Source organism: Paramagnetospirillum kuznetsovii, assembly GCF_003284725.1.
GTDB lineage: Bacteria > Pseudomonadota > Alphaproteobacteria > Rhodospirillales > Magnetospirillaceae > Phaeospirillum > Phaeospirillum kuznetsovii.
This window is the reverse complement of record NZ_PGTO01000007.1, coordinates 1-115,343: the sequence shown is the minus strand read 5'-3', so window position 1 is coordinate 115,343 and position 115,343 is coordinate 1. Positions and strand designations below refer to the sequence as shown.

The window sequence follows — 115,343 nt, the reverse complement described above, 5'->3', positions numbered from 1 at the left end:
CTCAACCCTTAGCTCTACATGATTGTAGATCTCGCCATTATAAACGATCACATGGCTGGAATTCGCCGAGGCCATGGGTTGGTCCCCCCCGGCACTGGAATCGATGATGGCGAGCCGCCGATGGCCCAGCGCCAGAGTGCCCGATGGGGTGACATGGGTTTCCCAACCCTCGCCGTCGGGGCCGCGATGGGCGACCGCATTGATGACTGAACGCCCGACTTCAATGGCCACCGATGCCCAGATGCCGCACATGGGCTCTAATACCCCGTCCGCAGTTGCTCGAATGCCATTACCAGCTTGACGCTTTCCCGCTCCCACGACAATTGCCGCGCTGCTTCAATAGCATTGCGCTTGCAAGCGTCGATCCGGTCGCGATCAAAGGAATTGACGGCGCGTGCGATGGCTTCCGTGGTATCGGCGGTGATCACCTCGCCCAATCCATGGAGCCGCATCAGAGCGCTCATCTCGACAGAATCGCTGACGCACAGGGCTAATCCCGCCATGGCGTATTCAAAGAATTTATTCGGCAGACAATATCGCGTCTGGTTGGAGGTGGGCGGAATTGGATGAATACCGAGATCGGACCGATTGGCAGCAGCAATCATATCCAAGGGGCTCACCGGCGGATCGAAAACGATTCGGTCCGGTGCGGCGGCCATGGCTTGGATTTTCAACCGCTCGACCACTGCGGGCTCTCCCGGCCCACGTATGCGCAAGCGGAATTCCGGCCGCCACGCCGGAACGCTTCGAATCAGTGTGTCCAGTCCGCGATCGGCTCTCAGCAAGCCTTGGTACAAGACATCGATGACCGCGCCGCAAGGGCGGAAGGGCTGGAGATTGCTCGGCACCACATTGCGGACCACGACCGGATCGACCAGCAATCCATGATCACGACGCATCAACCGAGCTATTCCATCCGCCACCGTCATCACTACCGCCGCACCATGGATGTGGCGGGCCTCCATGGCTCGGACATAAGGGGAGACGAGCAGGCGCCACAGGCGGCGATCAGCCCCCTCCTCCACGGCATATTCGTGACTGTCGTAAAGATAGGGTTTGCCGCGCTCGGCGGCGAGCCGCGACGCGATGGGCAGAGTCAGCCAATCATTGGCGACGAAGACATCGGCATCTAAGACACTGGCCGCGTCATACATGGCTCGGTGCTGCGCCTGTCCCCAATAGATGGCATCGGCCAGACCTGGAACCATCCGGCATAAGGCCATGCGACCAATTCGCCAAGCCCGCAACAGCGGCCGGAGCGCGCCTTCCGGAGCAATTGGGGCAATCTCCTTCAGAGCCCAGGAGGGCGCCATCGCCCGCCCCCCCGGCAGACCGATGGCAATAACATCGTGACCGGCGGCCATCAAAGCGTCGCCATGGCGACGCACACGTGCATCGTCTGGGATGGCAGAGAATGAGAGCAGGGCGATATTCACGTCGTCACTATAATTATTGGCGCAAGAACGGCAACCGTGCCGCAAGGGCGCGAGCCATCATAAGGATCATCACCCCCACCAGGACCGCCAGCGATGGCGAACGGCCCATTCCCCGAGGAAGGCGGCTCAAGGCCGCGTCAAGGCGATCGAGATTGGCTTCCAGGCCCCCGCCCTTGGCGATCACCTCGAGTCCAGCGGCGGCAAGACCTGTCCGCAACCGCCCATCCTCCAACAAGCGCGCCATGGCAGCGGCCAGGTCGGCGGTCTCGATGGCGATCATCAGAGCGGAGACACCATCAGCCACCCATTCGTGATAGCACTGCAAATCCGAGAGGATCACCGGCACCCCACAGGCGAGTGCTTCCAGCAGGGACTGCGGAATCCCGTCGGAAGCTGGTATCGAAACCACCATCTCAGCCAAGCTGTAGTAGTCCGCCATTTCGTCGATTTCGACCTTACCGACGAAATGCACCCGATCCGCCAGGCCGGCGCTCTCGATCCTTCGACGCAGCATCTCCCGATAGTCGGCATCGGCTTGGTATTCCGTAATCACCAGAACCGCGTCGGGACTCGCCGTCGCCATTGCCGCAAAGGCGTCCACGATCACATGGATGTTGTAGAACGGACGTAGCGCCCGAGGACTCAGCACGACACGGGCCGTCGGCGCCAGGCCCATCCGAGTCCGCAATGCCGTGGCGTCGCGCCGCCGAAACAGCGTTTCGTCCACCCCCCAGACCAGCGGCAAGATACGCTGGGGCGCCACCCCAATTCGCGTCAGATGGTTGGTCAATTCTGCCGATTTGGAGGTCACGAGATCGGCCCGTCGGAGCAAGGAGCGAGTCAGCCACCGTTCGAGAACGTTCTGCCCCATTTGCTCGTCGGCCAGAATATCGCCGCCCATGACGCTGACGACCAGGGGGGCCCTGCCGCAAGCTCCGGCCAGCCACGCACCATAGCCGGCGGCATAATGCACATGAACCGCGTCGGCCGGCTGTGTCCGCAACATGCGCCAAAGGTATCGCAGTATCTGTGGCGCCTTCGCCCTTGGGGGCGGAGTGAGCTGGTTCGCTTTCTCCCCCGGTATCTCGGTCAAAAGCCGCACCGCATGACCCCGCCGACCCATGGCTTCGACTCTGCCGATGACATGAACACTCTTACCATTGCCGACGGCCAATAGACGCATATCAACCGCCCGTCCATCGCTCGAGCCAAGCCTGAGCCATCAGCACGCCCCAGATGGCGTCGTAGGTCCGGTCGGCGCCACCGGATTGAAATGCCAGCCATTCGGCCCGCACGGCGGGAACGTCGAACAAACCGCTCGATGCCAAGCGGTGCGGCGCCAGCAATTCTTCCGCCCAAGGCCGTAACGGCCCCTTCATCCAGTGGGTCATGGGCATGTGGAATCCCATTTTCCGCCGGTCGAACAAAGCGGCAGGAACCCGCTTGTCCAGAACCAGTCGCAACGGCCATTTGGCGGCATTGCCCCGCCGCCGCATGGAGGCCGGAATCCGGCAAGCCAGCTCCACCAGACGATGATCCAACAACGGCACTCGGGCTTCCAGCCCTACCGACATGCTGGCTCGATCGACTTTGACCAAAAGGTCATCGGGCAAAACTGTCATGGTGTCCGCATATTGCATGCGGTCCAGGGCATCTGGAACGATAGCGGGGTTCAACTGCGGCCACGTTTGTGGATGGTTTTGTGAGAACGGGTAGCTTACCGGTGGCTTCGCCCAGACGAACTGGCTACTGCCGTAGAACGGATCAATCACCGGCAGACGCAGCAAATGACGGATCACCGGAAGACTTTGGCGGGCGTCGGCCAGCAAACCCAGCCGTCGCAATGGTCCCGTCACGATGTTCAAGGGAAGAAGACCGAGCAAGGCAGCAAGCCCCCCCTGCACTGGCAGCGCCTTGACGCGGTTCCATTGGGCGGACCGCTCCCAATATCGGTCGTAGCCACCAAACAACTCGTCACCGCCATCGCCCGACAGCACCACCGCCACCTCTCGCCGCGCCATCTCTGACACCAGCAGGGTCGGAACTTGGGAGCCGTCGGCAAATGGCTCATCATAGATCTCGGCCAAACGGGGGATAACCCGTAGCGCATCGGACGCATTCACCCGCAGTTGATGATGAACCGTTCCAAGGTGATGGGCGACCGCCGCGGCATGGTCGCTTTCATCGAAATCAGGATCATCATAGCCGATCGAGAAGGTGTGCGGTCGGTCGGCGCCGAATTCCGCCATCAATGCGACAATGGTGGAGGAGTCGATTCCGCCCGATAGAAGGGCTCCCATTGGCACATCTGAAATCAGATGGCCTCGCATGATGTCACTCAGGGCTGCCTCCATGGCCTCCGCCACGACCCTGTCATCTTCCGGCAGGGAATTCAGGCGTCCGTCCATGGCCGAGTCGGCAAGACTCCAATAGGTCTCGAGCAACGGCTCGTCACCTAAGCGCCATGTCAGCATCGTGCCGGGAGCAAGCTTACTGACGCCGCGATAGATGGACAGGGGAGCCGGAATGTAAAGCCGGGCAAACAGCGCGGCAAAGGCGTCTCGATCAATCTCGGCCGACCAATTCGGGCACGCCCGTAGCGCTTTCAGTTCGGAGCCGAAGATCAGTCGTCCCGATTCCTGCTGCCAGTAAAGCGGCTTGATACCCATGCGGTCGCGGGCAAGGACCAAAACCCGCTCCCGCTGATCCCACAGGGCAAAGGCGAACATGCCGGCCAGCCTGGACAGCGCCTTTCGCGGCCCCCACTGGCAACAAGCCTCCAGCAAGATCTCGGTATCGGAATAAGTCCGGAATACCACCCCAAGGGAGATCAATTCCCGCCGTAGTTCCTGCGCGTTGTAGATTTCACCATTATAAGCGATGACGAAGCGGCGATCGGCCGATTCCATTGGCTGGGCAGCTGCGGGGGAAAGATCAACAACCGCCAATCGCCGATGGGCCAAGGCGACCCCAGCTGGCCCGTCGATCCAACATCCTTGGCCGTCGGGCCCTCTATGGGCCAGCGCGGCCGCCATTGCTTCCGCGGAAGCGGTCAATTGTTGGGGAGCGTCGGCCAGTCTTTTGTCGATGACACCGGCGATCCCGCACATGAGTTCGCCTTATGCCTGAAAAAAATCGGTGACGGCCCCCGCCACTTCGGCCAATTGCTGTGAGGTCATTTCCGGGTATATGGGCAGCGCCAAGGTCTGGCCCGCTGCGGCTTCGGCGTGAGGCATGCTGCCTGGGCGATAGCCGAGATCGGCGAAACAGGGCTGGAGATGCAGCGGTCCCGGATAATACACCTCGCATCCGATCCCCAGACTGCGGAGATGCTCCATCAGGGCATCGCGCCGACCGGTGCGAATGACGTACTGATTGAAAATATGGCGCCGCTGACGGATGGCAGGCACGGTCAGATGATCTGGGCAGAGGTGGGCGAAGGCTTGGTCATAGAACTTGGCATTGCGCTGCCGCGCTTCGGTCCAGCCATCCAGACGGACCAATTTGACCCGCAGAACGGCGGCTTGCAGGGCGTCGAGCCGGAAATTGCCGCCGATCACCGCGTGATGATATTTCGGCTTCGAACCATGCACCCGAAGCACCCGCAGACGGTCGGCGAGGGCCTCGTCATCGGTGACCACCATACCGCCATCGCCGAAGCATCCCAGATTCTTCGATGGGAAAAATGAAAAGCAAGCCATCAACCCCAGTGCCCCCGCTCGACGGCCGCCGGTGTCCTCCGACCCGATGGCCTGGGCTGCATCCTCGATGACCGGCAGACCGTGACGCAAAGCGATAGCCGAAATAGCCTCCATATCGGCGCATTGCCCAAATAAATGCACCGGCAGGATCGCCTTGGTCGCGGGCGTGATCGCCGCCTCGATCGCCGCCGGATCAATATTGTAGGTAATTGGCTCGATATCGACAAAGACCGGCCGGGCTCCCAGACGGACGATGGCCCCGGCAGTCGCGAAAAATGAGTAGGGCGTGGTGACCACCTCGTCGCCAGGACCAATACCCAACGCCATGAGACCCGCCAATAGGGCATCGGTCCCACTCGAAACGCCGATGCCGTAACGAACACCGCAATAGGCGGCGACCTCCCGCTCCAGCCCTTCGACTTCAGGCCCCATGATGAAATGCTGACTGGCCAAGACGCGGTCCATGGCCAAACGGACCTCTGCCTCTATGCCTACAAACTGGGCTTTCAGGTCCAACAGCGGAACGGCCATTCCCCTTATGCCTCCTTGGCACTTGTTCGAACGAGAACACCATCGCGGCGGGCATAACCATCGCCGCACGCCGAACAGACGGCATCGGCCCAATCGCCGTCCGGAAGCCGAACGCCACAGGCGCAGACATGTCCGATGACCCGAGCCGGATTTCCGGCCACGACGGCATGATCGGGCACGTCGTGGGTCACCACCGCCCCAGCCCCGACGAAGGCATAGCGCCCGATCTCATGACCGCAGACGACGGTCGCATTGGCGCCGATGGTTGCGCCACGCTTCACCAAGGTCGGACGATATTCCGACTTGCGTTCAATCTCGGCCCTGGGATTGTGGACGTTGGTAAAAACCATGGAAGGGCCGCAAAAAACCCCATCTTCAAGCGTCACGCCAGGATAGACGCTGACATTGTTCTGAATCTTGCAACGATTTCCGATGCGAACATCGGGACCGATGACCACGTTCTGACCGATATTGCAGTTTTGGCCGATGACCGAATTCTTCAGCACATGACTGAAATGCCAAATGCGCGTCCCTTCGCCGATCTCGGCCGGCGCGTCGATCTCCGCCGTCTCGTGAGCAAAATAAGGCGTGGCGGCCATGACCACCGGCCGACGGGTTTCCATGGCCCGCTGCGCTGCATCGAGAACGCGCAATACGGCCAATCCCTCCGCTCCATCGGTGAGTGCAACCCCACCAGCGGATATTGTATCAAGAAAATGCTGACACTCAAGGGCTAGTGGTTCAGCGGCATCGACCGGAATCGCCCTGACATCACCCTTTTTAGGGTAGGGAATGCCGTCTTTCAGAGTTACGCGATGGGGATAAATCTTGAGTTTTTGCTCCCAATCCTGCTGATCGTCGAAGACTAGCATTCCGGCGTCGCCGATCACCACCAGACGCTGTTCCTTGAACGGGTGAAGCCAAGACACATGGATATGGGCTGCTGGACCGCTTGAGAACGTCAGGTGGGTGGTGGTGACGTCGGCCAGGTTGCGATGAAAATGATTGTGGCCGATGGCTGTCACTGTCTCGACCTGATCACCCAATAGCGCTAGAATCATGGAAATATCGTGGGGCGCAAAGCTCCACAGGATATTTTCTTCGGTTCGGATCCGACCGAAATTAAGGCGGTTGGAATAGACATATTGCAGCCGCCCGATGGTTCCGTTCCGGCAAAGAGCAAGCAATTTTTGAAAAGCCGGGTGATATTGGAGCAGATGCCCCACCATAAGGACTCTGCCCAATTCGGCCGCCAATCGGCACAGATCCTCGGCCTGCGGCACGTTCAGCGCTAGTGGCTTCTCTACGAAGACGTGCTTTCCCGCTCTCAGACTCCTGTCCGCCAAAGCAGCATGCCGTTCTGCCGGCGCCGCCACGACGATACCGTCGATGGAGGCATCTGCCAGGATGTCTTCCAAGGTGACGGCCGGAACGTGGAACTGGGCGGATATCGCCCCAGCCACGATGGCATCTGGATCATGAACCGCAGCCAGTGCACCCAACTGGCTATAGTTGCGCACTAAATTTTGCCCCCAATTCCCGCAGCCAAGCACGGCGATGCGAGTGAGGCGGGGCGGTTCTGAATTCACGTCATAAGCCCCCGGCCAATGTTCCCGACAGATTGGTTTGGACGCTATTTCCAAACCCAATAAAAATCAATCATCTCACACATATCCCAGGGAAGTCGGGTGAAGGGATTGCATCCTTCATTTTTCTCGTCACCTCCTGAGACTTCACAGCTAAGACGCAGCGGGCGAGCGGCGCAAGAGTCCACTCGACACCCCAATCGCCGAGGAACGCTTCGAACCCTTCGGCCGCATCCGACCGCTTGATGATTTGAGTGTGGACGTTGATCGTTCGCCACAGATCGTTATCCGGCACACAACATAATCGGCGGATGGTCTTCGTCCAACCCATCTTGTAACCGCGTTCAGGTTTCGTCGCCCAAACAAATCACAAGGGATAGGGACTCTCAACCACTCTCAGACCTACTTGTTGAGTTTTGGCTCAGACTCTAAAAGGTCGCGCTGTCCGCTTGACACGGCGCGGAAAGCTGGTGTTTCATCCCTGCTGAAATTTTCTCTCCGTATTGATGTGATGCACAGCCTGCTGATGGTGTGAAGCGATGAAGGTGTTTATAACCGGCGGCGCAGGCTTTATTGGGACACATGTTGCGAAGATTCTTCTCGACCGTGGGTGCGAGGTTGCCCTATACGATTCGCTCGTTCATTATATTTATCCAATTCAAATCAATCATATAACCAATATCCAGTGGCGAATGGCCGCCATCGAGAGAAATGTCCGCGTCTATCGCGGCAATACCCATGATCAGGATTCTCTGCGCCGGGCCCTGGTCGAGTTCAACCCTGATCGCATCATCCACCTCGCCGCCATGCCCCTTGCCAATCTGGCGATCGAGCATCCGGAAGAGGCCATGCAAACCATCATGGTCGGCACCGCCAATCTGCTTCAGATCAGCCGCGACCTGCCCAATTTGAAGCGGATGGTCTACATCTCGTCCAGCATGGTTTATGGCGATTTCGTTCGGGTTCCTGCGCATGAAGACGACCCTAAGGATCCCAAGGAGGTCTATGGATCGATCAAACTGTCCGGAGAATTGGTGACACGTTCCTTCGGCCGACTTTACGATATCGATTTTGCCATTGTTCGCCCATCGGCGGTCTATGGTCCAACGGACAACAATCGTCGGGTGCTCGGTATTTTCGTCGAGAATGCCCTGCGCGGAAAGCCGCTGACGGTCAAGGGTGCGAATCAGTCTCTGGACTTTACCTATGTCAGCGATATCGCCGAAGGCATCGTGCTTGCCGCCACCCATCCCGCCGCCAGCCAGCAGAGCTTCAATATGACACGGGGGCATGGGCGTACCATACTGGAAGCCGCGCAGATTGTGGCTGCTATGGTACCTGGCACCCGGGTCGAGGTACATGACGCCGATGCCAAGATGCCGTCGCGCGGCACTCTTGATATTTCCAGGGCGAGGGAGATGCTCGGCTTCGATCCCAAAGTAGATATCGAAGACGGGTTGAGGATGTATCTCGACTATCTTCGTGGACAGTTTGAAAAGGGGATGCTGTGAGCAACTCGGACGTCCCTGTCCGTTTCTTTGGCCTTGACCGCCAGTTTGCCCGCTACCGCGATGAGTTTATGGCGATTACCGAGCAGGCTCTGTCTGCGGGCAATGCCTTGCAAGGGCCGGCTGTAGCGGATTTTGAAGCGGATATTGCGGCTTTGACGGGTCGGCGTCATGCGGTTGCCGTGGGCTCCGCCACTGACGCCTTGGCCTTCGCTCTCATGGCAACGGGGATTGGGGCCGGCGATGAGGTGCTGGTGACCGCGTTTTCATTTTTCGCATCGGTATCACCCATTTTGCGGGTTGGAGCCTCGCCGCGTTTCATCGATATCGATCCAGCGACCTATCAAATGGATGTGGCGGCTCTCGACCGGTTGGTGACGCCGCGAACGAAAGCCTTGCTGGCGGTCCATATGTTTGGTCAGACCTTGGACATGAAGGCGGTGGACGCCTTTGCTCGGCGCCATGACCTGATTGTGATCGAGGACGCGGCTCAGGCCTTGGGCGCAATGGATGGCGATAGGGCGGCGGGCAGTATGGGGCTGGCCAGTTGCCTAAGTTTCGATCCAACCAAAGTCATCGGCTCTTTCAGTAGTGCCGGCGCGCTGGTGACTGATGACGACGCAGTGGCACGGACAGTTCGAATGCTGCGCTATCATGGACGGGATCCTGACACCCGGCGCTATGCCATGCTTGGATATAACAGTCAGCTATCTACCGAGATGGCTGCCCAGCTGAGGTTCAAATTGGCGAAGCTACAGGACTGGCAGGACGCGCGCCGCCGTGTCGCCAACATTTATCTCGACCGCTTGGCAGGGGTAGGAGACGTGTCACTGCCGACTATTCGGCCTGGCAGCAGCCACAATTGGCATAAGTTTGTTCTTCGCTGCGGCGACGTGTCTGGGCTTGCCGGGTTCTTGAAGCAGCGCGGCATCGAGACAATGATCCACTACCCGCTCGTACTGTGCGATGAACCAGTGATCAAACAGATTGGCCTGCCGCCTGAAGCGGCAGATGTTCCTAACGCCCGCATCGCCACCAAATCGGTGGTGTCGTTGCCCATTCATTCGGAACTGTTAGAAGCGGAAGCCGTTCACGTTGCCGATTCCGTTGGGCGGTTCTTTGAGTTTCGGAGTGCCTGATCCTTGGAATCCACCTGCCTCGACGTCAGCATTTGCATCCCCGTTTACAACGAAAAAGGAGCGTTGCGGCAATGTGTACTTGATCTCAAGGAGCAGATGGATCGCCTCCCATATTCCTACGAAGTTATTGTCATTGATGACGGCTCGATGGACGGTTGCATCGAAACCATTGGCGATCTTGGGGTTCGCCTGATCCGTCATCGCCGCAATCTGGGTGGCGGTGTCGCCCGGCTCACCGGCATTCGCCATGCTCGTGGCAAGATCATCCTGCAGACCGACGCCGATGGAACCTATCCGGTAGACAAGGTTCCTGAGATGCTGGAGAAAATGAAGACCGCCGACATGGTGGTCGGCGCTCGCGTGCGGGAAAGCGCCACCGATTGGAAGCCGTTGCGCATCGCTATCAAGTGGACGCTCAAGAGCTTGGCCAGCCTGCTGGCCGGGCGGCGGATCCCTGATCTTAATTCAGGCATGCGGGCATATGACCGTGATCTGGGAATGCGATATGCCCATCTTTATCCGCGCGGCCACTCCATCATGAGCACCATCACATTGGCCTTCCTGACCGACGGATTAGTCGTGAAGTTTGTGGATATCGGCTATAACGTGCGGATAGGCAAGTCGTCGTTCCATCCATTCCAGGATACCTACAACTACTTACTGACGGTAATTCGCACTATTGCCTATTTCGATCCATTACGGCTGCTGATGCCTCCTGCATTGATTATGTTTCTAGCCGCATTTCTATTTACACTGCGAAATCTTGTCATGTTCGCCTCCGTGGGGACGGCGCCGCTGTTCTTGTGGACTGTCGCCTTCTTTGTTTTCGTACTGGCAATCCTATCCGATCAGGCGGCGCGTCTATCGCGCCAGCTCAGCTTTAATCGGATGAGCTATATCTACGACAAGGAAATATTCGAAGAGAAACCCCGATGACCGATTGCCTTGTCATCGGGGCGGGGGCGCAGGCCCGGTATATTGCGACGACCCTGAGGTTGACGGGAGAACGACGGATTCTTGGCTTCATCGATACCTTCGATAACCCGTCCATGTGGGGAACCAGGGTGGATGATGTCGAGGTACTTGGCAATTTGAGCGTACTTGCCAGTTATCCGCCCCGGTCGGGTCTTGCCGTTATCGCCGCCATTGCCGATCCCGCAGGCAAGCAGTCGATCGTAGACTCCTTGGAACGAGCGGGCTATGGGTTCTTTTCCGCTGTACATCCCCGTGCATCCATCGCCCCCGACGTGGTGATCGGGCGGGGCTGCATTATCAATGCCGGGGCCGTCATCGAAATGGGCTGTCATCTGGAAGACCATGTTATCGTTCACGCTGGCGCAGTGGTCGAGCACGACAATCATATCGGACGATATGTGAATATCGGTCCCGGTGTCGCGACTTCCGGTCGGGTTCACCTCGGTGAAGGGGCCATTATCTATACCGGTGCGAGGGTAGTTCCCGGCCGCCGTATTGGCGCCGGAGCGGTGGTTGGCGCCGGAGCGGTGGTATTGCGCGATATCCCGGACGGAGAGACCTGGGGTGGCGTTCCCGCCCGACGTCTGAAGCCGGAGTAAGGTCAGCATGTGTGGGATCGTCGGAATTTTGCGGTTTGACGGCAAGGCTGTCGAAGACTCCGACTTGCGGCCTCTGAACGAGTCCATCATTCACCGCGGTCCCGATGACGATGGATTTTTTACCGATGGTCCGGTTGGGCTGGCCATGCGCCGCCTGTCTATCATTGATCTGACCAACGGTCATCAGCCGCAGACCTCGGCCGATGGCGGCTTGATCATCGTCTTCAATGGCGAGATCTATAACTATCGGGCCTTACGCTCCGAACTATCGATGCTGGGCTATCCGTTTCAGACTCATTCGGATACCGAAGTTATTCTGGCGGGTTTCCACCATTGGGGTACCGGCGTTTTCTCGCGATTGGAGGGTATGTGGGGGCTGGCTCTTTGGGAGCGAGCTACACGCAGACTCTATTTGTCGCGGGATCGGTTGGGTAAGAAGCAGATCTACTACGGTCGCGTTGCCAACGCCCTGGTGTTCGGTTCCGAAATGTCGGTGCCGATGGCATTCTCGCCCGACCTGAGGCGCCTAGACTACGGCGCCGTCGCCGAATTCCTGACCTACTCCTATGTCACTGGTCCCGGCACCGCCCTCAGCCGGGTGTCGTCGCTGCCCGAGGGACATTGGGCGACGGTGGACTGCGACGGCAGGATGGATATCCGGCCTTTTTGGGCAATGGAAACGGTGCCGCGGGCTGATGCTCCCGTGGGCCTTGCGGCATCTGCTGATGCGTGCTGGGAATTGCTGGTCAAGGCGGTGGAAAAGCGTCTGGTATCCGATGTGCCCATCACCTTGATGCTGTCGTCGGGCCTTGATTCAAGTGCCATCGCCTGGATCGTGGCGCGGGAGCTGAACGCCCCTCTGCGCTCATATACAGTCGGTTATGATGATGCTGATTTTGACGAATCAGCGGACGCGGGCGTCTTGGCCCGCCGCCTTGGGCTTGATTGGCAGCGCATCCCCTTGGATGGGGGGGTGGTGCGGGACGCTTTCCCCCATTTTATCCGTCATGCATCGTCACTGCAGGCTAATACCGCTCAGATGGTATATTACTTTGTCTGCAAAGCCATCCATGCTGACGGCTTCAAGGTTGCCATGAACGGCAGCGGTGGGGATGAGTTGTTCGCCGGCTACAAGACCTATCGGGCCGACGCCATATTCAGCTATTTCCGTCACCTTCCCACGGGGGCGCGCCATGGACTTCACCGGGCGGCGCGGTTGTTGCCCGCCAGCCTTGGCCGGGTCTCCTTGGACTATCAGCTCAAGAAATTTACCGAATGCCCCTATATGGATATCGCCAAGGCCCATTCCTATTGGCGAACCATTTTCTCGCCCATGGAATTGAAGGAATTGCTGGTTCCCGAGGTTCATTCCTCCATGGCGGCGTTCACCCGGCCCTATGACGCGGCGTTTGCGCAACTGGGGGCCACCGCTGACCCTGTTATCAATAACCTGCTGGCATCCGATCTCAAGGCATGGCTGGGGCCGATGCTGCCGTGGGCCGACAATATCTCCATGGCCCACAGCGTGGAGATCCGCTTGCCATTCTTGGATCATGACCTCGTGCAGGCGGCTTTGACCTTGCCGTCAGCCACCTTGTTCAAGGGCTGGGAGTTGAAGCGGATCATGAAGGCGTTTCTAAAGGATCGCCTCCCTGATGACGTGGTCTTCAGGCGCAAGGCCGGCACCCATCTTCCCATCAGCCGGTGGCTTGACAATGAACTCGCGGGGGTTCGCGATCACGGATTATCCGTTTTGCGCAAATCCGGCTTAGTCCGGCCGGAGGTGATGGATCGCTTCGTCGAGGATCATCGGAACCGACGGATGGACAACACTTTTAAGATTTGGAACCTCATGGTGTTGGGCGCATGGATCGACGAATTCTCCATAAGTTGCTAGGGGCCCTAAAGGTATCGTCCCAGTCACGACTGACCTCGCTGCTGGCGGTTGTGGTGCCGCTGCTGGCCGGAATTTATTGCATATATTATTTTCCCCACTTTCCGTTCGGCCAGTACGATTCCGCCACCTATGTGGGCTTCGGCGATTCCAGGCCGTTTGGCTATGCGCTACTGCTGAAGGGATTGTTCGCGGTTCCCGGTGGGATTGGCCTTTTGGTTCCGCTGCAATTCACCCTGCATTTCAGCGGAGTGATCGCCCTAGCGACGGCATTCAAGGGAGTCAGTCGCTATGCCGTGACAGTGATCGTGCTGGCGGTGTTGATCTCCCTGGACGAATACGATTTGCTCTATGACGTCAATATGCTGACGGATGGGATCTTTTTTTCCCTCTGCCTTTTCGCCATGGCGTGTTCCATCCGCATGTTGTCTTCCCCCGCCTTGGTGTGGCCGGTCGCCCTCGGATTGGTGATGGGGGCTGCCGTCTGGTTCCGCGCCGCCGCTCTGGGGCTGCTGCTATTGCCCGCCTTAACGGGAGTTCTTGCCCTGATTCAGCCGTCCAGGCGGTCTGTGTTGCGTGTGACGCTGCTGGCGGGGGTAAGCGTGCTCACCATCGTCGGCCACGTGGTCGTGCGCGGAGTGGTGACCAACTCCTTCTCCCATTCTGAAACTACAGCGCTCAGCCCGTTTGCCACCAATGCCGCCTTTATCATGCCTCGGGATCTGGTGACGGATTACCCGGAACTGTATGCCGAGGTCTGGTTGGCGTCACAGTGGGCGCAGGAGAAGTTCAGGGCGGCGCAGACGCCCATGGATAGGGTAATGGTCATCGTCAACAATGGCCGGACGGTGTTTGACAAACTGAGCGCCGAGGTCATAACGCCCTATGTCAAGGCGCACCCGGATCGATTCGGCGATCTGGTTCCCAAATTAGGAGTGGGAACGGTCAGCCTTCGCGTGGTGCGGCATTTTTCCGACGCCACCATGATGCGGGATCCGATTGGCTTCATATCCATCGGATGGGACAAATTCCTTATTAGCGCGCGGAATGGCTCGCTCTATCCCATGCAGGATTATTTGTTTCGTGAATTCCGGTCGCTCTATGACGTGACCACGTTGCCTCTAGCGAAGTTTCTGACGCCCTATGTGCCGGATGCCATGGAACGCTATGAGGCTATGACGCACTCTCCGTTTTTTTTAAATGAGAGCTTTCCTAGATTGTTCGGTATTACCGCCAAATTTTACTATTTTGGTTGGATCGGGGAATTCCTGCGCCTGTTCGCTGTCGTTTTTCCAGTCGGCGTGACCGTTTGGGCCGCGGTCTGGTGCCTGCACCGGAAACTGGTCGGACGAGATATTCCAACTGCGTCCGCGGTGATCTTGGCGGCTGTTCCAGCGGCATTCACCTATGACTTCCTGGTCGCCATGGTGGAGATGCCGCTGACCCGCTATTTCTATCCCATGAAGCCCCTGCTTCTGGTCTCTATCCTGATCGGCCTAGAAGCGGCACTAGTAACTGCGGCGCCATATATTTCCCGCATTTTCAATGTGTTGCCCGGCATGATGCCGTCTCGCAAGGCCGTCAATGCCTGGGCGCTGAACGGGATAGTTCTGGCCCTCGGCTGTCTGGTCGCCTTGGGGCTTGGCGAGGTCATGTTCAGAATCTATAACCCACTGTCTGACCGCTTACGTGGCAACACCATCAATTTTGACCGCAATCTTACCCGCGTAATCGAAAACAACGTTAGCGATAAACTTGACAAGGTGATCTATCGCACTAGTAACTCTATTGGTTTTAGGGGGGATAATCCACCAGCTTTCTTTGATCAAAAGATGACAATAGTTGCAGTTGGAGGGAGCACAACAGAGTGCTATTATTTGACAGACGGAAAAACATGGCCTGAACAATTAGGCAATTTACTAAAGAACAAGGTGCCGCGCGTCTGGGTAAATAATGCAGGGATGGATGGACACTCTACATTTGGTCATTTCATTATGGTTCGCGACTACATCTCAAAAATTCGTCCAAAAATAATTCTATACCTTATTGGGATCAATGATGTTGAGCTAGATACCGAGAATCCCTATGACGGTGCCTTCGATAAGGCCGTGAAGGCGGCGTCCGCCGGGCCGGAAGTGATCTCATTGGGGCAGGTTCTCCGCCATCCGGGCGTGCTTTTGGTCTATAGCGCCCAATACAGTCGACTGGCGGGGGCGGCCCTGAATCTGCGCCGGGCGTTCCGATCCATGAAGGCCGGGCTTGGCCATGCTCCGCAATCCTGGGACTCGGCACCGGCCCCGGACCGGCGCAGTCCGACGGAAAAGGCGGCGATCATCGAGGATAATCGCACGCGGTTCATTCCTCTTTATGAGCAACGTTTGTCGGCGCTGCTTCGTCTCACCCGGGATTTGGGAATTGAACCTGTCCTGATTACCCAGCCGAGTCTCTACGGGCGATTCATCGATCCCACCACCGGCTTCGATTTTGGCCCGGCGACAGAGGTCTCGGCAGATCGTCTCGAATTATACAATGACGTTACGCGGCGACTAGGACGGCAATACCGGGTGCCGGTCGTTGACCTTGCCGCTCGCATGCCGAAGGACACCCAGTACTTCTATGACGCCTTTCACTACACCAATAGCGGCGCCGCGAAGGTGGCAGACCTGATTGCCGAAGATCTGATTCCCATTTTGGCGCAATCTTTTCCCGACCAGGTGCTCGCGCAGTGATGGGGTATCCGGGATTATTTTGTTGAACCCGAGGGGAGATTTCGGCATGGATTTCGGTGCGATTGCCCCTATCGGTTCGTTTACCCCCATATGTCTGGAAAGGTTGATTCCTTGATGCTGATGACGCGGCGATTGTCTGCGGAAACGCTGAGCCGGCTCGGCCTATGGGTCTTGCTTGCCTATATCTTACTGCCATTTCTGTATATTTGGGCGGGAGATACTTTCGAGACCGAAGCCGCAGCAGTTATTGACCACGCCACCGTTCCCATGATCCTGGGAAAGCGGCAGTTCATGGTCCAAACTATTGCCCTGTTGTCCCAGTGGCTGCAAATGGCCCCGTTTCCGGTTCAACGGCTGATGACCATTTTCTGCGCTGTCCCTTCCTTATGGCTAATCTACCTCTTCGTGCGTCGATTTCATGCCATTACTCCGCTACGTTTTCTGCTGTATTCTTTCGCCGCTCCGGCTTGGCTCGTCTCTCTGGAGATCCCCAGCGATACGGCGCCAGCCTTCCTTCTTTTTCTGGTAGCCCTCGAATTGGCATTGCGGTCCGTTTGGCTTTTGCCCGTGGCCGCGCTGTCCGCGGCCCTGGCCATTTTGTACCGAGGTGACGCCCTGCCCATAATCGGGGCGCTGCCGCTCACGATAACTGTAGCCGCGGTCTGGCCACGCTTGACTGGCGGTCAAGGATGGGGCGGCTGGCGCGAATTATTGAGCGACCCGAGGCTGCGGCGTGCCTTGATCGGAGCCGTGTCCTACTTCCCCTTGATCTATGGCGCCTTGTATCTGGTCTGTCTGCCTTACAAGGTGACACCGCTGGAATTGATCGCGCAAACCTTGGACGAAGGCGCTTCACTTATCATTCCTGGGGAATATCGTCTTGATACATGGCTGAAGACATTTTCCATCGGGTGGATTCTGCTGCTTCCATTTTACGCCGGTTTTATCCTGGGTGAGGTTCGCCGGTCGCGCTGGGGCTGGATGCGCCTATGGCCGGTGGTTCCCGTGGCGGTCTATGTGTATGGGTATTGGAACGCCATCTGTCAGCCGCGGTATGTCATCTACATTGCACCATTCCTGATGGTAATGACCGCCGAGGCCATACCGTTCACCATCGCCTGTCTGACACGGGCGTCACGGCATGGCCGAAAAATTTTCATCGTCGCGGCCGTATTGTTGGTGTTCAATCCGCTGGGGCCTTGGTTGACGAGCGGTCGCGGTAATTCGGACAACTGGTTCGAACGCATGTCGATCAATATGAATGGCGGGCGAACCTACTCTCCGCTGTTCGGCGGAATGCTGCCGGCAATCAATTTCTGGCGACATCAGGCGCTTCGCGCCTGTATGGCGGTTCCGATTGCGGCCACACGGGACATGATCGTTTCTCCCGACAAGGATACGGTTATCGCCTTCGTCTGGGCGGTGGAGTGGTGGCACTATCTCGCTACCGAGGTGTATTTTGAGCATTTCAAGCTCAAGCATCGGCCATTCGACAGGGTCGATGTCCTCGATCGCAAGGGCTTGGGGTGGCACACGCTACCCTATGATCCGGGTCGGACGCACCGGGTCGACGACTATAGCTATAACGGTAAGCGGACCCTTGAATTCTATATGGGGGATGGTGCCGTTGGCTTGGAAAAGGCACAGGAGGCGCTTGAGCATTTCATGACCGTGGAGGTTCCCAGTGGCCGACATGCTCCCGTGGATTTTTCCCGGGTTCAGACCATTGAGAGCTGGGCCATGGGAAGCGCTTTCTATCCCCATTACTTCAATCCCTCCATGATGTGCCTGCGCGCTACCCTCGGCCTTGGCCCGGCGAAGGATGGCCGCGCCGCGCCAACATTGCTAGCCACAGGCGATATCCGGAAATTCAATTCGTCCGGTTCTGTCTTGTCCGCACCCGAAAAAGCGGCACAGACAAAGCAACTGGACGAAAGGCGGCAGGAGAATAAGGAGTGGCTTGACTCGATCCCAGACTATGAGCATCGCCTGTACGATAGAGTTCAGCTAATCAAAAATCGGCAGGTCTCGCTAGAACGGACGCAATGGCTACAGTTTGTTGTCCTCCTGCTGGCGATCATCGGTTCGACATGGTGGTTCTCCCAACGCAAGCCGGAAAGTGCGGATCGGTCCGCGCGGCGGACATCCTCGCCGTGGAGACGAGTACGAGATCTGGCGACCCGAATCGGGCGACGATCAAGCCTTGCATGGCGTGCAAGGCGCATAGAGGCCAAACTCCGCCTCATGGAAACGTCAATGGGGGAATTGGATGGCGATGACCTGAAAACGATTCTCGCAGAGCTTCGGGAGATCCGAGACGACATGGAGCGGCTGGCGAAGGCCTTGTAGTGCGCAGCGATCCTGATTCCGAATACGGGGGATACGAGCCATGACAGACCATATCGTCATCACCGGATATGAAGGCTATATCGGACGCCGACTTCTTGCCAGCGCTCTCGCCCTCGGTCTGACGGTAACCGCCCTCGGGCGGAGACCCCCGCCACCTGCCACTCACGGGCTTCGCTGGTTCCGTTGGGATTTAGAATCCCCGGTTCCGGTTGCGGCATTGGCGGCGGCGGACGGGTTTTCACCGATCAAAGCTCTGATCCACGCGGCCCATCAGTGGACCAGTGCGCGATCCGAGGCGGACGACGAGAACGTTGTAGGGACCGGTCTCCTGTTGGACGCGGCGCGTCGTTCGGGGATCGGGCGGATCGTGTTCTGCTCCAGCGTCTCGGAGCGGATGGATGCCCTCAACCGCTACGGTCGCATCAAGGCCGCCATCGGGCATCTCCTGACCGCCGACGGTGAAATTTCCGCCCGGATTGGGCTGGTTTACGGTGGACCGCGCCAGGGGCAGTGGGGAACCATGGTCGCGCTGAGCGGCATGGTTCGGCTGCTGCCCATGGTCGGCATCAGGACGGGTGTCCAGCCCATTCATGTCGATGAGGTATGCGATGGTCTGCTTCGCCTAGCCTTGGCGCCCCGATTGTCTCGCCGGGTTTATGGTTTGGCGGCGCCAACGCCGATCTCTTTTGGAGAATGGCTGCGTTTGCTCTGCCGGATTTTCCACGGAAGGCGACTCTGGGTATTACCCCTGCCGTTGTCGCCCATCCTGGCCCTGGTCCACATGTTCAATCAACTACCGCTGGAACTGCACGTGGATGAGGAGCGGTTGCTGGGATTAGCGGGCCTGCCCACGGTATCATGCGCCGATGACCTGGCCGAGATTGGACTGCGTCTGATTGCCCCGGACAACCGGCTGTGGGATGAAGGAACCGTGCGGCGGCGCAACCTGCTGCAAGAGGGACGCGCTATCCTGCGCGCGGTCTGCGGCGGTATCCCATCGCCTTCATTGTTGAAGATCTATGTGCGCGGCGTCGAACGGTATGGCGCCGGGCTTCCGCTCGCTCTTCCCATTGTGGCCTTGCGTTGGCCTTTGCTCCTGCGCGCAGTGGAACCGGTGAGGGCGGATGGCGAGCTTAAATCCCGGTTGCAAATGGCCTTGGTTATCACCGATGGCGGAAATTTTGATGGCACGTCTGCGTATGCTTTTGATGGCGAAGGACGAATACGCGCCTTGGCGGGCCTCGCGTGGGTCGCGCTGGTCGAGACGCTGCTGCTGGCCTTCCGGCTGACTTTTGGCCGAAAGGGACAATCATGAGCGATCATGACGTGCTGGTGATTGGCTCTGGCCCATCCGGTGTCGCTGCGGCTTGGCCGCTGGCTGAAGCAGGCCTGAGCGTCCATTTGGTTGATGGGGTCTTGCCCCGCCTTGCCCGCCCAGCCCCGGATCGGCCCAGCTTATCGGCCTTGCGTCAGGGCGCGCCGGGTAATCTCCGGCACCTGCTGGGAGAAAGGCTAGATGGCCTGCGCGACATGAAAGGCTATTCGCCCAAACTCCGCAGCTGCGCCGATGCCGCCTTCCTAGAGGGCTATCATGATGGCAACGCTATTGCGTCCGTGGATTTCCAGGTGGTCGGAACCATGGCCCAAGGTGGGCTGTCCAATGTCTGGGGGGCCGCCGCCAGCCTATTCGATCAGGAGGATTTGGCCGATTGGCCGATCAGTTTGGCCGACCTGCTGCCATCCTACCGCCGCGTGGTCAAACGGGTCGGGGTCAGCGGCTCGCTTTTCGACGACATGGCCCCGATTCACGGGTTGGATGTCGAGCTGGAACCGCCCTTATCCCTGCCCCCCTCCTCGGCGCTGTTGCTGGAGCGGTACGACAGACGTGGCGGCATGCCTGGCTTCCTGCTCGGCCGATCACGCAACGCGGTGTTAACCCGCCCAAGGGAGGACCGGGGCGCCTGTCTTGAGGATATGGGGTGTATGTGGGGCTGTGGGGTCGGGGCCATTTACAACAGCGCCGACGATCTTGCGCAATTGCGGAGCTTGCCCAATGTAACGGTGCTGTCGGGCCTGATGATCCTGCGCCTGCGCCGTGACGAAGATGGTTCCGTTATCGTTACCGGTCGGACGGCCTTGGGAGAGGAACGACAGCTGCGTGCCCGCAGAGTGATTCTGGCAGCGGGCACCTTGGCGAGCACCAGGCTGGCACTTGACCTTCTCCAAAAATTCGATGTGCCGGTGCCAGTTCTCAACGCGCCGGCCTTTGCTGCCGGTTTGCTGATTCCACGGCGATTGGGACAACCGATTCCGGCGAAAGGATTCGGCATGGCACAGTTGGCCTTTCGCCTTGCGCTGCCCGGCGAGGCGGGGAAAAGCGTTTTCGGTCTGCTTTATGATGGCGCGAGCATGGCGGCGCCGGATCTGGCGGCTCAGATGCCCCTGTCTCGGTTTGGAGCCAAATCCGTGTTGCGAGCGCTGCTTCCCGGTCTGCTGTTGGCCTTGGTCTATTTGCCGAGTTCCTATAGCCGTTCGAGTGCATCACTTCGTCGCAGCAGCGACGGAATCCCGAGCCTAGAGATTCGCGGTGGCGTTTCAACAGAGCATAAAGCCGCCGTACAAATGGCCGTAAAGCGGATGGCGTCTCATTTGAGACGCCTTGGCGCTTGGCTGCTGCCCGGTTCGGTCAGCGTTTTCGAGCCAGGTGCCGAGGTCCATTATGGAGGAACCCTGCCCATGGGCGTCGCAACCACCATCCACGGAGAATTGATCGGTGCACCCGGCGTAACCTTGGCTGACGGCGCCATTTTCAATACGCTGCCCGCCAAGCACCACACCATGACCATGATGGCCAATGCCGACCGTATCGGTCGGCATTTAGCTCTGGAGGCACGATGAGTTTCCATGACCGTGGCTTCCTGGCGGGAGCGGTCGGATTGGCCGCTCTGGCGGCCGTGCTGTTCGTTGCCTCGACGTTTTGGCCAGTCGAGGAAGCCCTGGGGCTGGGTACAGGGGGGGGAGGACGTATTGCCGCCACCTGCGTCTTATTATCCCTCATTGCTTGGCTGTCCGACATGGCTCGACGAAATGCCATCGCGTCCCTGGCACCTTGCCTGGTGACGGCTTGGCGTTGGCTGAATGGAGACTGGCGGGTTTCCGCTCTCTTGAGCATTCCGGCGCTCTATGTGTGGGTCTTGACCACGAGGGTGATCCCAGGCTTGCCCTGGGTCGCCCCAGACACAGGAACCTATCTTGGTTTCGCTGTCTATCGGACGTTGCTCTATCCGCTCTTGCTTCGATTGATCGCCATCACGACCGAATCCCCGCAGGCGCTTCATCTGCCGCAGCTAGCGGCCGGGCTGGCTGTGACGGTTCTGTTCGCCGAATCCTATCAGCGCTTGGTCCGCAATGCGCTGGCCAGCGTCCTGGTCGGGCTGTTCCTGCTGTTCAATTGGCCGCTGCTGAACCGTTCCCTCTACCTGTTGGCCGACTACCCCTTCTATGTTCTGTTCACTGCAGCGCTGTGCGTTAAGTTCGGAATCATGCGCGATCCGCGTCCGTTCCGATTGGTGGTATTGGCGCTCTTACTGGCTTTGGCGGTCGCCATCCGGCCCGTTGGCATTGCATTGTTGGCTTTTGTCCCGGTACTTCTGCTCCTACGGCCCTGGCTCTGGCGACGGGTTACGGTCTATTTGATCGCGCCGCTGATGGCGGCATTGCTGGGAATTGCCGCGGTTAACGCCAGGGTTCTGGACTATTTCGCCTTGGAAAATTTCGGTGGCTTCGGTGCTTCGGCCAATGCCATGCTGATTCTAAGGGCCGATACGCCAACCACAGTGCCGGTGTTGCGGGATGCCTTGCTTGCCCGCGCCGAACCGTACCGCACAGCTTTTGTCACCGCGCGTACTGCCCAGGATCGTTATAGCGTCATCGCCGAGGCGACGGATTCGCTGCTGGACATCGCCTTGGAGGAAGCGCGGCGGTTTGGTCGCGCTGAACGGCGGATCGAACCGACGGATTCATCTCGGCACCGTCTTTTCGTTGGCGCGCTGAATGAGACGTCGCCCTTGAACCGGACAATCGGCAATGTCGTTCCTATTCAGGATGATTTCGAGTGGCGCTGGCTGGATCGCCAGCTAGGCGAGATCGGACGTCAGGCACGTCTCCATAATCCCCTCGGCCTCGCGATCCAGGTCTTGACCAATCTTCGTTTCGCCCCACAGGGGTTCTTACCGTTTGAACGGATTCCCGAGACGTTTACGGCTTTCCGCGCTTTTTCCCTCGACCATCAAGATCTTGGCATGGGCACGGTGGTAATCGCCCCAGCCAGAGATGACGTTCCTCTGGTTTCAGTGGCTGGGTTCAATGTCGTCGCAAGCGCGATGGGAGCAGCTGATCGCCTCTTTTCGTTCCCGCTAGCAATTCTTATGTCGGCCGGCTTCGTCTGTGGCGCGGCGATCACCATTCGTGCCCGTCGCCGCGCCATCCCGGAGGATATGTCCGGCTTGGTTGGGCTGGTGGCGGTGGCTTTGGCTTACAGCCTTGCCGTATGTTATGGGCAAATTCCGTTGGGTCGCCTGATGATCGTTTGCGCAGCACCCATGGCGGCGTTGCTGACGGTGCCTATTCTGCTTCCCGGCTGGGCATGCCAAGAGCTCAAAGACGCTTGACGGGTGGCTTGGCTAGCCGTCATGGTCCGTGGCAGTCACAGGCATGGCATATCCAGCGATGGCGCGCGTTCTACTGATCAATCCCTCCTACACGTTGAGCTATGGCGGGGCGAAAGCGTCCATCGTCAATCCCATTCATCCGACTCTTGGGTTGGCGACAATTGCCGCGACGGCACGCAATCGTGGCCATGAGGTCCAAATTCTGGATCTGTCTTGGCGGGTGTACGATCATCGCGCGGTGCAGCAGCGGCTCGAGTCCTTCCGGCCCGAGATCGTTGGAATTACCGCCACCACGGCCTTGATGAACCAGTTGCGCGACATGTCAGTGCTGATCAAGGATCTCGCGCCCGGAACCCGCGTTGTGGCGGGTGGCGCCCATCCCTCGGCTATGCCGTTCGAGACCATTATGGAGACACGTTGCGACGCTGTTTTTGTCGGCGAGGCCGATCTATCCTTCGCCGATTATTGCGACGGCAGCCGTCTCGAAGACATCCCTGGCCTGTGCTTTCGCCAAGGCGACAGGGTTTGTATAACACCACGGCCACCACCCATCGGCGATTTGGACACCCTGCCCATGCCGGCCTGGGATCTCTATCCGGTAGAGGACTATCGGCGAATGTCACGGCTATTGGCGCGCTGTCCGCCTGTTACCATGGCGGAGTTCTCGCGCGGTTGTGTTTTTACCTGTGATTTCTGCGCCTCCAAGATCACGATGGCCAAGGGGTATCGCAAGAAGAGCCCCGAACGCTGCGCCGCCGAAGTCAAGCACATGCATGACCTCGGCTTTCGCGAATTCATGCTGGCCGATGATATTTTCACCTCCGACCAGAAATGGGCGCGGGCGGTGTGCGAGGCGATCATTGCGACCGGCGTCGATATGGCCTGGACCTGTACCAACGGTATCCGGGTGGAAAGCGCCGACGAGGATCTGTTTCGCATCATGCGCCGGGCGGGCTGCTACCGTGTGTCCTTCGGGTTTGAATCTGGTAACAATGAGGTTCTGGCCCAATTCGGCAAGGGCGGCCGGGCCTCGATCGAGCAAGGCAAAGCCGCCGTGACCATGGCACGGCGGGCTGGGATCGACACCAATGGTTTTTTTCTGCTGGGCCTGTCTCCCGATACCGAGCAGACCATGCGAGAAACTATCGATTTCGCCCGCCAAATTCCCGTAGATATGATGAAATTCGGCCTATCCATAGCCTTTCCTGGAACAAAAATGTTCGATGATTATGTTTCGGATGGGCTCGTAAAGTCATATGACTGGGATGAGTATTTTATTTATACAGATAAGAATTTGTTTGTTCATCGGCACCTGTCTTCCGATGCTATTAAAAAATACTTGGACATTGCCTATAGAAAGTGCATTCTTCAAAATCCAGGCTTCATCTTTCGACGTATCGTCAGGGGCGTGCGGACCGGGGAGTTCTTCTGGGATTTGTACTATGCCTTGAATTTTTTCTTCATGCCGTCCGTCGGCAAGGCGTTAGCATCCGTTTATTATGCCCGCGACCGCTGGCCGGTTTGGAATTATCAGGCTAACCCTCCCCGGCCAGCCAGCTATCCAGTTGTCCACAAGTCGGTCGCAGCGATCATGGCGGACCCAGGCATTGAAGAGGTAGAGTGGTGATCAGCGTCATTATTCCGGCGTTTAATGAACGGGACGCCATCCATGACACAGTGACTTCGATCCGCTCGACTTTGGCGCAGGCGGATTTTTCCGACGTGGAGATCATTGTGGTTGATGATGGCTCCACCGACGGCACAGGCGCGCTCGCGATGGACGCCGGGGCGATGGTGCTGCGGAACCTCGAGAATCTTGGCTATGGCTTTTCCCTTAAGCGTGGGGTTGCCGCCGCCAAGCATGACACCATTGTCATTACGGATGCCGACGGAACCTATCCGATCACCCAGATTCCCAATCTGGTGAGTCGTTATCGGGAGGGGTGGGATATGGTGGTTGGCGCCCGAACCGGAGAGCGGTATCGCGAAAGCGCCATCAAGGCGCCGCTGCGCGCTATTTTGAAGGGTCTGGTGGAATTCACCGCGGGGAGGTCAATTCCGGACCCGAATTCAGGACTTCGGGTTTTCTCAAGGGACGGGATTTCACCGTTCTTTCCAAATCTTTCGGATAGCTTCAGTTTCACGACGTCCTCGACCTTGGCTTACATGCTGCGGAAGCGGACGGTTCTCTACGTGGAGATCGAGTATCACCACCGGATCGGAGCCACCAAGGTTCGACTGCTTCGAGATTCTTTGCGGACAATGCAGTATATTGTCTCCGCGATCACCTACTACAATCCTCTGAAGCTGTTCCTTCTGTTGAGCTGTCTGACGCTGATATTCGGCGCTCTTTGTGGGGTGGTCGGATTATGGACCGGTAGCGGAACAGCCTTGTTGGCGGCGGCGGTCGCGGCGGTTGCCGGGGTGGTGGTGTTCTCCTTGGGATTATTGGCGGACCAGACGAGCCAGATCAACGCCCGCTCTGATCGAAATTCATCATGAAGCGGATCTGCACCGTGGTTGGCGCTCGACCGCAATTGATCAAGGCGGCAGCGGTGTCGAGCGCTATCGCCCACTGGAATGAGACCGGCATGGAGCCACTCGGCGAGGAGATTATCCACACAGGACAGCATTTCGATGACCGAATGAGCGGCGTCTTTTTTCGGGAACTGGGAATTCCCGTCCCGGTGGCCAATCTGGGAATAAGCGGCGGAACCCACGGAGCCATGACAGGGGCCATGCTGCCTGCCCTGGAACAGCAGTTCGCTGAGCGCCGCCCTGATGCGGTCTTGCTATATGGTGATACCAACTCCACTCTGGCAGGCGCCCTCGCAGCCGCCAAACTATGCATTCCGGTAGTGCATGTGGAGGCCGGACCAAGAATGTTCGACAGGAGCCATCCAGAAGAGATCAACCGTGTGGTGGTCGATCATGTAGCGGACCTGTTGCTGGCGCCTTCAGAGGTGTCGCGGCGTAATTTGGCCGCAGAAGGTCTGGTTCGGGGGGTTCACGTCGTCGGGGATGTGATGCTGGATGCGGTTCGGATGCATGCCAAATCCGCCATCGCTCCTGCCATGGACAGGCCCTTTGCCCTTTGCACGGTGCACCGGCCCCAAAATGTAGACGACCCCCTGCGCATGGCAAAGCTGATGCGGGCCTTGAGGGCGATACCCTTGGCCGTACTCCTGCCGCAGCATCCAAGAACGCTGGCTGCGGTAAAAGCCCACGGACTGACTTGGCCCACCAATGTGGTGGTGGTTGAGCCCCTGTCCTATCTGGAGACCCTGGGGGCACTATCGGCGGCAACGGTGGTGCTGAGCGATTCAGGTGGATTGCCGAAGGAGGCCTATTACCTAGGGCACCGGTCGCTCACTCTGTCATCGGAAACCGCTTGGCCTGAGCTGCAGGAATGCGGCGCCACTCGGGTGGTAGGATGCGACAGTGACGCGATCGCGGGTTCTCTGGACTGGGCATGCGAGGCTCCGGTCGCCAGTCCAAATCCATTCGGAGATGGCGATGCCGGGAGTAAGATCGTCGCCTGTCTGGTAGCAATGCTGGGTGGAGCGGCAGAGTGCGGCAATCCGGCCGTCCCTAGCGATGGGCGGACAAGCTCTTGATCTCCGCCACCAGCAGTTTCTGACGACGGCTCAACTGAGCTAAATCATTGTCGTTGAAGGCGTCTCGCTGAGATGGGGCCGGCAGGGAGCGTCTTATCCGAAGGAGCCAAAGGGCAAACATCGCCGCCAGAAACAAGGCACTTGCCGTTAGAGCTAGGCCAAGCCTCCATCCCTGGAACATGGTGCGTTTGACGGTGGCCACAATGTCGTAAACCCGCTTGGGATAATCCGGCATGTCCGCTAGGAAGGTATCATTGACCTCGCGCCGTTCGGCTCGCATGGTCTCGATCGTTCTTGGTCTCGGTGGCGCCGTTGGTGGGGATACGGTGACCCCGTCAGGAGGCGCCTTGGACAGAGGCGGCGGCAAGGGGGGAAGGAAGGTCCATAAGCCCCGGCTGGTGACGAAGTTCCTGCCTTCAAACTCCTTGATAAGACTTGAAACCAGGTCTGCGTTGAGGATTGACTTTACATCAGCGTCTTCTTTGCCGATGTGATCAAGAATCCGCAAATAGGTGACATCGCCGCCATGGATGTCATCCATGAACTCGCACTCTCCCGACTCCAGATCGCGAGGGTCGTGAAAATCCCAGATCTTGCCGAATTCGGCCTTTGCGAGATTCCTCCACTGATCGATATACGCGTAGTCGGAATCGGAGCGGTAAAGCGCAGCCATGCTGGGCGCCAAGGGTGGAATGATGGTAATAGTTCGTATGCCGGCAACCTCAAGGCGGTGAATCATTTCCCTGGCCGCCGCCATGCGAGCCGGATCGATGCGCTGACCGGGCTGATAGGCTCCATGGGGAAGGCGTCGACGGGCTTCAAGATCATTCACATAGAGGCAACTCTTGCCGGGATAGTCACCCTCGCGCAGTCGCAATCCATAATACGCGCCATCCGGCCCAATCCCGGTATCAGTTGTATAGGCAGTCAAACCGACCCGCCGGATGCCATCTTGTCCGTGAAGCTGACCGCCCAGGGCCGCCCGGTAATTCCCAATGCTGAGCAAGCCCTGTCGCAGCAACGTGGTGGGGAGTGTCGCGGCACTCAGAATCTGGCGCAGGCGTTGCGGAAGCGCCCCCCAAAGGGGGTTGCCTTGATTGCGGCGTGTCATGACAGCCCCGTCTCCACCCTTGTCGGTGGTGGGGGTCATAAACCACCAGTAGTCTAGGAAGATGAACACGTAGCGGGGATTGCCATGTTCCGCAAGCAGCTGCGGCGCGCCTTGAAAGGATTTGACGATTCCGACCGTTCCAAACCGTCCGGTTAGGTTGAAGAACGAGCGGCTGAAGGCGAAATCGTGCAGATTGAATGAGCGCGACGACCCCAGAACGGTAATTTCGGGTGCAATTTTCCTGCTGATTTCTTCCCTGGGATAGGGAGCTATCAAGGCGCTGACCAGCATGTTTCCACGATCCCACTCCCTCAGGATATCATCCTTGCTCCACAATTCATTGACCCGTGCCATGACCAGCAAATTGCATGTGGTCGCAGCAGCCAAGGCAAGAGCCGGGATGGCGATAACCAGCAGCAGGTACTTTGGGATAGCGTTCATGGCGACGGATGGCTGGGCGGCAGGCATGAGGACAATATTGCGCGATGGCGCAATCGGCGAAGTGCTTCAAACGCCATCCCTTGACGACGAGCCGTCTGGATGAGGTCTTCGTCCATGTGGGCACTGGGCATTGCCAACGGTAGGCGGCGGAGAATTCCAAGACAAAACCACCCCACGCTGACCAGCAGGGCCAGGGAAATGCCGACTGCTGCCAGAGAAACTCCGTACCCTTGGAAGGAATGTTTTTTGATGTTCGCTAGTAGGTCATATATATATTTGCGGTAATCCGGCATGCCATCCAAGAAATCCTTGTTGGCGGCAAGTCTGTCGGCCATGACGCTTTCATGAGTCCATTTCTGTCCGGACGAAGCTTGAGTGCGTTGCTGCGGCGGAAGTGGGGGGTGGGTCACCGGTAAGGGGGCGAGTCGAGATAGCAGGCCATAGCCGGTAACCAATCGTCGGCCGGAAAATTGACGGATCGCAGCCGTGATGTTACCGGTGTTCAGCAACTGCCTGATTTCGTCACTCTCGAGCCCCATCCGTTCTAGGATTCGCAGATAGGTAACGTCGCCGCCGTGAATATCGTCGTGAAATTCGCAGTCGGTGGAGCCCAATGCACGGGAATCGTGAAAGTCCCAGACGCCAGGAAGCATCTGCTTCATGGTGTTTCGCCATTCGTCCACAAACGCGTAATCGGGATCTGACTGATAGCGCGTCACCACGCTGGGGGCGAGGGGAGGTAGGATGGGGATCACACGTATACTGCTTGCTTCCAATTCCGTCAGCATGGATTTCAGCGCCGCGACCTTTAGCGGATCCAACTGCTGACCAGGGCGATAGGCGCCGTGAGGCAAGCGCTTGCGGTTGGACAAATCCCCGAGGTCGCAGATTCGTCCGGCTTGGTCGGCTGCACGCAGCCGCAGGCCATAATAGGCTCCGTCAGGTCCAAAGCCGATTTCATTTAGGTTGGCGACATAGCCGATCCTGACTATATCGTCGGCATAGCCACCCCGTCCTCGCAGCACGTCAAAATACTGACGTAGCGTTAAATGGCCCGCGCTCAAGAATGTCGAGGGCAGTACCGAGGCCTTGAGGATTTGGCGGACGGCGGACGGAAGGCGCTCATAGATGTCCTGTTGGAGGGATTGACGACTTTCATTGGACGATATCTGAGTCTTGGCCTCAGGCGAGGTCATGACCCACCAATAGTCCAGGAAGAAAAAGAGATAGCGGGGGCGCCCATACTTCAAGACCTTCCGGGGGACTGCCTGAAAACTCCCCACATCGAATGCGGTCGAGCGCGTCAGCCACCCCCCGAGGTTAAAGAATGACCTTCGGAAAGCATAGTCGTGGACATTAAAGGAGCGCGATGACCCTAGGACCATGACATCGGGATCAAGGGCGCGGACAATGCGTGGGCGCACATCCTCTATATTGATGGGGTTGAACAGAATATTTCCTCTTGACCAAACTTCGACGACCCTGTCAGCGCTCCACAGTTCCCTGAGCCGCGCCATGAAAACGAGATTGCCAGCGGCGACGGCAGTGATCAGTACGAGCGGAAACGCGACTGCCACGACGAGGAAGCGGCGGATGGAGGGCATCAGGGGCCTACCTTAACATCGCGGCAAAGATCGCCCTGCGGGAGCTGGCCTGGGGTGGAATGATGGTTTGCCCGGCACTGAAGAGGGGCCGGGATGCTTAATTCGGCCATTCCCTCGACCTGCATGTGGCGGTTCTGGGTCTGCCGCTCATCATTCCGCTCCAGCCGGAGCGGCCCAATCAGGCTCTCCACATCGATCTCCATCACCAATTGCGATAATGTCTCGGCCGGACCGCCGAGGAAATCTCCGTCTCCAAGCTTCTTCATCAGTTCGTTCAATGCTGATCCGGCTTTAGTCATTGGGCGACCATAACTCATGGATTTTGCTAATAAATAGCTGGTTGCCGCTCACCGATTCCGCCAGAGCCACGACGGCCAGAGCCACGACAGCCAAGGCATCGCGGTGGATAGTCAAAAAATACTAAAATTGCCAATATATGAATTCGCTGGTATTTCCGAAATGAAAGATGGCGTAGATCAGCATGGCCGCCGTGAGCAATGCCCATGGTACGGTCGGACGCCACCTTAGGGAGATTGAGACGAAATCCGCGACGCTGCGCGCATCAAGGTCGCCATAGACAAGGCTACAAGCCGGACGATAACGACGCAACCACGCTTGGGTATTGGGAAGCCCCAGGCAAATGAACAGACCTGCTGCGAACCAGAGGAACGTCGTTTGAGTGGGAAAGGCGCGGGACACCTGCTCGGCATTGATCCAATGAAACCCGATGGCTTCCAGGATCGGACCCAGGTCGCCAAGAGTCTGCTTATCGACGTCATGCAGGGCCATGCGCCCATTGATGCCAAGCATGCCTTGCCAGAGATTGAGCGCGCCATGGACGCTCTCGGCTCGGAATAGGGTCCAGGCCAGCATCACCCCCAAAAAGGTGATGAACCAAGCAAAGGCCGGTGGGATACGCAGGTGGCGTGCCTTGCCGCCGCCTAGGTCGCGCCAAGCATGGTTAATCAAAAGCATGCCACCATGCATGCCGCCCCACAGAACAAAAGTCCAGTCAGCTCCATGCCACAGACCACCGAGCAGCATCACGATCATGACATTGATATAGCGTCTGATCCTGCCGCCGCGATTTCCGCCGATGACAACATACAGGTAGTCGCGCAGAAAGCGTGATAGCGAAATATGCCAGCGCCGCCAGAAGTCTATGATGCTGGTCGCCTTGTAAGGAGAGTTGAAATTTACTGGCAAGCGAATGCCAAAAATTCGGGCGATGCCCAGGGCCATGTCCGAGTAACCCGAAAAATCAAAATAGATTTGCAGCGTATAGGCCAGGATGCCGGTCCAGGATTCGATCATGGTTACCGAGGCCGAGGTTTCCGCCAGCGCGAAGACCGGCCGAGCATAGCCTGCGAAGGTATCAGCGAGGATCTGCTTCTTGAACAGGCCCGCGGCTATCATGGTAAATCCGACGGCAAAATTGATGGCGCGCGGGGTGAAAGCCGAGGCTGTCTTAAACTGCCCAATGACTTCAGTGAATCGGACAATGGGGCCGGCGATCAATTGGGGAAAGAACGTGACGTAGAGGAGGTATTCGGAAAAGCCTCTGGGCGAGATATTCTTGCGATTGACATCAATCAGAAAGCTAATCTGGTGGAAGGTGTAAAATGAAATTCCCAACGGAACCACCAGAGCTTCTGCTGAGTGCAAACCAGACAGTTCTCCGAAGAAGATTCGGTACTTGAAATAGCCCAGGATCGCCAGATTGACTAAGACGCCGCTCAAGACCACGGCGCGGAGGCGGGTGGCGTGGACCAGATTTCCCATCAAATAATTGAAAAATATTGATGAAAGCAATAGCAAGATGTATTGAGCTTCCCACAACGCATAGAAGCCAAGGGACACCAGAACCAGGATCGAAAGTGCCGGCAGCCGCCCAAACCGGCGGGCGGCACAAGTCAGGGCAAGGCAAAGTGGAAGGAATCCAATAAGAAACTCATAGGAATTAAACAGCATATTGCCGGACTCTCTTAGAATTTTCGCTGGCGTGCGCGTTCAATTTCAACGGAAATTTCATTAAGTTCCACACGAAAGTTCGACACCTGTGGCGTAATGTCTGGATATTTTTCTTGAATTGCTGCAATTCTCGAGAATTGATCCTCTAGTCTCTTCTGGCGCCACATGACAAAAAGTAGGCGAATTTTCCTGCTCAGACGTGACTGAGGGCGAGCCCCTGGCAATGCGGCGATGCGGCGCTCGAGCGTCCGAAAAAACATGATGACGGTACCCCCGAGCAGCAGCAGGGCGACGACCGCGACGAGAAGAATAATGGTTTGTATCTCGCTAACGCCTTCGACCTGTTTCAGGCGTTCAAAAAATCGTAATTCGTAATCCGGGATGTTGGCCAGCCACTCCCTCGTGGTACGGCTCAAGTCGTCGGTCGCCGATGGCTCAGAGCCCGCCGCGACGCCGGTCATCCCGAATAGGGCCAGAACACCGAGAAACGCCACGATAGCGCAAATGAATTGGAATAGCGGACGGCCCACCATGGCAAATTCCTTCGGATATTCAGTATCGGCGAATCGCCCGAGACTATCGATGAGCAGCCAAGATCGGTCAAGAAATCGTGGCTGGATATGTTTCAGGGTAATCGAGTAAAAGAGAGAAGTTCCGAAAATCCAGTCATCATTCCCGCGCAAGCGGGAATCCATGTATCCGCAAGTCCGACCCCAGATCAACCAATCTCTTTGCGACGGTCACGGTGAACCGCTGGCAACGAGAATGGCAGCAGGCTATTTTCGGTCATGGCGGGTGTGGCCTCTCGGCACTTGGCAAAGATTGTGTCTAGACAACAAAATCTTATGCCGTATCAGCGCCTTACGCTACATCCGCCAACCCACGTCAGTGCCCCGGTGAACAAGACGGGCTAGCGCGGAGCACGTACGAAACCAAGAAACGCCGGCAAGAATTTCAATGACCGCCAGAACACCCAGACATTGAAGTTCTTGAACAAGATCCGCCAAACCGCGATGGGCCGGAAATAGAAGGAACTGGCGATTTGGCGGCAAGCTTTGCACTGAGCCTCGGGAGAGAACCCGGGAATATTGAGCTGCCCCCTGCTGGCGTCGGAAATAACCCCCTTCACCCGCCGCCCCAAAAATCCGTCCTTGAGATACCACTTGGGATCGGCAATCAGATTTTCGGCCACGGCGACGGAATAAGTCTCGGTCCCGGGATAGGCCACGGTGGGACCGACATCGATGAAGGTGGCAGGGATGCGGAGGGCAAGATCCATGGTATCGGCGACGGTCTCGGGACTGTCACCCGGATTGCCGATCATCAGGAATGCGTTGGCTTGAAGTCCGATCTTGTCGGTCAGCTCGAATGCCGCAACGATCTCTTCCACCTTAACATCCTTCTTCATCCGATCAAGCACGGCCTGATTGCCCGACTCCACGCCATATGAAATGCAAACCAAGCCATTGCGCTTCATTCGGTTTAAAAGTGTCTCATCAATCCGATCGACTCTCGCATTGCAATGCCAAACGAAATCGAGACCACGTCGCTCAATTTCCTCCATAAGAGAGTTAACCCATTTAAAATTTAAGGTGAATGTGCTATCTCTAAAAAAAAATTCCCGTATTCCATATGTATTTATATTAAATTGTATCTCGTTAACAACATTATTAGGGCTCCTACTCCTCACCTTCCGCCCCCATATCGAGTGAACATCGCAGAATGTGCATAGATATGGGCATCCCCGACTGCACATGATGCTCATCGCGTGCGAACGGCGCCCATAAATCATGGCGTAGTCACGATACAAGCCATCGGCAAGATTGGGAAATGGCAGGTCATCCAGTTCACCCAGGAAGGGCAAGGCCGGATTAATTGCCACCCCCCCTTCCTTGCGATAGATCAGATTCGGAACCTGATCTACGCCCCCGCCTCCCAGTAGACTTTTCACCAAGATAGGGAAGGCTTCGTCACATTCGCCGTACATGGCGTAATCAATGTCGGCATATTCGAATAACTCATCACGGGTGTCGTTAAAATGAGCGCCACCAGCAACGATGAAACCCGGCCAAGCGTTGGTCTTGAGATGATTAAGGATCGTGACGAAGCTTTCCAGGTGGGCCGTGAGAACGCTGAACCCGAGAACCTTGGGGTTCAGCGCCTTGATCTGTGCAAGGGTATTCTCAAGACTCAGCCCCTTGATGCTGGCATCAAGAACCCGGGCAGAAATACCTCGGCGGTTCAAGTTTGCAGCCATATAGAAAATTCCCAATGGGGGCAATCCATACGACTTGCCGCTACCGAATTTTGTCGGGAGATATACCAATAAAACTTCTATGGACATTTCGTTTCACACACTGCTTTGAGCAAAATTTGCTGCAAACGACAAAGAATAGCTTGGGGCTATGCTCGTCTTCAAGCATTTTTCACAACCCTATGCACGTGTCCTTCCAAAGGGAGATTGGGTGGGATGATCGAGATCATAGATGCGCAATCCGCCCAATATCTTCAACTCGGTGACCAGTTGACCCATCTGAACAAATTCATACCCTCGTTCTGCCAGGGCATCGATCATGGCCGCCAGCAGGCTTGTCGCATTGCAGGCGTTTCGCAAATGGGCATGCCGCTTCCACCCTCTGACGTTATTCGCAATCTCGTTGAAATACAGGTCGCAAGGATGAAAATGAACCACCGCGATCTCAGGCAGGGGAAACACGGGTAGGAGCAACCGATAGGCCCCCATGCCCAATAGCTTCACATAGGTCAGCCCATATGGGAGACGAATGCCACGAAGAGTTGCGATTGGCATTTCCATCAGCCGCCGATCATCGTGGGTGAATTCAAACGGCATGCGAGGATAGTGGGCATTATCATAGCCGAACTCGTCGAACCGGCGAGTTGGAAATATGCTCGAATCGTATTCGAAACCCGCATCCATCAACCGCCGCAATCCTGGCTTGTCGATAAGGCCGCTGGGAGCGCGGTAGCCACGTGGGGCGACGCCCCATTGGCGGATATATTCATCGCGCGCCCTCTGAATCTCGTCGAGCGAGGCCGCCCGATGGAGATCATGGCTGAATGAGTGGACGGCGAATTCCGTCGGAACTGCGCCGGCTATTTTTTCGAGGGCCATCCGATACCGATCCGCCAGTGACATGACCATGAACACAGTCAGCGGCACCTTCCGCGCTTCAAGAAGCCGGGTCAGAGAGAGCACCTTGTCCCGGCTTTCCAGCAGGCGAATCCGCTTGTCCGGACAAGAGTGGTCGCCTTCCACGTCGATGCTGATGCACGCCACGCGGCGGCGTGCCCCCGAAACACCCGCACTAGCGGAAGGCGGATGCGACAAGCCTGCCATGATGATGTCCTAGCGTTCATGCGCGGGAAGCGATCTGGGAGGAGAATAAAGACCCCCGTCGACCGCGGCAACCCGGATGGGATCGTCGAGCGAATGCAATCTTGCCAAATTGCAGACATTCTGTCTAAACCTCGGGATGTCGGAGGAGCAAGGCCGTGGAACAGACCTTTTTTAACAATTCTCGTATTGCGATTACCGGGGCTGCGGGGACGGTTGGGAAATGCTTGGCCAAAACCTTGCTAAAGTTGCCGATCGCCGAATTGCGTGCCCTGGACAACAATGAAAGCTCGCTCTTCCTGGAGGGCGAACGGTACCGATGCGAACCGCGATACTCTCCGTTCCTTTGCGATGTCCGCGACCCGGATCACATGCGCCGCATGCTGGTGGATATCGATTTTGTCTTCCACGCGGCGGCCTTCAAGCACGTCCCACTTTGCGAACGCAGCCCGTCACAGGCGGTCCAGACCAATATTAATGGCGTTCAGAACCTCATCAATGCGGCAGTAGACAATTCGGTTCGGCGAGTGATTTTCACCAGCTCTGACAAGGCCGTGAATCCCACCAATGTCATGGGCACCTCCAAGCTGATGGGCGAACGCTTGATCACATCGGCCAATACGCTGACAAAAGGGCCGAACCGGACGATCTTCTCCTCCACCCGATTCGGTAATGTCGCGGGATCCCAGGGATCTGTCATTCCCCTGTTTACCCAACAGATTGCCAATGGGGGGCCTGTGACTTTGACCGACGAACGTATGACCCGCTTTGTGATGACGTTGGATGAGGCGGTCTCCGTTCTGATTCGGTCCATGATGATGGCTTGTGGCGGCGAGGTGTTCGTAACCAAGATGCCTGTCATCCGCATTAGCGATCTGGCGGAGGAAATGTGCGCCATGCTCGCTCCCCATTTCGGCCACGCTCCCACGACGATTCAGATAGAGCGGGTGGGGGTGAGAGTGGGTGAGAAGCTGTTTGAGGAATTACTGAATGGGGAGGAATCTGGCCGCGCCTATGACATCGACGACGGATTTTTCGTCATCCTGCCAGCCTTTCGCACCATGATAGAGGCCGTGCCTTATGGCTATCTGGGTGACACCTCCCGGCCGGTAAGCGACACATATGTATCGGAGAGCCAGCCGTTCCTAACCCGCCAAGAACTCCGGACGTTCCTGATGCAGCCGGGCGTTTTCGAAGACGGCCTGCGGAATAGTCTTACCTAGTGGCGGACGGTGATCCCGCTATGACTTGACGCAGACAATCAGGTGTCGGAACGCGAAATATTTCAGTCCAGGAAGGCTGGCAAGACGCTCTTCAAGCATCCGGCCATTGATATCGCGCATCAGAAAACGGACAACCGGCTGGGAAAGCAAAGGCTTCAGCCATTTGGGGCGATCCCCCCACATGGGTAAAAGCTGGAAGCTTCGGTGTGTCGCCACCGACAGGCCCAGTCGGCGCAGCATGGCCAACGCGGCGGGCAAGGTCAGCAGATGGAGTTGGGGGAGGTTCGGCTGGGCAGCGCAAACCATCTGGTTGAGGCTGGGCGCTATGCCGATTTCGACGACGAACCGGCCACCCGGCGCCAGGATCCGCGACACTTCGACGAAAACCTCCTCAACCTCCGGAATCTGGTACAGGGCCGACAAGCAATAGACAGTATCGACACTGCCGGAGGTGATCGGAATGGCGCGGGCCGATCCCACAAGGAAGGACACGGATTGGATGCCCTGTTGCCGACGACGGCGCTCGGCGTCGATGATGAAAGGCACGCTGAAGTCGATCCCGATTCCTCGACGAAACCGATCTGACAGCGCCATAAGATGCGCGCCCGTAGCGCAACACAGATCGACCACCACACCGTCGCCCGAGCACGACGATCGCACGGCATCCAATTTGGCCTCGAGCACTCGATCCGAATATGAAATACCCGAGCCGATTGGCAGCGCACAAATGTCATCGACCTTATAGATTGTCCCCGCCGAATAGGTTCGCCGCAAAGCGGCTTCGGCATCTGCCGGGCTGGTCCATTCAGGCCGCCCACATCCGTCGAGCTGAAATGGATGCAGCAGCAAAGATGCCAGTCGCCTCATCCTGCGCTGCCAACGTAACGCCCGGCCAAGCCCCACGGATCGCGCCACGATTCTTTTACCCAGCCGCAAGAAATCGGTCGCGATCATGACCCAACTCTCCTGCGGAGGCGTGTAAATCGGCGCATCGGGCCTCGGCGTCGGCACCTCGGCAGGAGGAGGAAAGTCAATTCTTCCCTTGAAGGACCGGTGATCCTCGCCACCAAATTTCGACTTGAAGGTCGTCAGGCCGGCGTTCTTGCTCGACACCTCGCCGGGGAAGGTTTCCCCCATCTCGAACCACTGCCCATTTTCCGTCGCAGCAGACGCGATAGCCGACCACATAAGGAGATAATTGACCCCCGAATCCAAATGTTCGCCACTCGAACACCCTGTCCAATATTTAAACCGGCCATCGAAACGGGCAATATTCTGGAATGCTACCGGCGTTTTGCCCGCCGCTAGGCCGACCCAAAGCTCCGCACGGCCCTGTGCCGCCATCAGGCGCGCCACACCGTCAAAATAGGCTTTGGGATGGGGGGAAGCCCCGGTGCGTTGATAGGTTTCAACATGGGTGCGGTAGTAGTCGTCCAGCATTTCGCCCCACGGCCGACGCTCTACCGTGTATCCGGCTGCCCTCGCCCGCCGGACCTGATAACGGGAATCCTTGGACAAACCCTCCCACAGAGCTGCTTCCCCTAATGTGAGGTCTATTAGCCGTGATTGTGTCGAGACGTCCTTGAGCCCAAACGCAGCGAGTGGATTGATGCCCCAGCGATTGGCGAGGGAGCGGGGTGATGTCGGACTAAGCGAAAATTCAACAGAGCGGGCGCCATGCTCGGCAGCCAGTTGGCGCACCCGGTCCATGATGGCCACGAGCAGACGTCGTTGTTGACGCCAATGCAGCCCTTCCGCGATTACCGGTCCCGACGCGCCAAACCAAGGGGAAGCCAAGCAGCCGCCGTCAGGACTGAAAGAGAGCGGGACCGCCGCAACCAAGGCGCCGTTCTCCACCGCACCGAAACTGAGATCCAAGACATGCCACGCGGTAACGTCGGACACCATGACTTGCCACGCCCACAATCCGTCCATTCCACCATCGGGCGACGCATGGATCAGAGCGTCCCACGATTCTTGCCCGATTTCGCTCCGAACCAGCCAGAGCGGCCCACGGCAAGCGCGGCCTTGTGTGTTCGTAATGGTGCCTGAATTTATTGGGGACATGGTCCACGATATCTTGGAACTGCCGTATCGACCTTGGCAAGCATGTTCGGCGAGGAGAAGCCAAGCTAAGCGGACTTGGCTCCTAGTTCAAGAAATTCGCACCGAGCGGCTTGTACCGGCAGCAGTCCGACTGGTAGTGTCCAGCGGTTCAATCACACGGACGCCGAGGGGATCATGCCAAAGAAAATAATCGGCATTTTTGCACCGGAAACCACCCTGTTCCCATGAAGAGTACCGTCATCCTTGCCCCTACTGATGACAGACCGGTTCGGGTCGTTGCGGCTGGCCGAACCGTGCACAGGGAATTGGGGATCAGGGAAGCCTTCGCTTACCGCGAATTGTTTCTGACCCTTGTTTGGCGCAATCTGGGGCCGCGGTATCGCCAAATGGCGCTGGGTGTCTTGTGGGTTCTTTTCGAACCCCTGGCTCAGATGATCCTCATCAGCGTGTTCTTCGGCATGTTGTTCAGGTTGCCGTCGGACGGAATCCCCTATCCGGTTTTCGTGCTATCGGCACTGCTCCCATGGACATTCTTCTCGCGCGTCATCCAAGACAGCTCGCAGAGCCTGCATGAGAACATGGGCCTCATATCCAAGATCTATTTTCCCCGCATCCTGCTGCCTCTGGCTTCGGTGATCAAAACCCTGGTCGATACCGGCATGATGCTGCTCTTGCTACTGGTGGTAATGCTGCTGTCCGGCTATTCGCTGACGCCGCAAATTATCATGCTGCCGACCTTCCTGATCCTGGGGCTGATCTTGGGGCTCGGCATCGGGATGCTCTCGGCGGTGGTGATCGTCCGGTTCCGCGACATCACCTATGTCATCACTCTGGGGTTGCAGGTGTGGATGTACTTGACGCCGATTGTCTACAGTCCATCACTGGTGCCCGACTGGCTTCGTCCATACTACCAGATCAACCCGACCTATTGGATGGTCGAGGGCCTGCGCTGGTCGCTGCTGGGCAAGCCCGTTGAATTCACTTGGCAGTTCACCGCCGCCTGGATGATCGCCCTGACCACCCTGGTCATCGGCTGGATGGTATTTCGCCGCCACGAGCAAGAGACGGTAGACTACGAATGACAGGTGGGCGGCCAGCGGTAATCGTTGAGGGGCTGGGCAAGCGATACCATATCGGCGTCGGCGAGGATCCGTCCGACGTGGCTGGCGGCTCACTGTGGCGGGCCGTCACTAACCCATTCCGACGCGCGAAGACGACAGGCGCCGACTACTGGGCGCTCAAGGACGTCTCCTTCACGCTCCATGAAGGCGAGGCGCTCGGCATCATCGGCCGCAACGGCTCGGGAAAGAGCACTCTGCTTAAGATGCTGGCAGGGGTCGTGGAGCCGACCGTCGGCATGGCTCGCCTCTATGGCACCATTGGGTCGCTGCTTGAGGTGGGAACCGGATTCCATCCCGATCTGACCGGTCGTGAAAATGTTTTCCTCAACGGCAGCTTGCTGGGAATAAAGCGTGCCGAGGTGATGCGGCAGTTCGATTCCATCGTCGACTTTGCCGAACTCGCTAAGTTCATCGACACTCCAGTTAAGCATTATTCCAGCGGCATGTATGTTCGACTAGCCTTTTCCGTCGCCATCCATCTTCGGACCGAGATCCTCATCCTGGACGAGGTGATGGCGGTCGGTGATGCCGGCTTCCAGAAGAAATGTATCGAGGCGATGGAGCGCATTCTGCATGACGGTCGCACCGTACTGTTCGTCAGCCATAGTCCCTGGGCGATAGAACGCTTCTGCGACAAGGCGCTTCTGTTGGATCAGGGGGCGCCGCTTTTCTACGGCTCCTCCGGGGATGCCTCCATTCATTACCGCCAGCTCGTATACGCCTTGCCCACTGACGAGAACGCCAGCGACGCCAGCGTCGAGGAGAAGCTGACGACCCACGCCGACCTGGCCGACCGCGATAATTTCGAGCGCCCGCGCAGCTATGTGATCCAGGCAATCGCCCTCAGCCGACTGGACGGGGGAGAGACCGCCGTCTTCCATACCGGTGAAGGCATGCGCGTGCGTATCGACTACCATAATGATGGGATCGAGCCGGACGGCTATTTTGCCCTACTGTTTTCCGAGATGACCGCCGATCGGGCGATGACCATTCACAGCACTCATACCGGACAGGCCTTGCTGGTCGAGGGCAGGGGAATGATCGAGTGCATCATCCCCGAGATCCGTCTCACCAGTGGCTATTATTCCGTCATGGTCGACTTCGGCCGTTTCAGGGATGGCGTGATGGAGACCTTGGACACGGTGCCCGATGCCATACGAATCTTCGTCAGCGTCGGATCCTATGTGGCCGGGATTGGCCACAATCGAAATCACGGGGTTTTCGTTCAGCAATCCAACTGGTCAATTATTGAAAAATACGCATCTCCACAATAAGGGAGGAATTATGTTTCATCAATTTGTCAATAAATTATGCTCAAAAAAAGAGCGGGATTTACCTTCTCCCGTATTTTCGGCCATCTCCTACCCAAAAACTGGAACGACATGGTTCCAATTCGAGCTCGCTAAATATGTGCAGATCATATCTCGCAATGAGCAACTTGTTTTTTTTGATGACATCGACAGAGTGCGTCAAGCTTGTCGAACCGCACCGAATTTTGTTGGCGGATTTACCCATGCTCCCCTGACTTGGAATAGTCAGGCGGCTAACGATTTAAGTGCCGAATCCGTAGTCGATCCCTTTCGCGAACTGAAGGTTATCCTCATGGTTCGCCATCCGCTTGACACTCTCGTCTCGCACTACATGCAGATGAAGCACCAAGTCGGAAGTTTTAAAGGGGATCTCGTGGATTTTATTAATGATGATGTTTTTGGTCTTGAAAAACTCATAAGATTCTACTCCATATGGGCGGAAAATAAGCATGGCCTCCGCGGCTTTTACCTGCGCCGTTATGAGGATGCTCGCAAAGATCCCGGCAGAATTTTAAAGGAAATTCTGGCCTTCCTGGGTGAGTCCCCCCATCAGGCGGCGGTTGATGAGGCGGTGTCCTTTGCATCCTTCCGCAACATGAGGGACATGGAGAGCCGTGGAGCAGAGCTCGTCTACCCCTCGTCCAATCTTCCCGTCTTCGGCCCTGGTGATCGTTCAAATCCCGATGCTTTCCATGTTCGCAAGGGAGAAGTTGGGGGATATCGGACCCATCTCTCCGGGGGGCAGGCAGAAAAATTCGAGGCGCTGATCGCCAGAAATCTTCCGGTGATGTTCGGCTACTCTTAAGGCGATCAGACTTCACTCCAACCAAAGGGATGATCCGGGCATGTGCGGCATCGCCGGGTATGTAGGTCCAGCCATCGCCGCGCTACCCCAAGCCGTGGGAAGCCAAATGGCCACCGCCATCCGCTACCGCGGTCGCGATGGTGAGGGCGAGTGGACTGATGGCGAACGGGTACGCCTGTTTCATTCCCGCCTGAGCGTGATCGATCTCGCCACCGGCGACCAGCCGATGGCAGATAGCAGCGGCCGTTACATGGCGACCTACAATGGTGAAATCTATAATTACCGGGCCTTGCGCCGCGAATTGGAGGAACGGGGGGCGCGCTTCCTCACCAATAGCGATACTGAGGTGCTCCTGGAAGGGTTCAAGGCATGGGGCCCGGATGTTTGCAGACGACTGAACGGCATGTTTGCCTTCGCGATCTGGGACCGCCACGAACGCGCCTTATTCATTGCGCGCGACCGGTTGGGCAAGAAGCCGCTGGCGCATGCCTCGCTTGGCGGCGTGTTCTATTTCGCCTCGAACATCGACGCCTTCACCAAATGCCCGGGCTGGAGCGGGACGCTCTCGCGGGCAGCGCTACACCTGCTTGCCATGCTGGGCGGCTTACCTGGCAGCGCTACGGTTTTCGAGCAAGCGCACGCGTTGCCAGCAGGCTGCTGGGCAACCCTTGCATCCGGAAAGACTGAACCGGAGGTCACTCGCTATTGGACCTTTTCCTGCGGCAAGACAAAGCGACCGCGCCTCGACGACGCCATCGAGGAGTACGGCGAGATCCTGACAGACGCCGTCAGAATTCGCCTCGAATCGGATGTGCCGCTCGCCTTGTCATTTTCCGGTGGAGTCGATTCTGGGACCATTGCCGCTATCTGCGCCAAACGCCTCAACACCTGCCCTAAGGTGTTCACCATCGACTACGACGCTCCTGACGACCCCAGCATTGAAAAGCAAATCGCTGAACGCACCGCTAGGCTCCTTGGTCTTGACTGGCATTATATTAATTTTGACTACCGTCGCGACCTGCTGCCACGCCTACCGCGTGCCTACCAGCCCTATGATCAGCCCACCCACCAGATGCCGCTGGTTTATTCTGAGATTCTTTACGAGTTCATGAAGCCCCATGCCACCGTCGTTCTGTGCGGAGGCGGCGCCGATGAACTGTTCGCCGGCTATGACGGAATGGAGGCGATCGCCCGCGACGACCGCCGCAGAATGCTGGAGCGGTGGTTGCCGAAGCGCTTTCGCCGGATCGAAACACGCTTCCAGGGCCGTAACGTTGGCATGGGATTCTGCAATGATTTGATCGCCTACTGCCAAGGACGATCCGGCGGAGGTGATCCGCCGGAGGACAAATGGCTGCGCCAGTTAACCGATGATATGCAAGAAGCAGAAGTGGAGTCCTTGCTCGACCTTCACATGTTCACCGCTCTGAAATGGAATGCCGTCGATGGACTGTATCGGCTGCCGGATATATCCGGGTTAGCGGCCCAGGTCGAATTGCGCAGCCCATTCCTGGACTACCGGATGGTGGAGTTTGCCGCCAGACAACCGCAAAAATTCAAGATTGGCGACAGTGCCCGCGTCGACCTGAATAAATTCATCCCGAAGAAATACTATGAACGATTCGTGCCCCCCGACATCGCCTGGGCGGCCAAGAAAGGCATGGGATTTAACCTGTGCTGGAATGACTCGATCTCGTCGGATCCGGCCTTCGAGCGTCTTGCCGCAAAAGCATTTGGCCATCTCGATGAATCCGGCATCGATGCCGCAGACTATCGGGCTGCCCATGCCGCCTACCTGGATGGCCGCCGCCGGGGCGAACTCTACCCCTCTTCCAGTGGCCAGATGATGATCGGCTTGATGATGGGCATGTGGTTGGCGACCCGGACCTACCCGGTCTCACTGGGTGCCGAGGGATAGGCGGTACATTTATTTCGGGCTATGCTGACGCGCAAGACAGCGAGGAAAAAATGATCAGTCTCCGTTCAATCGGACGCATGACGCAGCAAATGGCAGGATTGCTAAAGCGGCAGCAGCAGCCGCCGCCATCGTCTCTCGCCATGACCTGGCAAGCTTACGGTGCACTGGCCCGTGCCCAGGGGTTCGACCGCCTGTATCTGCTGCTGTCGTTCGACTGCGACCGCCACGAAGATGCCGAGGTGGTAGAAATGGTAGATGGATGGCTGGTGGAAAGGGGAATTCCCCGCACCTATGCCGTGCCCGGGGTGATGCTGACCGAGGCTGCGGAAATCTATCGGAAACTGGCTTCCAAGGGCGCCCGGTTCATCAACCACGGCGGCCGCGCTCACGTCGAATTTCGGGATGGCCGCTATTGGAGCTGCACCTTCTATGACCGCTTTAGCGAGGCCGAAGTCGCCCAGGATATCGCCGCCGGCCACGAAGCGGTAATCGCCGTCACCGGGCAAATTCCCACGGGCTTCCGTGCTCCCCATTTTGGCCTGCTGGACAATTCTCAGCGCGAGTATATATACAACACTCTACGAGCAATGGGATACAGATTCTCATCGTCGTCGCTTCCGGAACTCGGCTTGGCCAAAGGACCGCTGGTCGATGTCGGCGGCTTGGTCGAACTGCCGTGTAGCGGCAGTTGGGTTGCTCCGCACATTATTCTCGACAGTTGGTCCCATGTCCGCAGCCCGGTCGATCCTGTTGTCACCGCCGCCTATGGCAATATCATGATGGAAACGTGCGCCGAACTGTTCAAACATCGGCAAGTGGGGGTATTAAACTGGTATGCCGACCCCTCCCATGTTGCCCAGGGAGACGTATTCCGCCGCTGCCTGGATGCAATTGGTGATCATGGCATCAAGGCCATCGGTTTCGAAGATCTACTCGTGATGGGAGGACGGGTGTGAAGATCCTGACTTCCGCCGCGCCGCGCCTGACCAGGGTACTGGTCATTGCCCGCGATTTCCCTGCTCCCTGGCCGGTGTCCCGGCAGCTAGCCTTGGTGGGGCCGTGGCGGCAGCCGCAGTTAGTTCATCGAATACGAAGCCAACCCGCGTCCGCTCGCAATGATGCTGGCGATCTTTCCCGATCTGCGCCAGGATCTGGCGGTGGCATCCGCCGAACCGTTGCCCGACGGCGTCGAGGCGAGGTTCACCTGCCATCCCGGTTCGCCCGATGATTTCGCCCGGACTGTGGTTGTCGGCGGCTATGACGCGGTATTTCTGTTGTATCGCGATGCCATCGGCCTGGGCTGGGACCGTACCGAAGCGGCGCTGGCATGCCTGAGCGGCGTAGTGGTCTATACCGTCAACGGCCGTCGCCGCGCCTTCGCGCTGGACGAGTAGGCGCGGTACAAGCTGCGTCTGCGGCGCTGGCTGTCGACTTGGCGGGTATTCGAGCTTGGGTTCGGTTTCGTCATCGTGCCGGTGGCGGTCGGCCTAGCGCGTGGGATATGGTGCGGGGGCGACGATGATCGGATCAGACGTCAAGGCGAATATTCGGGACTGGTGGGCCCGCATTCCGATGACCTATGGATTGGGCTATGGCTCCACCTCGTTCATCGACAAGAATGGCCGGGCGGAAGGCAATCCCCACGCCTGGCCGGTGACCCGCGACGAGGTCATGGGCACCCTCTTCGTCGGTTTTCGCGATATTGCCATCCGCACCCTGGGCACCGACATCCCATCGGCGCTCGACCATTGGCTGCCGGGCCTGGGGAGCCAACTCTTGCCGCCTCAGTTGATCAAGTCGTTGGCCTGCCGCTGGGGCTGGAGCCTGTGGATTACCGCTTCCAAGCCCGGCAAGAGTTAGACAGCGCCCATGTGCGGCATCGTCGGCGTCCTCGATCCCGATCTGAATCCCGCCACGGCCCCGACAATGCTCGGGGCGATGGCGGCGACCATCCTCCATCGTGGACCCGACGATGTCGGCATGGTCGTGCTTGACTATATCGGTCTGGCCATGCGCCGCCTTGCAATCCTCGACCTTGCGCACGGCCATCAACCGATGGCATCTCCCGATGGGCGATACACCATTGTGCTCAACGGCGAGATTTACAACCATGCCCAACTGCGGCCCGAACTGGCCGCCCAGGGCTGGGGCTTTTCCACCACCTCCGACACCGAGGTGCTGTTGGCTGCATGGGCGCTGATGGGGCGCGATTGCCTGCCTCGGCTTAACGGTATGTTCGCCTTCGCGGTATGGGATGGCCGCGAGGGGACGCTGACTCTGGCACGTGATCGCCTGGGCGTGAAACCGCTCTATTATTATCACCGTGGCGGACGGCTGCTGTTCGCTTCGGAGATCAAGGCGTTGCTGGCCTCCGGGTTGGTTGATCGCGAACTTGATCCGCGCGGGCTATGGGATTACCTCACCTTCCGCTACGTCCCCGGCCCCGGTTCCATCTGGCGGGATGTCGCCAAGCTACCGCCCGGCCATCTCCTCACCGTGGAGCCGGGCGGCGAGCCGGCAATCGAGCGCTGGTGGGACATTCCCTACGCGGAGCCGACCAGAATTCGTTCATCTCGGCGCTTGCAAGATGAATTTACCCTGCTGTTCTCGGATGCGGTTCGGCTGCGCATGTTGGCCGACGTTCCGGTAGGCATTCTGCTCAGTGGAGGGCTTGATTCCAGCGCGGTTGCTGCTGCGGCGGCGGAAAGCGGGTGCGGCCGGGTCGATACCTTCTCCGTGGCCTTCGCCGACAGCCCCGCCACCGACGAATTGCCCTATGCCCGACAGGTCGCCGCCGCTCTGGGACTGAATCATACCGAGGTGGTGATTGGCCGGAACGAGTTCATGGATACACTGCCAAGCTTCGTTCACCATACCGATGAGCCGTTGGCCGATCTGGCCTCGGTGCCGCTGTACCATGTCTGCCGACTGGCGCGCGGCTCGGCCAAGGTGGTGCTGTCGGGCGAGGGGGCGGACGAGATTTTGGCCGGCTACGACTTCGACCGGGTGGTGGGAGACTGGGACAGAGCCTTTCCGATGCCGACGTGGTGGCGGCGACGGCTCGGCGTTCGCCGGGCAGACCCCCTTGCCGCCGATCCGCCGCCCCATATGACCAATTACCTGTCTTCGGCCGACAAGACGGCGATGTTTCGCCAGCCGGTAGAGTGTGCCGACTCTATGACCAGGGTGCGCACGACGATGAACCGATGCGGCTCGGGGGAGCCGCTGAATCGCATGCTCTACGTCTATTGCCAGGACTGGCTGGTGGAAGACTTGCTGATGAAGGCGGATAGGATGAGTATGGCGGTGTCGCTGGAGTTGCGCACGCCTTTCCTCGACTACCGGCTGGTGGAATGGGCAGCGGGCGCCCCCACCTCGGTCAAGGTCGGCAGGGACGAGGCCGGAGACTGGTGCACCAAGGCGGTGCTGAGGCAATATGCCGCCACTCGACTGCCGCGGGAGATTGTTAATCGCCCCAAGCAGGGGTTTCCGGTGCCGGTCTATGACTGGCTGTCTGGTCCCCTGCGCGATTGGGCGCGGGACTGTCTTGCCGGGGGAGGACGCCTCAGTAACTGGCTGGACCCCACCGCCGTCGCCGCCATGGTGGAGCGGGGCACGGCCGAGGAAGCGCCGATGATGGACCGCCATCGGCTGTGGAACCTACTGATCCTGGATATGTGGGTCCGGGAATGGATGCCGCGATGCTGAACTTCATAGCCATCTCCATGTGGATGCCGCCGACGGTGACTCCGCGCGCCATCCAGGTCGGCCGTCTGCTCAAGCATCTGCGGGGTCAAGGCTGGGGCGCGGGAATCATCACCCACGATCCCGCCACCTACGAGCCTCGCCAATTCCTCGATTTCGATTTCAGCAACCTTCATGGCGATATTCTGGCCGGTATGGAAACGGTATCGCTCGATCCCCTACCCATCCATTCTCGCCGCGCGTTGGTCAAGGCTCTGCTGGGTGGTGTCCGCGAGGAAAGCCATCACCAGCGTTGGTTTCAGCGGGGACTGGAGGCCGCGTTGCGCCTTGCCGCGCGGAAGGAGCACGTCGCCTTCGCCACCTTCGCCGGCCCGTGGGAGAGCCACGAATTGGGCCTTGAGCTCGCGGCGAAGACCGGCCTGCCCTGGGTCGCCCATTTTGCCGATCCCTGGGTGGACAATCCCTATTTCGTGAACCTCGACCCGGCTGAGATGATCCGTCGGCGCAATGCCGAGGCGGCCGTGGCTGAAAGGGCCGACGCACTGGTGTTCGTTTCCGACAAGACCCGTGATCTGGTCATGAGCAAGTATCCGACACAATGGTCCGAACGCGCCTATGTGGTGCCCCATGCCTTCGACCGGGATTTACTAGAGGGACTCCCAGAGCCTCCCGCCCTCAACCGCATGCGCATCGTTCATACTGGAAATTTCTACGCCGCTCGTTCCGCCGAGCCACTGCTGGACGCCGTGGCCTTGATTGCCAAGAATCACCCCGGGGTGGCGCGTGACCTCGATATCCGCCTGATCGGCCTGATCGAGGAGGGAATGCGTTATCGCATCGCCCAGGCCGGACTGGACGAGATCGTCACCCTGATCGGGCAACGCCCCTATCGCGAGACGCTGTTCGAAATCACCTGTGCCGACCTGACGCTGGTGATCGATGCCGACGTGGCAAACAGTGTCTTCCTGCCCAGCAAATTAGTGGATTATATCGGACTGTCAAAGCCGGTCCTAGGTATCACCCCAGCGGACAGCGCCACCGCTGATCTGCTCGCACGCCTGGACTGCCCGATACTTCCGGTCGGTAACGCCAGGAACTTGGCTGAAGCGATGATCGAGGCGCATGCCCGGTGGACGCATGGGCGTCTCGACGTCGGTTCCACCTACCGCCGCGTCGCCGCCGAATTCGACGCCCCTCAGGTCGCGCACCGCTTCGCCCTCGTGCTGAAGCAGGCGATTACCACCCGGCAGGCGCGATGATGATCTGAACCTTATTTTACCATCTCACTACACCGAGAACTCAACACCAACGACATGAGCGATAGCGGGGAACAAACTTCCTAGGCGGGTTCCTATCTTCATCGGCAATCGGCTGAGCCACCGAGGGCGAGTGGAGTAGATGGTATGCCCAAAACTGCGTATTGGGCGGAGACCGTGAGCGCGGCCTAGCTGTCGCAGCTCGTCGATGGAATATTCCTTGAAGTGCTGCGGATCCATTAACACCTCTGGTTCCCCGCGCCACGTCCGCAGGCGGTTTTCCAGCCGTTGGCGGTTGGGGGTCACAATACAGATTCGGCCGTTTGACGAACAAAGCGCACGCGCGCGCGCGAAATATAGATTCGGATCATCGAGGTGCTCGAACACCTGGAAAGATACAACAAGATCGTATTTATTGGCTGGCCAGAATGTCGCCATATCGGCGACAAAACGGCGGACCTTGGGGTGTGGATACATCGCCTCCGCCACTTCGACGCTTTTGGCCGAATAGTCAAAGGCATCGACCCTGCTAACGAAGGGAAGTTCTGCAAGTTCCTTGTCATGGAAGCCGCAGCCGCAGCCGATATCAAGAATAAGCTTGGGTTGCCAACCCGCCATGACCTGGGCGACTTCGAATTTCCGAGCAACGTCCCATGCTGGTGAAATGTATGTATCCCAATCTTCGGTAATCATGCGGTCGAATATATCGCGCTGATCTTGTAGATATTCCTTGAATTCATCCTGTACAGACATGCCGCATGAATCTCTCATGTTGTTATAATATTTAGCCATCCATTCTTGGTGGCGCTGCCTATAGAAACGGTGATAGTTATCTGATTTTACCGCCGCGCAAGCATGTCTTGGATAGCCGGAGCGGTGATCGATGCCGCCAATTCCTGCCCTCTGGCGCTCCAGTGGACATCGAAATCATAGTACAAACCGGCCATCGCTTCGCGTCGAAACGGCTCCAATAGAGAACGGAATGGCAGACCAAGCTCGGCGCTAATCGCCTGGACGATCGCATTAGGCTGATCCCAAGAAAAACCCGCCCGCCCCAGGTCGCGGGCATAGTTCTGGTGTCGGCTATCGATGGCAAAGCCTGAAATTTCTCGGAAACTCCCAAGAGTCTGAGCCTTGGAGGGAATTGCCACCACCAGAACCTTGACACCGCGGGAGGCGGCAAGATCGCGGATGCTAGCCAACGCCATGCGTGTGTTGATGATGGCTTGAGCCGCCGCTGGATCTGGAACCCGCCGCAGGAAGGCCATTTCAGCGACGGTGTAGTTGGCCAGACTGTCCCACGCTTGACGGGACAGAATCGAGCGCGCCCCCCCCCTCCACAGCCATCGGCACGACGCCAGAACGTCGCACAATTCCGCGGGCGATTCCGGTGCGGATAGCGCCGAGGCGTATGCTCCATTGACCTCCGGAGGCACGGTACCGCCAAAGTAATTATCGCGTAGATCGTTGCCCAGATAGACCATAACGACCAACAATTTCAGCGCCCGAGCTCCGTCGATGGCATGAGCAATGAAATTGAGCTGCTGGATTGTTCCAGACCCATCCATGCCAGCATTGTAGGCCTTTATGCCATAGCGTCTCAACTGATTGACAAAGGTTAAATCCTCGGCGGTATTATCGCCGGCGATGAAAGAGTCTCCCAAGACAACGACATCGGACAGCGCGAAACTGCCGGGCGGATTTCGCATCCCCAACTCGTCGGACCTGATCGGGATGGTGACCATGTCCTCATTGGTGAATATCATGGCGTGGTAGGGTGGAAACGACTGCCAGCCCGGATGTCCCTGGTAACGGATCGAATCTATTGTCGTATTGATCCGTGGCTCGAACCACCGGGCTCCCACTTCTCCCACCGCCACGGCGATTGCCAGCGATGCCAACACGAGGGCGGCCGCGCCGGACCAATTCTGCCACCAAAGCTCCGCCAGCCGGCAAAACCGGATCAATCCTTGCTCAAGGGCACGCAGACCGATGGCGATCATTCGCCGACGCCGCCATCCGCCTGCCAGGCACCCGGCCACTACGCCCACAGCAATCGGAAATACTAGCACCGTGGCACCAGGATAAAGCGTATAGCGAAGAACAATGGCCGTTCCGTCTAGACGGCCCGGGGGCATCGAGAAAATCACATCCCAATTGCGATCATGGCGGTAGCGTCCACCCCCCAGGTCCACGATATCGTCGATAGTTGCATGTGGGGTGGGCAGGGTGACCCCACCGACCGTCATGGTCAGGCTCGACCGAGTAGGGGCGCCGTCAAAATCGCCGAAGGGCGCCCATCCCAGAAGCATTTTACCTCGCGGGACAAGGGTGATCACCGCTGCCTTGCCCCGATACGGACGAACCCGATCGGATGGGATGGGCTCCTCGAAAGTCAACCCGGAAAGCCTGAATTGGATAAGACCAAGTTCAAGGGTCAGCAAGGCCATCGCGACGGCAATCCCAGCGACCCTCCACCCTCCGTCCCTCATGACCATCCCTTCGTCATCGCGAGCACGACCTTGTCCATTATTCCCAGGCATCGCCATCGTGTCGAGGCCAAGCTGGGCAAGAGCCCGTCATCCTTGAACCATTCCCATAGTCCAAGGTACCATCGTCGCCCCGGTGGCGTCGTCCTCCTCCAGCATTGCCCCAGGCTCCATGACCGCACCCGTTCTCCTCGTCATCATCCCAGATCAGCTCTCGGCCTTGGTGGCCAAGGGGGAAGTGCAGCCGCGATACTACAATCCCGGCAATCTATTCGGCGAAGTCCATATCCTGATGACCAACGCCGACCGGCCCCAGGAGGATGCCGTCCGGCCAATGGTCGGTGACGCCGCCATGACCATCCATAATCTTCCGGAGGATTACAGGCCGCTCCTGGAGCCGAATGGAATCAAGCGATGGCGTATGTTCGACGCTTGGTCGGAACCTGCTGTCGCCCTGGCCCGACGGTTGAATCCCGCCGTGGTGCGCTGCCACGGCACCGACTTCAACACCGTTGCGGCCCGGCGGATCAAGCAGGCCCTTGGCATTCCCTATGTGGTCTCGTTGCACACTAACCTAGACCAAAGTCCATGCCGACGCCGAATTTCCATCGATCCCGAGCAGGTCCAGGTAAACGTCGCAATGGAGGATCTGGAAAGGAGATGTCTGGCTGAGGCTGATTTGGTGGTGCCGGTCTATGGCTCGATCCTGCCTTATCTTGATCGCCTCGGCGGCTTCAATTTTGAGATTTGTTACAATGTGCTGAACGGCGCCACTCTTCGCCACAAGGATAATTATGCCCTGGGATCGCCGGTCAGGCTCATTTCGGTAGGACGGCAGTACCACGAGAAGAATGCTGAAAATATCCTGCGTGCCGTCGCCGATTTGCCCGAGGTGACGCTGACCATGGTTGGTGACGGCCCACTGCACCAGTCGCTGAAAGCAAGGGCCGTCGAATTAGACATAGTTGATCGCATCGACTTCCAGCCGGTGGTGCCCAATGCCGTTTTATGCGCCATGCTTGCTGAATTTGACCTGTTCGTCGTTCACACCGAGGCTTGGGAGTTCAATAAGTCGGTGATCGAGGCACTGCTGGCCGGGCTGCCGGTCATCATCAACCGCCGGATCGGACGGCCGGTCCCGGAACTGACAGAGGATATCGTCACCTTGGTTGAGAATACGCCAGATGCGTATTGGCGCGCCATCCGGTGTCTGATGGACGACCATGCCACCCGCGAGGCCCAGGGGCGTCAAGCCTATGCAATTTCCAAAAAATTGTGGGCACCGTCGGTGACCGAAGCCCGCTATGTCGAAATTTACCGCCGTATCCTCGACGGTCGGGCGGCAGCTGCGGGTAATAATCAGAAGCAGTTGATATAAAAATATATTTGGTATATCTTCTCTTTCGGTTATCAGATGTGCCAATGATGCGCGCGAGGCCACGGATAAGGCGTTAGGGTTCGTGATGGATTGCAGGCTATCCCTGTGAGGGTTTATCGCAACGAAGGAACATTCAGCTCCTGCGCCAGGATTTTCCGCGACGTTTTGATGGGCACGCTCACACCGGCACGCCTGGCGAATGGTGCGGTCGCGGCGGTGGACTACCTTCTGGGCCGTGAACATCCCCGTTCCATGCCCATGGTTGCCAAACTGGAAACCGCCAACTTGTGCAATTTGCGGTGCCCTTACTGCCTTCATGGCGAGGATCCGCGTGGAGAGGCGTTCCGGAACAAACGCTACATGACGCTGGAAACCTTCCAGACCGTCATCGATCAGATGGGCCGCCACCTGCTGGCCTTGATCCTCTATCACAAAGGCGAGCCGTTCTTAAACAAAGAGCTGCTTGACATGTGCGCCTTGGCCCGGGAACAGCGTATCGCCACCATTGTTAGCAGTAATTTCAGCCTCAAGTTCACCGATGCCGAAATTGAGGACATTGTTCAAAGAGGCCCAACCTATTTGACCATCTCGCTCGACGGCATCACACAAGAGATCTACGAAACCTATCGAGTTGGCGGCAAGATCGACCTGGTCCTCGACAACTTGCGTCGGCTGGTGGCCGCTAAGCGCCAAAGAGAGGCGGCCTCGCCGATCATCGCTTGGCAGTTTATCGATTTCGACCACAATCGGCATCAACTGGTCGAGGCAGAGCGGTTGGCCCGCGAAATCGGCGTTGATAATTTCGTCGTCACCCGCAATCGAGAAGGCTTGACCCATGATGGCCACAAACTAGGGGCACTGAACCGAGCTCCCGCGAGGACCGGCCGATTTCCGTTCAAATGCAAGTGGCTCTGGACCTTGCCCGTCATCTTGTATGATGGCGAATCAGTGCCCTGTTGCGATTACGACTGGCGCCGCGACAAGCATATGGGAAATATTTCAGGAGGGTTCGCATCTATCTGGCACGGGGCGGACTATGCCCTTAACCGGCGCATCGTGACCAACCAATCATCCTGCATCGACCATCCCAACGCCCATTGCGCGGCGTGTCCATTGAAGGGGTAGGGAATGAAGGTTCTGCTCATGGAATACCCTTGGCTTGACCGTGAAACACATCATTACACGGTCTACCGGTGGTATGGCGCCTTTCCCAATCCGGCCATAGCCGTCATCGGCGGCGCCTTGAGAGCGGCGAATATAGCCTTCGATATTTTTGACGCCAAACTTGAAGATCTGACCATCGAGCAGTCGCTCGAGCGGCTGCGAGCCTGCGCCCCCGACATTGTTGGCCTGAGCGCTTTCACCACGGATATCTATTTCGCTAACCAGTTCGCCGGCCTGATCAAGCAGGAGTTCCCCAACTGCGTGGTGGTGGTCGGTGGGCCTCATTCCACCGTGATGCCGGCAAAGACCCTGGAGGAATTCCCGTATTTCGATATCGCCGTGATCGCCGAGGGCGAGAAGGTGATGGTGAAGATCGTCGAAACCCTCAGGGCCGGGGAAGACATTACAAGCATCCCCAACATTGCATGGCGCTCATCCGGGGGAAAGGCTGTCGTCAATCCGTATGACAAGGCGCTGGAGTGCCACGACCTAGACGACATCGGCACACCCGTCTGGGAAATGTTCCCCCCTGGCGAGATGTACCATGTGCAGACTACTCGCGGGTGCCCATTTCCTTGCGAATTCTGCTATCGGCTGACGGGCACCAAGGTTCGCCACAAGAGCCCCGAGAACGTGGCACGGGAAATCGAAACCATCTTGTCCCTGACCAGACCGGATCACATCTTCTTTTCCGATCCGACCTTTGGATTGAACAAGAAGAAGGTCTATCCCGTGCTCGACGCATTGATAGCGGCCAACATCGCCGAACGAGTGCCATGGAAAACTACTGCGCGGTTCAGCACTACCGACGAGGAACTCCTAACCCGCATGAAGCGGGCCGGTTGCGTCTCGATCTTTTTCGGCGTCGAGTCGGGCGATCCGGAAATCTCCGCTGTCGCGAAGCAGAACATTGATATTGATCGCGCCAACAAGATGCTGGCCCTTTGCCGCAAGCTGGGCATCTACACCCTCGGCGGTTTCATATTCGGCCATCCGGGCGAAACGAAAAAGTCCGTGTGGGAAACGGTTAAGCTGTCGCTGCGCATGCGGTTCGACCTGATCGTGATCGGCATCATGGTGCCCTGGCCTGGAACCCAGGTGTATGAATACGCGAGGCGTGGCGAGCGCGGCTATAAGCTGGTCGCTGCCGATTGGCGCAATTTTGACAAGCATTTTGGATCTTGCGTAAAATTCGACAACTTCGACGGCAATTTCCTGCCCCGATTGAGGCTGTTCAATTATATCCTGTTCTATCTGCGCTGGGCTAAATTCGGGGCTCTCGCAAAAGAAGCTTTCTCCAAGGCTGCGATCATTCGACGGTTTCTCACCGCCTCCATCTTTGGCGCCCAGCGCAAGGATTTGAAACAAACCGATATGGACATCTTCCTCAGCCAGCGCCGCCCAGTGAGCGCCGCTAAGGATTTCGTCCGCGCCGAAGGGCTGAACGAGATCTCACAATGATAATTCTGCTCAACCCGCCGTTTCTTGACAACGAAACCAGCTATCATTTCAACTACTCGTCGGCCCCCTACCCCAACCCCGCCATTGGCTTGCTGGCTGCGGTGCTCCACCAGCACGGGCTGGATTATGCGGTCATAGACGCCCAACTGAATGCGTTTTCCCTGAACGATACCTTGGCCCTGATCGCGGAAAAAAGCGCAGGAAAGAGTATCGCCTATATCGGGGTAAGCAATTCAGCCACCACTCTGATTGAAAACGACATGACCACCATTCGGGCGATTCGGACGCGGTTTCCCGGTGTTCCCATCGTGATAGGCGGCGCCCATTCCAGCGCCATGCCGGAACGTACACTCAACGACTGTGCCGAAATCGACGTCGTGGCACGGTTCGAGGGCATTCAGACCGTCGTGGAGCTCCATGATTACTATACCCGCGGCGGCAATTTCCCGTCGCTCGCCGACATCAAGGGGATTGCCTACCGAAATGAAGGCATGCCCATTCGCACGCCGGAGCGCCCCCGCGACAATCGCCGCTGGTCGGAGGTAGGGCCCTCGCGATTTGCCGAGATGGGGCCGGCCAAAACATATATGTTGTTCACCGCCATCGGCTGCCCATTCCGCTGCTCGTATTGTTTCAATGCTACAAATTTTAACTTTTCCACCCGCAGCATCGACGCCATTATCGCTGAACTCAAATATGTAGTGTTCGACCAGAAATGCAGCGATTTCTGGCTGATTGACGCCACTTTCGCCATAAATCGCAAGCACACCGAGGCGGTCCTGCGGCGCATGATCGACGAGGGAATTGCCGCCAAGGCTCGTTGGGCCTGCACCACACGCGTCAATGCGGTCGATGACGATCTTCTGCTCCTGATGAAGGCCGCGGGGTGCTATCTGGTGTCCTTCGGTGTCGAAAGCACTGTCGACAAGGTTCTGGAGCGCGCCAACAAGAAGACGTCGCGGGACATGATCTTGGATGCTTTCCGGGGCGCCCGTCGTGCCAAACTTCAGACCAATGCCTTTATCGTCTACGGCCATATCGGTGAAACCGAGGCCGAAATCCTCGACACCATGGAAACCATCGTCAAGATCAACCCCGATGAGTTGAATATCGGTGTGATGGTGCCGTGGCCTGGTACCGAGGTCTATGATTTAGCTGCCGGCCATCGTGAAGGTCTCGACCTGATGGATGCGGATTTCAAGAAATACGACAAGTACTTCGGATCCGTACTGAAGCATGATGGCATCAGTCACCAACGTCTCGAATTCCTACGGGTGCAAACTTATCTGAAACTGTTTATCGCCAATCACCGCTATGCCGACTTCATAAAGTTTTGCTGGACATCCCGGAAAGGGATATACCTCAAATTCTTCTCACGTTTTGGCCTCGGCCGGACTGGAGTGACAATTTCCTCCCAATAATGCTGCTTGGAGCGTCCATGCGGGTGTTGATTTTAGGCGGTGACGGCTATCTCGGCTGGCCTACGTCCATGGCGCTTGCCGCCAAGGGTCACGAGGTTCTGGCGATCGACAACTACATGAGGCGGAGAATCGCGCACGAGACCGAATCGGATGCGCTGATGGACAATCCGCGCCTGCCGGAGCGGGCGGCTATTTACCGTGCGGCCAGTGGCCATGCGATCGCCACGGCAATCGGCGATTGCGCTGATATGGACTTCCTCAGCGGCGTTTTCTCGGACTTCAACCCCGAAGCAGTTGTCCATTTCGCCGAGCAACCCTCCGGGCCTTATTCCATGCGGGGATTCGGCGAGGCGCGCGAAACCCTGCTCAACAACCTCGGGGTTACCTTCAATGTGATCTGGGCTGTGCTAAAGCATGCTCCGGGCTGCCATATCATCAAGCTTGGCACAATGGGCGAGTACGGCACTCCTAACATCGATATTGAGGAAGGCTGGATCGACATTGAGCACAAGGGCCGTCGCGATAAATTCCTGTTTCCGCGCCAAGCCGGCAGCCTTTACCATACCACCAAGATCCTCGACACCGACTTGCTGTGGTTCTATGTCCGTCTTCACGGACTGCGGGTCACCGACCTGATGCAGGGGCCGGTCTATGGCCTGGCCACGGATGAGACCGAAGCAGACGAGCGTTTGCTGCCGAATTTTCACTACGATGACATCTTCGGCACCGTGCTAAACCGGTTTCTGGTCCAGGCAGTGGCGGGAGTTCCGCTGACGGTATACGGGAAAGGCGGCCAGGTCCGAGGCTATCTCAACATCCGCGACACTTTGCAGTGTATCGAGCTAGCCATGATCAAACCGGCGGCCAAGGGGACACTGCGGGTATTCAACCAATTCACCGAGCAGTTCTCGGTCAACGATCTGGCGGATCGCGTCCATCGGGTCGGGAACGATTTGGGTCTGAAGGTGGAGATTCGCCCTATCGCCAATCCCCGCAAGGAAGCCGAGGAGCATTACTACAATCCCTGCCACAGCGGCTTGAAAGAACTCGGCCTAAGATCCCATCTGCTGACCGATGACGTCGTGGCGGCTATGTTCGAGAAAATCCTGCCTTATCGTGATCGCATCGTTCCTGCCCGCATCATGCCCCGGGTCCGCTGGTCCTGATTCCTGAATGCTTGCAGAAGATAGTGGCACCGACTACCCTTCCCGCTAGTTGCCGCTGGCCGGCTGCGTATTTTGATCAGAGGTTAGTATATGGACTGGGAGACTTTCTGGGCACAGCCCCCGGAATACTTCTCCAATCCTTTCATGCGAAGGGAGCGGGTCGAGTATTTGCGCGATTGCCTGATTGGAGAGGGCGGGGTTTTACCAGGATCTTCCCTGCTCGATTACGGATGTGGCGATTCCGATCTGGCGCCGCTGCTGGTCGAGGCGGGGGTTAAGGTTTTTCTCTATGATCGGTCCCCAGCCTACCGCGCCAAGGCGGAGCAATGCGCCGCCCGAACCCCCAATGTCCAGGTGGTGGACGAAGACTTTCTTAGGGACCGGGACGGCGTCACAATCGATACCATCTTGGTCTGCGCCGTCATCCAATACCTAGACGACAATGAGTTGTACCGCCTTCTGACGCTGCTGCGGCAACGCTTGGCCCGGGGCGGACGGCTATTGGTCGTGGATGTGCCCGATCACTCCTCGGGGTTCAGGGATGCCATTGAACGTCTGTCCGACGCCTGGCGTTATGGCTACTTCCTCCGCGCTCTGGCGAATATTATGCGCCGTCTGGTGCGCGGCTTCGGCGGCGATCTCAAATTTCACCGCTACTCGACGGAGGAGATGCTCGATCTGTTGACCCGTCATGGACTTGATGCCATGCGGGCGGCCGGCAACTTCACCCCCATGAGGTCTCGCCACACCTACATAGCTACCGGATGCGACAATGCCGGCAGATAAGCGCGAACCGGACGGCAGGACATGTCCGGGAGGCGTCGCATGACACTCGACGAATTAGCCCGCGCTGTCCGCGCCCATGACCTGCAAGAACGGCTCGCCAGACGCTTGAACCGACCGATTGCTCAGGTAGCCGCCCTTCTGGAATCGAAGCTGCGCCAGGTTCCGGTAACGCTGGAGCTGCTGGCGGATATTGACCTCGTGGGAAAACGCCTACTGGAGATAGGCGCCGGCCCTGGCTTAGCCAGCATTTTTCTCAAGGCGAACGGATATGACATTACGGCAATCGAGCCAGCCTTATCAGGATTTGACGAATACGCTGTCTATCACGAGGAGCTGATCCGCACGCTTGGACACGACGACCTGACGCTGCTGGTGATCGGAGCCGAAGAGCTCGACTCTGCTATCCACGGCCTATTCGACGTGATCTTTTCCCACAATGTCCTGGAGCATGTCCCGCAACTGGATGAAGCCTTCGCCGCAATGTGCGGAGTTTTGAAGCCGGGCGGGGTCATGGTCCATATGTGCGTCAATTATAACTTCCCCTACGAGCCGCATTTCTCTATCCCACTCATACCCGGCTGGCCAAAATTGACAGAGATCGTCCTGCCACGCCGAATACGTGACAGCCAACTTTGGCAATGCCTGAACTTCATAGATGCCGGTCAGGTGCGAGCGCTGTGCAAGCGCAATGGCCTGCAGGTGGGATTTGCTCCCGGACTGCTGCACGCTCAATTGGTCCGCATTCAAGAGGATCCCACCTTCGGGGCCCGCCATCACGGAGCGCTACTGAAAATCATATCTCGGATGCTTCGCCTCACCGGTCTGTTCGAGATGTTGCGCCACCTGCCGCCGGTGGCGGTGTCTCCGATGCGATTCGTTGCCGCCAAACTGCCCCCCACCCCCTGACCCACTCGACAGCGGCCGTCAGCCCCAAGAAGGCGAGGATGATGACCTCGGGGTAATAGATCTCCTTGTTACGGGGCTGTACCGCTGACCATAGAACGATGTGAAACGTGGTGACGTAAGCCAGCAAGGCGACAAGACACCACCAGCGGATTCGGATCAGGGCAAGACCATCCCGATGCCACATGAGTAAAAACGCCCCGATCAGAAGCGGCCATTCAAGCAGATTATAAATCGGCAGAATGAACGGCGAGGCGTGATGGAACGCCGCCTCCGTATCGCCGCCCCAATTCGGCCACCAAAATCCGGCAATCATCCTATAGAGTCCCCCCAACGGATCGTCGGCCAGGGGTCTTAGGAAAGATACCATGGCATTACCGATCAGCCCGGTCACCGTGGACTCGCCGCCCTCGCCAACCATCAGGGTGCTGGCCTGGCCAATTCTGGTCAAGGCGACAGGCGTAAAGCCCATGGGAGAAAAAGTCTTTCCTGGAAATATCATCGGTAGCGGCAGCCACCAGATCACCACCCCCATCAAGACCAATCCGGCAAACCCCAAGGACCGAGGCTTCCACCCATACACAATCGCCGTAATTACGACACACGCCGGGATCAGCACCACCACGATGTCGCGGGTATATGTGGCCATTGACAGCAACGCCCCCGCCAGCAGCAAGAAGGGCAGCTCGGCGTACCGTGTCGGAACCGACGGGGAAGCTCCGGGGCGTGCCAGAATGATCGCCAGCCCTGCCAACAATAAGGCCGTTGCCGGGGCCTCGGTCAGATACATAAGGGCGTATTTGAATGGCCGGTCGAATACCATCCAATAAACCAGGGGCAGGAACGACAGCCATTTGCGGCCGCTGATGCGGAAGCAAAGGTAATAGATCAGCAGGCCGGTGGCAGCCTGGATCAGGATGTTGAGCATGACGACGGGGATCGGGGAAATTCCGGTTAAGGGAAAAAGCGCTGCACTCATCATTGACAGCCCGTATGGGGTGTCAAAAAGTAGATTTTCCTGGTTGGCGTAAATGGATACGGCATGGGCAAAGTACTGTGCCGCATCGGCAAAAATACCATCTCCATTGAGAATTTGCGATGGCCGTGGCAAGTCCTGGCTAATGACCTCCCGTAGTCCGTCGATACCCGCCCGCCAGCGGATATCAACGCGGACCCGGGCGACGGCATCAAGGCGAACGGCAACCGTGGTAGCGAAAGCACCGAATAGAGCCGTCGCCCATGCAGGCTCCCGTAGCCAGAAGCCAACAGCCAAAGCGGCTAAATGCGCCAGCGAGCCGGCTGCTCCGAACCACATCGCCCAAAGGCTGATCTCATGGCGGCCTATCGCCTGTGCCCGCACACCATAGCGGACGGCCGGAACTTTTCCGGCAACGTCGTCCATGTGCTCGATGAAATCAAGTTCCACGAGCCCGACGAAGGGCACCGGTGTACTGCGAAACGGCACCGGCAGCAACCGATCCAATAACATCCGCCGCCCGCCGCTTTCCATTAAGGCGCGATCCGCGCTGGGCGGGTCGTCGAAGACTCCCCATACGCTAAGGTGGCCGTCGGGACAGGCCGGGCGATAGGACAATTCCAGGGTGACTGGCCCGGGCAGAGGCGGCGGTAATTCAATACGTTGCCATGCCGCGTATGGCGTCTTCCGCAAGGACTGGACGGCCTCGCCGACAATGACGTGGCCGACATTCTCACATCCCGATTCATTGGCCAGAATATCGACGAACCACTGGCCCTTGGGGACGACCGGTGGCATCGCCACCGGCACCAAAAGCCGCTCTCCGGTCTTGAAGCTGCGGACCCACCAGGGTAATTCGATCGACCGTCGCCCATCAACATCATGCCGATACCATTCGAACTTAGCCGCAAGCAGATAGGACTCATTGGCATCGGGAGCCAAATGGGCCAGCCCACCGACCAGAATCAAGGCAAGACAGGCGACCTGGATCCAGCACTGCACGCTCGGCGCGGAAAAGGCGGCAGCGACATCTCTTATGCGGCGGAGATACATCGGCATTCCCGTGGACCCACGTCATTTGCTCTGGTGCGACGGGCGGCCACCGTAATCCCGCCGCCAAATACAGTTAACGAACGCGGCCCCGATCACCCGACGTCGGCCAAACTCCGCAGAGTTTGTCGCAGACCGTCAGCCAAAGAAACCCGAGGAGTCCAGTCAAGCCGCTGTTTCGCCTTGGAGGTGTCGGAAAAATTGCGCGTCACATCCCCATGCCGCGGCTCGGATGTTTTGACCACGGGGCGCGGCAATCCCGCGCCATCAAAGATGGCGGCCAATTGTTCCACCAGTTCATGCAGCGTGGTTTCCCGCCCTGATGCGATCTGAAACACCTCGCCTCCGATTCCAGGCACGCTGCTTGCCCGAAGGATTCCATCCACGAGATCGTCAACATGGATGAAATCGCGGGTTTGGTTGCCATCCCCATAGATCTCAAGCACCTCTCCACGCAGGGCCTGACCAATAAATTTAGCGACCACGCTGGTCTTATGACCGGAACCCGGCCCATAGACATTCCCAAACCGAAGCGCCACCGTCTCGACACCATAACTGTGGAAATATGCCGAACAGTACCCCTCGCCCGCCAATTTACTTGCTCCATATGGCGATATCGGATGTGGGACGGATTCTTCGTGAATGGGCGGTGTGGACTCCCCCAAGGGGGCGCCGCTCGAGGCGAAGACAAATCGCCCCACATTGCTCACCCGACAGGCCTCGAGGTAGTTGAGGGTTCCAAGCACATTGGTAATGCAGTCCACTCTGGGATGGGCGACCGACTGTGGGACACCGGTATTGGCGGCAAGATGAATGATGATGTCTGCGCCGGCAGCAGCGGCGACCGCCACCTCCGCCTCGGCGATATCGGCCACGATCAATTCAGGGGCGGCTCCTGCGATCATCGGCCCCGGCATGTCCTTTGGGCAAATCCTCACCTTCCCACCCATCGCGTGATTGAGGGGCTCTTCGCCACCGACCGACAGGTTGTCAACGACCCTGATCGTGTGCCCACCAGAATCCGTCAGCCGTCGGCAGAGGTTTCTCCCCAAAAATCCTGCCCCGCCGGTTATCAACCACTTCATCGACCATCACCCAAATATGAGACTCGCCAATCCGATCCGCTAAAGCAAACCGGATCGGTCGGATTATACATATTCACCCCAATACAATCATGGACTTCGTGATGGCCGTTTGCCTAGAATGCGTCCTAAATCGCAAACATGGTTCGGGTGATCGAGGCGACTCAATGAGTGTGATCCGATTTTTTGGCTTGGTGCTCGGCACAGTCCTCATCGTTGCCAATTTTTATTATCATCGCGGATCTCGGTGGAGCCGTTCGGTATTTACGCTGGTCTTCTTCGTTGGCCTAGCCCTTGTCATCGTCTCGGTCATGCCCGATTCGGTCAATTGGCTGCCGAATCTTCTCAATCTGGGAGAGTACGGTGTTGGGCGAATTCTCGCGCTGTCAATCTGCGCCAGCATCCTGGCAACCTTACTGGCGCTCTATAGTAAATCTAGAACCGATTCACTTCGCTATCTGCTGGATCGGATCATCTGTAGCGGCTTGACTGATCGTTTGCTCGGCGACGGCGACATGATCCAGCAACGAATAAAGCCGATCATGGTAATTATTCCCGCGCTAAATGAAGCCAGCAATCTTGAGATCCTCCTGCCAAACATCCCGCCTCGGATTGGCGATCATGATCTGGGTGTCCTCGTCATCGACGATGGCAGTACGGACGATACCTCCGAGATGGCAACCAAGCTTGGCGTCCTCGCCGCAAGAAACCCGGTCCCACGCGGACAAGGCGCAGCCCTTAGAGTTGGATATCAGGTTCTCGCCAGATGTGGAGTCGAGGTGGGGGTGACCATGGATGCCGACAATCAGCATCGCCCTTCGGATATTGCCCGATTGGTCGAGCCGATCTTGACCGGCCAGGCCGATCTCGTCATTGGGTCGCGGGTTAAGGGAAGTGCCGATGCCGTTAGCTGGACCCGGTCCATGGGTGTCTTTAGTCTGTCTCATCTCATTAGCGTCCTGTCGGGACACTACATCACCGATTGCTCAAGCGGTTTCAAGGCGTTCCGCATGAATAGCATCTCCAAGCTCAATTTGCGGGAAGACCAGTTCCAGGCATCTGAAGTGATCATCGAGGCGGCAAAAAAAGGCCTCCGAATTCAAGAGGTTCCCATCCACATCGCCCGCCGTGAACATGGCACTAGTCGCAAGGGCGGTAATTTTCTTTACGGCCTTTTCTTCTTTAAGACGATGCTTAAGACGTGGTGGCGATAAAACTTATCAACCATTTGCGATCTGCATTGCGTTCGATAGCCCGCTCGGCTTGGGCGGCGCTGGAAATGTCTCTTCCCGTCATTCTTTGGCCGTTGAACAAACTCCTTGCCTTGGCGCTGCGTCAAAAATACGACGCCGGGTCGGTCCTGCATGTGAGTTTTCCCTTCCACATCGTCCATTACACCGTGATTTTGCTCCGGCGCCAGGGCGTCACCGCGGATTATGTGGCGGTGGGGGGCAGTCGGGATTGGACGCTCTGCGATTACCACTTCCAGCGTTGGCGCAAATGGATGCCCTTGGCATTGACCGAGTTCTGGTTTTTCTGGCGCGTAATGCGCCGTTATGAACTGGTGCAATTCCATTTCATGCAGGGAATCAGCCGATCAGGATGGGAATGGCCTATTCTCAAATCCATGGGTCGGAAGATCATCGTCTATTACTCCGGATGCGAGGCCCGCGACTGGCGGCGCAATATGGCATTGCATCCCAGCGTGAACATTTGCGAAGACTGCGACTATGGTCGTGATCTTTGCAGCAACGCCCTGTCCGTGTTGCGCCGACGGCTCAGCCGGAAATACGCTGATCTCGAAATGGTGACGACACCGGATTTGCTGGACTTTGTCCCTGAGGCAATTCATTTTCCCTTTTTCTCACCACCTGCTGACATCATCCCGAAACGCCGTCGTGATACATGGCCGACGAATGGCTGCCTGCGAATCGTTCATGTCACGAACCATCCCGGGATCGAAGGAACTCGCATGATCGCTGATGCGGTGGAGGCACTGCGCATCAAGGGCCATGCCATCGAGATTCGACATATTAAGGGGGCTTCCTATTCCGAAGTGCTGCAGGAATTGGTGGATGCCGACCTGTCCATCGGAAAGATGAAGATGGGGTTTTACGCCAATGCCCAAATCGAAGCCCTCTGCTGTGGCGTTCCCACTATCACCCATATCAGGCCGGATTTGCGTGATCAGGCCTATCCTGTTCCCGGATTGATTTTCTCGTCACTCGACGAGTTGGAAACAATGATCGAAGCGCTATTACTCCAGCCAGGGCAGTTGGAAGCCTTCCGTCGAATGGCCGAGGCGGCCATCCGAGCGCTGCATGACAATGATGAGTTGACGCGCCGACTGGCCTCAATCTACAGGGAAGTCTGTAAGGGCAAGCGAACTGGCGACCTTCAGGCTTGGAGCGGCCTAAGGCCGGCTGCTTCCTCCAGCACTTGGCCAATTACGCCAATCAATTGATCCACGATGACATCGGTCGCGTGATGTCGGGCCACATAGGCGCGAGCGGCATCCGAGGCGCTTTTCCACGTCGGCTCGTCGGCCACCAGAGAACGAACGGCTGCGACCATTCCCGCGAAGTCGCCGTTGAGAATGCGGCCGCATCCCCAGGTCTCGATCACGTTGTTTGGATCTGCAGTCAGGGAAACTACCGGAGTTCCTGCGCGGAATGCTTCCAACATTGCATTCGAAAAGCCCTCGAACAGGGATGTGTTCAGTAACAAAATGCTACGCTCCAATGCGGCGGGAACATCGGCGCGCGAAATTTTCTGCAGAATTTCTACATTACCGGGTTGTTGTGTCGCTATTTTTTCTTCTATCTCGGGTCGGTTTGGATTAACAACCATCAAGAAGTGCAAGTCTGGGCAAGCCTTGGCGATCTCGAAGACCAGTAACGGTTGCTTCACAATGTCGGCCTTGCCTATCCAGAATATGACATCCCGCTCGGCTCTTGGCCGTTCGGCATTTGGCTGAAGAGAAAGGTCGATGGGATTTAGAATGATCGTTGCTTGCTGGCCAAAATGCTCACGTGCCGCTTTCTCCTGCAGATCATTTTGCACCACGATATGATCCGCGCTGACCAAGCTAAAATAGCAATGCCCCCCACGGCATCCATAGTAATTCCTTATATTAGAGTGAGGGACATATGAATCATCAAAGTCAGAATCACTTGCGCCAAATAGAATAAACTTCTTTTTCGAAGAATTGCAGAACGCAGCTAATTCCGCCATCAATTCGCTTGCGCCAAATCCGATGTAAATATCAGCATTAATATTTCTATATGTTTCCACCCTGTTCGGATGCTGGTAATAGACGCTCAAGCCGCCCTCCCACAAGCGGGGATACGCCAGCCACTCCAGCAAGGTGCCCAGCGATAGCCTTAACGCTCTGCTGGCGTCAATAACAGACTGAACCGCCATGATCGCGTGATAGATTGGTCGAGTCGCCCACTTTCGACGCAGAGACAACACGCGGCCAGTGGAGGTCGCAATCCCCTTTCCAAGCATGGAAGGCCAAAGGAAATTCGTCGCGGGTCGAAATTTGGTGGGGCGATATTTCGTGACGGTCACCCCGGCAATCTCTTCCGACTCTGCCTGCCCATGGTCGAATACGACAAAATTAACGTCAAAGCCCTGATGAGCAGCCAGTCCAGTCGCTAAAATATGTGCCTGAACCTCAAGCCCCCCAAATGGAAAATGCCGAGAGGAATTGAAGAGCGTATATGCATAAGGAGCGACGAAACACACCTTCATGTCGCGACTTCCCATGAGCCAGTTGAAGAGACGTCGGATCGGCGGCTCCTCGACGGCAGCCTAGCCAATTGCCTTGATATCTGCCGCCATCATCTCTTCGATTAAGGCGGCGAATGTGGTGGTTGCGGACCAGCCAAGGTTACGCTTCGCCTTTGATGCGTCGCCGATCAGAAGCTCCACCTCGGTCGGCCGGAAATACCGGGGGTCAATGCGGACGATAGCGTCCCCGGATCGAGTATCGATACCAACCTCATCAATGCCGGTCCCTTTCCACGTGATCGTTCGCCCCACACAGGCGAAAGCCCGCTCGACGAATTCACGCACGCTATGGCCCTCGCCGGTGGCAAGGACATAGTCGTCAGGTTCTGGCTGTTGGAGCATGCGCCACATGCCCTCCACATAATCCTTGGCATGACCCCAGTCGCGCACCGCGTCAAGATTGCCGAGATATAACGTGTCTTGCCGGCCGGTATGAATGGCGGCGACCGCGCGGGTAATCTTCCGCGTCACGAAAGTCTCGCCCCGAATCGGGCTTTCATGATTGAACAAGATGCCGTTAGAGGCGTGCAAGCCATAGGCCTCGCGATAATTCACCGTGATCCAATAGGCATACAGTTTGGCGGCGCCATAGGGTGAACGCGGGTAGAACGGCGTGGTTTCTCGCTGCGGCGTTTCTGCGACCTTGCCGTAGAGCTCCGAGGTCGATGCCTGGTAGAAACGCACGCGGTCAGTCATTCCGAGAATGCGAATCGCTTCCAGGAGGCGCAGCGTGCCGAGCCCGTCGGAATTGGCCGTGTATTCCGGCGTCTCGAAGCTGACCTGAACGTGGCTCTGGGCGGCAAGATTGTAAATCTCGTCTGGCTGAGTTTCTTGAACAACCCGGATCAGGTTGGTGGCGTCGGTGAGATCGCCGAAATGCATGCGCAGGCGCGTTTCGCCATCGTGGGGATCACGATAGAGATGATCGATCCGTCCAGTGTTGAAAGAAGAAGAACGCCGTTTGACCCCGTGGACCACGTAGCCCTTGGACAGCAGAAGCTCGGCCAAATAGGCGCCGTCCTGTCCGGTGATGCCGGTTATTAATGCTGTCGGAGCCATGCAGCGGATTTACCCGAAGCCATTGCGTAAGGGGCACTCGTAGTTTACCGGCCAATGACTGTCAAGGCTTGTTGATCTGCGGGGTGCGTCTGATCCATCCGAACGGGAAACATGTTGTGGCAACGACGTTAAAAATGCTAAATCGCGGGAAAGTCGGTGCCGCCATACTGGTCATGGTCGGAATTGTCGCGCGCCGTTGGTCCGATGGGCGGGGTCCATGCTTAAGGCATTGATTATTGGGATTTCCGGGCAAGACGGATCTTATCTGGCGCGACATCTTCTGGGTCTGGGTTACCACGTGACGGGAAGCTCCCGCAACGATAGGCCGTTCCTCAATTTGGATAGATTGGGACTGAGCGACCAAGTTGAGATGGTTCGCCTCGACCCTACTGATACCATGGCCGTCACCCAATTGTTGGAGCGGGTACGCCCGGACGAAGTCTATGCCTTGTCGGGATTGACCTCCGTGGCTCGCTCCTTTGCAGACCCCGCCGGCGCCTTCGCGGCCAATGCGGGTGCGACCTCGGCGATCTTGGAGGCTTTGCGCGCCAATCGAGGCATCCGTTGTTTTTTCGCCGGATCGTCGGAGTGCTTCGGTGACACGCAGATGCCGGCCAATTGCGACACACCGTTTTATCCGCGCAGTCCCTATGCCACGGCGAAAGCATTCACCTTCTGGCAGGTGCGAACCTATCGCCAAGCCTTTGACATGCATGTCTCGACCGGCATTTTGTTCAGTCACGAATCACCTTTGCGGGGGGCGGACTTTGTAACGCGCAAAATTATTTCAAGCGCGTCGCGTATTGCCCGGGGAAGTGACGAGCGCCTAAGCCTCGGAGACATAAGCCCGATCCGAGATTGGGGATGGGCTCCCGATTTTGTTGAAGCCATGCATCTGATGCTTCGGCGTGAGCAGGCCGAGGATTTTATCATCGCCACCGGCCGTAGCGCTCCACTCGCCTATCTGGTCGAGCGCGCATTCGCGGTCTTGGGGCTTGATTGGCGTGACCATGTTGATTACCGGAACGATGCGCCGCCGACCAATATCGTCCGCCGAAGTTACGCTGACATTAGCGCAACGCAGGATCGTCTGGGCTGGACAGCGCGAACCGATGTCGATGGCGTCGTTGATCGATTGACCCAGTGTGAAAAAGCAGGAGAACCGGGATGACGGCCTCGGAGCAAAAGTCCATGGTGACCGGAAATTGTGGGCCAGAGGCTGCCAAGCGCGTTTTGGTGTTTACAGCCACGTATAACGAATTGGGCAATATCGACGTTCTTATCGAGCGCATCTTCGCAACCGGGATCGATCTGGAAATCCTGGTGGTCGATGACAATTCGCCTGACGGCACCGGACGCCATCTCGACGAATTGGCCAGCATCCAACCCCGCCTGCGCGTTGTCCACCGTCCCTGTAAAATGGGCCTCGGCAGCGCTCATCAACTGGCGATGGTCTACGCGGTCCAGAATGGATACGACCATCTCGTGACCATGGACGCGGACCTGTCCCACGACCCTGCGGAAATCCCCGCCCTTCTCGCGAAATTGGCGGATGTGGACTTTGTGATCGGGTCACGGTATGCCCCAGGAGGATCCAGCGACTATGATGGTTATCGCCGTTTCCTAAGCGTGTCGGCCAACACCCTGGCGCGTCGGTTCCTGGGCATTCCAACCCACGAATTTACGACGTCGTTTCGTGCTTTCCGGGTCAACATGCTGCGGGACCGACGCTGTGCCAAGCTCAAGGGCGGCGGATACTCTTACTTCATGGAAACGGTCTACCGACTTCACCGGGCCGGCTTTCGCATGGCCGAGGTTCCGATTCAATTCCGCGACCGCCATTTCGGCTCATCCAAAATTCCCCGATTCGAGATTTTCAGCGGCGTGGCCAAACTCTTAAGGCTCACTTTGTCGCGACTTGCCGGACGCGGATCAATCTCGGCAACCAATATCGAGGATAATTGCCAGGGCTGCGGTTCTCCATTCCTCATGGAATACCATGCGCGGAAGGACGACGCCTCCATTAACGGCAAGGCTGACGCCTATCGGTGTTCCAGCATGGCCCATGGCAGCAAGCCCCAAGTGGCCCTCTGCCTGCGGTGTGGCCTCATGCAGGTGCCAGCGAAGCAGCAACCGAAGAATCTTGCCGATATCTATGCGGATGTCGAAGACGAACTCTACATGGAAAACGCTCTTGCCCGGCAAATCACATTTGCACGCTTGATCCACCGGATCTCCCCTTGGCTCGGCAAACCCGGAACCCTGGTTGAAGTCGGCTCCTATTGCGGCCTATTTTTGGCGGAGGCGATAAAGCGCGGTTGGTCAGTCACCGGTGTGGAACCATCACGCTGGGCTTCGAATTTCGCCAGAACGTCACTGAACATCCCCATTCATCAGGGCTCCCTCGCCACAGTCTCAAAGGAGCTGCAGCCGCCTTATGACGCGGTGATGTCCTGGGATGTGATGGAACATCTCGACCATCCCTTCGACATGCTCTTGCAATCAAACCGTCTTTTACGGCAAGGCGGAACTCTCAGTTTTTGCACCTTGGATGCGGCAAACTGGTTTCCGCGCCTGCTGGGCGGCCGATGGCCGTGGCTGATGGATATGCATCTGTATTACTTCACGCGACCATTGCTGCGGCGGTGGCTGACGAATGCCGGATTCGAAATCATCTACATGGGTGATTATCGCCATTATGCGACTCTTAGTTATCTTGCATTGAAAGCCGCCACCTTATTACCCCGCCCACTGCAAGGCCTGGCCGCGTCATTGGCAGAAGTTCTGCCAACAAAATTAGCGGTTCCGGTGAGTTTCGGGGATATCGTTCTCATCGTAGCCCGGAAAATTCACGACTCGGAACTTGTAGACGGAAGCCTGCCCGACCAAGATTAACCGCAATTTAAAGATGGATTTTTCATCTGCCGCACGGTGCTACACTGCGGCAGCCCTGGGTGGCTCGGAAATAAGGACGCTGGCATTGTCATGAAAATTCTGATGATTAACCCACCCGATGAGAATGCGGTCATCGAGAATCCTGACTCCCACAGTGAAGACGGCACCTTCCTTGAGGCAGACGACTTTGGGGAATTTCCACCACTGGGCATGCTCTACGTTCTGAGCTATCTGGAGAAAAACACCACCGGGCACGAATTCCACTTCATCGACTGCATCGCGCAGGGCATCCGACAGGCCAAAATCCCGGCCATAATCGAAGAGATCAAACCCGACATCGTGGGCGTCACCAGCTTTACCATCTCGATGGTCGATTGCTGCATGGTTGCTGAGACGGTCAGAAAAATAGTTCCGCACGCCCACATCTGCCTGGGCGGCCATCATGCCATCGCTTACCCGTTTGAAGCTGCTCAGTTGCCGCAATTCGATTCTATTGTGGTGGGTGAAGGTGAATACGCGTTCACTGCGCTGGTCAACGCGCTCGAAAAAGGTGAGGACATCACCACCATTCTCGGCGTCTATACAAAAATCTCCATCAACGCTTGGCGTGATCAGCAATTCAGGGACAAGCGCTTCCTTGCCCGCGTATCGGTGCCGCCCGCCTATGTGGAAAACGTCGACGATCTGCCCCTGGTCGATCGGAAGTGGATCCGTCACCTGCGCTACAAGAGCATTCTAGGCGTTTCCTCTGATCTGGCGACCATTCTGTCGTCGCGTGGCTGTCCCTATCTGTGCACCTTCTGCGATGTCCCCTATAAGCGCTATCGCCAACGCTCCCACGAAAGCGTCGTTGATGAAATCGAAGAGTGCTTGGCCATGGGATACAAGGAATTTCGATTCTATGACGACTTGTTCAATATCACGCCGAAAAAGATCGTAGAGTTCTGTGATGAATTGGACAGAAGAGGCCTTAAAATAGAGTGGGACTTTCGTGGTCGCGTCAATACGGTAACCTACGAATCCCTAAAGCGCGCCAAGCAATCTGGCCTTCGCATGATTGCGTTCGGCGTCGAGACCGGTTCCGACGACGGACTAAAGGCCCTGAAGAAGGGAACCAATACGACCAAGGTCAGCAACGCCTTCAAATGGTGCCGAGACCTGGGCATCCTGACAGTGGCTGACTATATCATCGGTCTGCCGCACGAACGGACACCGGAAGATGTTAAGGCTAACATCGACTTTCTGGTCGGTCTTGACCCCGACTACGCGCAGGTTTCGGTGTTGAAGCTTTATCCCAATACCGAAATGTACGATCAAGCTGTGGCCAAGAAGATCATCGAACCCGGCCGCTGGGAACAGTTCGCCCTTAAGCCGCACAAGGGCTACGTGGTTGATCACTGGACCGAGTTCATGGACTTGGACACGCTGATCGGGCTACAGAAATGGGCCTATCGTCGCTTTTATTTTCGGCCTAAATACATCGCCCGCAGTGCTTTCAAGACACGGTCGATTTACGAGTTGCTCTCAAAGGCCAAAGGTGCCTTCAAGATCCTCAAGTCAAATCGAAGGCTCGCCTGATGACGGCAATGGTTCGCTTATGGTAAGGCGGCAGAAGGTGGCAACCACCCAAAGAGTGGACACCCACCAACTTTGCCAAGCACCATAGGACACCGCTGAGACAACCAGGGCCGCGACAATGCACCCGGCAATGCCCGCCGCCGACAATGGATCCCTGGCCGCAGACTTTTCTACGTTACCGACCATGGTCCATAGGAAGGCCGCCAAAATCAGCGCCCCTCCCAGCCCGAGTTCCAACCAGCATTGGAGGATGGCGTTATGGGGATGGAGAGGCATCAGATTGCCGTTGATGACCCGTCGTGTTCCATGGGTTACCGGGTAATAGTCGATAAGGTTTACCGTTTCATCCCCGCCGGGAATGGATCGCGACGCATCCATTCCCCAACCCAGCATCCGATGTTCCGCGATCCGGTCCGCCGCGAAATGCCATATCAATAAGCGATGATGAGCCGACAAGGGCAGCCAGGGCATTGAATCGAATGTCTCCGGAGGCTGCGGCGCTCGACTGATGACGCCTGGCAAAATCAGAACGCAGACGACCACTGCTGCTTTTAAGACGCGCAGCCATATCCGCGGTGAAATACGCACCAGCAAAAACATTGCGCCACCAAAAGCTAAAGCCAATCGCCCCGCCAAACTATCGCTTAGCAGCAAGGCGACCATTGCAATTCCGATACCTCCGATGGCCCAATGACTTCGAGCGCGCCATGCTAGCACTATGAATGGCCAAATAAGGAGCGCCAGAACCGTTCCCCCACGTCCTAAAAGTGATTTTTGAGTCGATGAAAGGAACTGCCCCGGCCCAGCCTTGATATGAAATATTAACTGCGACAGCCCATTTCCTGTCTCGACCTCAATGATCAGAACAACCGCTGCCACGAATATTCCGAGCGTAAACGCCGGAACTATAAACCGAAAACGTTCAAGTCTTATCGTTCCGGCCAAAGCAAACGACAGGCTTCCTGCGATGCTCAGCGCGGCAAGCCGAACGATCGCCAAGGCTCCACTCTGAATCTCCATCGCCCAGAGCAGGCTGATCGCCCCCCAACCGCACAAAGCTGCGACCAGAATTAGCGGTGCGATAGGGAGCAAGCCAAAGTCGCCACCACGCCAAAATAGAATTGCGCACAATCCCCCGAAAATCGGCAAGTAGACCGCCATGCCCAACGGCACCAATACCGCCAGCGGCGGCGCCACCAGGGCGGCCAGGGCGAAGGTGTATTCCGGCGCGCGTTCGAGGAAGGTCCGTTCTTCACTCATCCTTCGATCATCCCGGCCTCGGCGGGGCCTTTTTCGGCGACCACGAGGTCAAGCGCCTGGATGAACAACTCGGCCTGACGCTCGCGGGTGTGGCGCGGCGCGGCGGCAAGGCTTGCGGCGGCAAGGCTCGAGCGTAGCGCGGCGTCGGATTCCAGCCGCCGTGCCGCCTCGGCCAATCCTTTCGGATCGGCGGCGGCGACGAACAGACCGGCCGCGTCGGCCTCGACGATATGGGACGCCTCGCCCCTGGGGGCCACCAGCAGCAGCGGCAGACCCATGCCCATGGCCTCGAAGATCTTGGACGGGATCACCTCGGCGAAGGCGGGCGAATCCTTCAGATGCACCAGCGCCACGTCGCACAGCGACCACACCCGGGGCATCATGTCCTTGGGCTGCGGCGGGCCGAACACCACATTGGACAGGCCGCGCCGCTTGGCTTCGTCCATCAGCATCTGGCGCTCCGCCCCGGCGCCCACCAGCAGGAATTTCACCCGCGGCGCATCATGCAGCAGCGAGGCTGCGTCCAGCACGTTGATCAGTCCGTGGGCCATGCCATGGGTGCCCACATAGCCGATGACGAAGCTGTCGCCCAGCCCCCATTGCGCCGCCAGTTCGGCGTCGCGGGGACGCGGTGCGTAGCGCGGTAGATCGACGCCGTTGATGACCACGGCGATCTTTTCCGCCGGGATGCCGCGCCGGATCAGGTCGTCCTTGAAGGCCCGTGTCAGGGCGATGACGGCGGCGGAGTGGCGGTACAGGAACAGTTCCAGCCTTTCCAGCCAACGGATGACGACGCTGTCCCTCATGGCGCCGACGGCGGTGATGGAACGCGGCCACAGATCGCCCAGTTCGAACACGAAGGGGACGCGCCGCGCCGCGGCCAGCGCCCAGCCGCCCACGGCGGCGAAAAACTGCGGACTGGTGGAAACCACCACATCGGGTCGCGGCTCCAACAGCCCGGCCACGAAGGCGGTGATCATGAAGGACACGAAGTCGAGGATACGCTTGGCGAAGCCCTCGTTAGGCGCGATATAGGTCTTCACCCGCACCACCCGGATGCCGCCCACGTCGTCGATCTGACGCCAGCGGTTCTCCCAGCCGTCGAACACCTTTCCGCCGGGGAAATTGGGGGCGCAGGTCAGCACCGTCACCTGATGGCCGGCGCGAATCCAATACAGGGCGCGCTCCGACACCCGCGTGGCGGCGGCATTGGTTTCCGGCGGAAAATTCTCGGTCAGGAACAGGATGCGCATGGCTCTGTCTACCGCAAACCGGTTCCGCCGTCATCTATCCCAGATACTTGAACCAAGTCGCCGTCGCCTTGGCGATGGAATCGGGGGGGCGCGCAGGGGGCGACGTCGCGCCAATAGTCGATGTCGTCGACGATGCGGCGCTCCCCATACCCATCAGACATCCCGGCCGTTGGAGCGCTTCCACTGGCCCACCGGCTTGGCGGTGTGGCTGGTCAGGAAGGGGACGTATTTGCGGTCCTCGCCCAGGATATGGGTGACCAGCCAGTTCTGGATCAGTTCGAACAGACGTTGGGCATCCACTTTCTCGCCGCGCTCGATATCCGATTTCAGCGAGAACACCACGTCATACATCTGATCGTGCAGTTCCTTGTGGGCGCGCCAGTCGGGGTAGCCCGCCTGCTTCATGTCCCGCTCTTCGTCGCTGAAATGGACCAGGACGAAGTCTTCCAGCTTGGCCATGACGGCCAGAACCTTGGCTTCCGGCGCGTCGGTCTCCAGCATGGGATGCAGCGCGTTCAGGCAATCGATGATCATCTGGTGATGACCATCCAACGTATCGCTGCCCACCGACATATCGGCGGTCCACTCAACGAAATTCATGGTTCAACCTTCCATCAGGACGCGGACATGGGCGGCGACGCAAGCCGCGAGGGCGCGCGTGTCATACCCGCCTTCCAGCAATGAGACAACCCGGCGTTCGGCGTGGGTTCGGGCAATGGCCAGCAATTGCCGGGTCAGCCATTCGAAATCCGCCACCTGCAGCCGCAGATGCGCCATGGGATCGGCGGCATGGGCATCGAATCCGGCGGAAATGATCATGAAGTCGGGTTTGAAATCATTGAGCCTGGGCAGGATGGTATCGGTATAGGCGGCGCGGAACACCTCCGACGCCGTTCCGGCGGGCAGCGGCACATTGACCACCACGCAACCGCCCTCCGGCCCGGTTTCCTCGGCCTTGCCGGTATAGGGAAACGCGTCCTCCTGATGGGATGAGGCATACAGGGTGCCGGGCTCGTTCCACAGAACATCCTGGGTGCCGTTGCCGTGATGGACGTCGAAGTCGATCACCGCCACCCGCTTGAAGCCGTGAGCATCACGAGCGTGCAAGGCAGCGATGGCGGCATTGGAAAACAGACAAAAGCCCATGGCGGCGTTGCGCTCGGCGTGATGGCCGGGCGGCCGCGTGGCGCAAAAGGCGTTGCGGCTGCGCCCGGTGGCCACTTCGTCCACGGCGGCGCAGGCGGCGCCCACCGAGCGCAAGGCGGCCTCGCCCGATTTGGGCGACAGCATGGTATCGCCGTCGAGTTCGATACAGCCTTCGCTGGGGACGGAATCCATCACCATGTCGTAATGGTCTTGCGGATGCGCCCGCAGGATTTGCGCCAGGGTGCCACGGGGAGCCTCTTCCCGCGGCACATACATGAATTCCTCGCGGTCGAAGATATGGCCGATGGCGCGCAGCCGGTCGGCGCATTCGGGATGGAATTCGCCGGTGTCGTGTTCCAGGCAGACATGATGGCTATAGATCACGGTGGATGACAAATGAGGACGCTCCCAACTGCCGACGGCTTGATGCCGCTCGTGGTCTCTGGGCAGGCCGAAGGGCGCGCCCGTCGATCCACCTACCCCAACAGTACCAAATGCAATACCGAGAGGCGAGCCATCCGACAGAGGAGGCCGGGAAAATGCGCGATTTTGGCAAGATCATGTCCGATCCGGGGTGGTGCGACCGCCCTACCCGCATGGGCGGCAGACCAAGTTTGCATGGGAGGAAAGGATGGAATCGTTCCATGATGTTGCGGTGCAGCATTGAAAATGCGCTGCCGCCGAAGCCACGCCACTTTGGAATCGTTGTTAACCATTATGAAACCATCTCTGCTCCAAGCTGCTTCTTGTGCATTGCAACATCGGAGGATTTCATGATGCTCCGTGACTGGATTCGCAACATCCCCATGGCGCTGTTGCGGCGGATCGTCGCCGACCAGAAGGTCCACGGCACCTATATCTGGACCCTCGCCCAGGAAGAATTGTCGTTGCGCCGCCAAATAGCGGCCTAGGCTCGGATTTGCCGTTCCGCGATGCTATGGTTGGGCCTCGGTCCCATCGGACCGCGAGCCCCTGGCGTGCCAAGGTGACGCATGACAAGCATTTCCGAACGCTTTCTCTTTCCCCCGGACGTTGTGCCTCATACACACTTCCTGCCCAAGCACGCCTTCATCATGGCCACCGTCAACGGCGCATTGAAGTCCGGCAACGCTTCGCTGCGCATCGCCGAGATCGGCTCATGGCTCGGCGCCTCGACTCTTCTGTGGAGCGAATCCATCTTGCGCTTCGGCGGGCCGCAGGCGGCCGCGGGATCGTCGGTCCTCTCCATTGACTCGTGGAATCCGATCCTCAGTTCCGAGGATCTGCAATCCGCCAAATATCAATTCTTCGCCAATGCGGCCAAGAATGACGTGGCCTACAACATCTACCTTCACAACGCCAAGGCCGGGTCCGAGGCCTATGGCGTCCCCATCGACCATATTCGCGGCGTCTCCGAGGATACTCTGCCCGGTCTGGGCGAGGATGTGTTCGACATCGTCTATGTGGATGCCGGTCATTATTACGATGACGCTTCCATCGATATCGCCCACGCCAAGCGCATGACCCGCATCGGCGGCATCATCTGCGGCGACGATCTCAACCTTCTGATGGAGGAGGTCGATATTCCCACGGCGCGGGCCAATGCCAATCGGGACTTGGTGGAAGATCCCAGGACCGGAAAGTTTTTCCACCCCGGCGTCACCCTGGCGGTGGGCGAGGCCTTCGATGCGGTCGGCACATGCGGCGGCTTCTGGGCGGTCCGCAAGACCGCCACCGACGCCTTCACCGCCCAGGAGGTCCGGTTCGACGGGCTGTTCATCCCCTCGTTCCTGACGGAGGCCGATCAAGCCCTGTTCTGCGACAGCGTGCGGCCTTACTATCCCGCAGGCTTCGCCGCGCCGCACCCGACGGTGCCGCTGATCTGACGCTGGCGCCACGCCGTTGAAACGGGGCTCTTGCTAAGGGTTTGACGTCGGCCGTTTCGAAGAATGGCCCGCGGTGGCCTCAGCCAATTGCCTGACATCTCTGAGTTCTTCCGGAAAATCGCGGCTGTAGACGCCATGCCGAGTCCGGGCGTTGGCCAGAACGCTCTCGATGGTGTTCGGAGTCAGTTCCGTGCCGAAGTCCGCAGGCACCGATGGGCTTCCGCCACTTGCGCCCAGCATGCGCGCCAGGATCAACTCGCCGGTGGCGCTGGTGTAGTGCGAGGACTCCCAGTACCACCGCATGGACTCGCCGACCGGTTCCGTGGTGATGGAATTGTAGTCGAAGAAATCCCAAAGCTGGATGGCGGCGCCGCCGGGATTCTCGTCTCTCAGCCGGGCAACCAGTCCGGTCAGGTCGCGCTTCCACTGCTCGAAGGCGGGAAACAGCCCCAACTCCCACATGGCCTCTAAATGGCGGGCATGCAGCGGCGAAATGTACAACACGACCTTGGCGCCCTTGGCATGGAAGCGCTCGATCACGGTGCGCAATTGTTCGACCCGTTCCGAGCGATAGTCAAAGCCGCGATAGCCGTTGGATCCGGTCATGAAGGTGGTCATGACCACGGTAAAGGCCTCGCGATGACGGACCGAGCTTTCCACCGCGTCACGGTCGTAATAGCCGAATTTGGTGAAGGGATCCCGCTTGTGCCGCTTGGAATTGCGGATGACAGTGCCGCAATCCACCAGCGACGGCCAAGAGACCAGTCGCTCCAGCAAGATGGGGATCAGGCTGCGCCCGGCGAAGGGAGATTGGGGGAAATCCGCCGCCGAGGACAGTTCATCCTTGGGAGTAAAGGTCAGGAAATCCAGGTCGATGATCACGGTTGACGGCGTCTGATGCTGGGCGGCGAACAGCGCCTCGATGCGGATTTCCGCCAGGTTGGTGCTCACCTGGGCGGCATTGAAAGCCGCGGCGCCACCCAAGACCGGTGAATTGGGGTTGAGCCCCAATTCCGCCCGCGATGTCCCGAAAATCAGCGTATCAAAGGAATAGCGGCTGAGGATGCCCCCCTTGTTGACCCTGCCGCCGCCGCGCTTCAGATGCTTTTGGTCGTTGAAGCCGCGAATGTCGCTCCAGTGGAAGCTGGCATAGGGATCGACCACCACATTGAACAGCGCGGCCAAAAGCAAACCGGCCGCGCTCGCGAGGAAGAAGGTCTTGAGATAGCGCAACGAGTCCATCATGGCTCAGAACTGGTAATAGAGGAATTCGGTGGGCGACCACAGGCTGAACACCGAGATCACCGTCAGGACCGCCAAAGCGACCGCCCAAAGGGGTGTGGGCCGCCACGCCAACCGCCCGAAATGCTCCGGGTCGGCCACCTTGGCAAGGCCGGGGTGGCACAGGCGCATGATTTGTTGCGAATTGGGCGCGACCAGGCTGATCACCAGCAGGCCCGCCACCGTCGCCAAGCCTTGCCAGGATGTGGCGGCGACGCCCCCGGAGCCAGAGCTTAAGCCGTGCAAACCGGCCATCCCGGCCAGCATCCCCAGCGCGGCGCCCAGGCTATGCGCCCGAAAGAACACCCAGGCCACCACCACCGCCAGCAGGGTCAGGGCCCAGGACGCCGTCTGGGCCAGCGCTCCGCCTTTGCCCTCGCCACGCCATTCCCGCCACAGATGATTGATCACCAGATAGATCCCATGCAGCCCGCCCCAGATGATGAAGGTCCAAGCCGCGCCGTGCCACAAGCCGCCGATAAGCATCACCAACATCAAATTGATCTGGCGGCGCCACGGCCCCCGGCGGTTGCCGCCCAAGGAGAAATAGAGGTAGTCGCGCAGGAACCGCGACAGCGTCATATGCCAGCGCCGCCAGAATTCGATGATATTGCGGGACTTGTATGGAGAATTGAAATTCACCGGCAGATCGATCCCGAACATCCGGGCCAATCCCAAGGCCATGTCGGAATAGGCGGAGAAATCGAAATAGATCTGGACCGTATAGGCCAGGGCCGCCTGCCACGCCTCGATCATGCCCAAGGGCTCACCCAGCGCCGAGGTGGTGAAGGCTCCGGTGACGTATTTCACCACCGGATCGGCCAGCAGCAGCTTCTTGCCCAATCCGATGATGAACATGGCGGAACCGGCGGCGAGATCCTCGTTGAAACTGGCCCGTTTACGCGACCCGAACTGGGGCATCATCTCCTTGTGATGGATGATCGGCCCGGCGATGAGATGGGGAAAGAAGGTGACGAACAGGGCGTAGTTCACCATCCCGGGCTCGGACGCCTCCCGACGGCGCACATCCACCAGATAGGCGATCTGGGTGAAGGTGAAGAAGGAGATGCCCAGGGGAATCAGACTTGACGCCACCTCAAACTCGAACCCGGCCAGTTGGTTCAAGGTCGTGGCGAAGAACCCGGCATATTTGAACCAGCCCAGCAGCGCCAGATTGAGACCCACGCCCAAAATCAGGACCGGCCCGCCCCAACCTCCGTCGCGCAGACGGATCAGCGCCAGGCCGAAAGCGTAGTTGGCGCAGATGGACAAGACCATGGGCCAGGAATGGATGGGATCCCACCAAGCATAGAACACCACCGAGGCCACGGTCAGGAAGGCCAGCGCCCCCGACCAACTGAGTCGCGCCAGCAGGCGGAACCCGACAAGGCAGATCGGCAGAAAGACGAACAGAAAGAGTGGCGAATTGAACAGCATGGCGCCCCAGAATCGCTGCTGGCTCGGTGGGGTCAACCTAATCGGAATAGGCCGTAGTCGCCAGCCTTTATGAGGCTCTGGGCCCGCATGGGGGCCTCAGGCAAAATAAAAGAGCTACAGGAGAACCTGTAACTCTTGAGAAAGAATGGCGCGCCCGGAAAGACTCGAACTTCCAACCCCCAGATTCGTAGTCTGGTGCTCTATCCAATTGAGCTACGGGCGCTTTATCCGCCGCCAGGACGTTGCCGCCCAAGCGAGGACGCGGACCATACACAAACACCCCAGACCCTGCAAGTGCGAAAATCTTCCGGTTCACGGACCCAAAGCATATGGACTCATTTGACAAATAGGTACCACCAATCGAAATGCGGACTTGTGGCCGGGTGTTCAATTGCGTAAAATCCGCCCCAAAGTTTGCGGGGGCAAGTCTAGTTTCAATCCAAGAAATGGTCTTAAGCCCGTCGGTACTTGTCGGAATTGGCGAATCAAAGGATCAGCTATCCCCATGGCCCTGAAAAAGACCCATGCCGCCGCCTTGTGCGCGGCCCTCCTGGCGGGCGGATGCTCGTTCGCAGAGGACGCGCTGTTCCCGGCAACCGGAACCGTCGCCGCCAATCAGACCGAACAGGCCGCACCCGACGCGCCGCCCGTCATGGGCTCGTCCGGCTATGAGGCGGTGACCGTCACGCCCGGCTCGCCCACCGGCACCTTTGTCGGCGGAAAGGCCGCCGCGCTTCGTGGCGACCTTCAGTCGTTGCAGGCGACGCTGGGCCGCCAGAACCAGTCGCTGCAGCAGATCCGCAACGAGACGGTGCAGGATTCCCAGCGCTATCACGGCACCGTGGCGGCCATCAATGCCCGCCTCCAGGTGGGCACCACCCCGGGCAACCCGATCCTGACCCAGCAGTGGAACGCCGCCCAGGGCGAGCTGGACCGCATCACCGACGACGTGCTGAAGATGAACCGCCTGACCAACGAGGTCACCTCGTCGTCGACCATGGCCGCCTTCCTGCTGGAATCCGTCCGCGCCGCCCGCTCGCTGTCGGGCGCGGTGGACGAGGATCACCGTCAGCTGCGCATCTTGGAAGACGAAACCAACCGCACCGTGGTGATGGTCGAGCGCCTGCTGTCCGAACTGACCAGCGATTCCATCCGTCAGCAGCAGTATGTGGCCTCGGAAAAGCAGAACCTCAACACCCTGGCGCTGGGCATCAAGAACGGCGCCCTGTTCGCCGGTGGCCTGGGCAATCGCATCAACGCCAGCTATGACGGCGCCTCGGCGCGCCCCCTGGCGAGCGGCGAGATGCCGCTGGTCACCATCCGCTTCGACCGCCCCAACGTGAATTACGAGCCCGCGCTTTACACCGCCATCAAAAGCGCGCTGGACCGTCGCCCCAACGCCACCTTCGACGTTGTCGCGGTCTCGCCGGTGGGATCGACCCCCGGCCAGCAGGCCCTGTCCGCCTCCAACGCCAAGCGCAATGCGGATTCGGTGCTGCGCTCGCTGACCAACATGAACCTGCCGGCCAGCCGGGTCAGGGTCAATTCCACCACCAGCACCTCCACCAGCACCGGCGAGGTCCAGGTTTTCGTCCGCTGAACCAGGTGTCGTGAAGGTAAGAAAGCCGTCAAGGGCGCTGACGTGAGGAAGGCGGGCAACCGCCGGAGAAGCAAAGATAAGCGGCTGGATGGTGGGTTGTTCCACCATCCAGCCGTTTTTGCTTTGTCAGCCGCTCCGCAGCCTTGAAAGGCATCCCCCCCTCCTGCATGGATGGCCTTACCGTACCAGCCGCAGCAATCCCGTCTTTCCCACCGGCACGTCCGCCTGCCAAGGCACGAGGGCCGTCCGTGGCGCCAGTTCATCGGACACCTTGCGGATGAACGCCATCTCATAGCGGCCGCGCTGGGCCAGCAGCGGATGGGCGGTGCCGCTGGCCAGCAGGCTCTGATTGATCACCCAGGCATAAGGCGTGATGCCTGCCCGGCCCAGGTCTTGGGCCAGGCGCTCGGCCTCATGCACCGGGGTGGCTTCGGCCAATGTCACGATCAGGATGCGGGTAAAGCTGGGGTCACGCAGCCGGGGCAGCAGATTACGCACCGCATCGGGCATGTCGGCCTGGGTCCGCAGCACTTCGCGGTGATAGGCCTCGGCGGCGTCCAGCAGCAAGATGGTGTGCCCCGTGGGCGCGGTGTCAAGCACCACGAAGCCGTCCTTGCCGCCCTCCACCGTGCGGGCGAAGGCGCGGAAGACGGCGATCTCCTCGGTGCAGGGCGAGCGCAGATCCTCTTCCAGCATGGCGCGGCCGGATTCGTCCAGACTGGCCCCCGCCTTGGCCAGAACCTCGTCGCGATAGCGCGCGACTTCCGCTTCCGGGTCGATGCGGGCAACGCACAGATTGGAAGCCTCACCGGCCATGGTGGCCGCCAGATGGGCGGCGGGATCGGTGGTGGACAGCACCACCTTATGCCCTCGCGCCGCCAAGGCGACGGCCAGGGCGGCGGCCATGGTTGTCTTGCCGACGCCGCCCTTGCCCATGGTCATGATCACGCCGTGACCGGCGGCTTCCAGATCATCCAACAGGGGGACCAGACCGGCGGGAAGGCGACCCGGCGCGAAGGGCTCGGGGCTCGGCACGAAAGCCGGAGCGGGGCGAAACAGGGACTGAAGCGAGTCCAGGCCGACGGTGCCCCTGGGCAGGAAGGGAAACTGATCGCGGGGCAGCAAGGACAGCCCGGCGGGCATTTCCGCCACGGCGTCGCGCCCTCGGCCTTCCATGGCCAGCGCGACGTCATCCCCGGTCTGTCCCGCCGCGAAGACGCCGTTCAGGGCCAGCCGCAGATTACGGACGCCGAGGTCTTGCAGTTCATGACGGGTGCGCTCGGCCTCGCGCAGCGCCGAGACTTCGGCGCGGGCGACCAGCACGATGGTGGTGGTCGCCGGATCGGACAATTGCGCCACCGTGGCGGCATAAAGCGCCTTTTGCTTTTCCAGCCCGGCCAGCGGACCCAGGCACGAAGCGCCGCCGGTGGAAGACGCGATGAAATCGGTCCAGGCCGAGGGCAGGGTCAACAGCCGCAGGGTATGGCCGGTCGGCGCGGTATCGAAGATGACATGGTCGAAACCCAAAGTGGCGGCCGGGTCGCCCAGCAGCTTGGCGAATTCGTCGAAGGCGGCGATCTCGACGGTACAGGCGCCGGAGAACTGCTCTTCCATGCTGGCGATGGCCGCCGCGGGCAGGATGCCGCGATAAGGCGCGACCATGCGTTCCTTGTAGTCATGGGCGGCGGCTTCCGGATCGATGTTGAGGGCGAACAGACCCGGAGCCCCCGCGATGGCGCATGGCGTCTGGCCAAGAGGCGTCCCCAGCACTTCGTCGAGATTCGAGGCCGGATCGGTGCTGACGATCAGCACCCGCTTGCCCGCCTCGGCCAAGGCAAGGCCGGTGGCGCAGGACAGCGAGGTCTTGCCGACACCGCCCTTGCCGGTGAAGAACAGCGTGCGGGTGTGGTCCATCAGCAGCAGCCGGATTTGGGCGAGCAGCAGGAAGCGGTCGGCTTTCCACCGGCCGCGAGTCCCAGCTTGGCCGCCAGTTGGTCGCGGGACAGATGCACCCCGGTCGATACGATATGGCCGTCCACCGCGATGATGGGCAGTCGGTCCATACCGGCCTCCATCTCCTTGACCACCGCCGGATTGGCGGCGAAGGCCTGGGGCTCCTGGCCGAGATTATAGCGGTGGACCGCGACGCCCTGCTCGGCCACCCATTTCAGATCGGCGGCGAAGGTGACCAGGACGGGATCGACCTCGGGACCGCAAACGCCGGTCGAGCAGCACATGGCGGGATCATAGATTTCTAGCTTGGTCATGATTGCTCTCCTATGTCCGGGCTTCGTACCAAGTCTTGGACGCATTGACGATCTTGACCACGGACAGCATCACCGGCACCTCGATCAAGACACCGACCACGGTGGCCAGGGCGGCGCCCGACTGAAAGCCGAACAGGGAGATGGCGGCGGCCACCGCCAGTTCGAAGAAGTTGGACGCCCCGATCAGGGCCGATGGCCCGGCGACGCAATGGGCGACGCCCAGCTTCTTGTTCAACAGATAGGCCAGCCCCGAATTGAAATAGACCTGGATGGTGATGGGCACCGCCAGCATGGCGATGACCAGGGGCTGATTGATGATCTGCTCGCCCTGGAAGCCGAACAGCAGCACCAGGGTGGTCAGCAGCGCCACCAGCGACAGCGGGCCGATCTTGGCCAGCAGATTGGGCAGGGCCTGGGGACCATGGGCCAACAGGGCCTTGCGCCAGACTTGCGCGACGATCACCGGCACCACGATGTAGAGCACCACCGACAGCAGCAGGGTGTCCCAGGGCACGGTGATGGAGGACAGGCCCAGCAGCAGCCCGACGATGGGGGCGAAGGCCACCACCATGATCAGATCGTTGAGCGCCACTTGGCTGAGGGTGAAATGGGGTTCGCCATTGGTCAGGTTGGACCATACGAAGACCATGGCGGTGCAAGGTGCGGCGGCCAGCAAGATCAGCCCGGCGATATAGGAATCAAGCTGGTCGGCGGGCAGGTAGGGCTTGAACAATGTGGAGATGAACACCCAGCCGAGGGCCGCCATGGAGAACGGCTTGACGCCCCAATTGATGAAGAGCGTCACGCCGATGCCCTTCCAATGCTCACTTACCTGATGCAGGGCGCCGAAGTCGATCTTCAGCAGCATGGGGATGATCATCAGCCAGATCAGCACCGCCACCGGCAGATTGACCTGGGCGATTTCCATGCGGCCGATGGCCTGGAACGGGCCGGGCAGAAAGTGTCCCAGCGCGACACCGGCGAGGATGCACAGGCCGACCCAGACGGTCAGATAGCGTTCGAACCGATTCATCTCAGACCTCTTCCGCCCGCTCGACGCCGACTTCGATCAGCTTGGCGATTTTGGCTTCGATCATGGCGTAGACCTTGCGAAACGCGGCCAGCCGCTCCTCATGACTGCCCTCGGCGGCGGCGGGGTCGGGAAAGCCGATGTGGACTTTGGACGGATGTCCCGGCCAGATCGGACAAACCTCGCCCGCCGCGTTGTCGCAGACGGTAATCACCAGATCCATCTTCGGCGCGTCGGGCAGGGCGAATTCGTCCCATGATTTGGAACGGTAACCCTCGGTGGGCAATCCCTTCTCGGCCAGCACCTCCAGCGAGAGCGGATTGACCTTGCCGGTGGGATTGCTGCCAGCGCTGAACGCCCGCCATTTTCCGCCGCCCAGATGGTTGGTCAGGGCTTCTCCCAGGACGGAGCGGGCGGAATTGCCGGTGCAAAGAACCAGAACATTGGTCATGGACGTCGCCTTGTCATAGGGATCAGGTTCGGGCCTTGCCGATTTCGTCCAGATGCTTCTGCAGCGAGAGGTGGTCGAGCGAATGGATCGGCAGGGCGGAAAAAATGCTGATGCGGTTGTTGAGCATGCGCATCACCTCGGCGGTCAGGGCAGCCTTCTCGACGGCGCTGCCCTCGAATCCGGCCGGGTCGGGGACACCCCAATGGGCGCTCATGGGCTGGCCCGGCCAGACCGGGCAAACTTCTCCCGCCGCGTTGTCGCAGACGGTGAAGACGAAATCCAATTCGGGAGCACCCGGCCCCGCGAACTCTTCCCACGACTTGGAGCGCAGGCTATCGGTGGAGAAGTTCAACTTCTTCAGCAGATTGAATACGGTCGGATCGATGGCGCCCTTGGGCTGGCTGCCCGCGCTGAAGGCGCGGAACTTGCCGTTGCCTTCCCGATTCATGATGCATTCGGCCATGATGCTGCGCGCCGAATTGCCGGTGCACAGGAATAGGACGTTGTAGATTTTCTCGCTCATATCGGTCCCCCACAGCAGCTGATGCCTTGGTTGGCGGAAGCGGCCCCCGCGGGCAAGGCGGCACGGCCTTGATCACAGAGCACCTGGACCGGAACCTCGTTGACCATGGTCAGCAAACGGCGATCCTCGACGATGGTGGGATCGTCGGCCAGCGCGGCCGCCACCATTGCCAGGAACGAGGGCGCATAGAGGTTGAACGCCCGTTCCGCCAGCCGGTAATAGACCCATTTGCCATCCCGACGCTGTTGCAGCAGCCCGGCCACCTTCAAGGCGGCGAGATGCTTGGAGATGGTGGGCGTCGCCAGGCCGAGGATGGTGGTGATCTGGCACACGCACAGCTCTCCCGCCTCCAACAGCTTGAGAATACGCACGCGCGATGGATCGGCGACGGCCTTGGCCACGGTCTCGAAGGTCTCGATCATGAGCGGATGCTGCCATCAATTCGCTGAACACGAAAATGATACTTCCATGACAATGCCGGATCAAGTGAATTGATCCGGCCAGCACGGATTGGCCAATGAAAGGATCGCGAGGAATTGGCGGCCAGAGGCGCCCCATCCGCTTGGACGGACAGGCGGCTTGGTTAAGGAGGACTATCCCCGGGGAATGGCCAAGACGTCGGGCAGCAGCCCGTCATAGATCAGTTCCGCCAGAATGTCGTCGACGATGCCGCGCGCCAGACGCGACGCGCCCGCGCTGCCCAGCATCATATTGAAATAGGGGCGCAGCAGTTCCACGGTGGAGACATGCTCCACCGCTTGGCCGCGGGTATTGCGTCGCAAGGGCGAGACGGTGTTGATATGACCCAGGGCCAGTTCCTGCAAGGCCGCCTTCAGCAAACCTTCCTGCGTGGTTTTTTCCAGCAGGGCCTGATACTGGGGATTATCGCGCTCGCGCGCCGCCCAGGATGGGTCGGTGGTGACGCTTTGGCCGGGTTGGCCGTCCAACTGCTCGATCAACTTGGCCACCTTGCGCGCCGCCGACAGCTCTTCTTCCTCGGTGCAGCCGTTTACGGTGGTCATGGCCATCAGCGCCCGCAGGCGGGCGAGGGAATGCGCCCGGTCGTCGGCGCTCACGGCCGAACCGCCTTGACGAAGCAATCATGCGCTTGTGTTTCCGCGATCATGCCCCAACTCTAAGACGGTCAACTATGCTCTGTCGATGGTCTCCTTCGCCTTGGGGGGTGACTCGGAGACAGAACACGAATAAAGTCATAGCAAGCGAGACTGGGGTGGCTGGCATGCGTAATGATCGAATTCTCGAGCGGAAGGTTTTTTACGCTGGGGCGAAGATCTTTAATGAAGGCGATTCCGGTGATCGCGCCTATCTGATTCAAGACGGTCAGGTGGAGATCATCAAGCACGGCATGACCATCGCCACCATCGGCAAGGGCGAGTTGTTCGGGGAAATGGCCCTGGTGGATGATCAGCCCCGCATGGCCAGCGCCAAGGCGCTGTCCGACGTGTCGTGCATCGTCATTTCCCGCGACACCTTCCGCGATAAGCTGGCCAAGGCCGACCCCTTCATTCGCGGCTTGCTCAATATCTTCGTGCGCAATATCCGCAATCTGACCCGTTAGGGCCAAGTCCCATGTCGGCGCTGGTCGGCGGCTGGGCGGTTGACTTTCCCCACCACGACGCGGCGCGGCTGTTCGCCTTGGCGGTGGACGTGGAATCCTATCCCCGTTTCATTCCCTGGTGCCGACTGACCCGCATTCGCCGCCGCGACCAGGCTCGGCTGGAGGTGGACAATCTGTTCGGCGCCGGACCGGTGCAGGCCCGCTTCCACTCGGTGGCCGAATTCGACGCCCCCCATCGCCTGGAAATCACGTCCCGCGACGGACCGTTCCGCGCCTTCCGCCTGACCTGGGTGTTCGAGCCCCTTGACGCCCAGGGTTGCCGGGTCAAGGCCGATTACCGCATGGAATTGAAATCCGGCCTGCTGCAATCCCTGGCGCGGCTGTCGCTGCCCGAGGTGGAACGCCGGGTGGTGCAGAAATTCAAGGAGCGGGTGCGCGCCGTCTATGGGCGGTAGCCATGGCGAACGCCGCGTTATATTCTGCCGCCATGACCGACAGCCCCGCCCCTGCCCCCTACCGCGTGCTGGCCCGCAAATACCGGCCCACCGACTTCGCCGGCCTGATCGGGCAGGAAGCCATGGTGCGCACCCTGTCCAACGCCATCCAGTCGGGCCGCCTCGCCCACGCCTTCGTGCTGACCGGCGTGCGCGGCGTCGGCAAGACCACCACGGCCCGCATCATCGCCCGCGCCTTGAATTGCGTTGGTATGGATGGCAAGGGCGGCCCCACCATCGAACCTTGCGGTGTCTGCGAACATTGCCGCGCCATCGCCGAGGACCGCCACGTCGATGTGATGGAGATGGACGCCGCCAGCCGCACCGGCGTCGACGGCATCCGCGAGCTGATCGACAGCGTTCGCTATCGCCCCACCTCGGCCCGTTACAAGATTTACATCATCGACGAAGTGCACATGCTGTCCACGGCAGCCTTCAATGCCCTGTTGAAGACCCTGGAAGAGCCGCCCGAGCATGTGAAATTCGTCTTCGCCACCACCGAGATCCGCAAGATCCCGGTCACCGTGCTGTCGCGCTGCCAGCGTTTCGACCTGCGCCGGGTCGAGATGGAGGTGCTGTCCGCCCATTTCGCCGGTATCGCCGTCAAGGAAAGCGCCGAGATTGAGCCCGCCGCCCTCAAGCTGATCGCCCGGGCCGCCGATGGCTCGGTGCGCGATGGGTTGTCGCTGCTGGACCAGGCCATCAGCCACGGCGCCGGTCTGGTCGCCGAATCCCAGGTGCGCGACATGCTGGGGCTGGCCGACCGCGCCCGCGTCTTCGACCTGCTGGACGCGGTGATGAAGGGTGACGTGGGCACCGCCTTGGACCAGATCACCGACCAATACGCCGCCGGTGCCGATCCGGCGGTGGTGCTGCAAGACATGCTGGAACTGGTGCACTGGCTGACCCGCCTGAAGGTCACGCCGGAAGCCGCCGAGGCCGCCACCGCCTCGGAAACCGAGCGGGTCAAGGGCCGCCAGATGGCCGATGCCTTGTCTCTGGCCGCCCTGACCCGTGCCTGGCAAATGCTGCTGAAGGGCCTGGCCGAGACCCGCTCCGCCCATAACGCGCTGCAAGCCGCCGAAATGGCCATCGTGCGGCTGGCCTATGCCGCCGAACTGCCGACCCCGGCGGAACTGGTCGAGCAGATCCGCGCCAATCCCCAGCCGCCGCCTGCTCCGCGCGGCCCTGGCGGTGGCGGTGGCGGCTTTGTGGGAGCCCCCGCCGATGCCGTCTCGGGCCAACATCTGGGCGGCAATGGAAACGGCGGCGCCACCGCGTTGAAGATGCAGCCCGCACCCCTGGCGGCGCCGAGCCAGTTGCCTGCCATGCCCGCCGGTTTCGCCGAGGTGGTCGCCCTCTTCGCCGAAAAGCGCGAAGGCGTCATCGCCGTGCAATTGCGCAATCAGGTCAATCTGGTCTCGTTCGAACCTGGCCGCCTCGAATGGCGACAGCACGGCGCCGCCGCCTCCGATCTCGCCCCCAAGGTGGCGCGCCTGCTGTCGGAATGGACCGGGCGGCGCTGGACCGTCTCGGTCAATTCCTCCGATCCCGCCCAGCCGACCCTGGCCGAGCAGGAGGCGGGCGCCGAGATGCGCCGCCGCCAGGACGCCGCCGACCATCCGCTGGTCAAGGCGGTGCTGGCCGCCTTCCCCGGCGCCACCATCGAAAAAGTCCACCAGCTCGAGGCCGAACCCGAGCCCTCGCCCGATATCATGACCGACGACCCCGATCCCATGGCGGATCCGGAGATGTTTCCAGGAGAAGAAGACCTATGAAGAACCTTGGCAACCTCATGAAGCAGGCGTCGCAGATGCAGGCCAAGATGGCCGAGATGCAGGCCAAGATGCAGGAAATCGAGGTGACCGGCTCGGCCGGAGCCGGAATGCTGCAAGTCACCCTGAACGGCAAGTTCGAGATGAAGAAGGTCAAGATCGACAAATCGCTGGTCGATCCCAACGACGTGGAAGTGCTGGAAGACCTGCTGCTGGCCGCCTTCAACGACGCCAAGGGCAAGGCGGAGACCCTGATGGCCGAGGAGATGGCCAACCTGACGGGCGGCCTCAGCCTGCCGGAAGGCTTTAAATTACCGTTCTGAATCAAGGCTCTATGCTTTAGAGAGCGAACGGATTCCTGCCCATATCGGTGTTTTTCTTGCGGAATCGAAATGGTCGGACCCGAAATCGAGCGCCTCATTCAACTTCTTTCGCGGTTGCCGGGCCTGGGACCGCGCTCGGCGCGGCGTGCCGCCCTGCGTCTGGTGGAAAAGCGCGAAGCCCTGCTGATCCCACTGGCCGCCGCCATGGCCGAGGCGGCCGCCAAGGTCAAGACTTGCGCCGTTTGCGGCAATTTCGACACCATCGAGCCTTGCGCCATCTGCGCCGACCACCGCCGCGACGCCAGCCAGCTCTGCGTTGTCGAGGATGTGGCCGGACTGTGGGCCATGGAACGCACCGGCAGCTTCAAGGGCCGCTACGCCGTCCTCGGCGGGCTGCTGTCGGCACTGGACGGCGTGGCGCCCGAGGATCTCGGCATCGCGTCCCTGGTGGCCCGCGCCCGCGATCCCCTGGTCAAGGAGGTCATCCTGGCCACCCCCGCCACGGTGGAGGGCCAGACCACCGCCCATTACATCGCCGACCGCCTCGCCGACTGCGACGTCTCGGTCACCGGCCTCGCCCATGGGGTGCCGGTGGGCGGCGAGCTGGACCACCTGGACGACGGCACCATCACCGCGGCCTTCAGGGCGCGGCGGCGGTTTTGAAAGCTTGACGGCTCGAACCGAGACGCCGCATCGTATGAGTGGCAGAACAAGGCTTTCAGCATGATCCGCGACGATGTCACTCGGATTCTTCGTGCCCGGCGAGATGATCTTGTCAGGATGGGAGTGGTTCATGCCGCGATTTTCGGATCGGTGGCGCGCGGCGACGAAAGGCCGGACAGCGACATCGACATCATGATCGAAGTCGATCCCGCCATCGTGCGCGGCATCTTCGCCATTGGCGGTATCCAACAATCCCTGGAAGAGTGGATCGGCCGCTCGGTCGATCTTGCCCGCAGGGACAGACTGCGCCCCGGTATCGCCGAGGAAGCCGCCAGGGATGGAGTCCATGCCTTCTAGCCGTCCTCTCGACCGCCTGGGCGAGGTGGCGGATAACTGCGAGCGTATCCAGCGCTATATCGGCGATATGGATTTCGCCGCCTATGCGGCCGATCAAAAAACCAAGGATGCCGTCGAGCGATGCCTACAGCGCATCAGCGAAGCGGCCACCAAGCTCGGCCACTCCCTTGATGCCCTTTACCCCGAGGTGAATTGGAAAGGCGCGCGCGGCATCGGCAATCCACTCCGGCATCAGTACGACCAAATTCACGACGCCGATATCTGGGATGGCATCGTCAACGATATCCCCCAGCTCTATCACGCCGCCATGGCGGAAATCGCCCGCCTGAAGGCATTACCCGAAGATTGAGCGACATCACCGCGCCGCCGCCACCCATTCCTTCATCGCCGCCATGGCCATGACGGACTCGCAATAGGCCTGGGACACCTCGCCCACCGGCAGATGATAGGTCCGCATCCGGGTGACCACCGGAGCGAACATGGCGTCGGCGATGGAGAAGCGGCCGAACAGGAAGTCGCCGCCGCCCCCGAAACGGTCGCGGCAATCGCGCCACAGCGCATCGATGCGGGCCACATCCGCCCTCACCTCGTCGTTGATCTCCGCCATGGGGGCGTCCGTCAGCACATCCATGGGGCAGTCGCGGCGCAGCGGCATGAAGCCGGAATGCATCTCGGCGGACACCGAGCGGGCGACGGCGCGGGCCTGGACATGGTCCGGCCACAGCCTGGCGGCGGGAAAGCGTTCCGCCAGATATTCGCAGATGGACAACGAATCCCAGACCTTGAAGCCATCATCGAACAGCAGCGGCACTTTGCCCGAGGGTGAGTATTTCTGGATTTCCACCTTGGTATCGGGCTGACGCAGCGTGATCTCCACCTCGTCGAAGGCCAGACCGGCGGCCTTCAATGCCAGCCAGGGCCGCAAGGACCATGACGAATAGCGTTTGGTGCCGATGACGAGCGATAGTGTCATGCTGGACTCTCCGATGATGATCCGGACAAAATACTGTCTAAGGAATGGGCGAAAGAACAGGAGGATTTTGCGTGCCGGACCATCTGATCGAGGCTGAGACCGACACCGTCGAGATCGTGACCTTGCGCAAATCCGAACTGGCGGACTGGCTGGCCGGACAGGCGGAGTCGGAGCGGGTCTGGATTCGATCCCTGGGATTTACCGCCGAGCCGGGCGCGGTCTGCCTATGCCCCGGCCCTGAAAGCCGTTTCGGCCGCGTTCTGTTCGGCCTGCCCGAAGGCGACGACTTCTGGGCCTTCGCCCAATTGCCCGCCAAGCTGCCGCCGGGACGTTATCGCATCAATCCCGAGCCGTCGCCCGACTTGGCCTATCGCGCCGCCCTGGGCTGGGCCCTGGCCGGATATTCCTTCGACCGTTACAAAAGCCGATCCCCCAAGCCGTTACCCGATCTGGCCTGGCCCCAATGCGCCGAGCGCGCAAAGGTGAAGGCGGCCTTCGACGCCATCGCCCTGGTGCGTGATCTGATCAACACCCCCGCCTCGGACATGGGCCCCGCCGAACTGGCCGCCGCCGCCGAGAAGCTGGCCGCCCAATTCGGCGCCACCTGCCGGGTGATCGTCGGCGACGGCCTGCTGGCGGAAAACTACCCCGCCATCCATGCGGTGGGTCGCGCCGCCGCCGCCCACCGCCGCCCCCGGCTGATCGACCTTGTCTGGGGGCCGGAACAGGCGCCCAAGGTCACCCTGGTGGGCAAGGGCGTTTGTTTCGACACCGGCGGCCTGGACCTCAAGCCGTCCTCCAATATGAAGCTGATGAAAAAGGACATGGGCGGCGCCGCCCATGTGCTGGGGCTGGCCTCCATGATCATGGAGGCCAGGTTGCCCGTGCGGCTGCGCGTCCTGATTCCGGCGGTGGAGAATTGCGTGTCGGGCGATGCCATGCGGCCGCTGGACGTGCTGGCCACCCGCAAGGGAACCTCGGTGGAAATCGGCAATACCGACGCCGAGGGTCGCCTGATCCTGTGCGACGCCTTGTTCGAGGCCTGCCGTGACAAGCCCGCCTTGCTGATCGACATCGCCACCCTGACCGGGGCGGCGCGCAGCGCGCTGGGGCCCGACCTGCCCGCCCTGTTCTCCGACGACGAGGTGCTGGCCGCCGACATCTTGCGGGCCGGTGAGGCGGAGGCCGACCCGCTGTGGCGGTTGCCGCTCTACAAGCCGTATCGCCGCATGCTGGACAGCAAGGTGGCCGACATCAACAACGCCAACGACTCGCCCCATGCCGGAGCCATCACCGCCGCGCTGTTCTTACAGGATTTCGTCGATCCCGCCTTGGCCTGGGCCCATCTCGACGTGCTGGCCTGGAATCCCAGCGGCCGACCCGGCCGACCGGAAGGTGGCGAAGCCCAAGGCCTGCGCGCCCTGTTCGCGGTGATCGAAGAGCGCTTTGCTTGATGATGTCCCTCAAGCGCCGGGCGCCAAAATTCCCATGACAATTTTCCGAAATCCCATCACGGCCATTGCCGGATGGGCCGGGGTCCGCTAAAAGATTTCGTGGTCGCAACGATTGGTCGGATGATGGGCATTCAACTCAAGGCGGTACAGGCACTTGATCTGTGGCGAGGCGCCATCGCCGAGAGCGTGCGGCGCGACGCTCCCGATTTGTCGGCCCGACAGATGGCCTTGCTGCTGACCGTCTATCTGACGCCGCCGCCCCATACGGTGCGCGGCCTTGCCGCCACCTTGAACATCTCCAAGCCTGCCATCACCCGCGCCCTGGACCGCCTGACCGAATTCGGCCTGGTCAAGCGCAAGGTGGATGACCAGGACCGCCGCTCGGTGCTGATCCAGCGCACCGTCAAGGGCTCGGTCTTCCTGCGGGAATTCGGCGACATCATCGTCGCCGCCGCCGCCGAGGCGGGCGAGATCGGCTCGACGACCTAATCCCTTTTCCCTTGTGCGGCGCAAAATGACGCAGCATTATTGCGGCCCGATCACTATTGCCGCAAGAGGATTGCGTCCATGACCGTCAAGCCGCCCCGGAAGTTCTTCGAGCCGCTCGCCATCGGCGCGCCCTCCCCCTATCGCGAGCTGCCGGTGCGCCTGGAGCGCATGATCCACTTCTTCCCGCCCCATGTGGAGAAGATGCGGGCCAAGGCGGCCGAGATGGGCCGTGGCGTCGACGTGCTGCTGGGCAATCTGGAGGACGCCATTCCCGCCGACGCCAAGGAAGCGGCGCGGGCCGGTTTCGTCGAGGTGGCCAAGGCCTGGGACAATCCCAACACCGGTCTGTGGACCCGTGTCAATTGCCTGAACTCGCCGTGGTTCCTGGACGACGTCACCACCATCGTGGCCGAGGCCGGCAACAAGGTGGACGTGGTCATGCTGCCCAAGGTGGAAGGCCCGTGGGACATCCATTACCTGGACCAGTTGCTGGCCCAGTTGGAAGCCAAGCACGGCGTCAAGCGCCCCATCCTGATCCACGCCATCCTGGAGACCGCCCTCGGCGTCGAGAACATCGCCGCCATCGCCCAGGCCAGCCCGCGCATGCACGGCATGAGCCTGGGTCCGGCCGATCTCGCCGCCTCGCGCGGCATGAAGACCACCCGCGTCGGCGGCGGCCATCCCTTCTACGGCGTGCTGGAAGATGCCGCCGAGGGCAAGGCGGGGCGCACCTTGTTCCAGCAGGATCTGTGGCACTACACCGTGGCCAAGATGGTGGACGCCTGCCAGTCGGCCGGAATCAAGGCCTTCTACGGCCCGTTCGGCGATTTCTCCGACGATGCCGCCTGCGAGGCCCAGTTCCGCAACGCCTTCCTGCTGGGCTGCGCCGGTGGCTGGAGCCTGCACCCCAAGCAGATCGACATCGCCAAGAAGGTGTTCAGCCCCGAGATCAACGAAGTGCTGTTCGCCAAGAAAATCCTGGAGGCCATGCCCGATGGGACCGGCGCCGTGATGATCGACGGCAAGATGCAGGACGACGCCACCTGGAAACAGGCCAAGGTCATCGTCGATCTCGCCAAGGCGGTCGCCGCCAAGGATCCGGACATGGCCAAGGCTTACGGCTGGTAAGAGCGGGCGGGACGCCCGCGCTCCGGTTCCAAAGGGGAGCGCGGGCGCCGTCTCACACCGTCAGCACGATCTTTCCGGTGGCGGCGCGGAGCTTGAGCATCTCGATGGCCGTGACCGCCTCGGACAGCTCCATGACCTTGGACACATGGGGGCGCAGCTTGCCTTCGGCCCACCATTCCAGCGCCTCGGCCATGGACTCGCGGACCATGCCGGGCGCCAGCTTGCGATAGGCGCCCCAGTAATAGCCGATCACCGTCACATTCTTGACCAGCAGGATGTTGGCGGGAATCTGCGGAACCGTTCCGCTGGCGAAACCAATGATCAGGATGCGGCCGTCGGCGGCGATGGAGCGCAAACTGGCGTCGAACACCGCGCCGCCCACCGGATCATAGATGACGTCGGCGCCCCGGCCGTCGGTCAGTGCCTTAACCCGCTCTCGGATATCCTCGGATTTGTAGTCGATGCCGAAATCGGCGCCGTGCTTGACCGCCACCGCGACCTTGTCCGCCCCCCCGGCGGTGCCGATGACGGTGGCGCCCAAGGCCTTGCCCACCTCGACGGCGGTCAGGCCGACGCCGCCCGCGGCACCGTGCACCACCAGCGTCTCGCCCGCCTTCAATCCCGCCTTGCGCAGACCCAGATGGGAGGTGCCGTAGGCCACGGGAAACCCGGCGGCGGTGATGAAGTCCAGGCTGTCGGGCAGCACATGGACATCGGTCCAGTCCATCACCGCTTCCTCGGCGAAGGCGCCGCCGGTCACCGTCGCCATCACCCGGTCGCCCGGCTTGCACGACCGCACGCCGCCCGCCACCTCCACCACCGTTCCCGACAGTTCCATGCCCGGAACGAAGGGCGGTTCCATCTTTTCCTGGTACTTGCCGCCGGTGATCAGCGAGTCGGCGAAGTTGACCCCGGCGGCATGGACCTTGACCCGAACCCCGCCGGGGGTCAGGGCTGGCGCCGGAAAGTCTCCGACCACCAAAGGCTGGCCGAAGGCGGGACAGATAACGGCTTTCATGGGATTCTCTCGGATGCGGCGCACGGCACAGGGAACAGACCTCAAATACCCGTCGTCATTCCCGCGAAAGCGGGAATCCACGCTGCCAGGCTACATATCGGCCGAACATGGACACCCGCTTTCGCGGGGGTGACGAAACAGACAGTATCCATCGATGATCAAATGGTGGGGCGTCCGGGGGCCAGCTTCTGCCACTGCCAGGACTGTTTCAGCATGGTGAACAGCACGATCTCGGTCATCTGGGCACGGGTCATTTCGGCGGCCAACTGATTGCGGGCATGGGTGACCAGCTCACGCGGGGCCTTGGGCGAGGACAGCAGGTTGGTGACCAGCTCCTTGCGCACCAGCGGCGGGTATTTGATGATCTCGCCCAGCAGCGAGGCCTTGACCATGATGGGGATGTTCTCTGAGACGAACATGCGATCCACGCACATGGAATAGATGCCGAAATCCAGCTTTCCCGCCACGGCGCGGGTGAATTCCAGGAATTCGTCGAGGAAGCCGCCTTCCGAGATCTTCTTGTCGATCAGCAGCTTGATGACGTCGAGAAAGGTGCGATAGCGCGCACGGGCGGGACCGATGGTGCCGCCCAGTTCGGCCGCCAGTTCGCGGATCTGGGAATCGCGGAAATTGGCGGCGATCAGCGCCTCGGCCGATTCGCGCACCGATTCGTCGAAGGCGGTTTCCTCGATCAACTGGAACAGGCGTTCGTATTTCTGGCGATCGCCGGGCTTGACCTTGCTGGCGGCCACCGACAGCGGAATGATGGCGGCGCGGGCGACCTGGCCGTCGCGGGCGACGATGGCCGCCATGGAAACCGCCGCGAAATCGGCGACGGTGCCGTCCAGCAGATCGTCGGTGATGATCAGCCGTTCGCCCGGGGCGAGGCTGAGATTGGTGTTGAGCGCGCCGCATTCCATGAAGTGAGCCGCCAGATCCAATGTCTGGGGCGGAGGGAGCGGCGCGGCCTCGGCAGATCTAGTAGCCATGGTTGCATTCAGCCACAAGAAAATGTCGCGGGCAAGGAGAATGCAAAAGCAACCGCTTTTGTCCAAGGGCCGCGAATGGTATCATCGACCCTATATTTGAGATCGGGAACAGTTCGAACATGGTCGATACTTCGCGTGGCATCAGCTCCAGCGGCCAGGTCGGCAACGTCATCGGCATCCGCGAGGCGGTCGGCCGTGACGGGCGCCCATCGCGGGGAACCGCCGTCGGTCCTTCGGGAATCCAGGGGGCCACCCCCAACGGCCCGCGCGGGCGGCGCATGCTGTCGCCCGACACGCCGCTGGAAAGCCTGGACCGCTTCGCGCCGCGCGGCACCTATTTGGATATTCTGGCGTAGACAGCTATACGGTCGCGACCGCGTGACGCGAAAGGCAAGGGCCACGGAGGTGGCCCGCCCGCCGCTCGACGGCGAACTTAAAACCTTTATCCGCCGATCGAGAACTGCTTGTCCACGTCGCGGATCAGGTCGATGCCCTGAATCATCTCGGTCATCATGAAGTCGGCCCGCTTGATGGGGCCGCCCGAATTGGGCCGGGGGAACATCTTGGCGAAGGCGCTCATCTTCACCGTCAGGCCGCACAAGGCCGAACCGATGGTGACGTGATAGCGTTCGATCATGCTTTTGACGGCGCGGAACTCTTCCTGGGTGATGTTTTCCCACATCTCGCGGGTGCGCTTGTCGAACACCTCGAGGCGGCCGGAAATGGACGCGCTGATGGAGTTGATCACTTCCTCGATCATGTCGCAGGACTTCATGAGGTTGTGATTCTGCTTGAGCTGGAAGTGGCTGCGGATGGGCGTCATGGACTGGACGCAGGCGGTGAAATAGGGCTCCAGCCGGTCCAGGCAGTGACGGAAATAGCTGAGCGACATGAAGGTGTCGCCGTAATCCTCCAGGAAGCGCGGCACGTCGAAAATGTCGATGCCGAGGCTTTCCGCCATGGTTTCCAGCCGCTGGCGGGCTTTCTTGATATCGGGATCGCGGAACAACTTCATGAGGTCGTCATAGGTGTCGACCTGCACGTCCTCGCCGGAATAGATCATCTTCATCAGGGGGCGGGTGAACATGATCATGTAGCGGGTCAGTTCCGCCGCCTTGTCCGGCGACAGCTTCAGCGCCGCGTAATCATTCACCGGAATGCCGTGCTCGCGCAGGCTGACACGCAGCGAAAAAACGTCGTAGCTGGGCAACAGCGCCAGGCGGCGCAGGATGCCGAGATCCGGATGAACCTGATCCACCGGCCAGCCGAACATGGCGGGCAGGGCTTCCACATCCACTTGACCGGATCCGGTCTGCGCGTCGGCGAAGATCTCCACCGCGCTGCGCAGGCGCACGTTCTTGATCAGCTTGGCGGCCTGCAAGGCCGGCGTCTGGAGTGGGATAATCGACAGCGGCAGAACGAACATGGAGTCCATGTCGCTGTCATTGATCGGTTTCAGTCCATCATCGTCCATTTAAGACGGCAAACCCCCTGCGGTGACGAGCACATTCTGCCTGCTTTGTGGCCGATCGCAATGAATAAGATGTGAACCACCCCGCACGAAATGGTATGGCTCGATTACATATATGCGGATTTATTGATATAAATGGTCTATGCTTTGACCATCAATCAAGAAGACCAGGGAGTCTCACCGTGACGTTCACCTCGCGCCACCGGCGCTTCACATGGTCCATGGCCGCCATGGCGGTCGGTTTGGCGCTGGCCGCGACTGCCGTCGCCCAGGAGATCCGCTTCTTCCAGATCGGCACCGGCCCGACCGGCGAGACCCGCTTCGCCTTCGGCGGTCTGGTTGCCAACGCCATCAGCAATCCGCCCGGTTCGCGCGAATGCGACAAGGGGGGATCGTGCGGCGTGCCGGGCATGGTGGCGGTGGCCAAGTCCACCGGCGGCTCCATCGCCAATATCGAGGCCATCGCCGCCAAGCGGCTGGATGCCGCCCTGGTCCAGGCCGACATCGCCTATTGGGCCTATCACGGCACCGGCATCTATAAGGGCAAGGGCGCCGTCCAAAACCTGCGTGCCATCGCCATGCTGTACCCCGAAAGCCTGCATCTGATCGCCCGCAAGGACGCCAAGATCGCCTCGGTCCGCGACCTGAAGGGCAAACGGGTGTCGTTCGGCGACAAGGACTCCGCCGAGATGGTCCATGGCAAGCTGCTGCTGGGCGCCTTCGGCATGACGGAGGGCCAGTTGAAGCTGTCGCCCATGAAGCCCGGCCCCGCCGCCGACGCCATGGCCGCCGGAACCTTGGACGCCATGCTGGTGGTCGATGCCTATCCGGTTCCCATCCTGGCCGAACTGGCCCAGCGCTCCGATCTTGTCCTGATCCCGGTCAGCGGTCCGGAAATCGACAAGCTGCGCATCCAAAACCCGTTCTTCACCGCCACGACCATTCCCGCCGACACCTATAAGGGTGTGGGCGCCGAGGTGAAGACCTTGGATGTGGGCGTCGTGCTGGTGACCGCCGCGTCGCAGCCCGACGAGCTGATCTACGGCGTGACACGGGCGCTGTGGCATCCCAGCACCCAGAAACTGCTGACCGACGGCCATCCCCGCGGCAAGCTGATCCACCTGTCGGCCAGCGAGATCGAACGCATGGGCATCCAGCTCCACGGCGGCGCCTCGGCCTATTACTTCGACGCCGGGGTGATCAAGTAGGGGGGCATCCCAAACCAAAACCCCCGCCGGGAAGTGGCACCCCACCCCTTCAGCGCTCCGTCAAAGAATTGCCAGCACGCTTTCCGGCAGGCGGCCTTGTCGCCCTGGGCCGCGGTGGGGCGCTCGATGGCGATGGGGTGCACTGTCACCAGAAACTGTGTCACCGGAATCTAATGGCCGTTGAGCTCCGGCCACCAGGTCACTTATGGAGCTGAGTCATGACATCAGGCTAAGGCCGTCTAAAAAAGACTAGCGTTATATTGTAGACATTCCTATAAATAGCTAGACATCGCAAAGACCCGCGGAGGACCGATGGACCCGTATCGCAATCCATTTGCACCTGGCGCGGGCAGTCGCCCCCCTGAGCTCGCCGGTCGTTCCGCCATCCTTGAAGCAGCAAGAATATCGTGTGGAAGAGCTGTGAAGGGAAGAAATGCGCGCTCGATCATGCTGCTAGGTCTGCGCGGCGTTGGGAAGACTGTGCTGCTCAACGAGATCGGTCGAAACGCCGAGCGAGAGGGCTTACTTGTCTCCCGAGTCGAGTCTCCGGAAGGGGAGAGCCTCGCCCGCCTCATTTTTCCAGAAATGCGAAAAGTCATGAGATCGCTGTCTGGCGTGGAAGCAGCGAGACACCTCGCAGTACGTGGCCTCAATGGGCTGCGAAACTTTGCCGCGATATTTAAGATCGAGATGGCTGGCGTAGAGGTGGGCGTGGAGCCTGAGCCTGGGCTGGCTGAAACGGGAGATCTTCAGTACGATCTGCCGGATCTATTCACCTTGATCGGGAAGGCCGCCCAAGCTGCGGGACGTGGCTGGCTACTCCTAATCGATGAGGTGCAATATCTATCCGCAGCCGATCTATCAGCACTGATTGTTGCACTACACCGGATATCGCAAGATGGGTTGCCTGTCCTAATGATTGGCGCGGGTCTCCCGCAAATTGCCCGCTTGGCGGGAGAGGCGAAATCCTACGCAGAACGGCTGTTTCAATATCCGGCCGTTGGAGCCCTTGACCCGGTCTCCGCCGGACAAGCCGTTGAGAAGCCGATTATTGAGGAAGAGGCCACTATTGCGCCGGAAGCACTACAGGCCATAATAGAGCGCACAAAGGGCTACCCATTCTTTCTTCAAGAGTGGGCCTCCGTCGTATGGGACAATTCCGAAGGACCAGAAGTCACCTTTGCCAATGTGGACCATTCCTATGCTGAGACGCTGGCGCGGCTGGATGAGGGGTTCTTCAAAGTGCGGATCGACCGCCTGACGAGGGCGGAGGTTCTTTTTGTCAAGGCAATGGCACACTTGGGGGATGGCCCCTATGCGATGGCGGATATTGCCAAGTCAATGGGACGCTCTCAAAAATCCTTGGGACCGGTGAGGGCGAGCATCATCTCAAAAGGCATGGTCTTCAGTGCCGATCACGGCTATCTGGATTTCAGCGTACCGCTTTTTGCCGAGTTCATGCGGCGCCAAGGCTGACAGGTAATATAGCCTCCACGACTGCGATCAGCACTATAGCTTACGCTCGCGTCCCAAGCCCTAAGTCGTAGACACGAGACATCAGCCCCCGTCACAGAATCGCCAGCACGCTTTCCGGCGGGCGGCCCAGGGCGGCTTTGTCGCCCTTGACCACGATGGGGCGTTCGATGGCGATGGGGTGGGTGATCAGGGCCTGGATCAGGGCGGCGTCGTCCAGCTTGGTCGGGTCGATGCCGGCCTCGGCGGCTTCCTTCTTGCGGGTGATCTCGGCGGGGCGCTTGCCCAGCAGGGTCAGGATGCGGGTCAGTTCGGCGACCGATGGCGGTGTCTTCAGATAGTCCACCACCTTGGGCGCGATTCCCTTGTCCTCGATCAGCTTCAGGGTGTCGCGGGATTTGCCGCAGCGGGGATTGTGGTAGATGGTCACGACGTCCGACATGGCTTGCGCCCCTTGATTTCCATGAATCCGGCGGCCATGGTGGGCGCGACGAATTCACTGTTTCGGGCGCGCCATGACCCTGCTTTCCACCTATAGCCCGCTCCGGCGGGTGCTCGCCAGCCTGATCTTGGCCGTGCTGCTCTGCGCCCCCGCCATGGCGGCCGAGCCGGTGCCGCCGCCCGCCCCCGACGAGTTGGGCCGCCTTGTCGCCACCTTGGAGGACGCCAAGTCCCGCGACGCGCTGGTCGCCCAGTTGAAGGCCCTGCTGGCCGCCCAGCAGGCCGCCAAGCCGACGGTCGAGGTCACCCTGCTGGCCCATCTGTCGGACAAGGCGGGCGATCTGCGGGTCGAACTGATGACCCTGGCCATTATCGCTGCGGCGGTGGCGGCGGCCAAGCTGCTGCACCGGGTGGTGGACCGCGCCCTGGCGTCGGGGCGCCCGGAGAGCCGCGCCAATACCTATCTGCCGCTGCTGCATCGGGTGCTGCGCGGCCTGATCGGCGTGGCGGGTCTGCTGGCCCTGGCGGAACTGTGGGGCTTCCATCCCATGAGCCTGCTGGATTCCGATCTCGGCCGCCAGGTGGCGACCACCCTGGTTCATCTGGCGGTGGTGCTGGTCATGGCCCTGGTGGCCTGGCACCTGCTGCACGGCGCCATCGAGCGCTACCTGACCGCCACCGATGCCGAGGGCAATCCGCTGCAGCGCTCGGGCCGCGCCCGCACCCTGCTGCCCCTGGCCCGCAATGCCGTCTTCGTGCTGCTGGTGGTCATGGTGGTGCTGATCGTGCTGTCGGAACTGGGGGTCGACATCGCGCCGCTGCTGGCCGGTGCCGGAGTTCTGGGCATCGCCATCGGCTTCGGCTCGCAGAAGCTGGTGCAAGACATCATCACCGGCGTGTTCATCTTGTTCGAGGACACCATCGCGGTGGGCGATTCGGTGAAGCTGGGCGAGCATTCCGGCACGGTGGAGGCCATCTCCATCCGCGCCATCCGCCTGCGTGACGGCAATGGCGGTCTGCACACGGTGCCGTTCAGCGCGGTGACCACCGTGGTCAACGCCACCAAGGGCTTCAACACCGCCGTCATCGACATCGGCGTCGCCTACGACCAGGACATGGACCGGATCCTGGCCATCATGGCCGAGCTGGGCGCCGAATTGCAGGCCGACGCCAAATGGGGGAGCTTCATGGCGGCGCCGCTGGAAGTGCTGGGGCTGGAACGCTTCGACCCCTCCGCCATGGTCATCCGAGCCCAGGTCCGGACCACACCGGGCGACCGCGCCGCCCTGATCCGCGAATTCAACCGCCGCATCAAGGCGCGGTTCGACGCCGAGGGCATCGCGATGCCGCTGCCGCAGATGCAGGTGCGCATGGCGGGCTCAGCCGCCAAGTAATTCCGGCAGATTGCGATAGCCCGAAACGACGCGAAGGATCACCGTCGGCGAGCCTGCCTCATAGACGATCAGATATTGGCCGACCGGCCATGTCCGAACCGGACGGCTGGCGAGATCGTCGCGTTCGCGACCGATGCGCGGATATTCGCCCAGGCGGCGAAAGGACTCTCTGAAACTTTCCAGCAGGTGGAGGGCGGCGCGGGGGTCGTGCTGGGAAATATAATCCCGGATTTCGGCCAGATCATTCCGGGCGCGAAGCGTCAGAACGTAAGAGTCAGCCACTCTGGCGACCCATGTTTGCAATTCCGCCGATCAGCGCCGTCATCGCATCCTCGCCATCCACGACCTCGCCACGATCCGCCTGATCCAGCCCCACTTGAATCTCGGCGCGCAGACGCTTCAATTCCATCTGCCGCAAGGAATCGTCATGGACCAGGCGACGCAATGCATCCCGCACCACCTCGCTGGCGCTGGCATAGCCGCCGGATTTCACCATGTCGTGAATGAAGGCTTCCAGATCAGGCGTGAGGGAAACATTCATGACGAACTCCACGTCGCAGCAATGTCAAATCATAGCATAGTTTGTTATCGCACGCAGAGATCTTCCAGCGCCTCGGGGCTGTCGGCCTCGACCACGGCGCGGCAGATTTCCCAGGCGAAACCGGCGCGGCCCAGGGCGGCGAGATCCTTGGCGCGCGCATCGGCGCGCAGTTCCGGCCTGCGAAACGGCCCCAACCGGCGGCGGCGGGCCAGGGCGATGGCGGCGGCCAGATCGGGATCGGCTTGCGCGTCCCGCAGGCTGGTCAGGGCGGCGACCGCCGCCTCGGCCTCCACCCCCTTGGCGGCCAGGGTGGCGCGGATGATGCGCAGCGAGCCGCCCCGTCGGTGCAGGCTCCGCGCCTTGGTCTCGGCATAGGCCTGGTCGTCGAGATAGCCCAGCCGCGCCAGCTTGGCGATGACCTCGTCCACCACCTGGGCGGCCTCGGCGGCCTCGCCGCCGTGATGGGCGAGCGAGCGTTCCACCTTGCGCATGAGCACCCTGCGCAGGTTGGCCCTGGACGACGCGAAGCGTTCGAGATAATGCAGCGAGGCATTCTCCACATAGGATGCGGTGATCTTTGGCGGCGGACGCCGTTGGGGTCGATCGGTCATGGAAGAGATATAGCATGAGTCAGCAATTCAACACGGCGCCACCCATGCCCCGGACCTATGGGGCGGTGAACTGGCTGGGCGCCTGGACCCTGTTCCTGAAGGAGGTCCGGCGCTTCCTCAAGGTCTATTTCCAGACCATCCTGGCCCCGGTGGTCACCACCTTGCTGTTCCTCGCCGTGTTCGCCCTGGCGCTGGGGCCGGTGGCGGCGACCGTCAAGGGCGTGCCCTTCGTGCAGTTCCTCAGCCCCGGCCTGATCATGATGGCCATGGTGCAGAACGCCTTCGCCAATACCTCGTCCTCCATCATCATCGCCAAGGTCCAGGGCAATATCGTCGATATGCTGATGCCGCCCTTGACGGGCGCCGAGCAGACCCTGGCGGTGGCCATGGGCGGCGTGGCGCGCGGGCTTACGGTGGGCGTCGCCGTGACCTTGGGCATGGCCTTGTTCGTCCCCATGCCGGTCCATAATCCGGGCCTGATCGTCTATCACGCGGTGATGGGCTCGCTGATGCTGTCGCTACTGGGCATGATGGGCGGCATCTGGGCCGACAAGTTCGATCATATGGCGGCGGTGACCAATTTCATCGTCACGCCCTTGTCCTTCCTGTCGGGCACCTTCTATTCCATCGAGCGGCTGCCCCAAGGCTTCCACGCCTTCGCCCTGGCCAATCCGTTCTTCTACATGATCGACGGATTCCGGGCCGGTTTCATCGGCGTCGGCGACGGCTCGATCCAGGGCGGAATCGTCATCGTGGCGTTGGCCAATCTGGTGCTGCTGACCGTCACATGGCGGATGCTGGCCACCGGATACAAGCTGAAGAGCTGACCTGTAACCGCCCCAGCGGTTGACATTGTAGCGATTCTTAATGATACTCCGCCGCTTTCCATGAGCGCGCCTGTCCATTTCGCTCTTATCCAGCGAGGCGGTCGGCATTGCAGCCCAGGCGTTCGGGAGAGCGGAAATGGTTCCAGTGGTGATGCCGACCTATGCGCGCGCCGACCTTGCCTTCGAGCGGGGCGAGGGCGCGTATCTGTTCGCCACCGACGGCCGCCGCTTCCTGGATTTCGGCTCGGGTGTCGCCGTCACTTCGCTGGGCCATTGCCATCCGAAGCTGGTGGAAGCCTTGCGCGCCCAGGCGGGCAAGCTGTGGCACTGCTCCAATCTCTACCGGGTGCCGGGCCAGGAAAAGGTCGCCGCCAAGCTGGTGGCCAACACCTTCGCCGACACCGCTTTTTTCTGTAATTCCGGGGCGGAAGCCATGGAATGCGCCATCAAGATGGCGCGCAAATACCATCACGCCAGCGGCAATCCCCAGCGCAACCGCATCATCTGCGCCGAGGGCGCCTTCCACGGCCGCACCCTGGCCACCGTGGCGGCTGGCGGCCAGAAGAAGCACATGGAGGGGTTCGACCCCGTCATGGACGGCTTCGACCATGTGCCCTACGGCAATCTCAACGCGCTGCGAGACGCCATTACCCCCCAGACCGCCGCCATCCTGGTGGAGCCGGTCCAGGGCGAGGGCGGCATCATTCCCGGCGATCCCGATTATCTGCGCCGCCTGCGCGCCACCGCCGACGAATTCGGCCTGTTGCTGATCTTCGACGAGGTGCAGACCGGCATGGGCCGCACCGGCTCGCTGTTCGCCCATCAGCAGGCGGGCGTCACCCCCGACATCATGGGTGTCGCCAAGGGCCTGGGCGGCGGCTTCCCGGTGGGCGCCTGCCTCGCCACCGAAGCGGCGGCGCGCGGCATGACGGCGGGCACCCACGGTTCCACCTTCGGCGGCAATCCGCTGGCCATGGCGGCGGCCGAGGCGGTGCTGGACGTCATGCTGGAGCCCGGCTTCATGGCGGGCGTCCAGGCCAAGGCGCAGCAATTGCGCACCCGCCTCGACACGCTCTGCGGCCGCTTCCCCGCCGTCATCGAGCTGGTGCGCGGCCAGGGCCTGATGATCGGCCTGAAGGCCCGCGTTCCCAATACCGAGCTGCAAGCCCGCCTGATGGCCAACGGCTTGCTGACCGTCGGCGCTGGCGACAATGTCGTGCGGTTGCTCCCCCCCCTGATCATCGGCGAGACGGAGATGGACGAAGCCATCCAGATTCTGTCCCGCACCCTCAGCGAGGTGTCGCCTTGAGGTCTTCCGTCAAACATTTTCTCGACCTCAACCGGTTCGATACGCCGACGCTGCGCCACATCCTCGATCTGGGCGCCGCCTTCAAGCGGGGCGAGGGCGATTGCGCCGCCGTCACCGGCAAGATGCTGGCCATGATCTTCGAGAAACCGTCCACCCGCACCCGCGTCTCGTTCGAGGCGGGCATGAAGCAGATGGGCGGCGACGTCATCATGCTGGCCGCCGGGGACACCCAGTTGGGTCGGGGCGAGACCATCGCCGATACCGCCCGCGTTCTGTCGCGCTTCGTCGATGCCATCATGATCCGCACCGACGCCCAGGCCAAACTGACCGAACTGGCCGAACACGCCAGCGTGCCGGTGATCAACGGGCTGACCGACGAATCCCATCCCTGTCAGGTCATGGCCGATATCCTGACCTTCGAGGAACATCGCGGTCCGCTGGCGGGCAAGGTGGTCGCCTGGGTCGGCGACGGCAACAACGTGGCCGCCAGTTGGCTGCACGCCGCCGGTCATTTCGGCTGCGAGATCCGGCTGGCCTGCCCGCAATCCCTGATGCCGTCCAAGGCGGCGGTGGAGTGGGCGAAGGCCAAGGGCGCCACGGTGGTGCTGACCACCGACCCGGCCGAGGCCGCCACGGGCGCTCAACTGGTGATGACCGATACCTGGGTCTCCATGGGCTGCCGCGACAAGAACCGCCACGAGATCCTGAGCCCCTATCAGGTCAACGACGCCCTGATGGCCAAGGCCGCCGCCGATGCCCTGTTCATGCATTGCCTGCCCGCCCATCGCGGCGAGGAAGTCACCGATTCGGTGATGGACGGCGCCCAGTCGGTGGTGTGGGACGAGGCGGAAAACCGCATGCATGTCCAAAAGGGCATCCTGGCCTGGTGCTTATCTTGACGGATAAGGCGGGCTTGACCGATCAAGTCCTGTCGTTCTCGGTGGGTGCTGGCGCGGTGCGCGGCCGCATGGTGCGCCTGGGCACGGCGCTAGATACCATCTTGGACGAACAGCACGCCTATCCCCAGGTGGTGGGGGCCTTGCTGGCCGAAACCACGGCGCTGGCCGTGGTGCTGGCCGCATCGCTCAAATTCGACGGAATCTTCACCCTGCAAGCCCAGGGCAAGGGGCCGGTCAGCCTGCTTGTGGCCGATGTCACCAGCGCCGGACATATCCGCGCCCATGCCCGGTTCGACGCCGACAAGCTGGCGGGAATTCGCTTGGCCGACCATGGCTCGGTGCCCCGCCTGCTGGGCGAGGGCTATCTCGCCTTCACCGTGGACCAGGGGCCGGACACCGAACGCTATCAGGGCATCGTCGAGCTGAGCGGCGAGACCCTGGAAGACTGTGCCCGGACCTATTTCAAGCAATCCGAACAGCTCGATACCGCCGTCGAAGTGGCGGTCCGCCCGCCCGCCGATGGCGCGGGCTGGATGGCCTCGGCCCTGATGATCCAGCGCATGCCCGCCGATGCCGCCAATGCCCCCATCCTGACCTCCGAGGATGCCGAGGAAGGCTGGCGCCGCGCCCAGATCATGCTATCCAGCATCAAGGCATCGGAACTGCTCGACCCCGAATTGCCGCCGGAACAGGTTTTGTATCGGCTCTACCACGCCGAGCAGCTCCAGGTCTTCGCCCCCAAGCCGCTGGAAGCCCGCTGCCGCTGTTCGCGCGAGCGGGTCAAGACCACCCTGACCTCGCTGCCCGAGTCCGATCTCGACTCGCTGGCCGACGACCAGGGCCGCATCATCGTCACCTGCGAGTTCTGCCGCACCGACCACGCCATCGGACTGGAAGAGTTGAGGGAGGCATAAGCCCCTCCTCGACTTGACGTCATGCAACGAGCTGCCAATATGAGGGCAGCATCGCTCCAACCAAGGATTTTTCGCCGATGAGGCAGCTCCGCCTTCTGGTGGTCGTCATGGCCGCCCTCGCCGCCACCGCTTGCCAGAACACCAAGCCGCCCATGCAAAAGCTGCCCGATATCAGCTTTACCAGCCAGCGGCCGTTCAATCTGGACGTGGGGCAACTGGAAATCGTGTCGGAATACGTTGCCCCCGGCCGCAGCCCCAATATCGAGCATCTGATGCCGGTCTCGCCGGAAACCGCCGCCCAGCGCTGGGCCCAGGACCGCTTGCGCCCCATGGGCAAGACCGGGCTGGCCCGGGTGGTGATCCGCGATGCCCGCGTGGTCGAGGTGCCGCTGGCCATCGACAAGGGCATCACCGGCAGCTTCAAGACCGAACAGGAAAGCCGCTACGATGCCAGCCTGGACGTGGCGGTTCAGATCCTGGACGCCCGCCAGATGGTGATCGGCGAGACGGTGGCCCGCGCCAACCGTTCCCGCACCGTGGCCGAGGGCATCACCCTCAACCAGCGCGACCGTGTCCTCTACGATATCAGCGAAGGCCTGGCCAAGGATATCGACGAGCAGATGACCCAGTTGATCCGCAACTATCTCGGCCGCTGGGTGATTCAGTAGGGAATCCAATTAAGCTTTATCCCGTCACCCCCGCGAAAGCGGGGGTCCATGTTGGGGTCAAGCTCGGCAGTGAATCGTGTCACTTCAAGCTGCCGATACATGGATTCCCGCTTTCGCGGGAATGACGGGGGAGCGAATACCGCGTCTCGGCAGACTACGCCTTCGGGCGGAAGGCGACGAAGGTGGTGTCGTCGCGCCATTGCTGGTCGCCGCGCCACTTTTCCAGGACGGTGAACAGGGCCTGCTTCTGGTCTTCCAGCGGCAGATGCGCCATGCCGGACAGGGCGTCCAGCAGGCGGCGGCGGCCGAACAGCCGCTTATGGGGGCCGCCCATCTGATCCACCAGACCGTCGGTGTAGAGATAGAACGTGTCGCCGGGGGCGTAGCTCACCTCGTGGCGGGTGAACACCGTGTCCGATGGCGAATCGCGATAGCCCAGGCTGCAGCGGTCGCCCTTGATCAGCTTGATGGCGCCGCCCGACCAGATCACCAGCGGCAGGTTGGCCCCGGCGAAGCTGAGGCTGCGGGTGGCGCCGTCCAGCACGCAGATGGCGGCGTCGAGGCCGTCATTGGCGGGCGCGTCGGCGCGGTCCTGGCGCAGCGCCGACTTCACCAGGAAGTTGAGCAGGGCCAGGATCACCGCCGGATCGTTATGGCCGTGATGGTGCAGGATGCGCGCCAGGATGGACGACACCACGGCGGTCATGAAGGCGCCGGGCACGCCGTGACCGGTGCAATCCATCACCGCGATGACCACCTTGTCGCCGAATTTCCCCGCCCAGTAATAGTCGCCGCCGACGATGTCGAACGGCCGCCAGCCCACCGCGATTTCATCGACCGCATCGGTCAGGGCGGCGGCATCGGGCAGCAGGGCGTTCTGGATACGGCTGGCATAGCGGATACCGTCGGAAATGAAGCGGTTGGCTTTTTCCAACTCGCCATTGGCGCGCTCCACCACCGCCTTCTCGCGTTCCAGCTCGGCGGTGCGCTCCAACACCCGCTGTTCAAGATCGCGGGCAAGGGCCGCCAGTTCCGCCTCGGCGGAATCGCGCTGGGCCAGACCGCGCTGGGATTCGGCCAGCAATGCATTGACGGTGGAGACCAGCAGCCCCAACTCGTCGCCCTCGTGCCGCGAAGGCAGGTCGATCAGCATGGCGCCTGGGCGTTCGGGATCGACCTTGGCGATGGCCGAGGTGATCTTCAACAGCGGCTTGGTGATCAAGACATAGAACACCGCCACCACCAGCAGGCACAAAAGCACGGTGCGCGCCGCTCCGGCGGCGGCATTGGCGGCCATGTGCTCCAGATAGCGATCCAGCAGGCGGCCCGGATCAAGGCGGAGTTCCAGCCGCCCCACATCCAGGCTGGTTCCCTTCTGCTGGGTCTTCAGGTGCAAGGTGTGGCCAGTGACATCGCCGAACAGCCGGGTCGCCAGACCGGGAAACGGAGTCTGGGCGGCGGGGCGCTCCGCCTTGCCCAGCACATCGCCGAAATTATCGGCCAGCCGAACCTCGGACACCATGGGGTCGAGCATCAATCCGCCCGCCACCTCGCCCGCCAGATCGGCGCTCAGCATATAGGCGGCTTCCACCGCCAGGCCCCGCACCAGCGCCAGATTGGCCGAGGTGACATCGGCGACGTCCTGGCGCATGCGGCGGTAATCGGCCATCAGATCCCAGGCACCGGCCACCACGCCCAAGCCGAGGGCGATCACCAGCGTGGCCAACGCCTGCTTGAACGACAGTCCTTGCAGCACCCCGACACTGCGCCGTTCCATGGAAGGTCGAATCACCACCGCGAAATCCCCAAATCACGCCAATGGGAGTCCATGATAAACACCACGGCGACGCTGTCACTTGCAATCGGATGGCTCGCCTCATTCCCTTGCAATCGGCACGGTGCTCGGGCCAGTGTTGAGCCGTCATGACCCAATCCGGCCGCCTTATCGCCGTCCTCGGCCCCACCAATACCGGCAAGACCCATCTCGCGCTTGAACGCATGCTCGGCCATGCCTCGGGCATGATCGGTTTTCCGCTGCGGCTGCTGGCGCGCGAGAACTACGACCGCATCGCCCGCCTTAAAGGCGCCGATGCGGTGGCGCTGATCACCGGCGAGGAAAAGATCATCCCGGCCCATCCGCGCTGGTTCGTCTGCACGGTGGAATCCATGCCGCTGGACCGCCGCGTCGCCTTCCTGGCCGTGGACGAGATTCAGCTGTGCGCCGACCCCGAGCGCGGCCACATCTTCACCGACCGCCTGCTGCATGCCCGGGGCGAGCAGGAGACCATGGTGCTGGGCGCCGAGACCATCAAGCCGCTGCTGCGCAAGCTGGTTCCCGGAATCGAGTTCATCTCGCGGCCGCGCTTCTCCAGCCTGACCCATGTGGGGCCGCGCAAGCTGACCCGGTTGCCGCCCCGTTCGGTGCTGGTGGCCTTCTCGGCGGCCGAGGTCTATGCCATGGCCGAGACGGTCCGGCGATCCCGTGGCGGCGCCGCCGTGGTGCTGGGCGCCCTCAGCCCTCGGACCCGCAACGCCCAGGTGGGCATGTATCAGGCGGGCGAGGTGGACTACATCGTCGCCACCGACGCCATCGGCATGGGGCTGAACATGGATGTGGACCATGTGGCCTTCGCCGCGCTCCGCAAGTTCGACGGCCGCGCGCCCCGGCCGCTGGAACCGGCGGAACTGGCCCAGATCGCCGGGCGCGCCGGCCGCCATATGAACGACGGCAGCTTCGGCACCACCGCCGATGCCGGGACCATTCCTCCCGAGGTGGCGGAAGCGGTGGAGAACCATCGCTTCGCCCCCCTGAAGGCGCTGTCCTGGCGCAATGCCGATCTGCGCTTCGCCTCGGTGGGGGCCTTGCTGGCCAGCCTGGACAAGCCCGCCCCCCAGGCCGGGCTGATCCGCGCCCGCGAGGCCGACGACCAACTGGCCCTGGCCGCCCTGGCCGAGGACGAGGAGATCCGCCGCCTCGCCAGCCATCCCGACCGGGTGCGGCTGCTGTGGGAGGTCTGCCGCATTCCCGATTTCCGCAAGATCATGGACGAATCCCATACCCGCCTGCTGGGACGCATCTTCGGCCATCTTGCGGCGCCGCCGGGTCGCCTGCCCACCGACTGGCTGGCCGAGAACCTGGCCCGCATCGACCGGGTGGACGGCGAGCTGGACACGATTGTCCAGCGCATCGCCAATATCCGCACCTGGACCTATGTGGCCCATCGCGCCGATTGGGTGGCCGATCCCGGCCATTGGCAGGAGACGGCGCGGGCCATCGAGGACCGGCTGTCCGACGCCCTGCACGACCGCCTGACCAACCGTTTCGTCGACAAGCGCACCGCTATGCTGGCGCGGCGGCTGCGCGACGGCTCGGACATGGCGGCCAGCCTTGCCGGGGACGGCGACGTCATGGTCGAGGGACACCGCATCGGACGGCTGAGCGGCTTCATCTTCCAGCCCGACCGGGCGGAAAGCTCGGGTGCCGCCAAGACCATGCAGGCCACCGCGCCGCGCGCCCTCAAGGCGGAAATCCAGCGCCGCCTGGACCAGGTGCTGGACGACGGGGCCGAGGCCTTCGCCCTGACCGCCGACGGTCTGCTGTGGCGGGGCGAGCCGGTGGCGCGGCTGGCCGCCGGGGCCGACCTGCTGCGGCCGCAGGTGGACGTTCCCGACAGCGAGTTGCTGGACACCCCCGCCCGCCAGGGCCTGCGCCGCCGCCTCCATGAAGCCGCCGCCGCCCTGATCGCCCGTGACCTGGGACCGCTCCTCACCCTGCGCGATGCGCCGCTGACCGGGGCGGCCCGAGGCCTCGCCCATCAATTGGCCCAAGGGCTGGGCTCGTTGCCCCTGGCCGAGGCCGCCGCCCAGGTGAACGCGCTGACGCCGACCGACCGCGCCGCCCTGACCCGCCTGGGGGTCCGCTTCGGCACCGAAAGCCTGTTCCTGCCCGCTTTGCTCAAGCCCTCCGCCCAAGTCCTGCGCGCCCTGCTGTGGAGCGTGGCCCATGGCGCGGCCCCCATGGCGCCGCCCGGCGCCAGGCCCGCCGTCCCGGCCGATGCCCCGCGCCCCGTGGGCTTCTACGAAGCGGTGGGCTATCGGGTGGTGCGGGGCGTGGCGGTGCGCCTCGATATCCTGGAACGCTTCGCCGCCGAGGCTCGCGCCCGGGCACGGGCGGGGGAAGCCGAGCCCAGTCCGCTGATGGGCTCGCTGCTGGGGCTCGGCCCCGATCGCGTCAAGGCCGTGCGCGACGGGCTCGCCCGCCGCGCCAAGCCGGGACGGCGGCGGGAAAGGCCGGTCGATCCCGACTCGCCCTTCGCGGTGTTGAAGGGGTTGTGATTCGGCCCCTCAAACGCCGGGCGGGTTTCTCCGAAACCCTTGGCTTCCGCCGCACGAGCGGCGCCGGGCCTTGCCCGCAACTCCTCGCCCACGGCTCGTCGGGTCTACAGCACCCGGCAGGCGTCATCGAACGCCAGCCGAGGTCCACGGGGATACAGCCCCGCCGCATCGCCATGGCCGATATTGATCAGGAAGTTGGACTTGACGGTGGTGCCTGCGAAGAAGTCCGCATCCACCTTGGCGTTGTCGAAGCCGCTCATGGGGCCGCAATCGAGACCGACGGCGCGCAGCGCCAGCAGGAAATAGCCGCCCTGCAAGGTGCCGTTACGAAAGGCGGTGCCCTGGATCAAGGCCTCGTTGCCGACAAACCAGGAGCGGGCGTCCGCATGGGGGAACAGGTCCGGCAGCCGGTCGTAGAACGCCATGTCGTGGCCGATGATGGCGGTCACCGGCGCCGCCATGGTCTTGTCCACGTTGCCCGGCGCCAAGGCGGGCTTGAGGCGGGCCTTGGCCTCGGCCGAACGCACGAAGACGATGCGGGCGGGCAGGCAATTGACGCTGGTTGGCCCCATGCGGGCCAGATCCCAGGCCTTGCGCAGCAGATCCTCATCCACCGGTTTGTCGAGAAAGGTCGAAAATGTCCGCGCCTTGGTGAACAGAAGATCACTTCCCGTTTGATCCAATACTGAACTCATGACCTGGTTCTCCTCGCTTTTGCCTGTACCTTGTCGCCAGGATGGGGCAAACATCTCAATCATCGGGCTCTCCCGATAATTGGGGAATATCGTGCCTGAGGACCAGGGGGTAATGGGGAAACGGTCTGTTGCTTGCGCTGCACTGATCTGGCTGGCGGCCGCTTGGGCCGCGACGGCCGAGGCGGCGGATTCGGCGGTGGTGCTGCTGTATCATCGCTTCGACGACGACCGCATCCCGGCCTTCAATACCACCAGCAGCCAGTTGTCGACCCAGATCGCCGATCTGAAGAACGGCGGCCATGTGGTGATGTCGCTGGCTGATGTGGTCGGAGCCATGCGCAACGCCACGCCGCTGCCCGACAAGGCGGTGGTCATCACCGTCGACGACGCCTCGGCCTCGACCTATTCCCGCGCCTGGCCGATTCTGAAGAAGGCGGGCCTGCCCATGGCCGTCGCCGTCGCCACCGACGAGGTGGATCGCGGCGGCTCCGAGATCATGAGCTGGGCGCAGCTTCGCGAACTGGCCGCCTCCGGCGTGGTGATCGCCAGCCAGGGCGCCGGGCGCCTTCACATGGCCAAGGCCGGAGCCGAGGCCATCGCCGCCGATCTGGCCCGTGCCCGTGCGCGATTCGAGCAGGAACTGGGCGCGGCTCCTTCCATCCTGGTCTGGCCCTATGGCGAGGCCAGCGCCGAATCCATGCGGGTGGCGCGCGAGGCGGGCTTTGTGGCCGCCTTCGGCCAGCATTCCGGCGCCGCCTGGGGCAAGGCCAATTTCTTCTATCTGCCGCGCTTCGCCGCCACCGCCGCCTATGGCGAGCCCGACCGCTTCCGCCTCGCGGTGCGTTCGCTGCCGCTTCCCGCGCTGGATGTCAGCCCCGACGATCCGCTGCTGAAGGTCAATCCCCCCGCTTTCGGCTTCACCCTGGCCGAGGAAGTGCCCGGCATCGAGGGACTGGCCTGCTTCGCCTCCCATGCCGGGCAATTGCGGGTGGAACGCCTGGGCCCCCGCGTCGAGGTGCGCATGGACAAGCCCTTCCCCGCCGGGCGCGGCCGCATCAACTGCACCGTCACCACCCTGGAAGGCCGCTGGCGCTGGTTCGGCTGGCAGATCCTGGCGCCCTAGGTTGTATTTCGTCGACCTTCAGGGCATTAGGCTGATTGCAAGTTAATGTCTCTTCCAAAGAAGAATCTTAGCCACAGATGAACACAGATAGACACAGATGATGTGAGAGACCTTCTTATCTGTGTCCCGCGCAGCGGGGATCTGTGTTCATGTGTGGACGGCCCCTGCGTTGCAAGGAAAATGTGAAGCAGGCACCACCGGTCTGGGGCAGTCATGTGTCCGGCCTGTTTGCGCGGCATACCTGGCCGCTGGCCA

General features: G+C 60.2%; 102 protein-coding genes and 1 tRNA gene (1 of these 103 running past the window's edge). 59 read left to right on the top strand and 44 right to left on the bottom strand.

What is annotated here, in order from left to right:
* The 6 genes in view from asnB (CU669_RS11175) to CU669_RS22035 are tightly spaced (at most 13 nt apart) and all read right to left on the bottom strand, a layout consistent with a single transcriptional unit that may run on beyond the window.
* Positions 1–252, bottom strand: partial view of an asparagine synthase (glutamine-hydrolyzing) gene (gene asnB, locus CU669_RS11175; protein WP_112144655.1) — the 5' end (the start) only. Its footprint begins 1,596 nt before the window's first position; only the first 252 of its 1,848 coding nucleotides appear in the window; the start codon lies at positions 250–252; its stop codon lies beyond the left edge, outside the window.
* A 5-nt stretch (positions 253–257) separates the two neighbouring features.
* Positions 258–1,436 (bottom strand): glycosyltransferase, encoded by a 1,179-nt coding sequence (locus CU669_RS11170; RefSeq protein WP_146747724.1) that lies wholly within the window; start codon positions 1,434–1,436, stop codon positions 258–260.
* 13 nt (positions 1,437–1,449) lie between these two features.
* A complete protein-coding gene (locus tag CU669_RS11165) occupies positions 1,450–2,619 on the bottom strand; it encodes a glycosyltransferase (RefSeq protein ID WP_112144651.1) in 1,170 nt (389 codons plus the stop codon).
* A 1-nt stretch (position 2,620) separates the two neighbouring features.
* Positions 2,621–4,546, bottom strand: a complete 1,926-nt coding sequence (gene asnB / locus CU669_RS11160) for an asparagine synthase (glutamine-hydrolyzing) (RefSeq protein ID WP_112144649.1) — start codon at positions 4,544–4,546, stop codon at positions 2,621–2,623.
* Positions 4,547–4,555: 9 nt separating this feature from the next.
* Positions 4,556–5,668: a DegT/DnrJ/EryC1/StrS family aminotransferase gene (locus CU669_RS11155; RefSeq protein WP_112144647.1), complete on the bottom strand. Its 1,113-nt coding sequence runs from the start codon at positions 5,666–5,668 to the stop codon at positions 4,556–4,558.
* A 5-nt stretch (positions 5,669–5,673) separates the two neighbouring features.
* Positions 5,674–7,221: a Gfo/Idh/MocA family oxidoreductase gene (locus CU669_RS22035; protein ID WP_275667814.1), complete on the bottom strand. Its 1,548-nt coding sequence runs from the start codon at positions 7,219–7,221 to the stop codon at positions 5,674–5,676.
* Positions 7,222–7,793: 572 nt separating this feature from the next.
* Between CU669_RS22035 and CU669_RS11140 the strand changes: the two genes are divergently transcribed.
* From CU669_RS11140 to wecB, 13 genes are all read left to right on the top strand, one after another.
* Positions 7,794–8,765, top strand: a complete 972-nt coding sequence (locus CU669_RS11140) for an NAD-dependent epimerase/dehydratase family protein (protein WP_112144644.1) — start codon at positions 7,794–7,796, stop codon at positions 8,763–8,765.
* Complete coding sequence (locus CU669_RS11135; protein WP_112144642.1) at positions 8,762–9,901, top strand: DegT/DnrJ/EryC1/StrS family aminotransferase; 1,140 nt, start codon at positions 8,762–8,764, stop codon at positions 9,899–9,901. The genes CU669_RS11140 and CU669_RS11135 overlap by 4 nt, the downstream gene beginning before the upstream one ends.
* Positions 9,902–9,904: 3 nt before the next feature.
* On the top strand, positions 9,905–10,837 hold the full coding sequence (locus tag CU669_RS11130; RefSeq protein ID WP_112144640.1) for a glycosyltransferase family 2 protein: 933 nt from the start codon (positions 9,905–9,907) through the stop codon (positions 10,835–10,837).
* A complete protein-coding gene (locus CU669_RS11125) occupies positions 10,834–11,475 on the top strand; it encodes a NeuD/PglB/VioB family sugar acetyltransferase (RefSeq protein WP_112144639.1) in 642 nt (213 codons plus the stop codon). Before CU669_RS11130 ends, CU669_RS11125 begins: the two co-directional genes overlap by 4 nt.
* 7 nt (positions 11,476–11,482) lie before the next feature.
* The gene (gene asnB, locus CU669_RS11120; RefSeq protein ID WP_112144637.1) at positions 11,483–13,372 is read left to right on the top strand and encodes an asparagine synthase (glutamine-hydrolyzing); all 1,890 of its coding nucleotides are present in this window, start codon (positions 11,483–11,485) and stop codon (positions 13,370–13,372) included.
* Positions 13,342–16,098 (top strand): SGNH/GDSL hydrolase family protein, encoded by a 2,757-nt coding sequence (locus CU669_RS11115; RefSeq protein ID WP_112144635.1) that lies wholly within the window; start codon positions 13,342–13,344, stop codon positions 16,096–16,098. Before asnB (CU669_RS11120) ends, CU669_RS11115 begins: the two co-directional genes overlap by 31 nt.
* Before the next feature lie 111 nt (positions 16,099–16,209).
* Positions 16,210–18,447 carry a hypothetical protein gene (locus tag CU669_RS11110; RefSeq protein ID WP_146747723.1) on the top strand — a complete coding sequence of 746 codons (2,238 nt, stop codon included), beginning with the start codon at positions 16,210–16,212 and terminating at the stop codon, positions 18,445–18,447.
* A gap of 40 nt (positions 18,448–18,487) precedes the next feature.
* Positions 18,488–19,762 (top strand): NAD-dependent epimerase/dehydratase family protein, encoded by a 1,275-nt coding sequence (locus tag CU669_RS11105; protein ID WP_112144632.1) that lies wholly within the window; start codon positions 18,488–18,490, stop codon positions 19,760–19,762.
* On the top strand, positions 19,759–21,345 hold the full coding sequence (locus tag CU669_RS11100; RefSeq protein ID WP_112144631.1) for an FAD-binding protein: 1,587 nt from the start codon (positions 19,759–19,761) through the stop codon (positions 21,343–21,345). Before CU669_RS11105 ends, CU669_RS11100 begins: the two co-directional genes overlap by 4 nt.
* Positions 21,342–23,117 carry a hypothetical protein gene (locus tag CU669_RS11095; RefSeq protein ID WP_112144629.1) on the top strand — a complete coding sequence of 592 codons (1,776 nt, stop codon included), beginning with the start codon at positions 21,342–21,344 and terminating at the stop codon, positions 23,115–23,117. The genes CU669_RS11100 and CU669_RS11095 overlap by 4 nt, the downstream gene beginning before the upstream one ends.
* Positions 23,118–23,160: 43 nt before the next feature.
* Entirely contained in the window at positions 23,161–24,744 is a 1,584-nt protein-coding gene (locus CU669_RS11090; RefSeq protein ID WP_205119428.1) for a B12-binding domain-containing radical SAM protein, read from the top strand.
* The gene (locus CU669_RS11085) at positions 24,738–25,619 is read left to right on the top strand and encodes a glycosyltransferase family 2 protein (protein WP_239988677.1); all 882 of its coding nucleotides are present in this window, start codon (positions 24,738–24,740) and stop codon (positions 25,617–25,619) included. Before CU669_RS11090 ends, CU669_RS11085 begins: the two co-directional genes overlap by 7 nt.
* Positions 25,616–26,734 (top strand): non-hydrolyzing UDP-N-acetylglucosamine 2-epimerase, encoded by a 1,119-nt coding sequence (gene wecB, locus CU669_RS11080; protein ID WP_112144626.1) that lies wholly within the window; start codon positions 25,616–25,618, stop codon positions 26,732–26,734. The genes CU669_RS11085 and wecB overlap by 4 nt, the downstream gene beginning before the upstream one ends.
* Here wecB and CU669_RS11075 read toward each other — a convergent pair.
* The 7 genes from CU669_RS11075 to CU669_RS11045 form a co-directional block, all read right to left on the bottom strand.
* Complete coding sequence (locus CU669_RS11075; protein ID WP_112144624.1) at positions 26,709–28,313, bottom strand: hypothetical protein; 1,605 nt, start codon at positions 28,311–28,313, stop codon at positions 26,709–26,711. The genes wecB and CU669_RS11075 overlap by 26 nt on opposite strands.
* Positions 28,283–29,890, bottom strand: coding sequence for a hypothetical protein (locus tag CU669_RS11070; RefSeq protein ID WP_112144623.1), 1,608 nt, complete (start codon positions 29,888–29,890; stop codon positions 28,283–28,285). The genes CU669_RS11075 and CU669_RS11070 overlap by 31 nt, the downstream gene beginning before the upstream one ends.
* Positions 29,890–30,168 carry a hypothetical protein gene (locus CU669_RS11065; protein WP_146747722.1) on the bottom strand — a complete coding sequence of 93 codons (279 nt, stop codon included), beginning with the start codon at positions 30,166–30,168 and terminating at the stop codon, positions 29,890–29,892. Before CU669_RS11065 ends, CU669_RS11070 begins: the two co-directional genes overlap by 1 nt.
* Positions 30,169–30,310: 142 nt before the next feature.
* Positions 30,311–31,861: an MBOAT family O-acyltransferase gene (locus CU669_RS11060; RefSeq protein ID WP_112144620.1), complete on the bottom strand. Its 1,551-nt coding sequence runs from the start codon at positions 31,859–31,861 to the stop codon at positions 30,311–30,313.
* Between the two features lie 14 nt (positions 31,862–31,875).
* Positions 31,876–32,544 carry a hypothetical protein gene (locus CU669_RS11055; protein WP_161539645.1) on the bottom strand — a complete coding sequence of 223 codons (669 nt, stop codon included), beginning with the start codon at positions 32,542–32,544 and terminating at the stop codon, positions 31,876–31,878.
* A 227-nt stretch (positions 32,545–32,771) separates the two neighbouring features.
* Positions 32,772–34,205 carry a B12-binding domain-containing radical SAM protein gene (locus tag CU669_RS11050; protein ID WP_112144616.1) on the bottom strand — a complete coding sequence of 478 codons (1,434 nt, stop codon included), beginning with the start codon at positions 34,203–34,205 and terminating at the stop codon, positions 32,772–32,774.
* A gap of 90 nt (positions 34,206–34,295) precedes the next feature.
* A complete protein-coding gene (locus CU669_RS11045) occupies positions 34,296–35,219 on the bottom strand; it encodes a polysaccharide deacetylase family protein (protein ID WP_112144615.1) in 924 nt (307 codons plus the stop codon).
* A gap of 155 nt (positions 35,220–35,374) precedes the next feature.
* On the opposite strand from CU669_RS11045, the gene CU669_RS11040 reads away from it, so the two are divergent.
* On the top strand, positions 35,375–36,439 hold the full coding sequence (locus CU669_RS11040) for a polysaccharide biosynthesis protein (protein ID WP_112144613.1): 1,065 nt from the start codon (positions 35,375–35,377) through the stop codon (positions 36,437–36,439).
* Positions 36,440–36,457: 18 nt separating this feature from the next.
* On the opposite strand, the gene CU669_RS11035 is transcribed toward CU669_RS11040, so the two are convergent.
* Positions 36,458–38,347, bottom strand: a complete 1,890-nt coding sequence (locus CU669_RS11035; protein WP_161539643.1) for a GNAT family N-acetyltransferase — start codon at positions 38,345–38,347, stop codon at positions 36,458–36,460.
* Positions 38,348–38,730: 383 nt separating this feature from the next.
* On the opposite strand from CU669_RS11035, the gene CU669_RS11030 reads away from it, so the two are divergent.
* From CU669_RS11030 to CU669_RS10990, 9 genes are all read left to right on the top strand, one after another.
* Positions 38,731–39,588 (top strand): ABC transporter permease, encoded by an 858-nt coding sequence (locus CU669_RS11030; protein ID WP_112144609.1) that lies wholly within the window; start codon positions 38,731–38,733, stop codon positions 39,586–39,588.
* On the top strand, positions 39,585–40,901 hold the full coding sequence (locus CU669_RS11025) for an ABC transporter ATP-binding protein (RefSeq protein ID WP_112144607.1): 1,317 nt from the start codon (positions 39,585–39,587) through the stop codon (positions 40,899–40,901). The genes CU669_RS11030 and CU669_RS11025 overlap by 4 nt, the downstream gene beginning before the upstream one ends.
* Before the next feature lie 10 nt (positions 40,902–40,911).
* Positions 40,912–41,742 carry a sulfotransferase domain-containing protein gene (locus tag CU669_RS11020; RefSeq protein WP_161539642.1) on the top strand — a complete coding sequence of 277 codons (831 nt, stop codon included), beginning with the start codon at positions 40,912–40,914 and terminating at the stop codon, positions 41,740–41,742.
* A 40-nt stretch (positions 41,743–41,782) separates the two neighbouring features.
* Positions 41,783–43,660: an asparagine synthase (glutamine-hydrolyzing) gene (gene asnB, locus CU669_RS11015; RefSeq protein WP_112144604.1), complete on the top strand. Its 1,878-nt coding sequence runs from the start codon at positions 41,783–41,785 to the stop codon at positions 43,658–43,660.
* A 50-nt stretch (positions 43,661–43,710) separates the two neighbouring features.
* Complete coding sequence (locus CU669_RS11010; protein ID WP_112144602.1) at positions 43,711–44,616, top strand: polysaccharide deacetylase family protein; 906 nt, start codon at positions 43,711–43,713, stop codon at positions 44,614–44,616.
* Between the two features lie 159 nt (positions 44,617–44,775).
* Positions 44,776–45,054 carry a hypothetical protein gene (locus CU669_RS11005; RefSeq protein ID WP_112144601.1) on the top strand — a complete coding sequence of 93 codons (279 nt, stop codon included), beginning with the start codon at positions 44,776–44,778 and terminating at the stop codon, positions 45,052–45,054.
* 124 nt (positions 45,055–45,178) lie between these two features.
* Positions 45,179–45,520 carry a hypothetical protein gene (locus tag CU669_RS11000; RefSeq protein WP_112144599.1) on the top strand — a complete coding sequence of 114 codons (342 nt, stop codon included), beginning with the start codon at positions 45,179–45,181 and terminating at the stop codon, positions 45,518–45,520.
* A 9-nt stretch (positions 45,521–45,529) separates the two neighbouring features.
* Positions 45,530–47,368 (top strand): asparagine synthase (glutamine-hydrolyzing), encoded by a 1,839-nt coding sequence (gene asnB / locus CU669_RS10995; RefSeq protein ID WP_112144598.1) that lies wholly within the window; start codon positions 45,530–45,532, stop codon positions 47,366–47,368.
* Positions 47,350–48,624: a glycosyltransferase family protein gene (locus CU669_RS10990; protein ID WP_112144596.1), complete on the top strand. Its 1,275-nt coding sequence runs from the start codon at positions 47,350–47,352 to the stop codon at positions 48,622–48,624. The genes asnB (CU669_RS10995) and CU669_RS10990 overlap by 19 nt, the downstream gene beginning before the upstream one ends.
* Positions 48,625–48,651: 27 nt before the next feature.
* On the opposite strand, the gene CU669_RS10985 is transcribed toward CU669_RS10990, so the two are convergent.
* Both CU669_RS10985 and CU669_RS10980 read right to left on the bottom strand, forming a co-directional pair.
* Complete coding sequence (locus CU669_RS10985; RefSeq protein WP_161539641.1) at positions 48,652–49,374, bottom strand: class I SAM-dependent methyltransferase; 723 nt, start codon at positions 49,372–49,374, stop codon at positions 48,652–48,654.
* An 86-nt stretch (positions 49,375–49,460) separates the two neighbouring features.
* Positions 49,461–51,071, bottom strand: coding sequence for a hypothetical protein (locus CU669_RS10980; RefSeq protein WP_146747721.1), 1,611 nt, complete (start codon positions 51,069–51,071; stop codon positions 49,461–49,463).
* A 211-nt stretch (positions 51,072–51,282) separates the two neighbouring features.
* Here CU669_RS10980 and CU669_RS10975 point away from each other — a divergent pair, with 211 nt between their 5' ends.
* The 7 genes from CU669_RS10975 (at position 51,283) to CU669_RS10945 (ending at position 59,392) form a co-directional block, all read left to right on the top strand.
* Positions 51,283–52,488, top strand: coding sequence for a glycosyltransferase (locus CU669_RS10975; RefSeq protein ID WP_112144591.1), 1,206 nt, complete (start codon positions 51,283–51,285; stop codon positions 52,486–52,488).
* 105 nt (positions 52,489–52,593) lie between these two features.
* Positions 52,594–53,613 (top strand): radical SAM protein, encoded by a 1,020-nt coding sequence (locus CU669_RS10970; protein ID WP_146747720.1) that lies wholly within the window; start codon positions 52,594–52,596, stop codon positions 53,611–53,613.
* A gap of 3 nt (positions 53,614–53,616) precedes the next feature.
* Positions 53,617–55,113, top strand: a complete 1,497-nt coding sequence (locus CU669_RS10965; protein WP_112144588.1) for a B12-binding domain-containing radical SAM protein — start codon at positions 53,617–53,619, stop codon at positions 55,111–55,113.
* Positions 55,110–56,534: a B12-binding domain-containing radical SAM protein gene (locus CU669_RS10960; protein WP_112144586.1), complete on the top strand. Its 1,425-nt coding sequence runs from the start codon at positions 55,110–55,112 to the stop codon at positions 56,532–56,534. The genes CU669_RS10965 and CU669_RS10960 overlap by 4 nt, the downstream gene beginning before the upstream one ends.
* Positions 56,535–56,551: 17 nt before the next feature.
* Complete coding sequence (locus CU669_RS10955; RefSeq protein ID WP_112144801.1) at positions 56,552–57,700, top strand: NAD-dependent epimerase/dehydratase family protein; 1,149 nt, start codon at positions 56,552–56,554, stop codon at positions 57,698–57,700.
* A gap of 90 nt (positions 57,701–57,790) precedes the next feature.
* Positions 57,791–58,486, top strand: coding sequence for a class I SAM-dependent methyltransferase (locus CU669_RS10950; RefSeq protein WP_112144584.1), 696 nt, complete (start codon positions 57,791–57,793; stop codon positions 58,484–58,486).
* Between the two features lie 39 nt (positions 58,487–58,525).
* Positions 58,526–59,392 carry a class I SAM-dependent methyltransferase gene (locus CU669_RS10945; protein ID WP_161539640.1) on the top strand — a complete coding sequence of 289 codons (867 nt, stop codon included), beginning with the start codon at positions 58,526–58,528 and terminating at the stop codon, positions 59,390–59,392.
* Here the strand turns inward: CU669_RS10945 and CU669_RS10940 are convergent.
* Both CU669_RS10940 and CU669_RS10935 read right to left on the bottom strand, forming a co-directional pair.
* The gene (locus CU669_RS10940) at positions 59,301–61,424 is read right to left on the bottom strand and encodes a hypothetical protein (protein ID WP_112144580.1); all 2,124 of its coding nucleotides are present in this window, start codon (positions 61,422–61,424) and stop codon (positions 59,301–59,303) included. The genes CU669_RS10945 and CU669_RS10940 overlap by 92 nt on opposite strands.
* 86 nt (positions 61,425–61,510) lie before the next feature.
* Positions 61,511–62,500, bottom strand: coding sequence for an NAD-dependent epimerase/dehydratase family protein (locus CU669_RS10935; protein ID WP_112144578.1), 990 nt, complete (start codon positions 62,498–62,500; stop codon positions 61,511–61,513).
* A 164-nt stretch (positions 62,501–62,664) separates the two neighbouring features.
* Here CU669_RS10935 and CU669_RS10930 point away from each other — a divergent pair, with 164 nt between their 5' ends.
* Entirely contained in the window at positions 62,665–63,711 is a 1,047-nt protein-coding gene (locus CU669_RS10930; protein WP_161539639.1) for a glycosyltransferase family 2 protein, read from the top strand.
* A gap of 65 nt (positions 63,712–63,776) precedes the next feature.
* Positions 63,777–64,961, top strand: coding sequence for a glycosyltransferase family protein (locus CU669_RS10925; protein WP_112144576.1), 1,185 nt, complete (start codon positions 63,777–63,779; stop codon positions 64,959–64,961).
* Here the strand turns inward: CU669_RS10925 and CU669_RS10920 are convergent.
* Both CU669_RS10920 and gmd read right to left on the bottom strand, forming a co-directional pair.
* Complete coding sequence (locus CU669_RS10920; protein WP_161539638.1) at positions 64,895–66,253, bottom strand: glycosyltransferase family 4 protein; 1,359 nt, start codon at positions 66,251–66,253, stop codon at positions 64,895–64,897. The genes CU669_RS10925 and CU669_RS10920 overlap by 67 nt on opposite strands.
* A gap of 60 nt (positions 66,254–66,313) precedes the next feature.
* Positions 66,314–67,351 carry a GDP-mannose 4,6-dehydratase gene (gmd, locus tag CU669_RS10915; RefSeq protein ID WP_112144573.1) on the bottom strand — a complete coding sequence of 346 codons (1,038 nt, stop codon included), beginning with the start codon at positions 67,349–67,351 and terminating at the stop codon, positions 66,314–66,316.
* Positions 67,352–67,568: 217 nt separating this feature from the next.
* Here gmd and CU669_RS10910 point away from each other — a divergent pair, with 217 nt between their 5' ends.
* From CU669_RS10910 to CU669_RS10900, 3 genes are all read left to right on the top strand, one after another.
* The gene (locus CU669_RS10910; protein ID WP_112144571.1) at positions 67,569–68,522 is read left to right on the top strand and encodes a GDP-mannose 4,6-dehydratase; all 954 of its coding nucleotides are present in this window, start codon (positions 67,569–67,571) and stop codon (positions 68,520–68,522) included.
* The gene (locus CU669_RS10905; RefSeq protein ID WP_112144570.1) at positions 68,519–70,246 is read left to right on the top strand and encodes a glycosyltransferase; all 1,728 of its coding nucleotides are present in this window, start codon (positions 68,519–68,521) and stop codon (positions 70,244–70,246) included. The genes CU669_RS10910 and CU669_RS10905 overlap by 4 nt, the downstream gene beginning before the upstream one ends.
* A gap of 90 nt (positions 70,247–70,336) precedes the next feature.
* Positions 70,337–71,824, top strand: a complete 1,488-nt coding sequence (locus CU669_RS10900; RefSeq protein ID WP_112144568.1) for a B12-binding domain-containing radical SAM protein — start codon at positions 70,337–70,339, stop codon at positions 71,822–71,824.
* Here the strand turns inward: CU669_RS10900 and CU669_RS10895 are convergent.
* From CU669_RS10895 to CU669_RS10880, 4 genes are all read right to left on the bottom strand, one after another.
* On the bottom strand, positions 71,804–73,084 hold the full coding sequence (locus tag CU669_RS10895; protein ID WP_112144566.1) for an O-antigen ligase family protein: 1,281 nt from the start codon (positions 73,082–73,084) through the stop codon (positions 71,804–71,806). The genes CU669_RS10900 and CU669_RS10895 overlap by 21 nt on opposite strands.
* A complete protein-coding gene (locus tag CU669_RS10890; RefSeq protein WP_112144564.1) occupies positions 73,081–74,337 on the bottom strand; it encodes a glycosyltransferase family 4 protein in 1,257 nt (418 codons plus the stop codon). Before CU669_RS10890 ends, CU669_RS10895 begins: the two co-directional genes overlap by 4 nt.
* Before the next feature lie 153 nt (positions 74,338–74,490).
* On the bottom strand, positions 74,491–74,937 hold the full coding sequence (locus tag CU669_RS10885) for a bacteriohemerythrin (protein WP_112144562.1): 447 nt from the start codon (positions 74,935–74,937) through the stop codon (positions 74,491–74,493).
* Positions 74,938–74,940: 3 nt separating this feature from the next.
* Entirely contained in the window at positions 74,941–75,879 is a 939-nt protein-coding gene (locus CU669_RS10880; RefSeq protein ID WP_239988676.1) for a histone deacetylase family protein, read from the bottom strand.
* A 143-nt stretch (positions 75,880–76,022) separates the two neighbouring features.
* Between CU669_RS10880 and CU669_RS21110 the strand changes: the two genes are divergently transcribed.
* Positions 76,023–76,394 (top strand): hypothetical protein, encoded by a 372-nt coding sequence (locus CU669_RS21110; RefSeq protein ID WP_146747718.1) that lies wholly within the window; start codon positions 76,023–76,025, stop codon positions 76,392–76,394.
* Positions 76,395–76,475: 81 nt separating this feature from the next.
* Positions 76,476–77,348, top strand: coding sequence for a class I SAM-dependent methyltransferase (locus CU669_RS10875; protein WP_112144559.1), 873 nt, complete (start codon positions 76,476–76,478; stop codon positions 77,346–77,348).
* A 33-nt stretch (positions 77,349–77,381) separates the two neighbouring features.
* Here the strand turns inward: CU669_RS10875 and CU669_RS10870 are convergent, their stop codons facing one another.
* The 3 genes from CU669_RS10870 to CU669_RS10860 all read right to left on the bottom strand — a co-directional run bounded on the left by CU669_RS10870 (position 77,382) and on the right by CU669_RS10860 (position 80,289).
* Positions 77,382–78,593 carry an alpha-amylase family protein gene (locus CU669_RS10870; RefSeq protein ID WP_112144557.1) on the bottom strand — a complete coding sequence of 404 codons (1,212 nt, stop codon included), beginning with the start codon at positions 78,591–78,593 and terminating at the stop codon, positions 77,382–77,384.
* A 3-nt stretch (positions 78,594–78,596) separates the two neighbouring features.
* Positions 78,597–80,066, bottom strand: a complete 1,470-nt coding sequence (locus CU669_RS10865; RefSeq protein ID WP_112144555.1) for an MBOAT family O-acyltransferase — start codon at positions 80,064–80,066, stop codon at positions 78,597–78,599.
* 146 nt (positions 80,067–80,212) lie between these two features.
* Positions 80,213–80,289: transfer RNA gene (locus CU669_RS10860), tRNA-Arg, on the bottom strand.
* A 282-nt stretch (positions 80,290–80,571) separates the two neighbouring features.
* Between CU669_RS10860 and CU669_RS10855 the strand changes: the two genes are divergently transcribed.
* Positions 80,572–81,666, top strand: coding sequence for a hypothetical protein (locus CU669_RS10855; RefSeq protein ID WP_112144553.1), 1,095 nt, complete (start codon positions 80,572–80,574; stop codon positions 81,664–81,666).
* A 177-nt stretch (positions 81,667–81,843) separates the two neighbouring features.
* On the opposite strand, the gene arsA is transcribed toward CU669_RS10855, so the two are convergent.
* The 7 genes from arsA to CU669_RS10820 all read right to left on the bottom strand — a co-directional run bounded on the left by arsA (position 81,844) and on the right by CU669_RS10820 (position 87,013).
* Positions 81,844–83,580, bottom strand: a complete 1,737-nt coding sequence (arsA, locus tag CU669_RS10850) for an arsenical pump-driving ATPase (protein ID WP_112144552.1) — start codon at positions 83,578–83,580, stop codon at positions 81,844–81,846.
* Positions 83,580–83,933, bottom strand: a complete 354-nt coding sequence (gene arsD / locus CU669_RS10845; RefSeq protein ID WP_112144550.1) for an arsenite efflux transporter metallochaperone ArsD — start codon at positions 83,931–83,933, stop codon at positions 83,580–83,582. Before arsD ends, arsA begins: the two co-directional genes overlap by 1 nt.
* Positions 83,934–83,943: 10 nt before the next feature.
* Positions 83,944–84,966 (bottom strand): ACR3 family arsenite efflux transporter, encoded by a 1,023-nt coding sequence (arsB, locus tag CU669_RS10840; protein WP_112144548.1) that lies wholly within the window; start codon positions 84,964–84,966, stop codon positions 83,944–83,946.
* A 1-nt stretch (position 84,967) separates the two neighbouring features.
* Positions 84,968–85,414 (bottom strand): arsenate reductase ArsC, encoded by a 447-nt coding sequence (locus CU669_RS10835; protein WP_112144546.1) that lies wholly within the window; start codon positions 85,412–85,414, stop codon positions 84,968–84,970.
* A gap of 22 nt (positions 85,415–85,436) precedes the next feature.
* Positions 85,437–85,937, bottom strand: a complete 501-nt coding sequence (locus CU669_RS10830; RefSeq protein ID WP_112144545.1) for an arsenate reductase ArsC — start codon at positions 85,935–85,937, stop codon at positions 85,437–85,439.
* The gene (locus CU669_RS10825; protein WP_112144543.1) at positions 85,934–86,359 is read right to left on the bottom strand and encodes an ArsR/SmtB family transcription factor; all 426 of its coding nucleotides are present in this window, start codon (positions 86,357–86,359) and stop codon (positions 85,934–85,936) included. Before CU669_RS10825 ends, CU669_RS10830 begins: the two co-directional genes overlap by 4 nt.
* A 171-nt stretch (positions 86,360–86,530) precedes the next feature.
* Entirely contained in the window at positions 86,531–87,013 is a 483-nt protein-coding gene (locus CU669_RS10820; protein ID WP_112144541.1) for a DUF2786 domain-containing protein, read from the bottom strand.
* Between the two features lie 164 nt (positions 87,014–87,177).
* On the opposite strand from CU669_RS10820, the gene CU669_RS10815 reads away from it, so the two are divergent.
* The 7 genes from CU669_RS10815 (at position 87,178) to CU669_RS10785 (ending at position 91,477) form a co-directional block, all read left to right on the top strand.
* Positions 87,178–87,516 (top strand): cyclic nucleotide-binding domain-containing protein, encoded by a 339-nt coding sequence (locus CU669_RS10815; RefSeq protein ID WP_112144540.1) that lies wholly within the window; start codon positions 87,178–87,180, stop codon positions 87,514–87,516.
* 11 nt (positions 87,517–87,527) lie between these two features.
* Positions 87,528–87,971, top strand: coding sequence for a type II toxin-antitoxin system RatA family toxin (locus CU669_RS10810; RefSeq protein ID WP_112144538.1), 444 nt, complete (start codon positions 87,528–87,530; stop codon positions 87,969–87,971).
* Positions 87,972–87,973: 2 nt separating this feature from the next.
* Positions 87,974–89,788 carry a DNA polymerase III subunit gamma/tau gene (locus CU669_RS10805; protein ID WP_275667813.1) on the top strand — a complete coding sequence of 605 codons (1,815 nt, stop codon included), beginning with the start codon at positions 87,974–87,976 and terminating at the stop codon, positions 89,786–89,788.
* Positions 89,785–90,108 (top strand): YbaB/EbfC family nucleoid-associated protein, encoded by a 324-nt coding sequence (locus CU669_RS10800; protein WP_112144537.1) that lies wholly within the window; start codon positions 89,785–89,787, stop codon positions 90,106–90,108. The genes CU669_RS10805 and CU669_RS10800 overlap by 4 nt, the downstream gene beginning before the upstream one ends.
* Positions 90,109–90,177: 69 nt before the next feature.
* Positions 90,178–90,771 (top strand): recombination mediator RecR, encoded by a 594-nt coding sequence (recR, locus tag CU669_RS10795; RefSeq protein ID WP_112144536.1) that lies wholly within the window; start codon positions 90,178–90,180, stop codon positions 90,769–90,771.
* 60 nt (positions 90,772–90,831) lie between these two features.
* Positions 90,832–91,128, top strand: a complete 297-nt coding sequence (locus CU669_RS10790) for a nucleotidyltransferase family protein (RefSeq protein WP_112144534.1) — start codon at positions 90,832–90,834, stop codon at positions 91,126–91,128.
* Complete coding sequence (locus CU669_RS10785) at positions 91,118–91,477, top strand: HepT-like ribonuclease domain-containing protein (RefSeq protein ID WP_161539637.1); 360 nt, start codon at positions 91,118–91,120, stop codon at positions 91,475–91,477. The genes CU669_RS10790 and CU669_RS10785 overlap by 11 nt, the downstream gene beginning before the upstream one ends.
* A gap of 6 nt (positions 91,478–91,483) precedes the next feature.
* Here the strand turns inward: CU669_RS10785 and CU669_RS10780 are convergent, their stop codons facing one another.
* A complete protein-coding gene (locus CU669_RS10780; RefSeq protein ID WP_112144531.1) occupies positions 91,484–92,101 on the bottom strand; it encodes a glutathione S-transferase family protein in 618 nt (205 codons plus the stop codon).
* Positions 92,102–92,172: 71 nt separating this feature from the next.
* Between CU669_RS10780 and CU669_RS10775 the strand changes: the two genes are divergently transcribed.
* The 3 genes from CU669_RS10775 (at position 92,173) to CU669_RS10765 (ending at position 95,172) form a co-directional block, all read left to right on the top strand.
* A complete protein-coding gene (locus CU669_RS10775; protein ID WP_239988675.1) occupies positions 92,173–93,555 on the top strand; it encodes a leucyl aminopeptidase family protein in 1,383 nt (460 codons plus the stop codon).
* A 123-nt stretch (positions 93,556–93,678) separates the two neighbouring features.
* Positions 93,679–94,044, top strand: a complete 366-nt coding sequence (locus tag CU669_RS10770) for a MarR family transcriptional regulator (protein ID WP_112144797.1) — start codon at positions 93,679–93,681, stop codon at positions 94,042–94,044.
* A gap of 78 nt (positions 94,045–94,122) precedes the next feature.
* On the top strand, positions 94,123–95,172 hold the full coding sequence (locus CU669_RS10765) for an HpcH/HpaI aldolase/citrate lyase family protein (RefSeq protein WP_112144527.1): 1,050 nt from the start codon (positions 94,123–94,125) through the stop codon (positions 95,170–95,172).
* 52 nt (positions 95,173–95,224) lie between these two features.
* Here the strand turns inward: CU669_RS10765 and CU669_RS10760 are convergent, their stop codons facing one another.
* Both CU669_RS10760 and CU669_RS10755 read right to left on the bottom strand, forming a co-directional pair.
* A complete protein-coding gene (locus CU669_RS10760) occupies positions 95,225–96,190 on the bottom strand; it encodes an NADPH:quinone oxidoreductase family protein (RefSeq protein ID WP_112144525.1) in 966 nt (321 codons plus the stop codon).
* Between the two features lie 158 nt (positions 96,191–96,348).
* A complete protein-coding gene (locus CU669_RS10755; RefSeq protein ID WP_112144795.1) occupies positions 96,349–97,179 on the bottom strand; it encodes a hypothetical protein in 831 nt (276 codons plus the stop codon).
* Between the two features lie 119 nt (positions 97,180–97,298).
* Here CU669_RS10755 and CU669_RS10750 point away from each other — a divergent pair, with 119 nt between their 5' ends.
* Positions 97,299–97,535: a hypothetical protein gene (locus CU669_RS10750; protein WP_112144523.1), complete on the top strand. Its 237-nt coding sequence runs from the start codon at positions 97,299–97,301 to the stop codon at positions 97,533–97,535.
* Positions 97,536–97,621: 86 nt separating this feature from the next.
* Here CU669_RS10750 and CU669_RS10745 read toward each other — a convergent pair whose 3' ends face one another.
* Complete coding sequence (locus CU669_RS10745; RefSeq protein WP_112144522.1) at positions 97,622–98,653, bottom strand: hypothetical protein; 1,032 nt, start codon at positions 98,651–98,653, stop codon at positions 97,622–97,624.
* A 179-nt stretch (positions 98,654–98,832) separates the two neighbouring features.
* On the opposite strand from CU669_RS10745, the gene CU669_RS10740 reads away from it, so the two are divergent.
* Complete coding sequence (locus CU669_RS10740) at positions 98,833–99,858, top strand: TAXI family TRAP transporter solute-binding subunit (protein ID WP_239988674.1); 1,026 nt, start codon at positions 98,833–98,835, stop codon at positions 99,856–99,858.
* Between the two features lie 312 nt (positions 99,859–100,170).
* Positions 100,171–101,334 carry an ATP-binding protein gene (locus CU669_RS10730; protein ID WP_112144517.1) on the top strand — a complete coding sequence of 388 codons (1,164 nt, stop codon included), beginning with the start codon at positions 100,171–100,173 and terminating at the stop codon, positions 101,332–101,334.
* A gap of 91 nt (positions 101,335–101,425) precedes the next feature.
* On the opposite strand, the gene arsC is transcribed toward CU669_RS10730, so the two are convergent.
* Positions 101,426–101,773 carry an arsenate reductase (glutaredoxin) gene (gene arsC, locus CU669_RS10725; protein WP_112144515.1) on the bottom strand — a complete coding sequence of 116 codons (348 nt, stop codon included), beginning with the start codon at positions 101,771–101,773 and terminating at the stop codon, positions 101,426–101,428.
* A gap of 73 nt (positions 101,774–101,846) precedes the next feature.
* On the opposite strand from arsC, the gene CU669_RS10720 reads away from it, so the two are divergent.
* On the top strand, positions 101,847–103,166 hold the full coding sequence (locus CU669_RS10720) for a mechanosensitive ion channel family protein (RefSeq protein ID WP_112144513.1): 1,320 nt from the start codon (positions 101,847–101,849) through the stop codon (positions 103,164–103,166).
* Here CU669_RS10720 and CU669_RS10715 read toward each other — a convergent pair.
* From CU669_RS10715 to CU669_RS10705, 3 genes are read right to left on the bottom strand one after another with little or no spacing between them, the layout of a single operon-like run.
* The gene (locus tag CU669_RS10715; protein WP_161539636.1) at positions 103,152–103,448 is read right to left on the bottom strand and encodes a type II toxin-antitoxin system RelE/ParE family toxin; all 297 of its coding nucleotides are present in this window, start codon (positions 103,446–103,448) and stop codon (positions 103,152–103,154) included. The genes CU669_RS10720 and CU669_RS10715 overlap by 15 nt on opposite strands.
* Positions 103,441–103,707 carry a type II toxin-antitoxin system ParD family antitoxin gene (locus CU669_RS10710; protein ID WP_112144510.1) on the bottom strand — a complete coding sequence of 89 codons (267 nt, stop codon included), beginning with the start codon at positions 103,705–103,707 and terminating at the stop codon, positions 103,441–103,443. The genes CU669_RS10715 and CU669_RS10710 overlap by 8 nt, the downstream gene beginning before the upstream one ends.
* A gap of 44 nt (positions 103,708–103,751) precedes the next feature.
* A complete protein-coding gene (locus CU669_RS10705; RefSeq protein WP_112144508.1) occupies positions 103,752–104,318 on the bottom strand; it encodes a regulatory protein RecX in 567 nt (188 codons plus the stop codon).
* 14 nt (positions 104,319–104,332) lie between these two features.
* On the opposite strand from CU669_RS10705, the gene CU669_RS10700 reads away from it, so the two are divergent.
* The 5 genes from CU669_RS10700 (at position 104,333) to CU669_RS10680 (ending at position 108,935) form a co-directional block, all read left to right on the top strand.
* A complete protein-coding gene (locus tag CU669_RS10700; protein WP_112144506.1) occupies positions 104,333–105,145 on the top strand; it encodes an ABC transporter permease in 813 nt (270 codons plus the stop codon).
* Between the two features lie 136 nt (positions 105,146–105,281).
* Entirely contained in the window at positions 105,282–106,454 is a 1,173-nt protein-coding gene (locus CU669_RS10695; RefSeq protein WP_112144504.1) for an aspartate aminotransferase family protein, read from the top strand.
* Positions 106,451–107,353 carry an ornithine carbamoyltransferase gene (gene argF / locus CU669_RS10690; protein ID WP_112144502.1) on the top strand — a complete coding sequence of 301 codons (903 nt, stop codon included), beginning with the start codon at positions 106,451–106,453 and terminating at the stop codon, positions 107,351–107,353. The genes CU669_RS10695 and argF overlap by 4 nt, the downstream gene beginning before the upstream one ends.
* Before the next feature lie 14 nt (positions 107,354–107,367).
* Positions 107,368–108,267, top strand: coding sequence for an Hsp33 family molecular chaperone HslO (gene hslO, locus CU669_RS10685; protein WP_112144793.1), 900 nt, complete (start codon positions 107,368–107,370; stop codon positions 108,265–108,267).
* Between the two features lie 77 nt (positions 108,268–108,344).
* A complete protein-coding gene (locus CU669_RS10680; RefSeq protein ID WP_112144500.1) occupies positions 108,345–108,935 on the top strand; it encodes a hypothetical protein in 591 nt (196 codons plus the stop codon).
* A gap of 154 nt (positions 108,936–109,089) precedes the next feature.
* On the opposite strand, the gene CU669_RS10675 is transcribed toward CU669_RS10680, so the two are convergent.
* Entirely contained in the window at positions 109,090–110,727 is a 1,638-nt protein-coding gene (locus tag CU669_RS10675; RefSeq protein ID WP_239988673.1) for a SpoIIE family protein phosphatase, read from the bottom strand.
* A 131-nt stretch (positions 110,728–110,858) separates the two neighbouring features.
* On the opposite strand from CU669_RS10675, the gene CU669_RS10670 reads away from it, so the two are divergent.
* On the top strand, positions 110,859–113,270 hold the full coding sequence (locus tag CU669_RS10670; protein WP_112144498.1) for a helicase-related protein: 2,412 nt from the start codon (positions 110,859–110,861) through the stop codon (positions 113,268–113,270).
* A 104-nt stretch (positions 113,271–113,374) separates the two neighbouring features.
* Here the strand turns inward: CU669_RS10670 and CU669_RS10665 are convergent, their stop codons facing one another.
* On the bottom strand, positions 113,375–113,965 hold the full coding sequence (locus CU669_RS10665) for a malonic semialdehyde reductase (RefSeq protein WP_112144789.1): 591 nt from the start codon (positions 113,963–113,965) through the stop codon (positions 113,375–113,377).
* Positions 113,966–114,056: 91 nt separating this feature from the next.
* Between CU669_RS10665 and CU669_RS10660 the strand changes: the two genes are divergently transcribed.
* Positions 114,057–115,088 carry a polysaccharide deacetylase family protein gene (locus CU669_RS10660; RefSeq protein WP_239988672.1) on the top strand — a complete coding sequence of 344 codons (1,032 nt, stop codon included), beginning with the start codon at positions 114,057–114,059 and terminating at the stop codon, positions 115,086–115,088.
* Positions 115,089–115,343: the final 255 nt, after the last annotated feature.

What these genes read in the sequence shown, in the direction of transcription:
- CU669_RS10955 (WP_112144801.1), top strand. Translation starts at nt 56,552, where the DNA reads ATGCGGGTGTTGATTTTAGGCGGTGACGGCTATCTCGGCTGGCCTACG.
- arsC (WP_112144515.1), bottom strand. Translation starts at nt 101,773, where the DNA reads ATGTCGGACGTCGTGACCATCTACCACAATCCCCGCTGCGGCAAATCC.
- CU669_RS10790 (WP_112144534.1), top strand. Translation starts at nt 90,832, where the DNA reads ATGATCCGCGACGATGTCACTCGGATTCTTCGTGCCCGGCGAGATGAT.
- CU669_RS10925 (WP_112144576.1), top strand. Translation starts at nt 63,777, where the DNA reads ATGTCTCTTCCCGTCATTCTTTGGCCGTTGAACAAACTCCTTGCCTTG.
- CU669_RS10985 (WP_161539641.1), bottom strand. Translation starts at nt 49,374, where the DNA reads ATGTCTGTACAGGATGAATTCAAGGAATATCTACAAGATCAGCGCGAT.
- asnB (WP_112144649.1), bottom strand. Translation starts at nt 4,546, where the DNA reads ATGTGCGGGATCGCCGGTGTCATCGACAAAAGACTGGCCGACGCTCCC.
- CU669_RS10900 (WP_112144568.1), top strand. Translation starts at nt 70,337, where the DNA reads ATGAAAATTCTGATGATTAACCCACCCGATGAGAATGCGGTCATCGAG.
- CU669_RS10830 (WP_112144545.1), bottom strand. Translation starts at nt 85,937, where the DNA reads ATGAGCGAGAAAATCTACAACGTCCTATTCCTGTGCACCGGCAATTCG.
- CU669_RS11105 (WP_112144632.1), top strand. Translation starts at nt 18,488, where the DNA reads ATGACAGACCATATCGTCATCACCGGATATGAAGGCTATATCGGACGC.
- CU669_RS10805 (WP_275667813.1), top strand. Translation starts at nt 87,974, where the DNA reads ATGGCGAACGCCGCGTTATATTCTGCCGCCATGACCGACAGCCCCGCC.
- CU669_RS11025 (WP_112144607.1), top strand. Translation starts at nt 39,585, where the DNA reads ATGACAGGTGGGCGGCCAGCGGTAATCGTTGAGGGGCTGGGCAAGCGA.
- CU669_RS11050 (WP_112144616.1), bottom strand. Translation starts at nt 34,205, where the DNA reads ATGTCCATAGAAGTTTTATTGGTATATCTCCCGACAAAATTCGGTAGC.
- arsD (WP_112144550.1), bottom strand. Translation starts at nt 83,933, where the DNA reads ATGACCAAGCTAGAAATCTATGATCCCGCCATGTGCTGCTCGACCGGC.
- arsA (WP_112144552.1), bottom strand. Translation starts at nt 83,580, where the DNA reads ATGGACCACACCCGCACGCTGTTCTTCACCGGCAAGGGCGGTGTCGGC.
- CU669_RS10920 (WP_161539638.1), bottom strand. Translation starts at nt 66,253, where the DNA reads ATGAAGGTGTGTTTCGTCGCTCCTTATGCATATACGCTCTTCAATTCC.
- CU669_RS10695 (WP_112144504.1), top strand. Translation starts at nt 105,282, where the DNA reads ATGGTTCCAGTGGTGATGCCGACCTATGCGCGCGCCGACCTTGCCTTC.
- CU669_RS11035 (WP_161539643.1), bottom strand. Translation starts at nt 38,347, where the DNA reads ATGGTGTCCGACGTTACCGCGTGGCATGTCTTGGATCTCAGTTTCGGT.
- CU669_RS10885 (WP_112144562.1), bottom strand. Translation starts at nt 74,937, where the DNA reads ATGAATTTCGTTGAGTGGACCGCCGATATGTCGGTGGGCAGCGATACG.
- CU669_RS11075 (WP_112144624.1), bottom strand. Translation starts at nt 28,313, where the DNA reads ATGCCTGCCGCCCAGCCATCCGTCGCCATGAACGCTATCCCAAAGTAC.
- asnB (WP_112144598.1), top strand. Translation starts at nt 45,530, where the DNA reads ATGTGCGGCATCGTCGGCGTCCTCGATCCCGATCTGAATCCCGCCACG.
- CU669_RS11060 (WP_112144620.1), bottom strand. Translation starts at nt 31,861, where the DNA reads ATGCTGTTTAATTCCTATGAGTTTCTTATTGGATTCCTTCCACTTTGC.
- CU669_RS10835 (WP_112144546.1), bottom strand. Translation starts at nt 85,414, where the DNA reads ATGACCAATGTTCTGGTTCTTTGCACCGGCAATTCCGCCCGCTCCGTC.
- CU669_RS10705 (WP_112144508.1), bottom strand. Translation starts at nt 104,318, where the DNA reads ATGACCGATCGACCCCAACGGCGTCCGCCGCCAAAGATCACCGCATCC.
- CU669_RS11140 (WP_112144644.1), top strand. Translation starts at nt 7,794, where the DNA reads ATGAAGGTGTTTATAACCGGCGGCGCAGGCTTTATTGGGACACATGTT.
- CU669_RS10940 (WP_112144580.1), bottom strand. Translation starts at nt 61,424, where the DNA reads ATGCCGATGTATCTCCGCCGCATAAGAGATGTCGCTGCCGCCTTTTCC.
- CU669_RS10765 (WP_112144527.1), top strand. Translation starts at nt 94,123, where the DNA reads ATGACCGTCAAGCCGCCCCGGAAGTTCTTCGAGCCGCTCGCCATCGGC.
- CU669_RS10800 (WP_112144537.1), top strand. Translation starts at nt 89,785, where the DNA reads ATGAAGAACCTTGGCAACCTCATGAAGCAGGCGTCGCAGATGCAGGCC.
- CU669_RS10930 (WP_161539639.1), top strand. Translation starts at nt 62,665, where the DNA reads ATGAGTGTGATCCGATTTTTTGGCTTGGTGCTCGGCACAGTCCTCATC.
- CU669_RS10910 (WP_112144571.1), top strand. Translation starts at nt 67,569, where the DNA reads ATGCTTAAGGCATTGATTATTGGGATTTCCGGGCAAGACGGATCTTAT.
- CU669_RS10890 (WP_112144564.1), bottom strand. Translation starts at nt 74,337, where the DNA reads ATGCGCATCCTGTTCCTGACCGAGAATTTTCCGCCGGAAACCAATGCC.
- CU669_RS10720 (WP_112144513.1), top strand. Translation starts at nt 101,847, where the DNA reads ATGACCCTGCTTTCCACCTATAGCCCGCTCCGGCGGGTGCTCGCCAGC.
- CU669_RS10935 (WP_112144578.1), bottom strand. Translation starts at nt 62,500, where the DNA reads ATGAAGTGGTTGATAACCGGCGGGGCAGGATTTTTGGGGAGAAACCTC.
- CU669_RS10870 (WP_112144557.1), bottom strand. Translation starts at nt 78,593, where the DNA reads ATGATGGACTCGTTGCGCTATCTCAAGACCTTCTTCCTCGCGAGCGCG.
- CU669_RS10770 (WP_112144797.1), top strand. Translation starts at nt 93,679, where the DNA reads ATGGGCATTCAACTCAAGGCGGTACAGGCACTTGATCTGTGGCGAGGC.
- CU669_RS11045 (WP_112144615.1), bottom strand. Translation starts at nt 35,219, where the DNA reads ATGGCAGGCTTGTCGCATCCGCCTTCCGCTAGTGCGGGTGTTTCGGGG.
- CU669_RS11070 (WP_112144623.1), bottom strand. Translation starts at nt 29,890, where the DNA reads ATGCCCTCCATCCGCCGCTTCCTCGTCGTGGCAGTCGCGTTTCCGCTC.
- CU669_RS11100 (WP_112144631.1), top strand. Translation starts at nt 19,759, where the DNA reads ATGAGCGATCATGACGTGCTGGTGATTGGCTCTGGCCCATCCGGTGTC.
- CU669_RS11090 (WP_205119428.1), top strand. Translation starts at nt 23,161, where the DNA reads ATGGCATATCCAGCGATGGCGCGCGTTCTACTGATCAATCCCTCCTAC.
- wecB (WP_112144626.1), top strand. Translation starts at nt 25,616, where the DNA reads ATGAAGCGGATCTGCACCGTGGTTGGCGCTCGACCGCAATTGATCAAG.
- CU669_RS10810 (WP_112144538.1), top strand. Translation starts at nt 87,528, where the DNA reads ATGTCGGCGCTGGTCGGCGGCTGGGCGGTTGACTTTCCCCACCACGAC.
- arsB (WP_112144548.1), bottom strand. Translation starts at nt 84,966, where the DNA reads ATGAATCGGTTCGAACGCTATCTGACCGTCTGGGTCGGCCTGTGCATC.
- CU669_RS10785 (WP_161539637.1), top strand. Translation starts at nt 91,118, where the DNA reads ATGCCTTCTAGCCGTCCTCTCGACCGCCTGGGCGAGGTGGCGGATAAC.
- CU669_RS10680 (WP_112144500.1), top strand. Translation starts at nt 108,345, where the DNA reads ATGAGGCAGCTCCGCCTTCTGGTGGTCGTCATGGCCGCCCTCGCCGCC.
- CU669_RS10760 (WP_112144525.1), bottom strand. Translation starts at nt 96,190, where the DNA reads ATGAAAGCCGTTATCTGTCCCGCCTTCGGCCAGCCTTTGGTGGTCGGA.
- CU669_RS10825 (WP_112144543.1), bottom strand. Translation starts at nt 86,359, where the DNA reads ATGATCGAGACCTTCGAGACCGTGGCCAAGGCCGTCGCCGATCCATCG.
- CU669_RS11125 (WP_112144639.1), top strand. Translation starts at nt 10,834, where the DNA reads ATGACCGATTGCCTTGTCATCGGGGCGGGGGCGCAGGCCCGGTATATT.
- CU669_RS10975 (WP_112144591.1), top strand. Translation starts at nt 51,283, where the DNA reads ATGACCGCACCCGTTCTCCTCGTCATCATCCCAGATCAGCTCTCGGCC.
- CU669_RS10815 (WP_112144540.1), top strand. Translation starts at nt 87,178, where the DNA reads ATGCGTAATGATCGAATTCTCGAGCGGAAGGTTTTTTACGCTGGGGCG.
- CU669_RS10745 (WP_112144522.1), bottom strand. Translation starts at nt 98,653, where the DNA reads ATGGACGATGATGGACTGAAACCGATCAATGACAGCGACATGGACTCC.
- CU669_RS10855 (WP_112144553.1), top strand. Translation starts at nt 80,572, where the DNA reads ATGGCCCTGAAAAAGACCCATGCCGCCGCCTTGTGCGCGGCCCTCCTG.
- recR (WP_112144536.1), top strand. Translation starts at nt 90,178, where the DNA reads ATGGTCGGACCCGAAATCGAGCGCCTCATTCAACTTCTTTCGCGGTTG.
- CU669_RS10875 (WP_112144559.1), top strand. Translation starts at nt 76,476, where the DNA reads ATGACAAGCATTTCCGAACGCTTTCTCTTTCCCCCGGACGTTGTGCCT.
- CU669_RS10945 (WP_161539640.1), top strand. Translation starts at nt 58,526, where the DNA reads ATGACACTCGACGAATTAGCCCGCGCTGTCCGCGCCCATGACCTGCAA.
- CU669_RS10670 (WP_112144498.1), top strand. Translation starts at nt 110,859, where the DNA reads ATGACCCAATCCGGCCGCCTTATCGCCGTCCTCGGCCCCACCAATACC.
- CU669_RS11095 (WP_112144629.1), top strand. Translation starts at nt 21,342, where the DNA reads ATGAGTTTCCATGACCGTGGCTTCCTGGCGGGAGCGGTCGGATTGGCC.
- CU669_RS21110 (WP_146747718.1), top strand. Translation starts at nt 76,023, where the DNA reads ATGCGCGATTTTGGCAAGATCATGTCCGATCCGGGGTGGTGCGACCGC.
- CU669_RS11155 (WP_112144647.1), bottom strand. Translation starts at nt 5,668, where the DNA reads ATGGCCGTTCCGCTGTTGGACCTGAAAGCCCAGTTTGTAGGCATAGAG.
- CU669_RS10730 (WP_112144517.1), top strand. Translation starts at nt 100,171, where the DNA reads ATGGACCCGTATCGCAATCCATTTGCACCTGGCGCGGGCAGTCGCCCC.
- CU669_RS10700 (WP_112144506.1), top strand. Translation starts at nt 104,333, where the DNA reads ATGAGTCAGCAATTCAACACGGCGCCACCCATGCCCCGGACCTATGGG.
- CU669_RS11005 (WP_112144601.1), top strand. Translation starts at nt 44,776, where the DNA reads ATGATGCTGGCGATCTTTCCCGATCTGCGCCAGGATCTGGCGGTGGCA.
- CU669_RS11030 (WP_112144609.1), top strand. Translation starts at nt 38,731, where the DNA reads ATGAAGAGTACCGTCATCCTTGCCCCTACTGATGACAGACCGGTTCGG.
- CU669_RS10980 (WP_146747721.1), bottom strand. Translation starts at nt 51,071, where the DNA reads ATGGCCTTGCTGACCCTTGAACTTGGTCTTATCCAATTCAGGCTTTCC.
- CU669_RS11020 (WP_161539642.1), top strand. Translation starts at nt 40,912, where the DNA reads ATGTTTCATCAATTTGTCAATAAATTATGCTCAAAAAAAGAGCGGGAT.
- CU669_RS10990 (WP_112144596.1), top strand. Translation starts at nt 47,350, where the DNA reads ATGGATGCCGCGATGCTGAACTTCATAGCCATCTCCATGTGGATGCCG.
- CU669_RS10780 (WP_112144531.1), bottom strand. Translation starts at nt 92,101, where the DNA reads ATGACACTATCGCTCGTCATCGGCACCAAACGCTATTCGTCATGGTCC.
- CU669_RS10710 (WP_112144510.1), bottom strand. Translation starts at nt 103,707, where the DNA reads ATGAATGTTTCCCTCACGCCTGATCTGGAAGCCTTCATTCACGACATG.
- CU669_RS10960 (WP_112144586.1), top strand. Translation starts at nt 55,110, where the DNA reads ATGATAATTCTGCTCAACCCGCCGTTTCTTGACAACGAAACCAGCTAT.
- CU669_RS10750 (WP_112144523.1), top strand. Translation starts at nt 97,299, where the DNA reads ATGGTCGATACTTCGCGTGGCATCAGCTCCAGCGGCCAGGTCGGCAAC.
- CU669_RS10950 (WP_112144584.1), top strand. Translation starts at nt 57,791, where the DNA reads ATGGACTGGGAGACTTTCTGGGCACAGCCCCCGGAATACTTCTCCAAT.
- CU669_RS10755 (WP_112144795.1), bottom strand. Translation starts at nt 97,179, where the DNA reads ATGGCTACTAGATCTGCCGAGGCCGCGCCGCTCCCTCCGCCCCAGACA.
- CU669_RS10665 (WP_112144789.1), bottom strand. Translation starts at nt 113,965, where the DNA reads ATGAGTTCAGTATTGGATCAAACGGGAAGTGATCTTCTGTTCACCAAG.
- CU669_RS10895 (WP_112144566.1), bottom strand. Translation starts at nt 73,084, where the DNA reads ATGAGTGAAGAACGGACCTTCCTCGAACGCGCGCCGGAATACACCTTC.
- asnB (WP_112144604.1), top strand. Translation starts at nt 41,783, where the DNA reads ATGTGCGGCATCGCCGGGTATGTAGGTCCAGCCATCGCCGCGCTACCC.
- asnB (WP_112144637.1), top strand. Translation starts at nt 11,483, where the DNA reads ATGTGTGGGATCGTCGGAATTTTGCGGTTTGACGGCAAGGCTGTCGAA.
- CU669_RS11010 (WP_112144602.1), top strand. Translation starts at nt 43,711, where the DNA reads ATGATCAGTCTCCGTTCAATCGGACGCATGACGCAGCAAATGGCAGGA.
- CU669_RS11115 (WP_112144635.1), top strand. Translation starts at nt 13,342, where the DNA reads ATGGATCGACGAATTCTCCATAAGTTGCTAGGGGCCCTAAAGGTATCG.
- CU669_RS10965 (WP_112144588.1), top strand. Translation starts at nt 53,617, where the DNA reads ATGAAGGTTCTGCTCATGGAATACCCTTGGCTTGACCGTGAAACACAT.
- CU669_RS10865 (WP_112144555.1), bottom strand. Translation starts at nt 80,066, where the DNA reads ATGCTGTTCAATTCGCCACTCTTTCTGTTCGTCTTTCTGCCGATCTGC.
- CU669_RS11165 (WP_112144651.1), bottom strand. Translation starts at nt 2,619, where the DNA reads ATGCGTCTATTGGCCGTCGGCAATGGTAAGAGTGTTCATGTCATCGGC.
- gmd (WP_112144573.1), bottom strand. Translation starts at nt 67,351, where the DNA reads ATGGCTCCGACAGCATTAATAACCGGCATCACCGGACAGGACGGCGCC.
- CU669_RS11000 (WP_112144599.1), top strand. Translation starts at nt 45,179, where the DNA reads ATGATCGGATCAGACGTCAAGGCGAATATTCGGGACTGGTGGGCCCGC.
- CU669_RS10905 (WP_112144570.1), top strand. Translation starts at nt 68,519, where the DNA reads ATGACGGCCTCGGAGCAAAAGTCCATGGTGACCGGAAATTGTGGGCCA.